99 protein-coding genes, 1 tRNA gene, 2 pseudogenes and 1 riboswitch (2 of these 103 running past the window's edge) are annotated in these 115343 nt (G+C 37.2%); of the genes and pseudogenes, 83 read left to right on the top strand and 19 right to left on the bottom strand.

The window, feature by feature from the left end; genetic code table 11:
• The 4 genes from AC4BHP_RS04740 to AC4BHP_RS04755 all read left to right on the top strand — a co-directional run.
• Nucleotides 1-242 carry the final stretch of a carbohydrate ABC transporter permease gene (locus tag AC4BHP_RS04740; RefSeq protein WP_066106949.1) on the top strand. It extends 601 nt beyond the left edge of the window, so only the last 242 of its 843 coding nucleotides appear in the window; its start codon lies beyond the left edge, outside the window; it ends in the stop codon at nt 240-242.
• Between the two features lie 89 nt (nt 243-331).
• Nucleotides 332-1336: a LacI family DNA-binding transcriptional regulator gene (locus AC4BHP_RS04745; RefSeq protein WP_139891831.1), complete on the top strand. Its 1005-nt coding sequence runs from the start codon at nt 332-334 to the stop codon at nt 1334-1336.
• A 144-nt stretch (nt 1337-1480) separates the two neighbouring features.
• Nucleotides 1481-2392: an ROK family protein gene (locus AC4BHP_RS04750; protein ID WP_490551448.1), complete on the top strand. Its 912-nt coding sequence runs from the start codon at nt 1481-1483 to the stop codon at nt 2390-2392.
• A 77-nt stretch (nt 2393-2469) separates the two neighbouring features.
• On the top strand, nt 2470-3900 hold the full coding sequence (locus tag AC4BHP_RS04755; protein WP_373925471.1) for a glycoside hydrolase family 1 protein: 1431 nt from the start codon (nt 2470-2472) through the stop codon (nt 3898-3900).
• 302 nt (nt 3901-4202) lie between these two features.
• On the opposite strand, the gene AC4BHP_RS04760 is transcribed toward AC4BHP_RS04755, so the two are convergent.
• Entirely contained in the window at nt 4203-5405 is a 1203-nt protein-coding gene (locus tag AC4BHP_RS04760) for an ROK family transcriptional regulator (RefSeq protein WP_066103355.1), read from the bottom strand.
• Between the two features lie 398 nt (nt 5406-5803).
• Between AC4BHP_RS04760 and AC4BHP_RS04765 the strand changes: the two genes are divergently transcribed.
• From AC4BHP_RS04765 to AC4BHP_RS04845, 17 genes are all read left to right on the top strand, one after another.
• Nucleotides 5804-7063, top strand: a complete 1260-nt coding sequence (locus AC4BHP_RS04765) for a PTS sugar transporter subunit IIC (protein ID WP_066104263.1) — start codon at nt 5804-5806, stop codon at nt 7061-7063.
• Between the two features lie 230 nt (nt 7064-7293).
• Nucleotides 7294-8193, top strand: a complete 900-nt coding sequence (locus AC4BHP_RS04770) for a DUF7916 family protein (RefSeq protein WP_066103358.1) — start codon at nt 7294-7296, stop codon at nt 8191-8193.
• A 163-nt stretch (nt 8194-8356) separates the two neighbouring features.
• Entirely contained in the window at nt 8357-8674 is a 318-nt protein-coding gene (locus AC4BHP_RS04775) for a PTS sugar transporter subunit IIB (RefSeq protein ID WP_302621338.1), read from the top strand.
• Nucleotides 8675-8716: 42 nt separating this feature from the next.
• The gene (locus tag AC4BHP_RS04780) at nt 8717-9037 is read left to right on the top strand and encodes a PTS sugar transporter subunit IIA (RefSeq protein WP_066103365.1); all 321 of its coding nucleotides are present in this window, start codon (nt 8717-8719) and stop codon (nt 9035-9037) included.
• Between the two features lie 465 nt (nt 9038-9502).
• On the top strand, nt 9503-10204 hold the full coding sequence (locus tag AC4BHP_RS04785) for an NAD(P)-dependent oxidoreductase (RefSeq protein ID WP_490551451.1): 702 nt from the start codon (nt 9503-9505) through the stop codon (nt 10202-10204).
• A 452-nt stretch (nt 10205-10656) separates the two neighbouring features.
• Nucleotides 10657-11829 carry an amino acid deaminase/aldolase gene (locus tag AC4BHP_RS04790; RefSeq protein ID WP_262365968.1) on the top strand — a complete coding sequence of 391 codons (1173 nt, stop codon included), beginning with the start codon at nt 10657-10659 and terminating at the stop codon, nt 11827-11829.
• Nucleotides 11829-13136, top strand: a complete 1308-nt coding sequence (locus AC4BHP_RS04795) for a D-arabinono-1,4-lactone oxidase (RefSeq protein ID WP_180349966.1) — start codon at nt 11829-11831, stop codon at nt 13134-13136. The genes AC4BHP_RS04790 and AC4BHP_RS04795 overlap by 1 nt, the downstream gene beginning before the upstream one ends.
• Before the next feature lie 770 nt (nt 13137-13906).
• On the top strand, nt 13907-15466 hold the full coding sequence (locus AC4BHP_RS04800) for a response regulator transcription factor (protein ID WP_148629788.1): 1560 nt from the start codon (nt 13907-13909) through the stop codon (nt 15464-15466).
• A 15-nt stretch (nt 15467-15481) separates the two neighbouring features.
• Nucleotides 15482-17263, top strand: a complete 1782-nt coding sequence (locus AC4BHP_RS04805; protein ID WP_490551454.1) for a sensor histidine kinase — start codon at nt 15482-15484, stop codon at nt 17261-17263.
• A 164-nt stretch (nt 17264-17427) separates the two neighbouring features.
• A complete protein-coding gene (locus AC4BHP_RS04810) occupies nt 17428-18720 on the top strand; it encodes an ABC transporter substrate-binding protein (protein WP_140461543.1) in 1293 nt (430 codons plus the stop codon).
• Between the two features lie 275 nt (nt 18721-18995).
• Nucleotides 18996-19811 carry a carbohydrate ABC transporter permease gene (locus tag AC4BHP_RS04815; RefSeq protein WP_490551662.1) on the top strand — a complete coding sequence of 272 codons (816 nt, stop codon included), beginning with the start codon at nt 18996-18998 and terminating at the stop codon, nt 19809-19811.
• The gene (locus tag AC4BHP_RS04820; RefSeq protein WP_140461542.1) at nt 19804-20628 is read left to right on the top strand and encodes a carbohydrate ABC transporter permease; all 825 of its coding nucleotides are present in this window, start codon (nt 19804-19806) and stop codon (nt 20626-20628) included. Before AC4BHP_RS04815 ends, AC4BHP_RS04820 begins: the two co-directional genes overlap by 8 nt.
• Before the next feature lie 269 nt (nt 20629-20897).
• Nucleotides 20898-24062 carry a beta-galactosidase subunit alpha gene (gene ebgA / locus AC4BHP_RS04825; protein ID WP_490551458.1) on the top strand — a complete coding sequence of 1055 codons (3165 nt, stop codon included), beginning with the start codon at nt 20898-20900 and terminating at the stop codon, nt 24060-24062.
• A gap of 76 nt (nt 24063-24138) precedes the next feature.
• Entirely contained in the window at nt 24139-24393 is a 255-nt protein-coding gene (locus AC4BHP_RS04830; RefSeq protein ID WP_066103393.1) for a hypothetical protein, read from the top strand.
• Complete coding sequence (locus AC4BHP_RS04835; RefSeq protein ID WP_490551461.1) at nt 24365-24895, top strand: family 20 glycosylhydrolase; 531 nt, start codon at nt 24365-24367, stop codon at nt 24893-24895. Before AC4BHP_RS04830 ends, AC4BHP_RS04835 begins: the two co-directional genes overlap by 29 nt.
• Complete coding sequence (locus tag AC4BHP_RS04840) at nt 24868-26049, top strand: hypothetical protein (protein WP_490551462.1); 1182 nt, start codon at nt 24868-24870, stop codon at nt 26047-26049. The genes AC4BHP_RS04835 and AC4BHP_RS04840 overlap by 28 nt, the downstream gene beginning before the upstream one ends.
• Nucleotides 26050-26347: 298 nt before the next feature.
• Nucleotides 26348-28261 (top strand): NAD(P)/FAD-dependent oxidoreductase, encoded by a 1914-nt coding sequence (locus tag AC4BHP_RS04845; protein WP_490551463.1) that lies wholly within the window; start codon nt 26348-26350, stop codon nt 28259-28261.
• A 207-nt stretch (nt 28262-28468) separates the two neighbouring features.
• Here AC4BHP_RS04845 and AC4BHP_RS04850 read toward each other — a convergent pair whose 3' ends face one another.
• Nucleotides 28469-29620, bottom strand: a complete 1152-nt coding sequence (locus AC4BHP_RS04850) for a YhgE/Pip domain-containing protein (protein WP_139891845.1) — start codon at nt 29618-29620, stop codon at nt 28469-28471.
• Between the two features lie 129 nt (nt 29621-29749).
• Here AC4BHP_RS04850 and AC4BHP_RS04855 point away from each other — a divergent pair, with 129 nt between their 5' ends.
• The 3 genes from AC4BHP_RS04855 to AC4BHP_RS04865 all read left to right on the top strand — a co-directional run bounded on the left by AC4BHP_RS04855 (nt 29750) and on the right by AC4BHP_RS04865 (nt 31709).
• Nucleotides 29750-30334: a TetR/AcrR family transcriptional regulator gene (locus AC4BHP_RS04855; protein ID WP_066103403.1), complete on the top strand. Its 585-nt coding sequence runs from the start codon at nt 29750-29752 to the stop codon at nt 30332-30334.
• A gap of 117 nt (nt 30335-30451) precedes the next feature.
• A complete protein-coding gene (locus AC4BHP_RS04860) occupies nt 30452-31030 on the top strand; it encodes a metal-binding protein (protein WP_490551470.1) in 579 nt (192 codons plus the stop codon).
• 436 nt (nt 31031-31466) lie between these two features.
• Entirely contained in the window at nt 31467-31709 is a 243-nt protein-coding gene (locus AC4BHP_RS04865; protein WP_066103409.1) for a hypothetical protein, read from the top strand.
• Between the two features lie 389 nt (nt 31710-32098).
• Here the strand turns inward: AC4BHP_RS04865 and AC4BHP_RS04870 are convergent.
• Both AC4BHP_RS04870 and AC4BHP_RS04875 read right to left on the bottom strand, forming a co-directional pair.
• A pseudogene (locus tag AC4BHP_RS04870) lies at nt 32099-32413 on the bottom strand (transposase); the annotation flags it as partial.
• 41 nt (nt 32414-32454) lie between these two features.
• Nucleotides 32455-32904, bottom strand: coding sequence for a NanQ anomerase/TabA/YiaL family protein (locus AC4BHP_RS04875; RefSeq protein ID WP_066103412.1), 450 nt, complete (start codon nt 32902-32904; stop codon nt 32455-32457).
• 354 nt (nt 32905-33258) lie between these two features.
• A riboswitch (PreQ1 riboswitch) is annotated at nt 33259-33305 on the top strand.
• Nucleotides 33306-33430: 125 nt separating this feature from the next.
• On the opposite strand from AC4BHP_RS04875, the gene queF reads away from it, so the two are divergent.
• From queF to AC4BHP_RS04895, 4 genes and pseudogenes are all read left to right on the top strand, one after another.
• A complete protein-coding gene (queF, locus tag AC4BHP_RS04880) occupies nt 33431-33931 on the top strand; it encodes a preQ(1) synthase (protein WP_490551473.1) in 501 nt (166 codons plus the stop codon).
• A gap of 55 nt (nt 33932-33986) precedes the next feature.
• On the top strand, nt 33987-34658 hold the full coding sequence (queC, locus tag AC4BHP_RS04885) for a 7-cyano-7-deazaguanine synthase QueC (protein WP_066103419.1): 672 nt from the start codon (nt 33987-33989) through the stop codon (nt 34656-34658).
• Entirely contained in the window at nt 34658-35197 is a 540-nt protein-coding gene (locus AC4BHP_RS04890) for a VUT family protein (protein ID WP_066104272.1), read from the top strand. Before queC ends, AC4BHP_RS04890 begins: the two co-directional genes overlap by 1 nt.
• A gap of 125 nt (nt 35198-35322) precedes the next feature.
• Nucleotides 35323-35408 (top strand): annotated as a pseudogene (locus AC4BHP_RS04895) (IS3 family transposase); the annotation flags it as partial.
• 64 nt (nt 35409-35472) lie between these two features.
• Here AC4BHP_RS04895 and AC4BHP_RS04900 read toward each other — a convergent pair.
• From AC4BHP_RS04900 to AC4BHP_RS04915, 4 genes are all read right to left on the bottom strand, one after another.
• Complete coding sequence (locus AC4BHP_RS04900; protein ID WP_066103422.1) at nt 35473-36183, bottom strand: hypothetical protein; 711 nt, start codon at nt 36181-36183, stop codon at nt 35473-35475.
• A 393-nt stretch (nt 36184-36576) separates the two neighbouring features.
• Nucleotides 36577-38238 (bottom strand): FAD-dependent oxidoreductase, encoded by a 1662-nt coding sequence (locus AC4BHP_RS04905; RefSeq protein WP_139891848.1) that lies wholly within the window; start codon nt 38236-38238, stop codon nt 36577-36579.
• Nucleotides 38239-38782: 544 nt separating this feature from the next.
• Nucleotides 38783-39835: an SMI1/KNR4 family protein gene (locus AC4BHP_RS04910; RefSeq protein ID WP_077248010.1), complete on the bottom strand. Its 1053-nt coding sequence runs from the start codon at nt 39833-39835 to the stop codon at nt 38783-38785.
• A gap of 341 nt (nt 39836-40176) precedes the next feature.
• On the bottom strand, nt 40177-40746 hold the full coding sequence (locus AC4BHP_RS04915) for a biotin transporter BioY (RefSeq protein ID WP_139891851.1): 570 nt from the start codon (nt 40744-40746) through the stop codon (nt 40177-40179).
• 200 nt (nt 40747-40946) lie between these two features.
• On the opposite strand from AC4BHP_RS04915, the gene AC4BHP_RS04920 reads away from it, so the two are divergent.
• A complete protein-coding gene (locus AC4BHP_RS04920) occupies nt 40947-42479 on the top strand; it encodes a hypothetical protein (protein WP_139891852.1) in 1533 nt (510 codons plus the stop codon).
• Nucleotides 42480-42582: 103 nt separating this feature from the next.
• On the opposite strand, the gene AC4BHP_RS04925 is transcribed toward AC4BHP_RS04920, so the two are convergent.
• Nucleotides 42583-42867, bottom strand: coding sequence for a hypothetical protein (locus tag AC4BHP_RS04925; RefSeq protein WP_066103440.1), 285 nt, complete (start codon nt 42865-42867; stop codon nt 42583-42585).
• 88 nt (nt 42868-42955) lie between these two features.
• Between AC4BHP_RS04925 and helD the strand changes: the two genes are divergently transcribed.
• From helD to AC4BHP_RS04965, 8 genes are all read left to right on the top strand, one after another.
• On the top strand, nt 42956-45196 hold the full coding sequence (gene helD, locus AC4BHP_RS04930; RefSeq protein ID WP_490551474.1) for an RNA polymerase recycling motor HelD: 2241 nt from the start codon (nt 42956-42958) through the stop codon (nt 45194-45196).
• 126 nt (nt 45197-45322) lie between these two features.
• On the top strand, nt 45323-46231 hold the full coding sequence (locus AC4BHP_RS04935; protein WP_066103443.1) for an ABC transporter ATP-binding protein: 909 nt from the start codon (nt 45323-45325) through the stop codon (nt 46229-46231).
• Nucleotides 46228-46983, top strand: coding sequence for an ABC transporter permease (locus AC4BHP_RS04940; protein ID WP_490551477.1), 756 nt, complete (start codon nt 46228-46230; stop codon nt 46981-46983). The genes AC4BHP_RS04935 and AC4BHP_RS04940 overlap by 4 nt, the downstream gene beginning before the upstream one ends.
• A 26-nt stretch (nt 46984-47009) precedes the next feature.
• On the top strand, nt 47010-47912 hold the full coding sequence (locus AC4BHP_RS04945; protein WP_490551478.1) for a DUF1848 domain-containing protein: 903 nt from the start codon (nt 47010-47012) through the stop codon (nt 47910-47912).
• Between the two features lie 47 nt (nt 47913-47959).
• Nucleotides 47960-48820: a CvfB family protein gene (locus tag AC4BHP_RS04950; RefSeq protein ID WP_140461526.1), complete on the top strand. Its 861-nt coding sequence runs from the start codon at nt 47960-47962 to the stop codon at nt 48818-48820.
• Between the two features lie 11 nt (nt 48821-48831).
• Nucleotides 48832-49395, top strand: coding sequence for an HAD-IA family hydrolase (locus tag AC4BHP_RS04955; protein WP_148629781.1), 564 nt, complete (start codon nt 48832-48834; stop codon nt 49393-49395).
• A gap of 524 nt (nt 49396-49919) precedes the next feature.
• On the top strand, nt 49920-50543 hold the full coding sequence (locus tag AC4BHP_RS04960) for an ECF transporter S component (protein ID WP_066103455.1): 624 nt from the start codon (nt 49920-49922) through the stop codon (nt 50541-50543).
• Nucleotides 50544-50938: 395 nt separating this feature from the next.
• A complete protein-coding gene (locus AC4BHP_RS04965) occupies nt 50939-51652 on the top strand; it encodes an AAA family ATPase (RefSeq protein WP_490551480.1) in 714 nt (237 codons plus the stop codon).
• Between the two features lie 174 nt (nt 51653-51826).
• Here the strand turns inward: AC4BHP_RS04965 and AC4BHP_RS04970 are convergent, their stop codons facing one another.
• Nucleotides 51827-53419: an ABC-F family ATP-binding cassette domain-containing protein gene (locus tag AC4BHP_RS04970; protein WP_066103460.1), complete on the bottom strand. Its 1593-nt coding sequence runs from the start codon at nt 53417-53419 to the stop codon at nt 51827-51829.
• A gap of 351 nt (nt 53420-53770) precedes the next feature.
• Between AC4BHP_RS04970 and AC4BHP_RS04975 the strand changes: the two genes are divergently transcribed.
• From AC4BHP_RS04975 to AC4BHP_RS05150, 36 genes are all read left to right on the top strand, one after another.
• The gene (locus AC4BHP_RS04975) at nt 53771-54640 is read left to right on the top strand and encodes a 3D domain-containing protein (protein WP_490551481.1); all 870 of its coding nucleotides are present in this window, start codon (nt 53771-53773) and stop codon (nt 54638-54640) included.
• A gap of 244 nt (nt 54641-54884) precedes the next feature.
• The gene (locus AC4BHP_RS04980; RefSeq protein WP_139891857.1) at nt 54885-55979 is read left to right on the top strand and encodes an SEC-C metal-binding domain-containing protein; all 1095 of its coding nucleotides are present in this window, start codon (nt 54885-54887) and stop codon (nt 55977-55979) included.
• 175 nt (nt 55980-56154) lie between these two features.
• Nucleotides 56155-56706 (top strand): mismatch-specific DNA-glycosylase, encoded by a 552-nt coding sequence (locus tag AC4BHP_RS04985; protein ID WP_066103469.1) that lies wholly within the window; start codon nt 56155-56157, stop codon nt 56704-56706.
• A gap of 220 nt (nt 56707-56926) precedes the next feature.
• The gene (locus AC4BHP_RS04990) at nt 56927-57127 is read left to right on the top strand and encodes a cold-shock protein (RefSeq protein ID WP_066103471.1); all 201 of its coding nucleotides are present in this window, start codon (nt 56927-56929) and stop codon (nt 57125-57127) included.
• 81 nt (nt 57128-57208) lie between these two features.
• A complete protein-coding gene (locus AC4BHP_RS04995; protein ID WP_066103474.1) occupies nt 57209-57406 on the top strand; it encodes a cold-shock protein in 198 nt (65 codons plus the stop codon).
• 172 nt (nt 57407-57578) lie between these two features.
• Nucleotides 57579-58235: a GTP pyrophosphokinase gene (locus tag AC4BHP_RS05000; protein ID WP_225983575.1), complete on the top strand. Its 657-nt coding sequence runs from the start codon at nt 57579-57581 to the stop codon at nt 58233-58235.
• An 83-nt stretch (nt 58236-58318) separates the two neighbouring features.
• Entirely contained in the window at nt 58319-58735 is a 417-nt protein-coding gene (locus AC4BHP_RS05005; protein WP_066103476.1) for a CBS domain-containing protein, read from the top strand.
• 265 nt (nt 58736-59000) lie between these two features.
• Nucleotides 59001-61310, top strand: a complete 2310-nt coding sequence (locus AC4BHP_RS05010; RefSeq protein WP_490551489.1) for an ATP-dependent DNA helicase — start codon at nt 59001-59003, stop codon at nt 61308-61310.
• 12 nt (nt 61311-61322) lie between these two features.
• Nucleotides 61323-61799: a dCTP deaminase/dUTPase family protein gene (locus AC4BHP_RS05015; RefSeq protein WP_066103479.1), complete on the top strand. Its 477-nt coding sequence runs from the start codon at nt 61323-61325 to the stop codon at nt 61797-61799.
• 104 nt (nt 61800-61903) lie between these two features.
• Nucleotides 61904-62053: a lmo0937 family membrane protein gene (locus tag AC4BHP_RS05020; RefSeq protein WP_139063809.1), complete on the top strand. Its 150-nt coding sequence runs from the start codon at nt 61904-61906 to the stop codon at nt 62051-62053.
• Between the two features lie 367 nt (nt 62054-62420).
• Nucleotides 62421-63566, top strand: coding sequence for a histidine kinase N-terminal domain-containing protein (locus tag AC4BHP_RS05025; RefSeq protein WP_066103480.1), 1146 nt, complete (start codon nt 62421-62423; stop codon nt 63564-63566).
• Nucleotides 63567-64208: 642 nt separating this feature from the next.
• Complete coding sequence (locus tag AC4BHP_RS05030) at nt 64209-65762, top strand: acyl-CoA synthetase (protein ID WP_066103481.1); 1554 nt, start codon at nt 64209-64211, stop codon at nt 65760-65762.
• A gap of 869 nt (nt 65763-66631) precedes the next feature.
• Nucleotides 66632-67504 carry a R2-like ligand-binding oxidase gene (locus AC4BHP_RS05035; RefSeq protein ID WP_139891860.1) on the top strand — a complete coding sequence of 291 codons (873 nt, stop codon included), beginning with the start codon at nt 66632-66634 and terminating at the stop codon, nt 67502-67504.
• 29 nt (nt 67505-67533) lie between these two features.
• On the top strand, nt 67534-69051 hold the full coding sequence (locus AC4BHP_RS05040; RefSeq protein ID WP_139891861.1) for an aldehyde dehydrogenase family protein: 1518 nt from the start codon (nt 67534-67536) through the stop codon (nt 69049-69051).
• 35 nt (nt 69052-69086) lie between these two features.
• Nucleotides 69087-70289: an iron-containing alcohol dehydrogenase gene (locus AC4BHP_RS05045; protein WP_140461524.1), complete on the top strand. Its 1203-nt coding sequence runs from the start codon at nt 69087-69089 to the stop codon at nt 70287-70289.
• Nucleotides 70290-70333: 44 nt separating this feature from the next.
• Nucleotides 70334-71851, top strand: coding sequence for a class I adenylate-forming enzyme family protein (locus AC4BHP_RS05050; protein ID WP_140461523.1), 1518 nt, complete (start codon nt 70334-70336; stop codon nt 71849-71851).
• A gap of 158 nt (nt 71852-72009) precedes the next feature.
• Entirely contained in the window at nt 72010-74091 is a 2082-nt protein-coding gene (locus AC4BHP_RS05055; protein ID WP_490551492.1) for a sigma 54-interacting transcriptional regulator, read from the top strand.
• A gap of 91 nt (nt 74092-74182) precedes the next feature.
• Complete coding sequence (locus AC4BHP_RS05060) at nt 74183-75271, top strand: CaiB/BaiF CoA transferase family protein (protein WP_066103489.1); 1089 nt, start codon at nt 74183-74185, stop codon at nt 75269-75271.
• 264 nt (nt 75272-75535) lie between these two features.
• Nucleotides 75536-76672 carry an acyl-CoA dehydrogenase family protein gene (locus AC4BHP_RS05065; protein WP_066103491.1) on the top strand — a complete coding sequence of 379 codons (1137 nt, stop codon included), beginning with the start codon at nt 75536-75538 and terminating at the stop codon, nt 76670-76672.
• Nucleotides 76673-76685: 13 nt separating this feature from the next.
• Complete coding sequence (locus AC4BHP_RS05070; protein WP_139891864.1) at nt 76686-77837, top strand: thiolase family protein; 1152 nt, start codon at nt 76686-76688, stop codon at nt 77835-77837.
• A gap of 48 nt (nt 77838-77885) precedes the next feature.
• Complete coding sequence (locus tag AC4BHP_RS05075; RefSeq protein WP_066103494.1) at nt 77886-78656, top strand: 3-hydroxyacyl-CoA dehydrogenase; 771 nt, start codon at nt 77886-77888, stop codon at nt 78654-78656.
• A gap of 22 nt (nt 78657-78678) precedes the next feature.
• Nucleotides 78679-79461 carry an enoyl-CoA hydratase/isomerase family protein gene (locus AC4BHP_RS05080; protein WP_066103496.1) on the top strand — a complete coding sequence of 261 codons (783 nt, stop codon included), beginning with the start codon at nt 78679-78681 and terminating at the stop codon, nt 79459-79461.
• A gap of 47 nt (nt 79462-79508) precedes the next feature.
• A complete protein-coding gene (locus tag AC4BHP_RS05085) occupies nt 79509-80291 on the top strand; it encodes an enoyl-CoA hydratase/isomerase family protein (protein WP_066103498.1) in 783 nt (260 codons plus the stop codon).
• A 150-nt stretch (nt 80292-80441) separates the two neighbouring features.
• Nucleotides 80442-81617: an acyl-CoA dehydrogenase family protein gene (locus AC4BHP_RS05090; protein ID WP_066103500.1), complete on the top strand. Its 1176-nt coding sequence runs from the start codon at nt 80442-80444 to the stop codon at nt 81615-81617.
• A 32-nt stretch (nt 81618-81649) separates the two neighbouring features.
• Nucleotides 81650-82843: a thiolase family protein gene (locus AC4BHP_RS05095; RefSeq protein ID WP_490551496.1), complete on the top strand. Its 1194-nt coding sequence runs from the start codon at nt 81650-81652 to the stop codon at nt 82841-82843.
• Nucleotides 82844-82846: 3 nt separating this feature from the next.
• Nucleotides 82847-84136: an acetyl-CoA hydrolase/transferase family protein gene (locus AC4BHP_RS05100; protein WP_490551499.1), complete on the top strand. Its 1290-nt coding sequence runs from the start codon at nt 82847-82849 to the stop codon at nt 84134-84136.
• Nucleotides 84137-84172: 36 nt separating this feature from the next.
• Complete coding sequence (locus AC4BHP_RS05105) at nt 84173-85351, top strand: acyl-CoA dehydrogenase family protein (RefSeq protein ID WP_490551664.1); 1179 nt, start codon at nt 84173-84175, stop codon at nt 85349-85351.
• Nucleotides 85352-85397: 46 nt separating this feature from the next.
• Entirely contained in the window at nt 85398-86570 is a 1173-nt protein-coding gene (locus AC4BHP_RS05110) for an acyl-CoA dehydrogenase family protein (RefSeq protein WP_490551501.1), read from the top strand.
• A gap of 183 nt (nt 86571-86753) precedes the next feature.
• Nucleotides 86754-87326, top strand: coding sequence for a nucleotidyltransferase family protein (locus tag AC4BHP_RS05115; RefSeq protein ID WP_490551502.1), 573 nt, complete (start codon nt 86754-86756; stop codon nt 87324-87326).
• Between the two features lie 408 nt (nt 87327-87734).
• A complete protein-coding gene (locus AC4BHP_RS05120) occupies nt 87735-88802 on the top strand; it encodes a GntR family transcriptional regulator (protein WP_373925472.1) in 1068 nt (355 codons plus the stop codon).
• A gap of 221 nt (nt 88803-89023) precedes the next feature.
• Complete coding sequence (gene chvE, locus AC4BHP_RS05125; protein ID WP_066103512.1) at nt 89024-90103, top strand: multiple monosaccharide ABC transporter substrate-binding protein; 1080 nt, start codon at nt 89024-89026, stop codon at nt 90101-90103.
• A gap of 107 nt (nt 90104-90210) precedes the next feature.
• The gene (chvE, locus tag AC4BHP_RS05130; RefSeq protein WP_066103515.1) at nt 90211-91290 is read left to right on the top strand and encodes a multiple monosaccharide ABC transporter substrate-binding protein; all 1080 of its coding nucleotides are present in this window, start codon (nt 90211-90213) and stop codon (nt 91288-91290) included.
• Between the two features lie 80 nt (nt 91291-91370).
• Nucleotides 91371-92906, top strand: coding sequence for a multiple monosaccharide ABC transporter ATP-binding protein (mmsA, locus tag AC4BHP_RS05135; RefSeq protein ID WP_066103518.1), 1536 nt, complete (start codon nt 91371-91373; stop codon nt 92904-92906).
• On the top strand, nt 92903-94066 hold the full coding sequence (gene mmsB / locus AC4BHP_RS05140) for a multiple monosaccharide ABC transporter permease (RefSeq protein ID WP_066103520.1): 1164 nt from the start codon (nt 92903-92905) through the stop codon (nt 94064-94066). Before mmsA ends, mmsB begins: the two co-directional genes overlap by 4 nt.
• Before the next feature lie 31 nt (nt 94067-94097).
• Entirely contained in the window at nt 94098-95081 is a 984-nt protein-coding gene (locus tag AC4BHP_RS05145; RefSeq protein ID WP_066103523.1) for an aldo/keto reductase, read from the top strand.
• A gap of 215 nt (nt 95082-95296) precedes the next feature.
• Nucleotides 95297-96337: an aldose epimerase family protein gene (locus AC4BHP_RS05150; protein ID WP_490551504.1), complete on the top strand. Its 1041-nt coding sequence runs from the start codon at nt 95297-95299 to the stop codon at nt 96335-96337.
• An 82-nt stretch (nt 96338-96419) separates the two neighbouring features.
• Here the strand turns inward: AC4BHP_RS05150 and AC4BHP_RS05155 are convergent, their stop codons facing one another.
• Both AC4BHP_RS05155 and AC4BHP_RS05160 read right to left on the bottom strand, forming a co-directional pair.
• Nucleotides 96420-96812: a DUF1648 domain-containing protein gene (locus AC4BHP_RS05155; protein ID WP_490551507.1), complete on the bottom strand. Its 393-nt coding sequence runs from the start codon at nt 96810-96812 to the stop codon at nt 96420-96422.
• Nucleotides 96813-96996: 184 nt separating this feature from the next.
• A complete protein-coding gene (locus AC4BHP_RS05160) occupies nt 96997-97920 on the bottom strand; it encodes an NAD(P)/FAD-dependent oxidoreductase (RefSeq protein WP_490551508.1) in 924 nt (307 codons plus the stop codon).
• 152 nt (nt 97921-98072) lie between these two features.
• Here AC4BHP_RS05160 and AC4BHP_RS05165 point away from each other — a divergent pair, with 152 nt between their 5' ends.
• Nucleotides 98073-98861 carry an SDR family oxidoreductase gene (locus tag AC4BHP_RS05165; protein WP_066103531.1) on the top strand — a complete coding sequence of 263 codons (789 nt, stop codon included), beginning with the start codon at nt 98073-98075 and terminating at the stop codon, nt 98859-98861.
• 330 nt (nt 98862-99191) lie between these two features.
• Here the strand turns inward: AC4BHP_RS05165 and AC4BHP_RS05170 are convergent, their stop codons facing one another.
• On the bottom strand, nt 99192-100067 hold the full coding sequence (locus AC4BHP_RS05170; RefSeq protein WP_066103533.1) for a phosphatase PAP2 family protein: 876 nt from the start codon (nt 100065-100067) through the stop codon (nt 99192-99194).
• Between the two features lie 250 nt (nt 100068-100317).
• Here AC4BHP_RS05170 and AC4BHP_RS05175 point away from each other — a divergent pair, with 250 nt between their 5' ends.
• The 5 genes from AC4BHP_RS05175 to AC4BHP_RS05195 all read left to right on the top strand — a co-directional run bounded on the left by AC4BHP_RS05175 (nt 100318) and on the right by AC4BHP_RS05195 (nt 104505).
• Entirely contained in the window at nt 100318-100761 is a 444-nt protein-coding gene (locus AC4BHP_RS05175) for a hypothetical protein (protein ID WP_225983572.1), read from the top strand.
• Complete coding sequence (locus tag AC4BHP_RS05180) at nt 100749-101039, top strand: YxcD family protein (protein WP_066103535.1); 291 nt, start codon at nt 100749-100751, stop codon at nt 101037-101039. The genes AC4BHP_RS05175 and AC4BHP_RS05180 overlap by 13 nt, the downstream gene beginning before the upstream one ends.
• 200 nt (nt 101040-101239) lie before the next feature.
• The gene (locus AC4BHP_RS05185) at nt 101240-102382 is read left to right on the top strand and encodes an acyl-CoA dehydrogenase family protein (protein WP_066103537.1); all 1143 of its coding nucleotides are present in this window, start codon (nt 101240-101242) and stop codon (nt 102380-102382) included.
• 84 nt (nt 102383-102466) lie between these two features.
• Nucleotides 102467-104086 (top strand): long-chain fatty acid--CoA ligase, encoded by a 1620-nt coding sequence (locus AC4BHP_RS05190; protein WP_066103538.1) that lies wholly within the window; start codon nt 102467-102469, stop codon nt 104084-104086.
• A gap of 164 nt (nt 104087-104250) precedes the next feature.
• A complete protein-coding gene (locus AC4BHP_RS05195) occupies nt 104251-104505 on the top strand; it encodes a sigma-G-dependent sporulation-specific acid-soluble spore protein CsgA (protein WP_066103540.1) in 255 nt (84 codons plus the stop codon).
• 177 nt (nt 104506-104682) lie between these two features.
• Here AC4BHP_RS05195 and AC4BHP_RS05200 read toward each other — a convergent pair whose 3' ends face one another.
• Complete coding sequence (locus AC4BHP_RS05200) at nt 104683-105420, bottom strand: cyclase family protein (RefSeq protein WP_490551513.1); 738 nt, start codon at nt 105418-105420, stop codon at nt 104683-104685.
• Nucleotides 105421-105844: 424 nt separating this feature from the next.
• On the opposite strand from AC4BHP_RS05200, the gene fbp reads away from it, so the two are divergent.
• The 3 genes from fbp to AC4BHP_RS05215 all read left to right on the top strand — a co-directional run bounded on the left by fbp (nt 105845) and on the right by AC4BHP_RS05215 (nt 110086).
• Nucleotides 105845-107773 (top strand): fructose-1,6-bisphosphatase, encoded by a 1929-nt coding sequence (fbp, locus tag AC4BHP_RS05205; RefSeq protein WP_066103543.1) that lies wholly within the window; start codon nt 105845-105847, stop codon nt 107771-107773.
• A gap of 642 nt (nt 107774-108415) precedes the next feature.
• Complete coding sequence (locus tag AC4BHP_RS05210; protein ID WP_139891877.1) at nt 108416-108994, top strand: copper resistance CopC family protein; 579 nt, start codon at nt 108416-108418, stop codon at nt 108992-108994.
• A 3-nt stretch (nt 108995-108997) separates the two neighbouring features.
• Nucleotides 108998-110086 (top strand): copper resistance D family protein, encoded by a 1089-nt coding sequence (locus AC4BHP_RS05215; RefSeq protein ID WP_139891878.1) that lies wholly within the window; start codon nt 108998-109000, stop codon nt 110084-110086.
• A 539-nt stretch (nt 110087-110625) separates the two neighbouring features.
• Here AC4BHP_RS05215 and AC4BHP_RS05220 read toward each other — a convergent pair.
• The 5 genes from AC4BHP_RS05220 to AC4BHP_RS05240 all read right to left on the bottom strand — a co-directional run bounded on the left by AC4BHP_RS05220 (nt 110626) and on the right by AC4BHP_RS05240 (nt 113445).
• A complete protein-coding gene (locus AC4BHP_RS05220; RefSeq protein WP_490551515.1) occupies nt 110626-111117 on the bottom strand; it encodes a hypothetical protein in 492 nt (163 codons plus the stop codon).
• 6 nt (nt 111118-111123) lie between these two features.
• On the bottom strand, nt 111124-111540 hold the full coding sequence (locus tag AC4BHP_RS05225) for a hypothetical protein (RefSeq protein WP_066103550.1): 417 nt from the start codon (nt 111538-111540) through the stop codon (nt 111124-111126).
• Nucleotides 111541-111762: 222 nt separating this feature from the next.
• Nucleotides 111763-112362 carry a DUF6944 family repetitive protein gene (locus AC4BHP_RS05230; protein ID WP_066103552.1) on the bottom strand — a complete coding sequence of 200 codons (600 nt, stop codon included), beginning with the start codon at nt 112360-112362 and terminating at the stop codon, nt 111763-111765.
• A 374-nt stretch (nt 112363-112736) separates the two neighbouring features.
• Nucleotides 112737-112810 (bottom strand) — tRNA-Arg (locus tag AC4BHP_RS05235).
• Nucleotides 112811-112956: 146 nt separating this feature from the next.
• Complete coding sequence (locus tag AC4BHP_RS05240) at nt 112957-113445, bottom strand: STAS domain-containing protein (RefSeq protein ID WP_066103554.1); 489 nt, start codon at nt 113443-113445, stop codon at nt 112957-112959.
• A gap of 818 nt (nt 113446-114263) precedes the next feature.
• On the opposite strand from AC4BHP_RS05240, the gene AC4BHP_RS05245 reads away from it, so the two are divergent.
• Nucleotides 114264-115343, top strand: the 5' portion of a protein-coding gene (locus AC4BHP_RS05245; RefSeq protein WP_140461512.1) for a hemolysin family protein. Its footprint extends 228 nt past the window's final position; the window shows 1080 of its 1308 coding nt (coding positions 1-1080); its start codon is at nt 114264-114266; its stop codon lies beyond the right edge, outside the window.

Here is a 115343-nt window from a genome sequence, read left to right on the forward strand (position 1 = left end):
CAACTTTGGGTATTATTGTCTTTACGGCAGTATGGGGTGAGTTCCTATGGCAGTTTACCGTATTAAGGGATCCGGAAAACTATACGATTCAGGTAGCATTGGCTCAATTAAGCAATACACATAATGTGGACTTTGGAATGATTATGTCAGGTGTATTTTGGGCAACAGTGCCGTTATTACTAGTATTCTTATTTTTCAATAGGTTGTTTATTTCGAGTATTACTGAAGGCTCAGTTAAATAAACATTCCTTCCAAATTTATGCTTAACTATTGAAACTCCTATTAACCTAAAAATGGGTAACCAAACTACTCGAATTTAGAAGGGATTAACATGAATTTAACGATTAAAGATATTGCACAAATGGCCAATGTATCTCAAGGCACAGTTTCAAAGGTAATCAATAATTATGAGGGAATAAGTGAAAAAACGAAAAAAAAAGTGATGGATATTATTAACCAAAGCGGTTATGAACCTAACTTTTCTGCCAGATCCTTGGCAACGAAGAAGTCAAATCTAATTGGGTTGATTTATGCCGGAAGAATTAATGTTGATATGACCCACCCTTATTTTAATGAGGTTATCTCTTCATTTAAAAAGAATATAGGTTTACTGGGATACGATATTTTAATGTTTTCAAACGAACATTTTCAGTCGGATAATGGAAGTTATTTAGCAAGATGCCGGCATTTTAATGTGGATGGCTGTTTAATTATTGCAGGTGAAGAGGTGGAGGAATCTACCTATGCTTTAGCTTTAGCCGGCCTGCCCTGTATCGGAATCGATATTGAATTAAAAGGGCCAAAGGCTAGCTATATTATGACTGATAATTTGGGCTTGTCGAGAAAAGTGGTGGAATATCTGTATCTTCATGCTATTAAAAAAATCGGTTTTATTGGCGGTATATTTGATTCTCCTGTTTCGATCTTTCGCAAAAAGGGTTTCCTGGAAGCACTGAATCAATTTGGACTCGAAATTTGTGAGGACTGGATTCAATACGGTGATTTTCATGAGGAAAGCGGGTATGCGGCAATGAAGAAAATCCTGCGATCTAAAACGCTGCCAGAAGCAATTTTTGCGACATCAGATATGATGGCCCTCGGAGCTTTGCAAGCTATTAAAGAAGCAGGCTTAAGCTGTCCAGATGATATCCGGTTAATTGGCTGTGATGATATTGCAGCCTGCCGTTATAGTTCTCCAAAATTAACAACGGTGAAACAGGATAAGGAAAAGTTCGGTAAATTATCCGCCTATATGCTCGACGATTTAATTAATGATAGATCCCAATTAAAACCGGTATTTATTGATTCCGAGTTAATTATCCGAGAATCCTGTTGATCAAAGTTTCATAGACTTCGAGGTTCACAGAAGCTGATAAATTCTGATGTTTTCGATGTATGAAGCTATTTTATAACCCATAAGAAACACAGATATATTGGATATGATAATTGTATGAAAAATTGGGTTGCTGGAGGTTATATAGTGAATTACTATGCGGTACTTGATGTTGGTGGTTCTGCCATTAAATATGCACTTATGGATGAAACGGGTTGTTTTATTGAAAAATCCTCACTTCCAACTCCTAAAGAGAGTCTTACTGAATTTATAAATACAATTGATATGATCGTGAAGGATTTTAAAAATAAATATGTGATAAAAGGTCTGGCGGTGAGTATGCCTGGTGCGGTAAATATTGAAACCGGGATCATAGAGGGGATCACGGCACTCCCTTATATCCATGGCCCTAATATAAAAGAACTCCTTCAGGAACGGACAAATTTACCGGTAGAATTGGAGAATGACGCTAATTGTGCTGGTTTGGCGGAGGGCTGGATTGGTGCAGCAAAGGATGTACAGGATTATCTTTGTATAGTGATTGGCACCGGTATAGGCGGTGCCGTCGTACTCGATAAAAAAGTTCGGCATGGGAGAAATGGGTTTGCTGGAGAATTCGGATATATGAAGATGGAGGGCTATTTGGGAACACAACCAGCAGAAACCTATAGCACGTTGGCAGCCGTAGGAGGCTTGATCAAGCAGGTTGCTAAACGAAAAGAGAGAGACCCTGATACTTTTACCGGTAAGATGATCTTTGAGCTTGCTGAACAGGGTGACACAGAGGTACAGGAAGAGATTGATAAGTTTATGCGTCGGCTTGCTGTTGGCATATATAATCTACAATTTATTCTGGATCCGGATAAGATTTTGATTGGCGGCGCTATCAGTAATCGCGAAGGATTTATCGACAAGATTAATGAAACATTAAACGAAATGAAATATGAAACAGATGGATTAACGGTCAAAGTAGAAAGATGTCAGTTTGGAAATGATTCGAATCTAATTGGTGCTTTGTATCATTTTTTACAGCGGCAGAAGGACTCCATTTTGGTTTAAAGCTAGATTGTGAGAAGGTCTAAGTACTATGGTATAAAAAAAGGCAACATTCAGACGGAAGGGAGACTAAAACGATTATGTATAAAACATTAAAACCGTTTCCGGCAGACTTTTTATGGGGAGCTGCTTCTGCTGCCTATCAAATTGAAGGTGCATGGGATATAGACGGAAAAGGGGTTAGTAATTGGGATCAATTTGTACGTATCCCGGGTAAGACATATAAAGGGACGACGGGAGATGTTGCAGTAGACCATTATCATCGTTATAAGGAAGATGTCCGTTTAATGGCAGAAATGGGGTTAAAGGCGTACCGTTTTTCTGTATCATGGCCGCGTATTTTTCCAAATGGAAGAGGTGAGATCAACGAGCAGGGACTCGCCTTTTATGATGATTTGATTGGTGAGCTGCGCAAATATCAAATTGAGCCTATCTTAACCTTGTACCATTGGGATTTACCACAAGCACTTCAGGACGAATATGGCGGATGGGAGTCCAGAAGAATCATAGAGGATTTTACGAATTATAGTGTGGAATGTTTTAAACGCTTTGGAGACCGTGTGAAGTACTGGGTGAGCTTAAATGAACAAAATATTTTTACTCGCCATGGATATGACCAAGGGTCCCATCCACCGGGTTTAAAGGATACGAAGTTATTTTATCAAGTGAATCATCACGCAAACCTGGCCAATGCCAGTGTCATCAAAGCATTCCGTCAATATGTCCCGGATGGACAGATTGGTCCGAGCTTTGCCTATGGTCCAGCTTACCCAGCATCTTCAAAGCCGGAAGATATTTTGGCTGCTGAGAATGCAGAGGAACTGAATAGCCATTGGTGGATGGATATATATACTTTGGGAAAATACCCGAAGGCAGCGTGGAACTACTTGGTTGAAGAAGGTCTTGCTCCTGAAGTGGAAGAGGAGGACTTTCTCTTATTAAGAGAAGGTAAGCCAGACTTTATGGGCTTAAACTATTATCAAAGCTCGACTTTTGAAGTTAATCCTTTAGAAGGCGGGGTGAGTGCCGGTGAAATGAATACAACGGGAATCAAAGGCACATCAAAGGATTCTGGAATTCCAGGACTATACAAAACTACGAAGAATCCAAACCTTGAACGGACGAATTGGGATTGGGATATTGATCCGCAAGGACTGAGAACTGCGCTGCGCCGAATCACAAACCGATATGATTTGCCGATATTGATAAGTGAAAATGGACTCGGTGCATTTGATAAGGTAGAGGAGCATGACCAAATCCATGATGATTACCGGATCGAGTACCTTCAGGCTCATGTGAAAGCAATTCAAGACGCCATTTCTGATGGTTCCGAAGTGATTGGCTATTGTGTCTGGTCTTTCACAGATTTACTAAGTTGGTTGAATGGTTTCCAAAAACGCTACGGGTTCGTCTATATTAATCAGCACGAAGAAGGCACGCATGACTTACGCCGTATCAAAAAGGATAGCTTCTATTGGTACAAGCAAGTCATTGAATCGAACGGAATTTAAGGGAGCGGAGGATTACCTTCGCTTTTTTCTTATGGTTATATTTTAAAAATTGCTGATCCGCTAGGCTAAGATTCATCTTTCATTATTTGGGATAAAGAGGGGGACTTTCCCATAAGTACCTGTTTCAATTTTAGGGACAGTATTATTTTTATACAAAACCAGAAGACTCATTTTAAGATTCATCATGGTGAACCGTACCATAAATAAGTGAGGTTTTATAAATCCGCAAGTTTTGTCCACTAAAAGAGGCAGTGTTGAACTGCCTCTTTAATTAAGTATGATCTATTTCTAAACTTTCCTTACTAGCTTTTTATTTTACCCTTTAACAAAAAGTTGGAGATAGCGAAACTGCATGCTCCAAGAGCGCCATTTATATCGGAATATTGTTTAAATGCAATGTCCCAAGTATGGCTGAGGGGAAGTAGAATGTTATTTTGATTTAAATAATGGCTAAGCAGATTGTTTAATACGGGTTCGTTAAATAGCTCTCCGTGTAAAATGATTTTATTTGTATCAATCAACATCGGTAAATTATTGATTGTAATAGACAGGTATTTAATGGCGTTATTAAGGATGTTGGTGACTCCTTCATCCCCCATTTTATAAGCACTTAAAATGGTTTCAATTGTGATGCTATGTTTATCTGGGGTTAATTGCCCCAAAAAAGTTGTATTCGAACTCTCATAAAGTATGCGGGATTTTTTTATAATCCAAGCCTCACTAGCGTATGTCTGCAAGCAGCCCCTTTTTCCACACTCACATAGTTCTCCGTCTGGGTGAACAATCGTATGACCTATTTCGCCTACCAAAAATTTGTTTTCTCCATAAGTATGTCCCTCATAAATATAAGAACAGAACATCCCTCTACTGACATGAAAGAAAATGAAATTATCATCTATATGATTCTTGCTGAATAGTCTCTCCGCGTTGGCCATACAATGAACATTATTTTTAAAGTAGATTGGTAATTCTACATTTTCCAGTAGAAGTCCTAGATTAAAGTTTTTCCAGTGTGTATTGTTGCTGTAAATGGTCTTACTTTTATCATTAAAATGTCCAGGCAATGCAATTCCGACGGCCTTTGGCTGATAGCTGTGATGACAATGAATAAAATGATTTAACTCCTCTATAAAATGAGCTTCTGTTAAAGCATCATTTTTATTTCCTGCATTAAACTTAATTACCTTCTCAGCATAGATTTTTCCGATATTATCACTTAGGCAAAACGAAAAATATTTTTCAGATAATTCACATCCAATATAAAAACTGTGATGTGCGGCAATATCTAAAAGAATCCGTTTACGTCCCGATTTATTATTTTCAGAAGAGTCTTCTCCTAATTCATAAATTAGGTTTTCTTTAAGTAAAGATCCAGTTATCTCACTAACTGTAGCAGGGGTAATACCTGTATGATTTGAAATCTCTATTCGTGAGATAGGACCATGGACATAAATTTTATCTAAAATTTTAGTACGCAGTTCTCTTTGTTTAGTTGTGAGTGTCATGATAATCTCCGTTCTTATTCTTATCTTAATTAATTATAAATTATAATTAATTTACTATTTAAAATCAATTTTCAAAAAACTTTTTCTTCCTTTATATATGGAAAGGTAAATGTGTGAAGTAAAAAAATACTAATACTATCAATAAATTGAAATTTCTTGATTGACAAAAGCGCTTTCATTAATTAGTGTTAAGATAGTTAATTATATTTTATTATTATTTAAATGATAAAAATAAGGTGTTTTTATAGTCTTTGATAATAATTTATAAATAAAGGAAGATATTTTGATTTTCAAAGGAGGCTAAGAACGATACAAGGATTACTTATAAGATTAAAAGCATTCTATAAATGTAATTCATTTGGATATGAACCTTGAGGAGGAATTAAACAGTGAGCAAAATGAATGAACTGTTGGAAAATAAAATGATGCCCATTGCTGGAAAATTAGGTAGTAATAAATTTCTGATTGCTATACGAGATGGTATTACGTTTGCAATGCCGTTAATTATTATTGGCTCACTTTTTATGATTATAGCTAGTTTCCCGGTGCCAGGTTGGGAAGCATGGTTGGGTAAGATGGGAATCGCAGACTTTTTATGGAAAGGCACTGACAGTAGTTTTGGGTTAATTGGTTTAATAGCCAGTTTTGGGATTGCTTATAGTTTAACAAGGCAGTTTAATGTAGACGGAATCGGTTCAGGCATTATCTCATTGTCTGCATTTATTATTGCAACTCCATTTATTTCTTCTGATGCTGGAGCTGGAATGCCAATTGCTTATATGGGAGCGAAAGGTTTATTTATTGCTATAATTATGGGTTTGCTTAATGGTTATATATATCAATGGTTCATTAATCGTAATATTCAGATTAAACTTCCGGAAAGCGTTCCGCCAGCTGTAGCCAGAAGCTTCAGTGCCATTATTCCGGGTGCAGTAATTATAACGATGTGGTTAATTATTTATTCTATTCTAAGTACGTTTGATTTACCAAATGTACATGACATTGCGCAAGTCATCTTAGGTAAACCATTAGGGTTATTGGGAAATAACGTTTTTGGTACAATCATCGTGGTAGGTCTCAATAGTTTATTCTGGTTTGTTGGTATCCATGGAGGTAATGTAGTTAACTCAGTTATGCAGCCTGTATGGATTGCCAACTTAGATGAAAATCGTGTGGCTTATCAAGCTGGTCAAGAATTACAAAATATTATTACACTACCCTTTATGGATAACTTCGTCTATATTGGCGGGGGCGGAGCTACGATTGGTTTAGTTTTAGTTCTCGGATATTTAGCACGTAAAAAGAAAACGAGCAAACAAACAAAAGCATTGGCACCGATTACCGTTGTACCAGGTTTATTTAATATTAATGAACCGACTATGTTTGGTATACCAGTAGTATTGAATGTAATGTTGTTCATTCCATTTATTCTTGCTCCAATGATAAATGTAGTGGTCACGTATTTAGCAATGGCCTCGGGTTTAGTACCGTTAACTAGAGCAGCAGCCTCCTGGACAATGCCTCCAATATTCAGTGGATTTTTAGTTACAGGTGATATAAGCGGGGCGATTTTGCAGATTGTTTTAATAATACTGGATATCTTACTTTACTTGCCATTCGTTTTAGCTGTTGAAAAGCGTTTCAAATCGCAAGAATAGTTTGACTATATAAAGTTACTGAACTACTAATTTATCTTTTGATTTGTTCTCAATGAAACTAAAAAATATAGGGATCAAATGATAGTTCCAATGCAAATAATGATTCTTGATTAATTAAGAATGAAAACATACTCTGGGCTACCACTATTAATGAAGAGATTGAAGTGTAAAAGTATGAATGATCAGGATTAGTGGATTAGTTCAAAAAAGCAATGAAGGGGACTTTAAAAATGAAAAAACGATTAATCAGTGCAAATGCATCAGAAATATTGGAAATGACTGCAGTAGAGTTGAAGCAAAGTATTAAAGCATGCGAAGGACGCGTTATTATGTCTGAAAATGTTGCGGTTCGTGAACCTTATATTGAAGATATTACAAATGCAGAAATTGCCCGCTCGTTTGGAGCAGACTTAATTCTCTTGAATGGTGTTGATGTGCTTTCGCCACATATTGCAGGATTAGAAAACGAAGAAGGTTCATTCGTAGAGGCACTTCACCGATTGGTCGGCCGTCCTATTGGTGTTAATCTAGAGCCAGTGGACAATTCAGCGAATATGGCAGAAGAAAGATTAATCATTTCAAAAGGTCGTCAAGCTAATCTAGAAACCATACAGGAAATTGAAAAATTAGGACTTGATTTTGTATGTTTTACAGGAAATCCTGGCACGGGTGTAACAAATGAGCAGATCCAAAAAACGATACAGCTTGCTAAAGAACATTTCTCGGGATTAATTATCGCAGGAAAAATGCATGGAGCAGGAGTGGATGAGCCAGTTGCAGATGCAGAAGTGGTGAAAGGTTATATTGATTCAGGTGCAGATATTATTTTAGTTCCTGCAGTGGGGACTGTTCCAGGCTTTGATGATGAAGAACTAAAGAAGATTGTAAAAAGTGCCCATCAACATGGTGCCCTTGTTTTATCTGCTATTGGTACAAGCCAAGAAAGTTCTGATGAAGACACGGTTAAACAAATTGCTATCCGGAATAAAATTTGTGGGGTGGATATTCAACATATCGGTGACGCGGGGTACGCCGGTCTTGCTCCTGTAGAAAATATATTTGCGATGAGTAAAGCTATTCGTGGTATTCGGCATACAGTCTCTATGGTTGCTCGTTCTATCAATAGGTAAGGCTCATATACTTAGTTTACTAGACAATAGAGGCATAAGCCCAATGCCTTGCCTGCTATAGTTCATTATTTTCATTGGAAGAAATTTGCGTGAACAGATATTTATATATCCTTATTAACTGACATCTTTAAACTAAAGAATGAAATCAAAGGAGGAACTAACAGTGAAAACTATTATGTTAGTATGTGCAGCAGGAATGAGTACAAGTTTATTGGTGACAAAAATGCAAAAGGCAGCAGAAGTGCGTGGAATCCAAGCTGATATTTTTGCCCAATCAGCACAAGAAATGGAATTTACTCTCGAACAGAAAAATGTAGATGTATTGTTATTAGGACCTCAAGTGAAATATATGCAAAATCAAATTGAATCAAAACTGGTCGGGAAAAACATTCCTGTAGCAGCAATTAATATGCAATATTACGGTATGATGAATGGTGAAAAGGTCCTTGATCAAGCACTGCAAATAATTGAAAACAAGTGATAAAAGGATAGCTGTTAATGGAAGGCGAGAAGGGGGGATACTATGTCATTAGAAGCAAATGATTACTATACTGTGGCGTTTAAGATTATTAGTAACGTAGGTGCGGCTAAAAGCTTAGTAATGGAAGCGCTTTATGCGGCGAAAGAAGGAAAATATGAATTAGCAGAAGAAAAGTTAGCTGAATCAAAACATTTCTTTGTAGAAGGTCATAAAACGCACGCCTCTTTAATTCAAAGAGAGGCAAATGGAGAAAAGCTTGAGTTCTCGCTTATATTTATGCATGCGGAAGACCAGATAATGAGTGTTGATACGATTACAATTCTAGTTACAGAAATGATTGAACTATATAAGCGTACAGCATAGAAGATGTGGACTGCTTACAAATTTGCATACATTTAAAATAGCTGAAATACACATAGCCACAAAAAGGGCTATGTGTATTTCGGCTTATATTTAGTTACGGTTTTTTTAAACCCAGTTTGTATAAAAGATTTCTTCTAAATCACATCGTTCCCAGATATGGACACTAGAGTAGTGCGGAAATAGGCTGGCACTGGATGTTCTAGTCCGATTATTATCGTAGTAGATTAAAGGAGTACTAAATATGGAAAGAATCCCCAATTGAATACCCTAGCATACGATTTTACGCTAGTCATTTTGAGCTATTCTACTATAATGAACGTCACTGATAAAGAATTGTTTTTATAAGTAGTGAAAATTGATAAAACCAACAGATAATTATATGATTATATTAAATAGTCAATCAAGTGTAAGTAGGTATGTTTAATACAGAGAACAATCCATAGTTTTCCTTAGAATGACTCAGGAATGGATAAAAGTATTGGTCCAAGAAATGTGCAGTGGGCATTCTGGGAATGTTGGGATGATAATAAGAAAGGGTGGTGGATTGTTATGAAAATTATCGTGTTTGGTGCAACAGGTGGTGTAGGTCAATCTGTTGTGCGTCAAGGAGTTGAGGCTGGTTTTGAGGTGACGGCGTTTGTACGTACTCCGGCCAAGCTAGACTTTCCCCATGAAAATTTAAAGATTATACAAGGAAATGCTTTTAATCTAGCGGAAGTAACAGAAGCGATTGCAGGTCATGATGCTGTTATATCTTGCTTAGGCTCGAATCAAGGGATGAAAAAATCAACCGAGCTTCAAGAGATGATAAAAAATATTGTTACTGGTATGAAGGAGCAACATGTAGAGCGGATTATCTACACTGCATCTGCGGGAGTCCATAAAGAATTAACAGGGCTAAGTGGTAAATTGGTCATGAGAATGCTTAAGAATCCTCTAATTGATCATCGGGCTGCAGTTGAATATATTCAATCACATGGATTGAACTACACCATTGTTCGACCGATGGGGCTAACGAATCATCCCTTTACAGGAAAGTATAGAGAATCTGCAACAAGTGTACCAGAGAAATCAAGATCAATACCGCGTGCTGACGTCGCACATTTTATCTTAAAAGCATTAAAGGATAGCCGTTATGAACATACGTCAATCGGCATCTCTACTTGAGTTCCAAAACACGTTCGTTTTAACAAACTGAGAGGGTCAGGGTGTTAATCTTAAACTACTCAGTACTGTGTATATTATTAACTATTACTTTAATGGGAGATTCAAAAATTCCCGCTAGATACATTACAGCAACTGCATTATAAGTAAGAGCGGTCTGTATAGTAGCTAGTAAATAAGGGTCTCCCCTTTGATGGGTATGTTTGTTTATTAAAACTTCCTATATTAAGTCTAAAGCCATTGATGAGTTCACTATATCAATGGCTTTTTTAACTCCATGAAAAAGTATTGGTAACACCGTTGAAAAACATCTACCGCTATAATATAAGATAAACTTTTTATGCGTTTATCTTTCCTTGAAAACGTAATTGTTATAATAAGTCTGAATATTTTGAATAAGTTCTATTTTTAATCATGCTCCTCGTTTATTATGAGAATGAGAGGTGGTGGTGTTAGTGGTGCTATATGAATTATCAAAGGAGTTATCTTATCCAGCCCTTTTGCTGGATTTAGATGCTTTAGATCAAAATTGCAGGAGAATCGCTGAAAAAGCAAATGGAAAAACGATCAGAATTGCTACTAAATCGATACGGTCTATTCCAGTTTTAAAAAGAATTCTCCAATCCAATCCTGTCTATAAAGGAGTAATGTGTTATAGCCCCTATGAAGCTATTTTTCTTGCAGAACAAGGCATTGAGGATATCCTGATAGGTTATCCATGCTGGGATTCCAAACCTCTTAGCAAAATAGCTGAACTAAATGGAAAAGGTCATCAAATTACCTGTATGGTCGATTCCTTTGAACAGATTAAACATTTAAATGCGATTGCTAAGGAAGCAAATGGATTTTTTTATTTATGCATCGATATTGATATGAGCACCACATTTGGTAATCTCCATTTTGGAGTAAGACGTTCCCCATTAAAAACAGAAGAAGGCGTGATTCAGCTAGTACGAATTATACAGGAATATCCATCGCTAAAGCTTCTGGGAATCATGGGTTATGAAGCACAAATAGCTGGGGTAGGTGATCATTTGCCATCTCAGAGGCTTAAAAATATGGCTGTTGCTTTTATGAAAAAGAAATCAATTGATAAAATCAAACGGCGAAGGGAGAGGATTGTTCAATCTCTTAAGAGTGAGGGTGTACAATTAGTATTTGTTAATGGAGGAGGAACGGGAAGTCTTGAAACTACATCAAAAGAAGAGGTTGTTACGGAACTGACAGCGGGATCAGGTTTCTATGCTCCTTTGTTGTTTGATTATTACCGAAATTTTCGCTTCACACCTGCCTTATATTTCGCATTGCCAGTCGTTAGAAAACCAACTCCAAATATTTATACTTGTCTTGGAGGTGGATATGTCTCATCTGGAGTGCATGGTCAGGATAAGGTGCCATTGCCTATTTACCCGCCGGGTGGTAAATTATTGTCATTTGAAGGAGCTGGGGAGGTGCAAACCCCTGTTTATTATGAAAAGGAAACGTTGGAAATTGGAGATGTCATTATCTTCAGGGCAGCGAAAGCTGGAGAAATTTGTGAACGGTTTAATGAAATCATTTGTCTTGCTAATCAACAAATCGTTGATCGATTTCTTACCTATCGGGGGGAAGGGAAATGCTTTCTGTAATGAAGACGATACAAGGCAAACGATGGAGAAATTGGTCTCAAACATGTGAAAGTATCCCGGAAAAAATCCTGTATCCATCCTCAATTGAGGAGGTTGCTTCAATCGTTAAAGAAGCGTCGAAACAAGAGAAAAGAATCAGAGTTGTAGGAGCTGGGCATTCATTTACGAGTTTAGTAAAAACGGATGATTGGCTCATATCTCTTGATTTACTTAGTGGAATTGAACAACTCGATGAGGCAGCCAGTACAGTTACCATCCTGGGTGGTACCCGGTTATTTCAATTAGGAGAAGTGCTTGGACAAGAAGGATATTCTCAGGAAAATTTAGGCGACATCAATGTCCAAAGTATTGCGGGTGCTATTTCAACTGGAACGCATGGAACTGGACTGAAGTTTGGTAATATTCCAACCCAAGTAGTAGAAATCGTCATTGTTACAGCATCTGGAGATGTTCTTACCGTTTCTGAGGAACAAAATCCTCAATATTTCAATGCTTGTCTCATATCGCTTGGAGTTCTTGGAATCATTGTAAAAGTAAAACTGAAGATAATTAAAACACTTATATATGAATACAGAAGTGAAAGAAAAGAATATCCACTTTTTGAGCAACAGCTTGAATGCTATATCCATGAAAACCGTCACTTTGAATTTTTTCTATTCCCATATTCAGATTGTGTACAAGTTAAAACGATGAATATTACAAATCGTAAACCAAAGGGCTTATTCTTTCATAACTTAAAAAATCTCATTTTTGAAAACTATTTATTTTTTGTACTGTCAGAGGTATGTCGTGTGTTACCAAGGAGCAGTCAAACCATAAGTAGAATATCTGCAAAGGCCGTAGGAACAACAACCATTACGGCAAAAAGCTATGAGATTTTTGCTAGTCCAAGACTTGTGAAGTTCAGGGAAATGGAATATTGTATTCCACTTCATTACTTTAAGCCGGCCATTCAAGAGATTCGGAAGTGTATTGAAGTAAAGAAGCATAAGGTTCATTTTCCGATAGAATGCAGGACGGTCAAGGCAGACGACATTTGGTTTAGTCCTTCTTATCAGAGAGATTCCGCCTATATTGCTTTCCATATGTATAAAGGCATGCCATATGAAGAATATTTTCAAGAGATGGAAGCGATTATGCGGAAGTATGAAGGAAGACCACATTGGGGTAAAATGCATAGCCTAGGTAAAAAAGAATTATATTCCTGCTACCCCAAACTGCCGGATTTTCAAGCCATAAGGTATGAACTTGACCCGCAAGGAATTTTCCTAAACGACTATATTAAAAAGATAATTATTGATGAATAAGAGAATGGCCTTACTATAATCTAATTCTTCTTTACAAGTGAAATGGCGGCCAGATGTTCAGCAAGAGGAGGGTACGGAATCAGTGGTATGCTCCCTACCGCTACTAAGTATAGTTGCCTATCAAGTGAAATCTTCAACACCTATCAAACAGAAAAAAAGCTGGAGTCCGATTCGATGTTATCGGATCGGGCTGTTTCGTTTGCTATATTGCTGCTATTCTTGTATGTTCCTCAATTACTCGGAAGTTTCCACTTTATTTGGAACAATAGAGTCCCCGTTGTAATGCAAAAAGGAGTGCCTTTCCAAAATGTCGAAATAAGTATGTTATCAGACAAACACTAAGACCCTAATAACAACCTGCTTAAATGTTTTTTTTCACGAGTGGTTTCGACTTGTTTTTCCATGAATTGACAAAAACTACATTTTAGACTGCCTGTCGAACTTTATTATGCCGCTGATATCACTCAAGGTAATTTTGAATCAATAAAAGCATTTCAGCAATAAAAAGAGACTTATCATACAGAGAACCAGAATTTATAATTTAAGGTATAATACGGAAACTTCTATTCCATCAGAGGCAGCTATTTGAAGCGTCCTAACTAGGATAAGTTACTCCTTTGTTCTTAAAAAGGTATAAAATATACAGCTTCATTAAGCTATTTCTGTAGGTATTATCATAGAAGATATGGTAGCAACAACTAATGTTACTACTTAAAAGCTTATAAATAATAAATTGAACGATTAAAGTTGTCAGCATTTGGAGGTAGATTATGGTAAAAGACGATGGAATTTGCAGAATACTGATTGTAGATGATGAAATACTAATTAGACAGGGAATTAAGCATTATTTAGATTGGGAGTCTGAAGGTTTTCAAATCGTTGGAGAAGCTTCAAATGGTCAGGAAGCATTGGAAATGATAGAAGTTTTGAGTCCGCAAATCATTATTACAGACATCGTCATGCCTATCATGAATGGAGAAGAATTAACACGAGTCGTTAAAGAAAAATATCCCCAAATAGAGGTCATTATCCTGAGCAGTTATGGCGAATTTGACTATGTACGCTCGGCCTTTCAATGTGGAGTGGTCGATTATATTTTAAAACCAAAGCTCGAGGCGCAAAGTCTATTAAAAGTTTTAAAAACCGCTGTTAAAAGAATACCAGGTTTTCAATCAAGGGAAAAGGAACTGAATGTAAGTCTATCTATCGATCAAATTATCAACAGGTTAGTTTTAGGGTATGATGTACATTTTGATTCAAAACAGATTATTAGAGCTTTTCCTTACAGTCATTACAGTTTATTGGGTGTGGACTTAAAAAAACACCCATCCAAGGGTGCTGCTGAATTTTTAATTCAAGTCAAAACTAAGGTTGAAAACGTATTCAACAAAAAGATAAGCGAGGTCTCTTACTATTCTTTTAACTATGATCCGCATATCATTGTATTTCTTTTGAATACAAATCAAGATCATATGACAAGGGTTAAGGATGTTGCTAATCAATTGGCAGCTTCACAGGTCGCATGTGGTTTTGCTTTAACGGAGGGATTCCAAAGTTTTGGTCAATTAGGAGGAATTTTAAAGAACAGCCTTCTAAAACTGTTAAACTATCGCTTTTATTTTCCTGATATCTTAGTTCTAACTGAACGATCTTTACCTAAGACTGTACATAGGAGTGAAAAATTCAATCTGGATTGGTTTACAGAAGAGTTCAGAAATAAGCACTTTGATTCGGCTTTTCACTATTTAAGGAATCATGCCCTAAAATTATCTAATTGTTTTTTTGTGGATGTTTTCGAGTATAAATCATTTATCAGTAACATCATATTTAACATTACAATCCTCCTTGGCAATATGAATTATGATATCAAAGAGCTTGAACAAAGCAGGTACTCGTTTTTCAAGCTCATTGATGAAGCACATTCTGTAAATGAGACAATTAAACTTTTGGATTGTTTTATTGAGGAAGCGAATAAATGCATATTCTTAATGGAAAATCGAGCAGAGAATATCACTATGAAGAAGTTTATGGACTACATAAAGAGTCATTATGCAGAGCCGCTTACCTTAACCGATGTGGCTACTTATTTTCATTTTAATCCTTCTTATATTTCAAGCTATTTTACAACTCATAATCATGAAGGATTTATAGATTCTTTGAATAGAATCCGGATTGAAGAGGCATGTAAGCTACTCCTTAACGAAACAGCTACTATCGCAGAAATAAGTGAAATGGTCGGTTTCTCGGAGCATAGCTATTTTTGCAAAGTATTTAAAAAAATAAAGGGGATGTCCCCTAGTCAATACAAAAGAAAACAATTTATAGGATAAGGGACGTGATTAAATATGAGACTTATACCCGAGCGATTTAAACACCACACTTTATTTATTACGATTTCCCTTATCACCTTCACCATTATCATTCTTGTTTCTGTGACGATTACATGGACAACAATTCGCATGTCGGAGGAATTCTTTTTTGAAAAATTCAGTATTACGAATGCGAAAATAATAAACGAAATAAAAGAACGCTTTGAGTCTTTTCATTATTCTATTGTCATTGCGTCAAATAATATTTTACAAAGCGGCACAATTAAGACCAACCTAACTGAGGAGCAAACGAATGCTCAAAAAATGATCTCATTTTATACGATGGGGGAATATATTAAACAAATTCAATCGAATATTGAAGCTTACGAGCTTGAAATCATCGTTAAAGGAGAAAATGGGGTTACCTTAACGACCAATCGTACCCACTGGCCGATATCTAATCAGGAGCTTAATGAAAGTATCTTAACAAGCAATACATTTAAAGAACCGAAACGGCTTCTGTATCAATATGATGAACGTAAGAGCGAAACGAGAAGTATTGAGGATAGAAGGTATGTTGTAGCTACAAAAGCGTTAATGGATCGACTTTCCGGTACTGTTTATGGCTCCATGTATTTTTCTTATAGGGAAAGTGAATTCAAAAAGGTCTATTCCAACTATACTAGCCCTGGGAATGATATTTTCATTATTGATAAATCAGGGAGGATTGTTTCCAGTAACCAGTCTCAATTTATTGGGCAAAAGGAAGTGGAACTCCTTCGGTATGCGAAAGAGAGTAAAAACAACTCAAATAATTATATGATTGGTAGTTTTAAAGGGAAGGATCAGGTCATTTTTGTAGAAGCACTTCCCTCTTTTGATATGTATTTATTTAATATTATTGATAAAGAAAAGACATTTGGAAATTTAATTGATAAGAGAAAAATTGTATTGATCTCGCTAGGGATTGTTTTGATAGGTCTGGTCAGTATATTTTTCGTATCAAAAAGATTGACTAATTCTTTATCAAGACTTGTTAGACAGATTGAAAATGCGCCAAAATCTAAATTTCGTCAAAACGTGGCTGTTTTAGGTACATATGAAACGAGGCAAATCGGAAATGCTTTTAATTCCATGCTGGATGAGCTGCATGAATATGTTGAGCAGTTAATGCTGTCGCAAAAACAGAAACGGAATGCGGAGCTGGCAGCCCTGCAGCGACAAATCAATCCACATTTCTTGTACAATACATTAGCTTCCATTAAATTTATGGTTCAGCAAGACCGCAAGGAAGATACGGAAGCTATGATTACTGCTTTGATTTCCTTACTTCAAAATACAATAGGCAATGTGAATGAAACGGTTACTGTTAAACAGGAACTGGATAATTTGAAAAACTATGTCTTCATTAATCAAAAACGTTATGGAAATAAAATACATGTAAGCTATATGGTTTCGCCAGATTGTATGGATTTTCATCTGCCCAAGCTAATTCTTCAACCTTTTATGGAAAATTCATTTTTCCATGGGTTCAATCGTAAAGCGGGGGGATCTATCCATGTCCTTATTTGGCAGGAAGAGAACAACCTGATTTGTGAAGTAGTAGATAATGGTGACGGAATAGCGGATGAGCAAGGTGAAAATCTTCCTAATCAAACGTACAAACGACAGCTTTTCTCAGGAATCGGTGTTAGGAATGTTCATGAGCGTATTCAACTTATATATGGAGAAGAATATGGAGTAACCATTTCCAGCAAACAGGGAGAAGGAACAAAGGTACGGATTATCATTCCTTCTCATATGGAACAAAAATCGTAATAAAATCTAAAGATATTCCAAATTCCCAAAAATGAATACGCTTTCAATAGGCAAAAATAATACAAGTTTACGAAAATATCTTCCTATAGAGTTGTAGCAAAGGGGTGCTAACATAATACATGTAGGATTGATAACGCTTACAATTAGAAATGGAGGGGATGTCAATGAATAAGATTTTTGCATTATTGTTAGCCAGTATTCTTTTGTTATCAGCTTGTTCTTCTGAATCAAAAACGAACGAAGAGGCTTCCGACACAGAAAAGGGTAGCAATGAATTAACGGTATGGACTTGGGATCCAAATTTCAACGTGAAAGCTATCGATATGGCAAAGGACTATTATAATAAGGAAAATTCCGAGCTTAGTTTAAAAATCATTGAAAATGCACAAGCAGACATTGTCCAAAAACTTAATACCAGCTTAAGCTCCGGTACAACTAAAGGAATGCCGAATATTGTCTTAATTGAGGATTATCGTGCGCAAAGCTTTCTTAAAGCGTATCCAGATGCATTCTTCGATTTATCAAAATATTATAAAGCGGAAGATTTTGCAGAATACAAACTTGCTCCTACCAGTTTAGAAGATAAGCATTATGGTATTCCATTTGATTCAGGAGTATCTGGATTTTATGTAAGAACAGATTATTTAGAGAAAGCAGGCTACGCTGTTGAAGATTTGCAGGGTATAGACTGGAACAAATATATAGAAATAGGCAAAAAAGTTAAAGAAGCCACTGGCAAATCTATGATTTCAATGGATCCTAAAGATCTTGGTCTTATTCGTCAAATGATTCAGACGAGCGGTTCATGGTATTTGAAGGAAGATGGCGTTACCCCGAACTTGGCAGACAATGAGTATCTTAAAGAAGCATTTCAAACTTACAAAGAGATTGTAGAAGCAGATATATCAAAACCGGTTTCCGACTGGGGTCAATATCTTGCTTCCTTTAATAGCGGTGAAACAGCATCCATTCTAACAGGTAACTGGATGACAGCTTCAGTAAAGCAGGAGGTATCTCAAAAAGGCAAGTGGGCAGTTGTTCCTTTCCCTAAACAATCTGGTAATGCAAATTCTGTTAATGCTACTAACCTTGGCGGATCCTCTTGGTATGTTCTTGATATTCCGGGCAAAGAGAAGGCGGCAGATTTGTTGGCAAAAACTTTCGGTTCGAACGTTGATTTTTATCAGGATCTAAACAAAGAAATTGGTGCAATTGGTACGTATAAGCCTGCTGCAGAAGGTGAGGCTTATAAAGCGGCAGATGAATTCTTTGACGGTCAGAAAATCACAGAAGATTTTTCCAAATGGGTGGCTGAAATACCACAAGTAAACTATGGTGCACACACGTATGTAATTGAAGATATATTAGCAGTGGGAATGCAGGATTTCTTAAAAGGAAAAGAACTTGATAAAGTCTTGAATGACGCACAAACACAAGCGGAACAGCAAATTAAATAATAGGTTGGTCTCTGCTAATCTAGCAAATAAAAATTCAAGCCTCGGGAAATTGCAAGCTTCTCCTATAAGAATAGGAGCTACTTTGATCAACAGGCGCGTTTCCCGAGTTTTTTATCAATCTAGTAAGGAGTTGATGTATAGTGTTCCCGGCTAAAACCAAACAAAGTTATCATACGAACACAACCGGCCAGAATGTAATACCCCAAAAAAACAGTCGGAAGCATCGGGTGAAAAATGCAACGATTGGATGGTCTTTTGTCGTACTGGCAGTCATCATGATTTGCACATTTACTTTCTATCCAATGATTCAGGCATTTATAATGTCTTTACAATCTGGCACGGGTACAAATCTTTCCTTTGTCGGATTGGACAATTATGCACGTTTATTTAAGGATCCTACTTTTTTGACAACAGTAAAAAATACGGTGATCTATCTCATTATTCAGGTCCCGATTATGATTATTTTTGCTTTGTTTATATCGGTTTTACTGAACAATCCGAAATTAAAGTATCGGGGATTATTTCGAACAGCCATATTCTTACCATGTGTAACGTCACTTGTTGCCTATTCTGTTATTTTTAAATATTTATTTTCTATGGATGGCATTGTAAACACCATGTTAATGAAATTAGCTCTTATCTCTGAACCAATCCAGTGGTTGACTGATCCCTTTTGGGCAAAAATAACGATTATTATTGCCATCACTTGGAGATGGACTGGTTATAATATGATCTTCTACTTATCTGCTCTGCAAAATATTGATTATTCCATTTATGAATCAGCAAAAATTGACGGCGCATCCTCATTTCAACAGTTTTTTAAAATAACCATACCATTACTAAAACCAATTATTTTGTTTACGTCCATTATCTCAACAATCGGGACACTTCAATTGTTTGATGAAGTGATGAATATTACACAAGGCGGACCAGGGAATGCAACGATGACCATTTCTCAGTATATTTACAATCTGTCATTTAAATATACCCCTGATTTTGGTTATGCGGCCACTGTCTCCTATGCAATTGTGATTATGATTGTATTCTTCTCCATCATTCAATTTAAAGTGGCAGGTGATAAAAATGAGTAAACTTAAAAGCATTTTCAACTATACTTTTTTAAGCATAGTCTCCATTATTTCCATCTTTCCTTTTATATGGATGGTCGTCAGTTCGACTAATAAGTCGGTGGATGTGACAAAGGGTCGCTTATTACCAGGGAGTCATCTAGTTGAAAATTTTCAAAGTTTGTTGAATACCACCGATCTTGTATCTGTTTTAAGTAATTCTATTAAAATAGCGGTTATTACAACACTGCTTTCCTTGTTGATTGCCTCTTTGGCTGGTTATGGATTTGAAATTTTCAGAAGCAAAATGAAGGACTATGTTTTTAACTTCTTATTACTCTCCATGATGATTCCTTTTGCTGCTTTAATGGTTCCGTTATTTCGGATGTTTGGAACTATTTCCGAAGCTACTCCAATGGTGGGTATTGATACACTTGCTGCAGTTATTTTACCAACAAGTGTAACAGCCTTTCTGATATTTTTCTTCCGCCAAAGTACAAAGATGTTCCCAAGGGAAATAATTGAGGCTGGCCGAATTGATGGATTATCGGAGCTAGGGGTTTTCCTTAGGATTTATATTCCAACAATGAAAACAACATATGCTGCAGCCGCTATTATTACTTTTATGGCAAGCTGGAACAATTACATATGGCCTCTTGTAGTGCTCCAGTCACCAGAGAACCATACCTTGCCGTTGTTAATATCAAATCTTGGATCAGGATATTCTCCAGACTTTGGAGTGATTATGACAACGATTGTTATTGCAACGCTGCCAACTGCACTGATATTCTTCCTTCTCCAAAAACATTTCGTTGCCGGCATGATGGGGTCAGTGAAGTAGTTGATTTTCGAGTATTCAAAAAGGAATTGGATAAAAGGCTGAGAAACAAGTTGTTCTTCATCATTCATGCAACTCTAAAATGGCTGACTTAATGAGATTATGCTCAGTTTCTATAAGCGATTTCACGCTTTTACTGGACGAATAAACTTTTCGTTTCCGTTTAATTTGCTAACTGCCGATGAACTTAATGGCGAATGAATGATGAGAAAATACAGAGCAATCAAAAAGTAAGTAAGTATTCGATTATGTAGAAAGAAGGGTGAAGAGTTATGAAAAAAGAGTCGTACGATTGGGAAAACTTATCTGTTCTTCATGTGAATCGTTTGCAAGAGAGGGCTTACTTCTTTCCTTATACCAGTGAGTCATCCGCATTGACTTACGACAGAGGAAAAGCTGAGGAGGTTAAGGTGTTAAATGGCGTATGGAAATTCCACTACGCTGAGAATCCGTCTTTGACACCGAAGCAATTCATTGAAGAATCATATGATACTAGTCAGTGGGATGATCTGCAAGTTCCATCAAACTGGCAGATGCATGGATATGGAAGGCCTCATTATACAAATGTACAATATCCATTTCCAGTAGACCCGCCTCATGTTCCAACTGAAAATCCAACAGGCTCTTATAGACGTGAGTTTACCGTTCCAAGTGATTGGGCAGATCAAGCAATTATCCTACGATTTGAAGGTGTGGATAGTGCCTTTCATGTTTGGGTAAACGGCAAGGAAGTTGGCTATAGCCAGGGCAGCCGTCTTCCAAGTGAATTTGATATTACCAAGTTGGTTCATGAAGGAAAAAATGTAATAGCTGTTCAGGTTTATCAATGGTCTGAGGCGAGTTATATCGAGGACCAGGATATGTGGTGGCTCAGCGGTATATATAGAGACGTTTATTTGCTTGTAAGACCAAAGGCGCATGTCAGAGATTATTTTATCAAAACAACTCTCGATGAAAACTACGAAAATGGCGAATTAGAAATTGAAACCTATATATTAAACCAAAAGAATAATCCGATAACTAATTATCAGCTTGAAATAAAATTAGTAAACCATTTATATGAAGAAGTTGAAATAAGAGATTTAAAAAATATTACGATTGATGTGATGGATGAAGCAAAAATATCTTCTGTTATCCCGATTGACAATCCGAATAAATGGTCGGCTGAGAATCCCTACCTTTATCATCTGCTTCTTACCCTGAAAGATGAGAAAGGGAATGTGATAGAAGTCATCCCAACTAAAGTCGGTTTCCGAACAGTAGAAGTAAAAGATGGAGTTTTGCTAGTAAATGGGATACCGGTCATGTTTAAGGGGGTCAATCGCCACGATCATCATCCTGATCTTGGACGAGCTGTTCCGATGGATTCGATGATTGAGGATATCCAACTGATGAAACTTCACAATATAAATGCGGTAAGGACATCCCATTATCCCAATGATCCACGTTTCTATGATTTATGTGACATTTATGGATTGTATGTCATCGATGAGGCGGATTTAGAATGCCATGGATTTGAGGAGATAAATAACTATAATCAAATCAGTGATGACTCAGCTTGGGAAGAGGCCTACGTGGATCGGATGAAACGGATGGTTGAACGGGATAAGAATCATGCTTCCATTGTTATGTGGTCGCTGGGGAATGAATCAGGATTTGGTCGAAATCACGTAGCGATGGCTGAATGGTCCAAAGCAAAAGATCCAACAAGACCTATTCACTATGAAGGTGAATGCCGTTTCATTATGGAAGAAGGCGAAAATATACCGACCAGGGATCCAATTGCTTCAGATGTCCACACAACTATGTACACACCAGTCGAGATCATGGACGAATTAGGGAAGAGAGACGACCTGAATAAGCCACATATTCTTTGTGAATATGCTCATGCGATGGGGAATGGACCTGGAGGATTTAAAGAATATTGGGAAACCTTCTATAAATATAGAAGATTGCAGGGAGGTTTCGTCTGGGAATGGATTGACCAAGGGATTAGACAGATAAATGATAATGGGGAAGAGTACTTTGCCTATGGTGGAGATTTTGGCGAAACACCGCATGATTCCAACTTTGTCATTGATGGCCTAATCAGGCCTGACCGGACACCATCACCTGCGTTAATAGAATACAAGAAGGTGATTGAGCCAGTTAAGGCAGAAGCAGTTGATTTAGAGAAAGGGATAATTGAAATTACCAACCGATATGATTTTATTCCTTTAGATCATCTGCAATTATCATGGTCTATTATATGTGATGATCAAATTCTTGATCAGGGGATGCAATCTGTTGAAGGTATTCAAGCAGGTGAATCAAAGTGCATTACTATACCGTTTACGCTACCTACTATTATAAGGGATCACACTGATTACTGGTTAAATGTAAATTTCCGGACGACTGTAGATACCTTATGGGCTAAAGCAGGTCATGAAATAGCATGGGAGCAATTTAAACTTCCAGTTTTAGCGACAGTAACTGAAAATAATACCTCGTTTTCTTATCCTATAGCGGTTAAAGAGTGTGACCGGTTGATTACGGTATCTGGAGATCATTTTGAATTTGCCTTTAGTAAAATCTTTGGCGTCATAGATTCATGGACTGTTGAGGGAATGAAGGTTTTTGGATCAGGGCCGAAATTGAATGTATGGCGGGCACCGACAGATAATGACAAGCTGGCTATTCATAAAGGTATAAGTTCAAAGGAAGTATGGCAAAAATATGGTCTGCACTGGATGCAGCATAGAATCACTGATGTAACGTATGATGTTTCATCTGATAAGAAGAGCGTGGATATTCATGTCACTGTCCGAATTGCGCCGCCAAGAATTGCTTGGGGGATCAACACCACATACACCTATACCATTTTAGGCAGCGGCGATGTTTTTCTGAAGGTAAAAGGTGAACCTTATGGAGAACTGCCGGAAACGATGCCGAGAATTGGGTTAACGATGAAACTGCCAAAAACGTTGGAGAATGTCAGCTGGTACGGCCGGGGTCCTGGAGAAGCTTATGCAGACAGCCGGATGGCCAATAAAGTAGGAGTATGGTCTAGTGATGTTGAAGGGTTATATACACCTTATGTCTGGCCGCAAGAAAATGGAAACCGTCATCAGGTTAAATGGGTATCATTAACGGATACAAACGGTTTTGGTCTTTTAGCGGTCGGTGAACCAGAAATAGATTTCAGTGCCCACTACTATACTGCTGAAAATTTTGAAAGAGCTAACCATACGTATGACTTGAAAAAACAGGATTTTATTACCTTTAATTTGGATTATAAACAACACGGTCTTGGCTCTTCCAGCTGTGGTCCAGATGTACTGGAAAAATATCGTTTAAGACCTGAAGCTTTTGAATTTAAAGTGCGTTTCAGGCCGTATAACAAATTTCAATTTTCGCCAATCGAACTGAGCAAGGTTTTGATTCAAAACAATAACTAAAAAAAGCAGCGAAATCCCGTGAGAGTACGTACGCTCATTAGGATTTCGCTGATTTTGAATAGAGGTGGAGGTAGCCATGCAAATACAATTAATTGGGTTGGATGAGCAATTGGATTCAGCTTCTCAGGAAATCTTAAATCTATTAAACATCAAGCAATCAGACAATGGGATTCCCATTTTAGTGGAATCTTCAGAATCTGGAATTCACGTTCAATATGATGGTAAAAGTGGAACGATTGCCTATCAAGAACCGTGCCAATTCTTCCGTGCACTAGGCCTATTGATAGAAGGGATGAAAAAGGATGAGCTCTTCGGAGAAACCAGTTTATAATTCCCTTTGGGTCTTAATTGACTGCTCCAGAAATGCCGTTTTAAAAGTCGAAACCTTTCAAAAGTTGATCAAACATTTGGCCTTAATGGGGTATTCTTCTGTGCAGCTATATACTGAAGACACGTATGAGATAAAAGAGTATCCGTATTTTGGCTATATGCGTGGCCGTTATTCGGGAGAACAATTAAAAAGTATGGATCTGTATGCAAGCAGCTTCGGAATCGAGCTGATTCCCTGTATTCAAACGCTGGCACATTTGGGTACAGCATTAAAATGGGAGACATTTTCCGATATCGTGGATTGTGATGATATCCTGCTTATTGATGAAGAGAAAACGTACGATTTGATTGATGCAATGTTCAGGACTATGTCCAAACATATTTCCAGCAGAAAAATCAATATTGGAATGGATGAGGCCCATATGGTCGGGCTTGGCAAGTATCTGATAAACATGGTTTTCGGGACCGGTCGACTTTGTTGCTTAAGCATTTTGGCCGCTTGATGGAAATTGCCAGAAAGTACAGCTATGAGCCGATGATGTGGAGTGATATGTTTTTCCGGTTGGCGAGTTCGGGAGAGTATTACGATACCGAAAGCCCAATTCGAGAGGATGTTATAGAAATGATCCCAGATGACATATCATTAGTTTATTGGGATTACTATTCGGTTGAGTCGGAAAAATATGATGGTATGTTGAAAAAACATAAACAACTCAGTAACAACATAATTTTTGCTGGCGGCGCTTGGAAATGGACTGGCTTTTCCTCAAATAATCATTTTAGTCATCATGCAGGTGAAATTGCTCATAAAAGCTGCCTTCGTAATGGAGTTAAAGATGTATTTATTACAGCCTGGGGTGATAACGGCGCGGAAGCATCAATTTATTCCATACTTCCGACCTTACAGCTTTGGGCAGAGCTTTGTTATACGGATAATGCTGAAACAAGCCGCCTGGAGGAGCGCTTTACCACATGTGTCGGAGGGAATTACTTTGATTTTATGAGCTTGGATATGACGATGATGGTACCTGGTAATAAATTGCCGAATAACCATTCAATTAACCCGGCTAAGTATCTATTGTATCAAGATGTATTATTCGGGTTATTTGATAGACATGTGATACCTAATGAGTATGCTTCGCACTTTCAAAACTGTGCAGATCGTTTTAAAAAGTGTATCAATAGAAATCCCGATTGGCAGGCATTGTTTCTGACACAGTATTCCTTAAGCAGTTTATTAGCAATTAAGTGTGAGGCAGGGATAAACATTCGGCAAGCCTATCATAATCAAAATCGTGAAATTATGGAGGACTATTGTAATACCTTCTTACCTGAAATGAAAAAGTTAGCAGAGGAATTCATGAAAGCTTATCAAACGCAGTGGATGGAAGAGAATAAAATATTCGGTCTTGATGTATTCGATCTTCGGATGGGCGGCCTGCTGCAGCGGATTCAATCCGCCATTAACCGGCTCAATGACTACCTTAAAGGCAGGATAAACGAGTTGGAAGAATTAGAACAAGAGATTCTCTATTTTGATGGCCGGGAAAAGGATGAAGAAACAAGCGCTATTAGTGCTAACTTATGGCATACAATTGCAACACCTTCTGTTATAGCAGGAATATGGCATATCTTTATCCGATTTAAAGTTATATAGAAATGAATAAACAATATAAGAAATCATAATATGTTCTAAAACCTGTGTAAACAGCAGTCACGCAGAGTATGACTGCTGTTTTTTTCACAAACCGTACAAATAAAGCGTTTAAATCACATTGATTAAATTTATAGAAAAATTTACAATAATTGTATGGATGGTACTTATCTTTAAAATCCAGTCATCATTCTTTATGTGAAATATATCACATAAAATTATCTAATAATATATGAAAGCAAGGGGACGCTTCTGGCATGGTTTTGATCGAATTCGTCCCTTTTAATGAGGTGGCCACAAAATGTTGGTATTAGAACCTATTAAAGTCGGAAATTTGGAACTGAAAAACAGATTTGTTATGGTTCCAATGGGAGCAGAACTCGGAAATTTTGATCCAAGAACAGTAGATTACTATGTTACCAGAGCAAAGGGCGGAGCATCGATGGTGATGACAACCGTTATTGCAACAGAAGCTATCGATGGCCATACCCCTGCATCCACATTGACAGAAGAAAGTTTTGCAGGCTTTAAAGAGCTAGTGGATAGGGCCCATGAATTTGATTGTAAAATCTGCCTTCAAGTGGTGCCCGGAATTGGATTAGGTGGTATAGGAGAGGGCAGGCTAAAGCCTGCTTCAGCATCAGCTTTACCATTGTATCCCGGTGCTAATATAACCTTTGAAGAATTGACGATTGATGAAATTAAGTTTATACAAGGTGAAATCTCGAGAACAGTAAAATTAGCGAAGAGAGCAGGAGCAGACGCCATTGAAATCCATGCTTATGGCGGGTACCTGACAGATAAATTCATGACTAAACGATGGAATATCCGCCAGGATGAATATGGCGGAAGCTTTGAAAACAGGATGAGATTTTTAACAGAAATAATCGATGTCATCAAGGAAGACCTTGGAAGTGACTTCCCTCTCCTTGTTAAATTTACCCCGGATCATTTCTTGCCAGTAGAAGAAGGGTACAGGGGAATTGAAGAAGGAATAGAGATTGCCAAACTATTAGAAAGCAAGGGTGTCCATGCATTACATGTTGACGCTGGCTGTCATGATAATTGGTACATAGCAATGCCGCCTATTTACCAGCAGGATATGGTTCCACAAATGATTTCATCTGCTAAAATTAAGGCTGTCACGTCTTTGCCAGTTCTTTCAAATGGGCGCCTGGGTGACATTGAAAAGGCTGAAGCTGCACTTCGAAATGGTTGGATTGATATCGCGGGAGTTGGAAGAGAGTTTTTGGCAGACCCAAATTTTCCAAAGAAAGTGATGGAAAATAGAACGGACGAAATCAGACATTGCATTTATTGTAATGAAGGCTGTATTGCTACCGTTGCTGCTGGTAAGAGCATAAACTGCGCCGTCAATCCTCTTACGGGCTATGAGGGATTGAAAGAATTGAAAGCAGCAGATGAATCGAAGCGGGTTCTAGTGATAGGTGCTGGTCCTGGCGGCTGTCAAGCTGCCATAACAGCTGCAGAAGCAGGTCATGATGTGGAAATATGGGAGAAAAAAGCCTATCTAGGAGGGAACTTTCATAATGCCTGTATGCCTCCGTTTAAGCGGGATGGAATGAAAATTCTCGATTATTATCGGACAAAACTTGACCGGTTAAATATCTCGATTAGGTATTGTAAAGAGGCAACGGAAGAAGCGATATTATCCTATAAAGCAGATTTGGTGGTTCATGCTACCGGTGGCAATCCTATAATGCCAAGTGCAATCAAGGGACTGAATAAGAGCCATGTTTACACAGCAACAGACGTTCTGCAAAATCAAGCTCTTCTTGGAAAAAAGATATCGGTTATTGGCGGCGGGCTAGTCGGCTGTGAAACCGCAGTTGTGCTTGCAAATAAAGGAATGCAGATCACTATTATCGAAATGGCTGAAAAAATGTTACCTGAACCTTTATTTATACAAAATGCAATGATGTTAAACCAGCTTTTGCAGCACCCAAATATCACGTTTAAAACATCTGCTAAAGTAACAGAAGTACTAGATCAAGCCGTAGAAATTGAGGTAAACGGCAATAAAGAATGGATTGATTGTGATAGCGTTGTGGTAGCAGCAGGATTTTCGTCTAACAATCATCTATATCACTCTTTAAAAAATAAAACGAATATTGTTAACGTTGGTGATAGCGTGAAGGTTAGAAAAGTACTTGATGCAGTACACGAAGCATATGATGCGGTCTTAAATTTGTAGAATTATAATAAAAAGCTGAGACAAATCTACGAATGAACAAAAAAGCCGGCAGAATTTTACGAGGAGTAAAAATCTGCCGGCTTTGATTTTGAATCTAGTGATGTCCCTGCCTCTATTCAGCTTTATTTATATAAGAGCGCAGATCCAGTTGGAATGACTGAAGTCGAATATTTATAATGTTGTCAGAGCACATCATTATAAATAAGCTTATTTAGCATTAGTTTTTTTTGCACGCACTGGTTTAAAAATAGATAGAACATACATCACTAACCCTGCAATACCAATTCCTAAAATGGTGTTGAATGATTGGCCAGTGTAGAAGCCGCTGCCGAAGTAGAAAATTTCACGTAAACCTTCAGAGGCAAAGCGGATAGGAACCCAAGGGCGAATGAAGTTTACAAAGAAATCAGGAAGCATTTCTTGTGGTGTCATTAAAACACCCATACCTAACAGCATTACAACCATGAATAAGGTAATGGCTGGTTTACCGATCCATGCAGTTACTCCGGAGACTAATAAAAAGAAACAGAAGGCTGCAAACGATACGAACGAACCAACCAAGAAGTAGCTAGGCATATTAATACCAGCGATTAAACCAAGCGTTGCAACGGTAAAACCAGAGAATAGGGCAATAATTATGCCGAATAATGCTTGACCTCCCATTAGGTGTAACGCTTGTTTCCGAGTTAATAATTCTTTTTTCAAAATGTTTGAAGAAGCTAAAAATACTATGAAACCACCGATTAACGCACCTACCCAAGCAGGAACTGCCATTAAGGTTGGAGCACTTCCGTTTGCAGTTGAGGCTGTAACGGCATTGAATACTTTTTCTTCAGAAACAATCGGATTCACAAGTACAGCTGCCTTGTTAGCCTCGATTTGTTGACCGTCCATTTGCGCAATAAAATTTGAAGAATATTGGTTGTTTAATTGGGTAATTAAAGCAGTTAAAGCAGTCTTAGCATAGTTCGCACCAGTTATGTTATAACCTTGGTTAATATATACCTGTAAAGTTGCTGGAGAGTTGTTAGTCAGCGCATTTTGCAATGTATCATTATAACCTTCAGGAATGACTAATGCAGCATAATACTGTTTATCATCAAATAAATCTTCAATATCTTCTTCTTTTTCATTTGTAAAAGCTAACATTGGTTCTTCGCCGTCAGTGCCTTTACTCATTTGTTCAACTGCCGATTTCACGGCATCTACATGTACGCCTTCATCATTTACTATAAGTGCAACTGGTAAATTTCTTACTTGTGGGTTACCTTGAGCAAATAAATTTAATGAGAATAACGCAATAATTAAAATTACTGCAATAGGAGCAGCCCAAGCTAATTTTTCTTTAAATAATCTCAATCAATTTCTTCCTTTCTTAATAAACAACATATTGTTCAGTAATATTTATTCATTTTATAATCAAGGTATAAACAGAAGCAATGAACAAAAGTGAACAGCTTGTTCATTTTTAGAAATAGAGGGATTTTTGTGAGTATTTATGAAGAAAAAAACCGTAAAACTAAACAACTAATTCAAATGTCATTTTTGCAAATTTTAGAGAATAAGCCGTTTGAACAAATTACGATCGGGGATATAACAAAAACCGCACAAATTAATCGAGGAACTTTTTATTTACACTATCAAGATAAATTCGATTTGCTTGATCAAATAGAACAACAATTGTTTAGAGATTTAGGAAATCATATTGACGAATTACAATCTCGCTACTCTTCCATACATACATTTGAAAATGGACAAGAGCAAATAGCTGCTTCTCTATTTAGTTCAATTAAAATGCATGCACCAATATTAAAAATTTTCTTAAGCAATCATGGTAGAGCAGGTTTTCATATTAGATTCAGGGATGCCTTTTCAGAAAAAGTACGTTTGAATTTAGAGAAAAATGATAGCATTAATGCAAGGTTAAAGGCCCCTATGGAATATTTTTTATCTTTTATCACATCTGCTTTTTTAGGATTAGTCGAACAATGGGTTCAAAATGGTTTAGACAAAACACCAGAAGAAATGACAGCTCTATATATTGATATTATTTCTTTTATTCAAAAGAAGTAATGCGACTTTTGAATCTGGGAAAATTCATTCTACAATTCTGAATCATGCCTAGATAAAAAACCAAAATTATTGGCTTTTTTGTTTTTTCGACGACGAACAGAAGAGCGAACACTTGTTTTGAGCGAAAATGTGTTCCCAGCTCTGATTATCCCCTATAATGGAAAACAATGGCTGGTTCAGGAGAACCGTCATAAAAGAACAAAACGGAGGATTAGGGTGGCAAACGGGAAAGCACATAAGAAAATAAACCTAGTATTTTTAACTATTGGAATTGGGGCCGTATTGATCAGTTCTCAACAATATGTGCATGGGATTTCCGTGATTATAGGATATCTCTTCGGCACTTATTGGATGAACCCTGATTTGGATATAAAAAGCAATCCGTATCGGAGGTGGGGATTCTTACGGTTCATGTGGATTCCCTACCAAAAATTTAAGCATCGCTCCATCTGGACACATGGGTATGTGATTGGAGATATCATCAGATATCTGTATGTGATGGCTTGGATCATGCTGGGAGCAGGAGCGATGAGTATCCTGACAGATGTGCCATATGGAATTTATATCAATCATTTAGAGGAATTCGTTATTCAACATAAGTTGTCTTTCTTATCCTTTATTGTCGGGAATATGCTTTCATCTACCGCACACATTTTGACCGACCATGCTTCAACCACTTTCAAAAAGGTCTTTTAGCCAAAATCCAAATCCCTTTTCTGCTAGGAGAAAAGGGATTTTTAGCATTTCAAGATGGCTTGTCGTTCGTCAAACTTCAATATGTTCTCTCAAATCGAAGCCATTTTAAATACTCTTCGTCTTAAAAATAGGCTGTTTTCGTAAAGATTGTTGCTTTATAAAAAAGGCTGATTTATATCCATTTTATGGTACGGTTAGATTATAGTAGCTTATTGAACAAACGGGGCAGGTTAGCGAAAAAAGGACTTATATTATTTTTAAAGACATATATATAATAATGGTTTTACATACCACCGGGAAAATAAACGACATATATAAAGACATCAAGCTTGACCAAGGCATTATAATTAAGTTCAAGAAAGAATGTCCTCAAAGAGAATATATTTATACAAAATGGCTTGTAAGCTATTTTGTCGAACGATTAGGGGGTAATATGGTGAGTGAAATAGATAAACGCAACAGATTAAAGGAAGAGCCATTCAATTACCAAATAACGAAAAAAGGGACAGTGATCATCTATTACGAAGGCAAGCAAATCAAAATTGTAAAGGATGGGAAGGCTGCGCAACTTATAGAAAAATTAAATGCAGCAGAAGATATAATGGAAGTACAGCTTTTATTAGCTAAAATTACAGGGAACTTTAAACACGGCAACGAAAAAAACGGTAAAAATAAATAAACAAATTCATTCCTCGGAGATTTGGCTATAAAAGACGCTGCTAGAAATTTATAAATAAGGATCTTTTATATATCAATGTTGATTATACAAAGACAGGATGGCAGTGAAAGACGGGCGATTCCTGCCCGAGCAGTGGGACAGGTTAGATCCCAAATTATTAAACAGTGGCGTTCATCCTAGAAAGATTAATGCTTTTTTGTGGTTGAATATCTTGTTGAAGTAAAGGGGCAGGTTCGTATTATATAGTTCAGCCAGAACTTTCTGGTTGAACTTTTTTCATTTGAATTTAATCTATCAGTAGCCAGGGTAGAACGTAAGGGGCAGTGGGACAAATGATCCCGTCCGCTAAACTGTTCACCCCCTACTTGTAGAAATATGTTTGAGGCTGGTTCATCTCTACCTCCACGCTTCTTAGCCTTTCTATCAATTACTTCTCGGCCTTTGAAAGACTCTTTGAAAAAGGTCTCATCGCTTTCGATAATTCCTTTTAAAGTTTGAAATCCCAATGAACGAAGGGCAAAAAGCACCTTATGTCGCCAGTAAAATGCGGTAGACAAATGGATTTTTAGTCTTTTGGCAATCTTCGGCAAGGTGTAACCCTCAACTATTAAATGAAAGAAAGTAGACCACTTTCCAAGATAACGAGTGCCAGATATAGGAGTGTTAGTTAGGTCGTTGAAAAACTTTCCGCAATCACGACAAAGATTAAGAGAGGCAAAATCATGAATTGATTTTGCCTCTTCCATTAATCACACAATACTTTTACTACTGCTTTTTTTACAGTTTGCGGTTGTTGCACACAAACACCTGGCATATGAGCATCTTGGGGCATAAACACAGCAAAACATCCTTCTTTCACGATAAGATGATTACCCTCGCCATTCAAGAACATAACATCATTTTCTTTTTGTTCCTCTACGACTTCTGTATCTTCCTTATTTGTATAAACCATTCTTTCCTCGCCTTTAATGACGTATTGGATATCCGTATATGAGTAATGAGCTTCCAGGCGACAGTCTTCAATGAGCTTTGTTTCATACTCTTGAATCATTACGAAGACCTTGTCATTTTCAATTTCATACTTTCCTACCGGCAAGGCTTGCAAATCATTTTCCATTAAAAAAGCGAAGGCTTTCTTTAATCTAGGATGCACTCCATCATATAATGGAGCATTTGATAACTGATCGATAATCATATATGTTTCCTCCGATACGTAATATAAGTATATAAAATAGTAACATAACCAGTAATAGCGATACAAGAACTTGTATACAAGTCTGGTTCGTATGATATGAAAAACCGAAGGAGAAAGAAATAATTGAGTTTGATTAATAAACCATCAAACCTTTAGATAATAGTCATCTGGCCATTTATTTGTGTAAAATTGCCAAAATACTTTTATCGTCTAACTTGTGTTTATCATTTTTAGCTCAGCTCCATATTTTATGAAACACCCGTGATTCAACTTACATCTGTTAACTTTTTTCCTTTTATAACCATTATCGGGTGTGATATGATAAGATGTAATTAAAATAATATCTGAAGATTTTCAGGAGAGGTTCATAGCGGATACCCTCTATAAAAAACTATGGATACATGTCATTCTCGCCATGTCCATATATTGGACGTGGCTTTTTTGACTTTCTAAGTAGTTATTTTTATAGAAAAAGAGTATGGCCCTCCTTGGAATGATTAGATATCTAATTCAAGGAGGGTTATTTATGTCTGGTCGACAACAAAGAGAAGGATTAGAGGATTTAACGTTATTGGGAAATCAAAATGTGAAGTATGCATTTAATTATGCACCTGAAGTATTAGAGTCTGTAGATAATTTACATTCAGACCGTGATTACTTTGTTAAGTTTAATTGCCCTGAGTTTACAAGTCTTTGCCCAATTACGCAGCAACCGGATTTTGCGACCATGTATATTTCGTATATTCCAAATAAAAAAATTGTAGAAAGTAAGTCACTAAAATTATATTTATTTAGTTTCCGCAATCATGGAGACTTCCACGAAGACTGTGTCAATATCATTATGAATGACTTAATTAAACTGCTGGATCCTCGTTATATCGAGGTATGGGGCAAATTTACTCCACGCGGGGGTATATCAATCGACCCTTGGTGTAACTATGGCCGTGCAGGTACGAAATATGAAGAAATCGCAAATCATCGCTTAATGAATCACGATTTATATCCCGAAAAAATTGATAATCGCTAACTGAGTGTTACCACAATTCGTTAAAATCCTTTTATCTTGGGAGGGGGGAAAGATCATGAAGCAAGAAAAAGCATTAGTCGTGTTTAGCGGCGGACAAGATAGTACGACATGCTTGTTCTGGGCAATGAAAAATTTTGGAGAGGTAGAGGTTGTGACATTTAATTATGGGCAACGACATGCATTAGAAATTGAATGTGCAAAACAAATCGCTAATGAATTAAACGTCCATCATCATATTTTAGATATGTCATTACTTAATCAACTTGCTCCGAATGCATTAACACGCGCTGATATTGAGGTGAAGGATGGTGCGGAAGGAGAGTTGCCATCAACGTTTGTACCGGGTCGCAATTTATTATTTTTATCTTTTGCAGGTGTATTAGCGAGACAAATTGGTGCAAAGCATATTATTACAGGTGTTTGTGAAACAGATTTTAGCGGATATCCAGATTGTCGTGATATTTTTATAAAATCATTTAATGTCACAATCAATTTATCAATGGAAGAAGCCTTTGTTATACACACACCTTTAATGTGGTTGAACAAAGCAGAAACATGGTCCTTAGCAGATGAATTAGGTGCATTTGATTTTGTGAAAGAAAAGACCTTAACGTGTTATCACGGTATTAAAGCGGACGGCTGTGGTGAATGTCCCGCTTGTAAGCTGCGTCTGCAAGGAATGCACACATATTTACATACCAAACAGCATATAGGAGGATCAATATGATACGGATTCTATTCTATTTAGTATCAATTGTAACGGCAAATGTACTGACAGCGCGCTTTGCTCCATTAGAATTTTGGATATTCATTATTCCAATGGGATCGTTCTTAATTGGTGCAACCTTTATCTTCCGTGATTTGGTTCAAAATAAACTTGGTCGTAAGAGGACCTATGGTTTTATTTTCTTAGCTTTAGTATTATCAGCAACTGCATCTTATTTATTAGGAGATACTCTAATTATCGTCGCAGCCTCTGCGCTATCATTCTTAATCGCAGAAACAACAGATACAGAAATTTATACACGTTTAAAACTTCCGATGGCTTGGCGTGTCTTTTATAGTGGAATGGTTGGTGGTTTATTAGATTCAGTTGTGTTCGTCATTGTAGGACTAAGCCCATTAGGAGCTGGATATATTCCTTGGTCAGCTGTACCAGCTGCAATTATTGGTCAGATTATCGTGAAAACGGTTATGCAAATGATTGGTGCATATCTATTAGGGCAAGGGTTGTCTTATAAAGAAAAATATCTGGCGAAAGTATAAAAAAGTACAATAAACAAAAAGAACTATCAAATGGCTTTTCTGATACGGTTAAGGGCTTATTGAAGTCCGAGCTTCTTTTTCTCCGGAAATTTAAGAGTTTGGAGTATTTTGAGAAAGAAATGGCGGACTATATCCATTATTACAATCACAAAAACAAATGAAGGCGAAATTAAAAGACCTGAGTCCAGTTGAATACAGAACTCAGGTCTTGAAGCAGCCTAATTATATATGTCTAAATTTCTTGAATCAGATCACACGGGAACTGCTTTTATTTCTTAATGTTTACAGGAAATCACTTTTACACTTTTGACTTTTCCTTTTACCGCTTCTGGCAGATATTCATACGTTTCAAATGGCTTTGGTTGGCCTTTTTTCAAGCTGTCCGCATAGCCTGACAAGACTGCGACCATTTGGTTATTTTCATCTAGTAAAACGGCAGCATAGGATGCATCAAACTCTTCATCTGTCGAATTCACAAGTTTGCCTGTTACTGTGTACATTTTGTACTCATCTTCTTTTAATACAGGGTTTTCCACATTAACACCGACATATTCCTCAGATGCCTTGTCATACTCAGGCACGCAATACACTTTGGCGATGTTCTCTTGTTTGATAGGTTCTTCAATAAAGAGGGTATTCGAAATATAGGTTTTCTCCCCTGGATTGACAATGTGCGGGTAACTGCTTCCGCCCATTTGGGCACCTAATACATTTCCGTCTTTGTCTTCTGCCGCTAAGTCAGAAGAATACAACACTGCTGGGATGTTGCTGGTATTTTCCAGTTCGGCATAGTAGTAAATGGTCGTGTCATCACCGGTTTCGATATAATATTTTTCTTGGGTGAATTCCAAGTTGACTTCCTGCTGATCGTTTTCTTGAACGTTAGTGGTGGTAGAAGTTGTTTCATTGTTTGTGTCTTTTGTTGCGTTCGAACAAGCCGTCAACAACAACGCTCCAAACATAATAATGAAAAATCGCTTCATCACTGTTGTGCACTCCTTTGGTGAAATTAGGATCTTATTATAGCATGGAAGGGAAAGGTATTTTACTGTAATTTCCATTTACAAATAATTACCAGTTAGAAGCGTTGCATTAATGAAGAACGAAGGTGGAGAACAACATGAATAATTTTTTTGAGAACTGGCATATGAATTTCCAAAGAATCTAAAAAACGTGAATGAAGCACTGAGTAAAAAAGAAAAAGTATCTGGTTGTTCTTTTTGTCTGTATTACCATGGAACGGTCTTTAGTATGGTTAATCATTTTAAAAATGGAGGTATTTTCTCCTTTTGTATAAAAGAAAAGAGATATTAATAGAAATAACAAAAGCATAAGAACTTTAGTTGTTCAAATGCTTTTGTCTGGGTTTAAAAAGTCTCTTATTTTTTATCCTTACAGTGCATGGAAGCTACATAACCAAAGGTCATACCCGGTCCCAATGTTGCTCCTGGCCCAGGATAAGAATGACCCATAATGGATGATGAACAGTTACCACAAGCGTATACATTATCAAATACTGTACCGTCTTCTTTAACAACTCTTGCTAATTCGTCCGTAACTACCCCGCCTTTAGTGCCGATATCCCCTGGGTAGACTTTCATTGCATAGTAGGGAGCCTCATTGATTTCAAGTAAATTTGGATTTGGCAAAGAAGGATCCCCGTAATATCGATCATGTGGTGTTTCTCCTCTATGGAAATCTAAATCTTTTCCGTTTCGTGCAAATTCATTGAATCTGTTCATTGTTTTAACTAAATTTCCTTGTGGAATATTTAATTTGTTTTCTAATTCTTCGACTGTATTTCCTTTCAAAACAACACCATTCTCATAGTATGCTTGAGGGAAATCTTGCCCGGGGAATAGGCCAGTAAATATATATCTTTTCTTGGCTCTTGCATCTAAAATAATCCAGGAAGTGATGGCTTTACCGTCTGTTTTTTCATTATGTTCATACATTTTATCAACGAATTCATGATATGGAGTCGGTTCATTAATATATCGATTTCCGTCTTGGTCAACGATAATCATATTCGGCAAGCCTCTATCCGCTACTAAGAAAAATGGCATACCCAAATGATTAATGACAGTAGGGGCACCCCAAACTCTGTCCATTAAACCAAACTTCGCATTCAATTTTGCGAAAGGCTCAATAATATCACCAGTTTGACCTTTTGGTGAGCTTGTCCAACTCACATCTTGTGGACTTGGAAGATATTTATCTCTCTTTTCTTGATCCCGAGAAAATCCACCTGATCCAAAAATTAAGCCTTTATTGATTTTGATTGTTACTTGTTTACCGTTTTTGTTTACGATTAGGCCTGTTACTTTATCGTTTTCGTAAATAAAATCAACAAATGGTGAATCAAGCCAAATTTCACCGTTTAAATCTTTGTAAGTTAGAGCCAATCGAGCTATTAAAGCTCTACCTAATGCGGCATAATCTTTTTTGAATAATTTATGCTTAATTAATCGCCATCCAAGTGTTAAAGAAGCTCTTTTTCCTGCCCAGGACCTGGTGATCATATTCACTTTAACGAAATCCTGTCCTGTCATAACGAAACCTTTTGTATCCATAGCAGGAGGGAGAAGCTTGCTCTTCCAATCTTCTAATTTATTTAAATCAATTACTTTGGGCTCGATCGACCGGCCGATCCCTTTTCCACCCGGATGTGTCGGGTAATAGTCAGAGTAATTATTTGCATAGGAGAATCTCATATGTGGGCTTAAATTATGCATATAATCCAGCATTTCGATCCCTTTTTTCAAATAGGTTTCTTTAATTGTATCACTTACTAAATCACCTACAGTGGAATCTAAATATAATTTAGCCTCTTCAAAACTATCGGCTACACCAGCCTCAACTAAATATCTGTTATTCGGAACCCATACACCGCCGCCTGATAAAGCAGAAGCTCCTCCAAAATGCTTTTCCTTTTCAATTAGCAGTGTACTTAATCCCTCTTTTTTTGCAGTAATGGCGGCAGAAAAACCTGTTGCTCCAGAACCGACTACTACTACATCATATTCGTAATCCCAACCCATTAAAAAATCCCCCTTTGAGTAGTATCTGCGCAAAATAACAAAACCCTTAAATAGAAACCGTTAAATATTCAGACAATTAAATTTTACAGTATTTAGAACAGATTATACAATAATATTTGGAAATATTTATTAAATATCAATCAGTAGAAGGACTGAATTGACCCATACTTAATAAATGAGATAAGCATAGAGAGTGAAACGAGAGTTTATTGTAGAAAAATATATAATGTTACACCTGGTATTTAAGAATAATTTAACGAACAATGCCATTCCAATAGGGTGGAAGGTTAGTTTACCAATGGATGCTCAAAAGAAAATAATAGTTGTTATTGAGTTGGCACTTTGAAAATTACAAAATGGTAGATAAATAAGAATTGATGAAGATTAGATAAAGGAGGATCTCTGGATATGTTTTATCGTCTAGATATGTGAAGGGAAATAATCCAAAATAATCAGATCCCGATCAACTTTAGAGGTCAGGATCTTTTTATAGGTTAGAGTGCTCTAATTAGTACACTGTAATTTTTTCTTTTCTTAAAAAAGCTTATATTATCTTAACTTCTACCCAAGCATCGGTAAGAGGGATTCCCCCCAATGTTGCCTCTTTAAAGAATTGTTCTATTGAATCGAATGACTGATCTGCACCAGTGAGACTTTCCAATATCCATTTATTATCTTTCTGTATAACATGGTAGCTATTGTCTTTATACATAAAGCTGGATACGACATTGTAACCATAATCAGTATTTTCTCTTACCATTTCCATCTTTAAATCTTCTATAGAGTAATTAATTTTTTCTGTAATCATATCAGCATAGCTTCTCACATCAGAATCTGTATCATTTTTAAATAGTTCAATGAATTTCTTTAAGGTATCTTCACTAAATTGGTAAGTATAATCATTCCAAATTTTATTAGCTATAGAGATCCTTAAATCATCATCAGGATGTTCGCTCAATTGTAATAACTTTTCGCCATACCAATCTAAATCTGCTTCCTCATCAATAGTATCAAATTGGATAATTTCAGAAAGTGTTTCAGCATCATCTTGTTCGATTAACGATTCAAAGTCTTCCTTACTATATGTCACAATAGAATAGTCTTCGTCATCTGGTAATTCTATTTCCACTACATATAAGTTTTCTAGAAAATCGTCAAAGTTTCTAGCGAGTGTTATTACTTGTGAAATCTCATCATTATTATCTACGTACACAATTGGCGGATTTGAAGAAGTATGCCGATAATCAAAGGCCAGCCAGTAATGACCATCACCATTAAACAAAACAAGGCCTTTAGGCATTTTCCATTCTTCTATTAATTCTTCACTATCTAGTATTCCTCCATTTTTGCCAATTCCATCGAGGTATTCTACTTCTATGAATAAATCGTCAAATACTTCATGCTTGGGAGCGGGATGAGCATTGTAGATGATACTCCCGCCGTTTTGATCTTTTAATAATTTTATGTAGGATTCTGGAAGTTTAACACCCAGCTTTTTTTCGGCCATTTCAATAATTGAATCAGTGACCGGTAGTGGTTTGTAACCTACATCTTTATCCCATATGCTGCTTTTCAAAATCTCTTCACCTAATTTCATATAAATTATTGCTCAATATATAATTCTACAAAGTTCCATTTAATCCTTTACATATATTGGTTGATGGATAATCTTTTGTGTGACTTTAAATAAATTTTGTTTTTAAGAAAAAATGAAAGGAGTATAGAGGAAATGTTGACTAGTGGGCACTCAAATAGGGTGCCTTTTATTTGGTTTTACAGCACGAATTATATAGTTTTGCATATTTTCTATGGAGTATCTAGTTGCTTTTATGATAACTAGTAGAAATATAATCAGTAATAGAGAAGCTGATAAAAACATACTTTATATCGGCTTACAGATAATACCTTCCCAATATAGCAAAAGATACTCCACCTAATTCAAAGGGAGGAGTATCTTTTAGCTTGAGCTGGTAATAGTTTAGCAGAGTTCAAGCGCTGCCTTATAGTGATGCCGAACCATGCGGCTAGGAATGCTTTAATGATGCCGACTGGTAAAAAAGGATAAATACCTGTTACTAAAGCTTCCTGCCAGGTAAGTGCTGCAAATAGTTTTAACCAAACGCATCCAACGGTTAAGGTGATACACATACCGATTAGGTTTGCGAAAAAAGCTTGACTGTATGTATAGGATGTTTTTTCTAACCATAGCCCAATCAGAAAGGCTGTCGGAATGAATCCGATTAAGTAACCGCCCGTTGGTCCAAATAAAATACCTAATCCGCTTGTGAATTGAGAGAATACAGGTAAGCCTATAAGACCGAGTGTTAAATAGACTAATACTGTAATCGTACTGTGTCTGGATCCCAAGATGGTTGCCACAATCCCAACGGCTAATGTTTGTCCTGTAATAGGAATGAGAGGCAAAGGAATGGTGATTTGGGCTAACAGACAGATGATGGATGCACACATTGCTGCGAGAACTAGCTTTTTCGTTTTATCATGAGCCATAGACAGTCACCTCAACTGAAAAATAAGTAAACCAATTTAAATAATAGGTTAACATATTTTATGGGAAGTTAACAAGATTTGTTTAATAAATAAATGTAAAATTTAAACTATTATAATTTATTGAAAATTCTACCAAATTAAACTAATATAGTGATATTATTTAAATGAGTATAAAGATCTAGAGATTAAGGGGGATTCATTTGAGTAAGAAGGCTATAATTATACCAATTATTACAGGTTTTATCATGTTGCTGCTTTATTATGTGTACAATGTAAGACTGGAAACAACTCTGCCTGATGATGGGTGGGGAAGATCAAGCAATTTGAAAGCATCATCAAAATATCCAATGGAATATTACAGTTATCAAATAGATGATGAGTTACACATTTTTATGCCGGATGAGACAGATGTTTCTCACAAAGTATTGGATCAAAATTTCAACATGTTAAAAGAAGAATCTATCCAAGCCGAAGTGGCGCCGGCAGAACCAATTTGGGCGTCCGAGGGTCAGCTGATTTATATGGATGATGATAAGTTAACCATCAACCAAGAGGGAACGGATCAGGTAATCGCTCAAGACATTACTTCTTTTTCACCTACCCAAGCTGGAGTTCTCTTTTGGAATCAGAATGAACTAAAAGAATATAATGCAGGTACAGGTCAAACAAAGCTTATACATACATATGATCAACCTATTTACACAGGATTGCAGGCTAAAAATGGTAAGTCCTTTTTAGTAGGACTTCAAATATCTGATTCCGAGGTTCATTTTTATTCATTGTATAATGGAAAATTAAAAGAGCTGCTCGAGCATTCAGCAACTGGCGGGGAAACAATTGAGAATATCATCTATGATGCCGGAGACAAAAAAGCTACAGCTATTATCGAAAAATATTCGATGGCACAGGGACAAAGGGCCTATCAAGCGTTGGAGTTAAGCTTTGATTTAGCTACTTCAAAAGTTGAAAAAAATGAGAAGTATACTTTTTATGATGAGAAGAATGGGAGTGAGTTAGATAATCCTCGATATTTGCAGATTTCCTACCAGGATGATAAGCCGGCAATTTTATTTGTTGCTGAGGGCAGTCGAGTTGCAAAGCGTTCTGGGTATAATGTTTACTATGCCACGCAGCAAAAAGGAGCCTGGGTAGCTGAGAGGAGAAGTAATACGGAAGACACACCTGCCAGACCTCAATGGCTTGATCAGAATTATATAACTTGGCAAACGTTTGATGGGAAGGAATATGTGTTGAACGGCACAACGGATGATGATCGATATATCGAATCTTCACAAAAAATAACCAAAGAAGATTATACCTCCGCTCTATATTATTCTATTTCTGGCATATTCAGCGGCTTTTTTATGCTAGTGCTTGGACTAGTATGGGTTGTTCCTCCATTGGTCTTTTACGGAATCCTGTCGTTTATCAAGAGTGATATTTTCGAAAGGAATGAACGCAGTTGGGTAGAGCCGGTGGGAATTCTGCTCTATATCGGTACTATGATCTATATGCTGAATGAGGTCTTATCAGAAAGGTCATTTTTTGCGGCTCCATCATATTTAAACTTCGATGGTAGCTTGATTATTTGGCCTTTAATCATCAGTATTGTTACGTATATGATCTATCGCTGGGTGATGAAGGAAGATACAGGTTTATTTGCTGGATTATTTTACTACATAGGCTATAATTTATTAGTTATGACCTGTTTATTTGGGCCATACTTATTGTGAATAACGTTAAGAAGAATACCAGGCAATCATGAAACGATTGTCTGGTTATTTTGTCGTATCGGGTGTATGAATATAACGTTACCTGCAAAATCCCAAAATCAATTTAGTAAGAGATTTCACTGCTCGGTTTATATAAATCAATATAATGGATGGGTAAATCACTAGTGAATGTAATTATTCGTTTAAATATCTTAAAATGAGTGAAAAATTCATCAAATAAGAGAGTTTCCTGTGAATTAAAGTCATACACGGACAAAAATTGTTCCATTATTTCACACGTCTCCGGGTCATTCAATATTCCATGAACTTCAAGCGGCACTTCAAATTTTAAATAAAGATGATCTAACCCAAAATCAGAAAAGACCAAAGCGATTTGATTTCTGTACATGATTCCACCTCCAATAAGCAGTATGGTGATTTGTTTAGTCTTTCAAACAGGAATTCTTGAAATATATAAAGAAAGGATAGGTGAAAGAGTGATAAGTAGTATAAATCAGGAGATTGAAGAGGAGAAACAACGGCTCGAATTTATAAAAAAATACATGCAGGTTGTCATTGATACAGCTGAAACAAACAAAGAACAATTTATGGAAAAAATGAAGGACATTTTTAAAGATGAAGACTGGGTAGAGAGTGCGGGGTATTCGCAGCTTTTAACGAGTGCAAGCTTCTATCAGCTATCAAGGTCCGAACTGGAAAGTTTAATTAAGGCGATACCTAAACCATATTTTGCGCGGGTTGATTTCACTTCTCGTGAGGCTGGCGGAATGGAGAAGCTTTATTTTGGAAAGACATCCTTATTCCAACGTGACAATCAGGAGCAATTGATCATCGATTGGCGTTCACCTATTGCTAATTTATACTATGAAGGCCGGTTGGGAGAAGTGAGTTACACATCAGAAGGTGAAACTTATGACGGTACCATTAGTCTAAAAAGGCAATTCATCATTGAGGATGGAGAGTTGCTTGACATACGGGATATCGATGTTACGACGGTGGATGAATTATTGCAGGAGTCTCTTGCCGGCAGTTCTGCCAATCGATTAACAGAGATTGTTGCAACGATTCAGGAGGAGCAGAATCAAATCATACGAGCGGATTTAAATAAACCTATTATTGTGCAGGGAGCTGCAGGAAGTGGGAAGACAACTATTGCTTTGCACCGTATTTCATATTTTTTGTATCACTATAAAGATGTATTCCAGCCTGAGCAATTATTAATTTTAGCACCAAGCTTTTTATTCCTTGATTATATTTCAGAGGCACTCCCGGAACTCGGTGTTGAGAAAGTAAGGCAAATGACCTTTCAGGGATATGTGGAAGAGGTGCTGGGGAAGAAAATTAAATTGACAGAGGATACTAAGCTTCGTGACATCCTCAAGGATCAACAATTCGTTCACATCTCAAGCATCAAAGGTTCCTCTCTATTTCAAGGGGTGCTTGACCATTATGTTGAAGAAATAAAAACCAGTTTAATGGTGCATGAAGACTTTCGGGTTGATAAGTTTAAATTGTATACAGCAAAACAGTTTAATCATCTTTTATACAATGAGTATACATATTTGCCGCTTTATAAACGAATCGAGAAACTAAAAAAAGTCCTTCAAAATCAAGTACGTTTGAATAAAGATAAAATGCTGAAAAAAGTAGTTCAGCATTATGAGGTCAGAATTGACAGGGCCTTAAACTGGAAGGGTGATGAGAAAAAGCGGAAGCAATACATTTCGCTGGCTTTGGATAAAAAAGAGGCGAGGATCAATGATCTGAAAATGGAAATCAAAAAAGCCGTCCAGGATTATATGAGCTATTTTGATAAGAGAGATATATGGACACTTTATAAAGAATTATACAGCGACCCGGACAGGCTGGTTCAATACTCAGATCATAAACTCAGTAAAAAAGAGGCGTTAGAGCTTTGCGAAAGCAGTCAGAATATCTTTTCTAAGAAAAAATATGAGCTTGAGGACTTGGGCCCTATTCTGTATTTATATGCAAAAATTTATGGAGTTAAGCCGGAGAAAAAGGCAAAGAATGTAGTGATTGATGAGGCGCAGGATTATAGCTTTTTGCAGCTTCAAGGGCTTAAAACAGCTTTGGAAACAGATATGTTTACCCTTGTCGGTGATTTGGCGCAGGGCATCCATTCTTACCGGGGAATAACCGACTGGCAGGAAGTAAGAAAATCCATTTTTCCAAGAGCCATTTATCGAGAGCTGAAAAAGAGTTACCGAACAACCGTCGAGATTATGAATGAAGCCAATCAATTATTAAAACGGCTATCCACTTCATTTCCGGAGGTTGAACCAATCATTCGACATGGCAAACCACCTGTATTTTTAGAGATCACATCTGATGAGGAATGGGCTGAACAGATGTCTAATCAAGTAAGGAAGTTAAAGGAAGAAAAATTCAATACTTTCGCGATTATTACAAAGACTGAGGAAGATGCAGCGATTGTAAATTCCATTCTTAAACAGCATACTGAGCTAGACCTCTATTTACTTGAAGAAACGACATCTATTCCAAAGGATAAAATAGTAATTGTACCGTCGTACTTAGCGAAGGGATTGGAGTTTGATGCTGTATTTGCTGTCACATATAATGAAGTATACTCGGATAACCATGAGATCGATATTAAACTATTGTATGTTGTAATGACCAGAGCTCTTCACCGACTGATACTAATGGGGAAACAGAAGAGGGCATTTATTCTCTAACATTTGTTGGAGAAAATGTCCCTTTTTCTATTTGTTTTGGAAAACACGTTTACCGTATATAGGTAAGCGGTTGTAAGTAGTGTAAAATAGATAAGTAGATTGGATTAGGGAGGTAAGGCAGGGAGAATGAGAAATACAGTTTTAGAAGTCAAATCAATCAGCAAACAAATAGCTGGTTCTGATATCCTTAAAAATATCAGCTTTGAAATAGAAGAAGGCGAAATTTTCGGCTTAATTGGACCCAATGGTGCTGGAAAAACGACCTTAATTCGAGTGATTTGCGGACTTATGAAGAAAAATGCCGGCCAGATTAGAATCATGAATCACGAGGTAGGAACGTCTTTTGTTGACGCCATCAAACATGTAGGAGCTATTATTGAAAATCCAGCCTTTTACGATTATTTAACTGGGTGGCAAAATTTAGAATTATACGCTAATTTATATTCGAATATATCATCTGATAGAATAGAAGAAGTTGTTGAATTAGTCAACCTGACAGAAAGAATCGATGACAAGGTACATACATATTCGTTAGGAATGAAACAGAGATTAGGAGTCGCCCAGGCCATTTTGCACAAACCGAAGATTTTGATTTTGGACGAGCCAACAAACGGGTTGGATCCAGAAGGAATGCGTGACTTACGCAATCATCTTCTCTATTTGGCCAAAGAAGAGAATATATCGATTCTCATTTCCACTCATCTATTATCTGAGGTTGAAATGCTTTGTGATCGAATTGGCATCATAAAAGCGGGTGAATTATTGGAGATCACAAATGTAAAAATGGATCATCATGTGCTTATTATTGAGGTGGATGATATCCAACATGCTCTGGCTGTATTAGATGCAAATTATGAGGTTATTTCATATAAGGGAAATCTTATTCGCTTATCAGTTGAGAAAAAGGATATCCCGATGCTTAATGAAATGCTGGTTCTGAATAAAGTGAGCGTGTATCAGCTTGCTTATGACCAAAATCAGTTGGAAGACACCTTTTTACAGACGATTTCAGCGAGGGAGGTTGGAATTTCGTGAGGTCATTACTTTATAACGAACACTATAAAATGACAAATAACAAAATGGTCAGATACTCCTTTCTGGTGATGCCTTTGTTGATTTGTTTATTACCATTCTTTTTTACAAAACTGATTAAAGGAACAGACGGAAATGTGATTGACTTTATGTCTGTGCTATCCAACTTCCTAATCATCACGATATTTCTAGCGATTGGTTTGGCGGGGAGTATACTGGCTAATGAATTTCAAAGAGGAACAATTAAACTGTTATTGATCCGTCCGAGAACAAGGTCAATGGTCTTATTTGCCAAATGGCTTACGATTCAATTGTATGGTATATATTTATTAACCACTACATTTATCTTTTCCTGGCTTATTGGAGGAATAATTTACGGCTTTGGAGCGGGCTATGGGCTTATGTTTCAAAAGTTATTGTTAACGTATGGAATTACGTTTTTGGAATTGATGCTGATTTCAACCTTTACATATGCAGTATCTGTCGTATTTAAAAATAGTGCCTTTGCAATTGGGTTTGGAATAGCTGCGTTACTTGGCGGGAAGTTTGTAACGGAAATTGCAGAGTTGCTGGAGCTGTCCCTTGGCAAGATTTTGCTCTTTGCCAATACACAGTGGGACCAATACTTATTCGGTAATACACCTATCCTGTCTGGAATGTCACCAGGCTTTTCGATCATCATCCTTATCATGCATTTCATTTTCTTTTATGGTGTTGCTTGGTTTTTCTTTGCAAAAAGGGATATAACAGTATAAAGTAAAGGCCTGAAAGGGTGAGAATGATGATTATTAGTGCCAGCAGGAGAACAGATATACCTGCGTTTTACTCTGAGTGGTTTATGAATCGAATCAGAGAAGGCTATTATATGAAGGTGAATCCTTTTAATCGTCATCAAACAAAGAAGGTTTCACTTTTGCCGGTAGATGTGGATGCAATTTGTTTTTGGACAAAGAATCCAAAACCGATGAATCCCTATATTCCTGAATTGGTGGAGATGGGCTACCGTTTAATGTTTCAATATACTCTAAATGACTATCCAAAAGAGATTGAGCCAGGGATGCCAAGTTTATCTAACAGAATGAAAGAGTTCCAGTATATATCTGATTTAATCGGGCAGGAGAAAGTAATCTGGCGATACGATCCCATTGTGTTAAGCAATAAAACGAATGTGGAGTATCATATCGAGCGATTTACTCATATAGCAAAACAATTATCCGGGTTTACTACGCGTGTAGTGATTAGTTTTCAAGATTTTTATACGAAGACAAAAGGTAGACTTGCTAATCTGGAAAAGGTGGAGGGCTATCAATTCGATGACTGGCTTGACCCTAACAATCGGTCAGCTTTAAATGCATTGACCCGTACCATTGGTTCAGTTTGCAAGCAATATGGAATGGTACCAGAGACTTGTTCGGAGATTATTGACTTGGATACACACGGAATCAAACATGGCGCGTGTATTGATAAAAACTTTATTGAAGAAGTATTTAACCTGCAATTATCCGGTAAAAAGGATAAATACCAACGGGCTGAATGTGGGTGCATGGAGGCAGATGAGATGGGTTCATATGATACATGCCCATTTGGCTGCGTATATTGCTATGCGGTAAGAAGTCCGAAGCTGGTGCAGACAAATAGACAAAAACATGATCCAACTAGTCCTTATTTACTGATAAACGGGTAAAATAATGATATACTTAAGGATCGTATAAAGGAAGCGGTGAAGAGTTAATGAGTTATTTACAACCAGGTATTAAAGCAACATTAACAGTGGAAAGAGAGGTTTCATTCGGATACTTTCTTTCTAATGGTGAAGAAGATGTTTTGCTTCACACACATGAAATCGTTGGTGATCTTGAAATAGGGCAAGAAATAGAGGTTTTCTTATTTAACGATAAAGAAGGCCGATTGACAGCCTCCATGAAATTGCCAACCATTACTGAAGGTGATTATGATTGGGTTCCGGTCGTGGATGTTCATCCAAGCCACGGGGTTTTCCTTGATATCGGACTTCAAAAGGATTTATTGATCTCCAGTGACGATTTACCAAAATTAAAAAGCCTATGGCCAGAAGTAGGAGACCAGCTTTATGTTACATTAAAAGTCGACAATAGAGGCAGAATGTTTGGTCGTCTTGCTACTGAAACCGTTGTACAGGAATTAAGCGAGCATGCTCCTGAATCAATAAAAAATAAAGATTTTGAGGGAAGAGCTTACCGTTTATTAAAAGTAGGCACCTTTATTTTAACAACAGAAGGGTACCGCTGTTTCATTCATGAGAGTGAACGTGCGAATGAACCAAGGCTGGGTGAATTGGTCAAGGGCAGAATTATTGAAGTTAAGCCTGATGGCAGTACAAACGGCTCGTTGCTGCCACGTACGCATGAACGCCTTGATGAAGATGCGGAAGCAATCTTTACTTATCTTGAAAGCCGCGGGGGCAGCATGCCTTATTGGGATAAATCGGATCCGGAGTCTATCCAAAAACGTTTTGGTATGAGTAAAGCAGCTTTTAAACGTGCACTCGGCCGACTAATGAAGGATCGCAGAATTACACAAGAGGATGGCTGGACGAAGATAACGAAACAATAAGGGGAATGGATATGAATATACTTTGGGACTTTGACGGCACTTTATTTGATACCTATCCCGGTTATGCGAGAATGGTCAAAAGTGCAGTGGAGACACCTCTTTCGGAGGAAGAAATCTTTTCCTTGCTAAAGGTGTCGTTTGGCCATGCGTTCAACGAACTTAAGCTAACCGAAGAACAAATTAAACATATTCATATACTTGAAAGGCAGTTAAAGCCCTTGGATTTCAAACCGTTTCCGGGAGTGAAGAATGTGCTGGAGGCAGCGGATTTAAATGTAATCATGACGCATAAATACCGTGAAGGTGCCGAGAGTATTTTAAAAGCAAACGGAATGGATCAATATTTCACAGAAATAGTAGCCATTGATGACGGATATCCAAAAAAACCTCATCCAGCAAGCTATCAGTACCTGCACGATAAGTACCGTATTGATCTCGCGGTTGGGGATAGGGAGTTAGATATTTTACCTGCCAAAAGTATTGGAATCAAAACCTGCTTATTTCAGAATGATACGCCAGGTGCGGATTATTATGTTAATAGCTATGATACGTTTTTTGAGATTGTTAAAAGATAAGTTAAGTTCAACAGGTGGAGAGAGAACAAATTGTTCTTTCCCACCTGTTTTGCTTTTTATGGATAGATTATAACGAATCCCTTGCTGGAAATAGATTTTTAACATATATACTTTACTAATAAGATTGCTGGATTAGGAGAAAAGAATAGATATGAGGTTAAATAGCCATTAATAGAGCCGTTATTCAGAATAATAGAGCCAATTTTAGTGATAATAGAGCCGATTCTGACCAGAATTCAGCCGAATTCAGCAATAATTGAGCGAATCAGTAAGGAAATAGAGCGGATTAGTTTTCCATTGGATATTTTCTCAATCTTTAGGATGTATAGCGATAAATGAACATCCCATGAGTACAATTATGTAATTCAGTATCTGTAAGGGTTATTCCACATATTTAAGATTTACATTAAATTTTGAATCCTCAAAGCGAAATATCTTTACATACCAAATAATTTATCCTTATAATTTAATTTACTAATCAAAAGATAATTTAAAGAAATTTGATTACTGAAGGAGTTAGAAAGTTGAAAATAAAAGACTTTACTTTAACAGCCATTTTTTTATCTATTATTCTATTATTTGCGTTTACACCATTTGGTTTTATTCATTTAGGTGTAATTAAAGCAACCTTAATTCATATTCCAATTATTATTGCCTCTATTATTTTAGGCCCAAAGATAGGTGCGTTATTGGGATTAGTATTTGGATTTACTAGTATTGCTGTAAATACGATTACTCCGACATTATTATCATTTGCTTTTTCACCAGCAATTCCCGTATTAGGAACAGATCAAGGAAGTTTTTGGGCGTTATTTATTGCCATTGTTCCAAGAGTAATGATTGGATTTATACCTTACTATATTTTTAAAGCATTTCGTAATGCTATAACAAAGAAAAATTCGCTTCAAAAACCTGCTTTATTTATTACAGCTTTAGTGTCCACTTTTATGCATACATTCTTGGTTATGGGTTCTATTACCTTTCTATTTCAGGATGCCTATGCAGAGGCTATTAACGCTGGCAGTACAAGTGCCATTTATAAAGCTGTTTTAACTGTGTTTTTTACAAATGGACTTGCCGAAGCACTCCTTGCCGGGATGGTAACGATGGCGGTAGTTCCGCCTTTATTAAAGATTTCGAGAAGATAAACTCATGTCACTATTTCTGAATATCAATTAAGAAATGTCAAACTCACATATTAATTTGAACGCCATTTTGAATATCAATATTCAAAATGGCGTTTTTTATAGTTGCTGTTTGGATTGAACTTATTATCAAGTGTTATAGAAGTTACTAAGTATAGAGTAATTTCAAGGAAAATAAGCAGTACGTGTCGTCTATAATCAATTTTTCCAACTACGCGGCTTTATACTATTTTCGTGGGATTAAATTGTGAAAAGTAATGATATTTTGTATATAATTGTTAAATAAAGCGATCCGATTTGATTGTCGAATGCTATGCATGGTTTATTGTCTTTTTCATTCAGTTAAAGGGACGTTTTATTCGAAAAAAAAGTAAAAAAGGAAATCGTAGGTGATAGTGTTGTTCTTAAAGAGAATTCAACTTGAGCATGAAAACATACCTTCTTATAATGAGTATCCTTTCTCTATTCCTTCAATAAAGAATCTTCACCAATTGAATTTGAAAACCAATGTTACATTTTTTGTTGGGGAAAACGGTTCAGGAAAATCTACACTTCTAGAAGCAATTGCTGATAAATGTCAGTTTAATACAGCAGGTGGAGGGCGGAATAATACTTATAATGTTCATGCTTCAGAATCCGCACTTGGCGAATATATAAGGCTTTCGTGGCTTCCTAAAGTCACAGACGGTTTTTTTCTTAGAGCAGAGTCATTTTATAATTTTGCTTCTCATATTGATGAAGTAAAAGCTTATAATGCCTATGGCGGACGTTCTTTGCATCAACAATCTCATGGCGAGTCTTTTTTGTCCCTCTTTTTAAACCGATTTAAAGGGAGAGCCATCTATTTATTAGATGAACCAGAAGCTGCCTTATCACCCCAGCGACAACTTTCATTTTTGAAAATCTTACATGATTTAGTCACTGCAGGGGACAGTCAATTTATAATCGCTACACATTCTCCAATTCTTTTAGGATATCCCAACGCCACAATTCTAAGTTTTGATAACGATACAATTAAAGAGATAGATTATGAAATGACAGATCACTATCAAATAACGAATTACTTTTTACAAAATAGACACAAGTTTTTGCGAGAGATATTAGAAGATTAATCATCCAGAAGACACCGTATGTAGTCGTTTGATTAAGATTAAGGCTTTAATTATGGAGTATGAAATACAGAAGGATTTAAGCTGTTTTGTAATTTTTTATATTTAACAAGGCACTAATCCAAATTATAAGAAAAAGACTATCAGTTAAAATTCACTGATAGTCTTTTGCATTCATTACTTTTTAACTGTCTCTAAATACTCATCATACGTCATTTGTTTGTCGATGATGCCATCTGGAGTAATTTCGATAATACGGTTTGCAATCGTTTGGATAAACTGGTGGTCATGAGATGTGAAGATCATGGCACCTTTGAAATTAATCATACCGTTATTGACTGCTGTGATGGATTCCAAGTCTAGATGGTTCGTCGGTTCATCCAAAAGAAGAACATTTGCTCCGCTGAGCATCATTTTGGATAGCATACAACGAACTTTTTCGCCACCGGAAAGAACAGACGGTTTCTTCATTACTTCTTCACCAGAGAAGAGCATTCTTCCGAGGAAACCACGAAGGAATGATTCGCTTTCATCCTGTGGAGAGAATTGACGAAGCCAATCCACTAGAGTTTGCTCGTTTCCTTCAAAGAACTCAGAGTTGTCTTTAGGGAAGTAGGATTGTGAAGTTGTAACTCCCCATTTGAATGTTCCTTCATCAGCTTCCATTTCACCCATTAGGATTTTAAATAGAGCTGTTTTGGCATTATCATTTTGACCAACTAAAGCGATTTTGTCGTCTTTATTCATAATAAAGCTAACATTGTTCAGTACCTTTTCTCCATCAATCGTTTTGGATAGACCTTCTACACGCAGAAGATCATTACCAATTTCGCGCTCTGGAGTGAAGTGTACATATGGATAACGGCGGGATGAAGGTCTAATATCATCGAGCGTAATCTTTTCCAATAATTTTTTACGGGAAGTGGCCTGTTTAGATTTAGAAGCATTAGCACTGAAACGGGCAACGAATGCTTGTAATTCCTTAATCTTTTCTTCCTTTTTCTTATTGGACTCAGCTGTTAATTTTTGTGCCAATTGGCTGGACTCATACCAGAAATCATAGTTTCCGACATACAATTGGATTTTTCCGAAATCAAGGTCTGCAATATGTGTACATACTTTATTCAAGAAATGACGGTCATGGGATACAACAATTACCGTATTCTCAAAGTTGATTAAAAATTCTTCAAGCCATTGAATAGCTTTGATATCAAGGTGGTTGGTAGGCTCATCGAGTAATAATACGTCCGGTTTGCCAAATAAAGCTTGTGCAAGCAATACTTTTACTTTTTCTCCACCATCTAGCTCAGCCATCTTTTTGTTGTGTAATTCTTCTGGTATCCCTAACCCTTTAAGTAGGATTGCTGCATCAGGTTCTGCTTCCCAACCATTCAGTTCAGCAAATTCACCTTCAAGTTCTGCTGCTCTCATACCATCTTCGTCGGAGAAGTTTTCCTTCATATAAATAGCATCTTTTTCTTTCATAACTTCATAAAGTCGGGCATGTCCCATAATAACTACTTGAATCACTTCAATATCTTCATATTCGAAGTGATTTTGCTTTAAGACTGTAAGGCGCTCTCCAGGGCCAAGGCTGACAGTTCCAGATTGAGGCTCTAGCTCACCTGATAAGATTTTAAGAAAAGTAGATTTTCCGGCACCGTTGGCGCCAATTAATCCATAGCAGTTTCCAGGTGTAAATTTAATATTTACATCTTCGAACAATTTTCGGTCTCCAAAGCGAAGACCTACGTTATTTACAGTAATCATGTATTTCATTTCCTCCGTTTGCTGGTATCTAGCAAATTATATCACCACATGTACACATTTTGAAAGAGAAGTGCTAACATTCTCGTGTTTTAGTCAGAAAACAGCACTTTGACGATGGTAATTTGTGTAAAACAGCTTCTTCGATAGCTATAAAGACAAAAAATCCAGTACTAACAGAATCAATAGATAAAGCGCTTACTGATATACTTTTCTGTAAATTTGTTACATTAACGTAATATTAGTGACATATATGTAATAGGTTTAACATCTATTTGTTCTTAACAACTATTTTAGTTAGCTGGTAGGATAATGTCTGAAATTCATTCGGTCAAAATAAAGGAGGTTAGCCCGATGAATCAATTGATTATTGCAGTATTAATCTCAACATCACTTGCGGGAGTCATACAAGGTGGCTTCGTTTCCTCATCAAATAATAATAAAACTCAACATATAGATCAGCAGCCAACAGTTGAAGTAAGTCAAGTAGTGAAAGATGATTTGACTGATTTTATGTTTATAGATATGCCTGAAAAAAAGACAAGCTCTACAATCATTCAGAATGATAAAGAGTTTGAGCATACTTCATATGAATCTATTAATTCAAGCATTAAAGATACAGAAATGAACATACAATCATCTGCTAACGTTGCTGCCGATGCAACAGATCGAGTCGAAACGAAAGACGTGCAATCGACTGAACGTAGAACAGACTTATCTAAGATAGAAAAGGCTGTAAAGACGGAAAAGACTCAGGAAAATAAGGTTATTAAAACACCTGCAGTTGAAGATAAAGATGAGGTAAAAGAAACATCTGTAAAATCACCAATTGAAGAAGAGGTAAATAAAAATACAGAAACTGCCGTAACTTCTGAAGTTGAAGAAGTAGATGAAGAAATAAATACATCTGCTGAAAACTCTGAGCAGGATGAGAAAATCATTACTGTTAAGGCAACAGCTTATACCGCGGATTGTGAAGGTGGAACTGGTGTCACATACACTGGTATAGATCTTAAAGCTAATCCTAATCAAAAAGTAATTGCTGTTGACCCATCTGTAATTCCACTGGGCACAAAAGTTTATGTGGAAGGGTACGGACATGCAATTGCCGGAGATATTGGAGGAGCAATTAAAGGTAATAAAATTGATGTTTTTATTCCATCACAAAGTGAAGCGGAAGACTGGGGTATTAAAACAGTTGATGTGAAAATTTTGGAAGACTGATAGGTTTTTTGATTGGTCATGAAAAGCAATCCAAGCACGCTGGATTGCTTTTTCCTTTCTATTCTAGTAAAAGAGGGGTAGTATCAATACCATATGTTTTAGTCAATTACATAAGTGTATAGAAGGAATTTAAAATTTAGGAATAGAGCGACAGTTTATTTTTTTCGTGATTTGTAGTAAAATTTAATTCTTTGACGGGGAATTATTATATTTTTAGTTTTTGAATCAATATGGAGGAATTCTGATGACAACTGCAACTGTAGATGAATATAATTTAGAGAGTTTGCTGGATTCATTAAAGATGGATGCTTTAAAGAATATCCGCAGAAATCTAAATTTAAAAAACATGAGTTCATTAAGAAAAAAAGAATTGGTAGCAGCACTGGCTGAGAAAATACCAGCTTCTGTCCCTGAGAAGGTTCAAATGATGGATCTTCATCAATACACAGCTATTGTAGCGATGATGACAAAAAGCGGGATTATGCCAATCGAACAAATTGGACTTGAAAATGTATTTTACTTATCAAGTATCGGATATATCCACCCTTCCAAAGTGGAAGATCAACCAGTGGTTGTAATGCCGACTGAAGTAATGAAACAATTTTACAATTTAAATCCAAAAGAAATCATGACTGTCATTAACCGTAATCAAAAAGTGACAAACATTCTTTTTGGGTTAATTCGTTATTATGGATTTATAGAGGTTGAAAAAGCTCATAAATTGATTGAAGGATATATCCAGGAAGAAGTGGATATTGAATGGCTGCACAATTACATTCGATATTTGGAAGATTTCTATGGAGATTTCCGTCTAGATGATGAATATATTATTCATGATACTATCAAGGAATTAGATGGATTTAAACAGGCTCAGGCAAGCAGAGTAGGCTTGAAATACTACCATATTCCTGCTGAAACTATGGTAAACGTGAACCGGTACGAGCCATTTGAAAGAACAGAGCAAATGGTTGAATTCATTCACTATTTATCAGATACGTATTCTTTGAAACAAGAAGAAGCAGCAGAATTGGCAGACCGTTTTATCTTTAAAGTTCAATTCGGAGAATCCTTGCCTGATGTGGTGAAATGGTTTGGAGAACAAATTGAATTTGAGTCAGAAAAAGATATTAATGCACTGGTTGAAAAAATGGTTACTGTCGTAAACAATACAAGACTATGGATTTTAAAAGGTCACACACCTTCTGAATTATCCTCTCCATCTGCTAGTAAACCTGCAGCTTCTGCTCCAGTTCTAAAAACTCAACCAAAAGTAGGCAGAAATGAACCTTGCCCATGCGGCAGCGGCAAAAAATATAAAAAATGCTGCGGTAAAGCTTAATCTCATACAGGTAACTTGTGAACATGGTGTGTACCTCGTGGCGTTTGCTACGGGGGATATGCCGTGTTTTTTATTTTTAACAAAGAAGTAGATGTAAGAACAGTCATAAGTTGATTACTTTATCATCATTCTTAAATGCGTTATAATCATCCAAAATAGAGCGAGGAGGGTATGAATGGAGGATTTTGAATCTTTAACATTGCCAACCTATATCAAGCCTGGATTGGATATTGTATTTTGTGGGATTAATCCTGGCAGAATTTCTGCTCTAAAAGGGTATCATTTTGCGAATCCAGCGAATTTGTTTTGGAAGGGTTTGTATTTGGGTGGCATTACGCCGTATCAGTTTAAACCTGAGGAGACGGCAAAGCTCTTGGACTATGGTTACGGAATAACTGATATTGTCGGCAGGGCAACAAGATCTTCTTCTGATTTGAAAAAAGATGAATTTATAGAGGGTGCGGCTGACCTAAGGAATTTAATCACTCAATACAAGCCTAAATGTTTATGCTTCATTGGGATTACTGCCTTCCGCTATGCAACAAACCGTCTTAAAGGCAAAGTAGAACCAGGTCTTCAGGACGGCTTGTTTTTTGCTACACCTGATTGGGAAGGCTGCTATATCTTTGTTGTTCCATCTACAAGCGGGGTAAATGCCCATTATACGAGAGAAGAACGAATAGACTATTTCCGGCAATTATATGAGTGGAATAAATCTCAAAAATAAATAGGTATAATATCTGCTGACAGAGGCATGATATGGTTAGAAAGTTCAGCAGATTATTGACATTTCTGAAAATGTGCCGTATTATAAGGTATAATGTTTATCTTTATAAAATTGACCGTAAATAGACATTCACTTATTATAAAGTGTTCTCTTTTTTACAGAGCGGTACTTTTTATAATAGGTGAATCTTTATTTATCACACATTTTTGGAGGTAACAAAATGAAAAACGGTAAAGTAAAATGGTTTAATGCAGAAAAAGGTTTCGGATTCATTGAAGTTGAAGGCGAAAATGATGTATTCGTACATTTCTCCGCTATTCAAGGCGAAGGTTTCAAATCTCTAGAAGAAGGCCAAAGCGTACAGTTCGACGTAACAGAAGGCGCTCGCGGACCTCAAGCTGAAAACGTAATTAAGCTTTAAGAAGTATGCGAATAAAGGCTATCCCAGGTATGGATAGTCTTTTACTACATAATTAACTTCTAAAAGAAAGGTGTGCCGGTTATGTATAATCGAAAAAATGTTGAGGAAATAATCCCTGAAGAAACGAAGGTGTGGGAATGTACTTCTGATGATTGTAACGGTTGGGTACGTGACAATTTCAAAGCTACAGCAACACCTAAGTGTCCATTATGTGGTAGTGAGATGACAGAAGGAATTAAAATGCTTCAAGCGATTAATAATCCTAGACGGAACGATTAAGCCGTCCAGCTTTCTCACAGAAACAGACCATTGAATATGTGGTCTGTTTTTTTTGTCTTGTTTTTTATTTTGTGAATTTAACAGTATTTTCAATAGATCAAAATGAAACCATTTATTCGTCTTAATCGTATGTAGGGGTATGTAAACACTACAGAAAAGAGGTATCCCAACTGTGAATTTGCCTTATGAACAAGAATTAAATGAATGGAAAGAATTTTTAATTGGCTATAAGTTTGCATTAAGTGAAATGAATACAAAACTGGAAATATTAAATCAGGAGTTTGAATTGATTCACAATTACAATCCAATCGAACATATTAAATCGAGAATGAAAAGTCCACAGAGTATTATGAAAAAATTAAAACGAAAAAACCTAGATATTACGGTTGAAAATGCACAGCAGAATGTCCGTGATATAGCCGGGATTCGTATTTCCTGTTCGTTTACGACGGATATTTATGCGATTGTAGATGCCCTTGGAAAACAGGATGATATACATATTATTGAGATTAAAGATTATATTAAAAACCCTAAGTCAAACGGGTATAGGAGCCTTCATTTGATTACGGAAATACCAGTGTTTTTTTCGAACTGTAAAAAATGGATGCCGGTGGAAATACAAATTAGAACCATTGCCATGGACTTTTGGGCGAGCCTGGAACATAAAATTTATTATAAATTCTCTAAGGATGTACCTGAGCATCTACTCCAAGAATTAAAAGGGTCTGCCGATATGATTGCAGAATTGGACGATAAAATGCTCAGAATTAATGAAGAAGTTCAGATATATAAAGATATTGATAAATTAATGAGTGAAACCAAACTTTAATTAACCTCCTTCTTCCATTAAAAAAATGTGTCAAAAAGGTAAAAAAGGGGAAGATAGAGGTAAAAGGAAGTGAGGTATAGCTCATGACGATGTTAAGAGAAATTATGACCACAAATGTAGACTATGTTACACCGCTTGATAATGTATATGAGGTTGCTTTGAAAATGAAAGAAGATAATGTAGGAATCATTCCTGTCTGTGAGGATAATACATTGATTGGCATCATTACGGACCGCGATCTGGTTGTGGACGGAATTGCTGAAAAACGGCCAGGTTCAACTAGGGTAACAGATGTGATGCATCAAAATGTTGTGACTGCAAACCCTGATACAACAGAGGAGGAAGCAGCTGCACTAATGGCTCAACATCAAATTAGGCGTCTGCCTGTCCTGGAAAACGGTAAACTTGTTGGAATTGTATCCTTAGGTGATTTGGCCGTAAGCTATACCGGTAATGACGAAGCCGGTGAAGCTTTGCAGGATATTTCAGAAGAAAATTAAGAAAAAGCCGAGTATATATATTCTTCATAAAAGCGGAAATTAGAAATATTCATATTAAGTGATTATGTGACAAGGCAATCAAACAAAACAGGGTATTCTCAAAATCTGAGAATACCCTGTTTTAGTTACTATTAAGGGTGAAGCAAAGAGATTTCAATAGTCCCTACTTTATATGAATGATGTTCTTTCAATTTCATTTAAGTAAGAACATCTGTACCCTATATGGTATGATAATGGTACTATGACGCAGGTTGGGTGAGTGTACATGTTAGGTGAGTATCATATATCCATTAGACAGTTAGTTGAATATGTTTATCGGGGCGGCGATTTGGACGGACGTTTTCGCACGGCCAGTTCTATGATTGAGGGGACAAGAATTCATCAAAGAAGACAAGCAGAATATGAGGAGAACGATGAAAAAGAGGTACCTCTTAATCTGATAATGGAATACGGGGATATTCTTTATGAGATTGAAGGAAGATGTGATGGTATTTTACATAGGCGAGAAGGAACAGTCATTGAGGAAATTAAATCAACCTCTGGAGCTCTTGATGGGATTGATGAAAATACATACCCTGTACACTGGGCTCAGGCAATGTGTTATGGCTATATATACTGTTTGAATGAAGGTCTGAAACATATTGATATACAATTGACTTACGTACAAATATTGACTAATCAAACAGCCTCGTTTCGCAAAACCCTAACATTTAAAGAATTAGAACAATTTCTAACTCAAGTACTCGAAAACTTTACACCATTTGCAATCCTGCAATTAAAGATACGGAGAGAAAAGCTCAATTCAGCAGCAAAAATTGAATTTCCGTTCGGAAATTTTAGAAAGGGACAGCGAAAGCTCATAGGAGCAGCCTGGAAAACCATTTCTGAACGAAAAAAATTATTCGCATTGGCGCCAACTGGCATTGGAAAGACCATTTCTTTTATATTTCCATCCATAAAAATGATGGGAGAAATAGACCATAAGATTGAACGATTTTTCTATTTAACAGCCAAAACAATTACGAGGCAAGTGGCTGAGGATACACTAAACATCTTAATTGGCAAAGGTTTAAAAGTGAAAACTGTTACCCTTACAGCTAAGGATAAAATGTGTCCTGATTGCACCTCTGGCCAATGTATATATGGGGAGGGGCATTATGACCGAATTAATGCTGCTGTTTTGGATATTTTAGAAAATGAATGGTTAATGGATAGAGAAACAATTCTGGAATACGCTCAGCGCCACCGAGTATGTCCTTTTGAATATTCGATTGAATTAGCATACCTGGCAGACATTGTGATTTGCGATTATAATTATATTTTTGATCCACGAGTATTCTTGAAACGACTATCTGATGAGCAAAAGAAACGAACTGTAATTCTGGTTGATGAAGCGCATAATCTGGTGGAACGCGGCCGGGAAATGTTTTCTGCAGAGTTGGAAAAGAAAGCATTTCTAGATATAAAAAGGGCGTACGGCCAATTGAATCCAGAGCTATCAAATGCAGCTAAAGTAATTAATGCATTATTGATTCAGCAAAGGAAGAAATTGGGCGAAAGGAAATCAGCTGCTTATTCGGAAAAGCCGGACGAGTTGCTGGATGCACTGGAAGATTTCGTACTTCATGCCGGTGCTCAATTAACCAGGTATGGAGAAAATCATACGTCAAATGAAATTGATTTATTAGAAACCTTTTTTCAATCACAGAATTTCCTACGGATAGCTAAGTATTATAATGAGCATTATACGACGCATGTAATAAAGGGAAGCAATAATGTATACTTAAAGCTGTTTTGTTTGGATCCTGCTTTAAATTTGCAAAAGATGACGAAGGGATTTGCTTCCACTCTATTCTTCTCGGCTACATTGACGCCAATTGGCTATTACATGGATGCATTAGGAAGTGGTGATGGGGATTATCGGATTCAAATCGGTTCACCATTTTCCCCAGATCAGTTGGATATAGCAATACAGCCGCTTTCTACAAGATTCCATGATCGCTCGGTATCTAGTGTTCAAATTGCCAGAACCATTCATGCAATTACAAAAAACAGAGGTAATTTTTTAGTGTTTTTCCCGTCCTACCAATTTTTAAGAATGGTTATGGACGAACTGGAGGAATTTGAGGAACCTTCTAAAATTCTGATACAAAATCAAGGAATGAGTGAGCAGGAAAGAGAAGATTTTCTGTCAGCCTTTGAAGAGAACCTAGATATTCCTGTAATTGGCTTTACAGTATTAGGCGGAATCTTTTCTGAAGGAATCCACCTGGTTGGCAATAGATTGAGTGGGGTTATCATAATTGGAGTTGGATTGCCTCAATTAAATGAAGAAAGAAACTTAATTCGCGACTATTATCACTCAAAAAGTAAAAATGGATTTGATTACGCGTATGTTTATCCGGGGATGAACAAAGTATTGCAGGCTGCAGGTCGATTAATTCGCAGTGAACAGGATACAGGTACGCTTACTTTAATAGATGATCGATTTTTAACCGATAAATATCAATCTTTGTTTCCTGAAATGTGGAGTCAGTTTAAAATTATTAATAGTTACAAGGATATTGTTACATAAAAGGAGATTTATATGAAAGAGCAAAAAGTAAGAGGATTCGAAGTTGTTAATTCTGCGTATATCAAGGTTCAAATGACGGAGGATGAAGTCAAGCTCCCAATGCGCGGAGATGCCGGATCAGCAGGATATGATTTTTTTTCAAACGAAACCATTACATTGAATGTTGGAGGAAAGCATCTGTTTTGGACTAACGTCAAAGCCTATATGCAGCAAAATGAATTATTGGAGATACATATCAGAAGTAGTTTGGGAGTGAAATATGGGCTAGTTCTATCAAATGGGACAGGCATTATTGATTCTTCCTACTATGGAAACCCTGAAAATGATGGGAATATTGGTATTTCCATTACTAATCGCGGAGAAGCTCCGGTTCTTGTAAAAAAAGGGGACAGGATTGCACAGGGTATTTTTAAACAGTATCTATTAGCAGATGAGGATCAAGTACTACATGCAAGCAGAACCGGTGGATTTGGTTCAACCAAACGCTGATTGGTACGGTAATAAATTGTTATTAATAATCGCTTTTGTTTTAAATCTTTTCAAATGGGTAAAAATAGGTAAATGAAACCCTTATTGGAAGAGAGATGATTCAAATGCTTTGGACATTAGTTGGAATCTTATTGGCTATATGGTTATTAGGTCTTATATTTAAAATTGGCGGAGCAATTATCCATGTTTTCTTAATAGTGGCTGCGTTAGTACTTGTTTATAATATTATTAAAAACAGAATTTCGCAAAGGTGAATAGGCAGATCTAAAACTAAAGAAATCACATTAACTATATCAGCCAATTAATTGAGGACTATATAAGGACATTGCTTCCTATATATAGTCCTTTTTAGATGGACAGAATTGAGTATGTTTCGTTACTCGAGTTGTTTTTTGATTATCATTAAACATCTGACCTTATTTTTTACCTCTTTACATAGACGATAAAGCAAAGAAAAGTATATTTTAAGCGAAAAAATGGAATTACACGAAAGTAATCATTTTACATGAATATTACAATATTCTCAATCTGGAGATGTTTTAAAGTTAGTAAAGGATATCAGGTGTATTTGTCGAATATAGAACATACATGTAAAGCTAAGTGAAATGGTGGTCTAATGGAATGGAGCCAATTTTATTAAAGCAAAGTGAATATCAACAGCTGATTGAGGATTTATTGATTAAAGAAGAGGCGAGTTTATTTCAGGAGTATTTAGATTCGATTAAGGCGCCGAATAAAGAGGATTATCTAGAATCTTTGAAACAACCGCGTAAGATTATGTTTATGCAATTGATTGACACGATAAACGGGAAAATATCTGAAAGCCAAATTAAGGAAATGGCGGCAAGCACAGCCGTTGAGCGAATGGATGATATTAATATAGGAGATGTCTTATATAATATCAATCAGGGGCGCAGAATATTTGTGAATTTTGTGCTGAAGATGGATATACCGTCTTATGTACTACAAAGTACAGTTAATAATATCAATAGACAATTTGACACATTCAGCTATGAAATGGTTTCGACCTGTATACACTTAAAAAATCAAGTCATTGATCAGAAGACTACGTTCATCAATGAAAACCATAAGGATAAATTAGCACTGCTCGGCCAAATATCATCAAGCTTTGTGCATGAATTCCGTAATCCGCTTACTGCTGTAATGGGCTTTAATAAGATTTTGAGAAAAGAATTTCCGGATATGAAATACTTGGATATCATGGAATATGAGCTTAATCAATTAAATTTTCGCATTAGCCAATTTTTGCACACATCAAAGGCTGAATTCAATGAAGAGATTATCATGGATATATCAATCAGAGATCTGATTGAAGAGATTAAACAATTAAGCTATGCGAACATTATCGACACCAATGTTAAGGTTGAAATCGATGTTCCGGAAGATTTAATTATAAAGGCAAGCAGAAATGGATTGAAGCAGGTTGCCCTTAATCTGTTTGTTAACTCAATTGATGCCTTGAAAAATCAGCCGCCTCAGCGTGTGATTAAAGTAAAATCCACAATTAAGAACAATCAATTAGTGATAAGTTTGTCCAATAATGGGCCAATGATTGCAAATGATATTATTGAGTCGATCTTTGAGCCATTTTTCACTACGAAGGAATTAGGTACGGGTATTGGCCTGTATGTATGCAAAAAAATTATTGATAGTTATAATGGAGACTTATTATGCACATCCAATCCAGAATGGACGGAATTCAGTATTTATCTGCCCGATTCTATCATTATCAATCCTCCGCAGTGAGTTCTATTTAAGAGCTCTTTATTGTTCGGATTCGTTTTTCAAATTTGATATGGGTCATTTACATTTATTCGGTTAGTAATTAAAAATACCTCTAAAAGCAGTCCGGAGAGGCTGACAGGGCTGTATGAATGACTCAGGATCAATACGCTGTTTATTTGTATATGTAATAGAAATTAAGCAGCACTTACCCAATATGGGCAGGTGCTGTTTTTTATGGGTAATTATGTTTTAAAAGAAAAAGAGCAAGAGCAAGCATTCTCACAGGAACAGTAATAAAAGCTTATTATGGCGCTCGGATTTAGATTCTATTAATCCACGTCGTTTTACACAATGGACAAGAAAGAAGAAGAGAAATTTGTATATTTCCATCAGATTCCATTTTCATGGATATCAAAATCGACGGGGATAAATGTGTTAGACTATCAAACACCTGTAATCATTGATGTGTGTGATTTGAAGACATGAATAATTGAACATTAGCGTGTGATTGCCAAAATACAGGTTGGCATCATAATTGCATTATTGTAAGTGATGGCAAAATACAATGGATGCTTGCCAATTCCCCATAGAGGATGATTTCATATTGAACCATTTAAGTGATTTTGTTCAAATAAATTAAAGTTTAAATATGGAGGGATTTATGTGACGACATCTAATTTGGATTTATCCAGATCATTGTTGATCGGAGAGTATCTACGCAGGTCAGCACACACAGCTCATGAGAGAGAGGCATACATATTTGGCAGTGAGAGACGGACCTATCGTGAGGCAGAGAAAAGAGCAACCCACTTAGCGGGTTGGTTGCAGGAAAATGGAATAGGATATCAGGATAAGGTTGGATTTATGCTCTTGAATGGACTTCCTTTTATTGATGTTTTCTTTGCCACCTCATTGGTGGGAGCATTGGGAGTTCCAATAAATTTTCGCCTCACAAAAGATGAGCTAGCATATATCATAGGGCAATCTGAGTGTAAAATATTATTTGTTGATCACGTTTTTTTACCTGTGATTGAGTCGATACGATCACAAATTCAGCTTGTAGACAGTATAGTTATCGTGAATGGAGATTCTTCCTCTTCCCATATACCATATGAGACAATATATGACCGCTCCTCAACGTATCGCCCATGCAATTCATTATCGGGTGATGATGGTGCGCTTATTATTTATACTTCAGGTACAACTGGGCGTCCAAAAGGAGCAGTTTTAACTCATCAAAATATGTGCATGAATGGGATGAACCAAGTCGTCACAGCAGGACTTAGCTCGAATTTTAAGCAATTATTAGTTGCTCCCTTATTTCACATTGCTGCTCTATCAACTCTTTTATACCCCATTAATGGAACTACCGTGATTCATTCACAATTCAACCCCGAAGCAGTACTTCAAACCATCGAGAAAGAGCGAATTAATTTTATCTTTTTAGCACCGACCATGTGGCATATGCTTGTAGAATTCCCTTCGATTGAAGACTATGATCTAACATCATTAGAAAGGTGTGCCGCTGGGAGTGCACCCTGTTCTCTATTATTGAAAGAGAAGATAACAAAATATTTTCCAAATGGGAAACTGCGCGATCCTTTTGGACAAACAGAAATGAGCCCAGTTACCACCTGTCTTCAGCCAGAGGACTCTATTAGGAAAAATTCATCCGTTGGTAAGCCGGTGGTCAACGTAGAAGTCCGGGTTGTTGATGACCATATGAATGATGTTCCGCTCGGGGATGTAGGTGAAATTGTCTACCGTGGACCAACCGTTATGAAAGAATATTATAAAAACCCAGAGGCAACAAGAGAGGCATTCCATGGAGGATGGTTTCATAGCGGGGATTTAGTTCGGATGGATGATGAAGGGTTTATTTATGTCGTTGACCGTAAAAAAGATATGATTATTAGTGGAGGAGAGAATATCTATCCAGCCGAAATCGAACAAGTCTTAAATAGGCATGCCAAAGTGGTTGAAAGTGCTGTGGTCGGTGCAGTTGATGAAAAATGGGGAGAAGTGGTTCAAGCATATATCGTTCTGAAGTCTGGTGAAACAATGACAGAGGAAGAAGTCATTCTCTTTTGCCAGAATCATTTGGCATCCTATAAAAAGCCTAAGCTGGTACATTTCGTAGATTCATTGCCAAGAAACGCAGCTGGGAAAATTGTTAAGACAGTCCTTAGAAAGGGATATTTAGAGACAGAAAAGTAGATAAGGTCAGTCATTTGAGCATGAGGCAGTGAGAGGCATATTTAGTGGCTAATCACTGCCTTTATTTATGCGACTTTGCTAGTTAAATTTTAATTTATAAGGGAGAAAAAAGGATCAACTATATGTGTCTATCGGGTAATTATCTATACTAATAGGCACGGTAGAATAATAATCGTTATAGTGGCTTAAATATAGAAGTATCTCAAAAATGAAAATCTGCGCTTATTTGGCTTCTTTTCACACATACTCTCACTAATTTGATCATTACAAAGTGGTTTGGCTCAATTATGTTGAAGTTCGGCTCAATAATTAATTAAATCCGCTCTATTACTATTAATCCACGCTTTATTATTTACTTAAAGTACCTTTTAAGCTATGTATATGGATTGATTTTAAATGGGAAATCGTTTTTTCTAAATTAACAAGTCTTAATAAAAGAAGTAATGTATCACTGTTTCCAAAGAATAATAGTTTCAAAATTAAATCCTATGAATAGAAGTGTGGAAATTGATGATAGATTTATTCTATCTTTTTTTAGTTAGCTTACAAATTACAACATATTATGTATAGGTTTTAAGTTACAGTTTAAGTAAAGAAGTTCCGTCTGCAGGTCAAAAAGCCTATGATTGATATTCAAACAGCAAGGAAAAAAGGTTGTTTGGAAATCAATCATTTCTACATAAAAGCCATACTATTTTTCTGATTCTCACATGGATGGTGTGTTGGCACGGAACTTGCAATTAGTTAAGTGAAGGCTGTTCCAAGTGGATGCAACATAATGTAAGCGCTTTATTATTGGTGGGAGGAGGGAATACATACGAAAAGTATCCATGAAAATAAAACTAATTATTCTTAAAGGAGGGATACGAATGCGTGAATATGTAACTACCAAACAAATGATTAAAAAGGATTCACTCCCATATAGGCTATACCAAAAGGCAAAAAGACATGGGATATGGAATCCGGTTGATATTGACTTTAGCCAGGATAAAGAGGATTGGAAAAAGCTAAGTCCTGACCAACAGCAGGAAGTTCTGATTCAATTTGCACAGTTTATTGGCGGGGAGGAAGCTGTCTCGGAGGATATCCTGCCGATGATTATGGCTGTATCCAAAAAAGGATGGTTTGAAGAGGAATCTTACCTATCTACATTCTTATTTGAAGAAGCTAAGCATGCGGAGTTCTTTAGTTTATTTTTAGAAGAAATAGGCGTGACTGAGGATCTCAGCCATCTCCTGACATCCGGGCACAGGAAATTATTTGACGATGTCCTCCCTAAGACAATGAATAGATTACTCGTAGATCAGTCACCTGAAGCAATGCTGGATGCTGCGGTCACATACAATATCTTTGCTGAAGGTGTATTGGCGGAAACGGGATATTGGTTCTTCTATGAAGCTTTATCAAAAGCGAATTTGTTCCCTGGATTTATTGAAGGAATCCGGAATGTAAAGAGGGACGAAGGACGCCATATTGGATTTGGCACATTCCTTATTCAGCGCTTGATTCATGAAAAGCCCGAGTTATTTGATCGTGTCCAAGTAAGACTCCAGGAGTTGCTTCCAATTGCCTATGAGCTGACAACCAGGGAAGATGGGGAAAAAGTGACAAGTCTCGGTATCGAGGAAGGAAAAGCAATGGAATATGCGCTAAAACAATTGAGTGCTCGGATTGAGGTACTATCACGTGCCCAGGAGAAAACGCTGGAAGAAATTCATGAAACTGAAGTTATTTTTGAGTAAGAAAATAGGTAGAAAAGGGAGGATATAGGATGAGTACAGACGTGAAGGTTCAGGAATTTGCACAATTTATTGGTGGAGAATGGACACCAGGCTCTACGGGAGAAATGTTCGATGTCATAAATCCAGCTACATCCGAAGTAATTGCTAAAGTCCCTAAAGGTACAAAAGATGACGTGAATAAAGCTGTCCTAAATGCAAAAGAAGTTTTTGAATCAGGTATATGGTCAAGGAAAACACAAGCAGAGAGAGCGCAAATTATGATGCGTTTTGCCGGTAAAATCAAGGATTATGCACAGGAGTTAATCTATTTGGAGGGAATCAGTACGGGAGCCACCCTGCGTAAAATTGGCGGGGCAGATATTATGCAGCTTATCCTCTCTCTCCAGCAAACAGCCAGCATGTCTCTTGAATATGAGTTTGTGGAGGCATTGCCTGTAAAGCAAATGTTCGGAGCAAACAGAGCCCAGTTAGTTCGGGAACCATTAGGGGTCGTAGCAGCTATTACACCGTTTAATTTTCCTCTTGTATTGGCAATGTGGAAGGTTGCACCTGCAATTGCCATGGGGAATTCCATTATCGTTAAGCCAGCATCAGATACTCCGCTTGGCACATTGAAATTAGCAGAGATTGCTGTCGAAGCAGGTCTTCCTAAAGGAGTTTTCAATGTCATTACCGGATCAGGTTCAGAGGTAGGAGAGGCGCTTGTGACACATCTGGATGTGGAGAAGATTGCGTTCACAGGTTCAACTGAAACAGGAAAGAAAATCATGGAGTTAGCCTCTTCAGGTGTGAAAAAAGTTACGCTCGAGCTTGGCGGGAAGGCACCTGCAATTGTACTTCCAGATGCTGATTTAGAAGTGGCCATACCAGGTATTTTGCTTGGCGTATTTTTCCACGCTGGTCAAGTTTGTGAAGCAAGTACGCGTGTCCTTGTTCATGAATCCATGTATGATACTGTCGTTGAACAGTTAGTTGCAATGAGTGCAAAAATTAAACTGGGTCATCCGCTTGATCCAAATACAGGTATGGGTCCGGTTATTTCAGAAATACAAATGAATAAAATTTTGGGCTATATAGACTCCGGTTTAGAAGAAGGAGCACGTCTTGTTTGTGGTGGTAAAAAAGCAGAAGGACCGGGACTTGATCAAGGATATTTTATTGAGCCTACTATTTTTGCAGATGTCACAAATGATATGAAAATAGCCCGGGAAGAAATCTTTGGACCAGTTCTGTGTGTGATGAAGTATTCAACAGTGGAAGAAGCTATTGAAATCGCAAATGATACGATTTATGGATTAACAGCAGGAGTATGGTCACGTGATGTCGTAAAAGCAAACGAAATTGCCACGCAGCTTAGGGCAGGGACAATTTGGATTAATGAATGGCACGCATTCAGAAATGATGCCCCATTCGGCGGTTATAAACAAAGCGGGCTTGGACGTGAATTGGGAAGTCAGGTTTTCAATGAGTATACAGAGCTGAAAAGTATCATAACCGCACTTACAAATGAAAATGAACAACGGGCAGCTTTAGGGCTGATATTCTAGCATTCTTTTAAAACTAATAGGAATGGGGAGATAAGATGAAGGTTACTTCGTATTATGAATTTATCCATCGATCAATCATTAAGAATGGAGCAGGGTCGCATATACTTATTCCAGACTTAATTCAGTCATTGGGTGGTAAACGTCCGGTTTTATTTTCCGATAAAGGGTTAACCCAGGCTGGACTGACGAAAAAAATACAGCGTTTATTTGAAATGGTGCCTGGCATACAGCTGGCGGGAGTATTTGACGATGTTACTCAGGATGCTAAATCTTCCAATATTAATAATGGTCTGCACTATTTTAAACAATGTAATGGAGACTCTATTATTGCCATCGGTGGTGGTTCGGTCATGGACACGGCGAAAACAATCAAATGGTGTCTTCATAAAAAAGTGGACAAAATTGAACATGCCTTGAATGGAAATGTCATAGAAGTTTGGCCAGAGGCTCAGCATATGGGCATACCTCATATTTCGATTGCGACAACAGCTGGAACAGGCGCCGAAATATCGGGTATTTCGGTTGTTTATAATGAACAATTAGGAGTGAAGTGTAATTTGCTCCATCCATTTATCAATTCAGATATCGCGATTCTTGATCCTGAGTTAACCGTCGGCTTACCGGCTAAAGTTACTGCTTTTACTGGATTGGATGCCTTGACTCATGCTGTGGAAGGGTATTTTTCCAATAACTCAAATACTATGGGAGATGCATTTGCACTCCATTCTGCTAAACTAATTCGAGCCAATTTGGAAACAGCTGTACATGAAGGGAACAATATTGCAGCGCGCGCCAATATGCTCCAGGCGAGCGCTATGGCTATAACAAGTTTTGTCTTAGCTTTTGCCGAAATGCCTATCCATAATATGGCCCATGCCCTGGGTGCAAAGTATGGAATTCCACATGGTCTGGCTAATGCAGTTTTAATGCCGAGTGTTATGAAAAACCTAGCTCCACTTTATATACCTAAGATTAAAGAATTTGCTCAGGCACTTGGTATTAAGGATATTGCTAATACTGAGGAAGAGTGTTTGCAGCAATGTATTGATGAAATTGTCGCTCTTCGTAGAGCTGTAAACTTACCGGATGATTTTTCGGAATTTAACATAAACTCTGCAGAGATACCGGAGCTTATATCAGCTATTCAAAATGATCCATCCGGTCAGACATATCGTATACCGAATGAAGTCATTGAGCAGGTTTGCCGAGAGGTTTTATGGGCTAAGGTGATTGTTTAATAGGTTGATATATAGATTCCAGTTTTTAAGGAGGTAGTTATTTTTTGAATATTGTTGAACTGCTTACGTCCACTGTGTCGCGTTTGCCCAATCAGTCCGCTATTCATTACCGGGAACAAGTGATGACTTATCTAGAGCTGAGAGATCAAATTTTCAGTGTTGCAGCCGGGTTAAAAAATAAAGGCATTACTCAGGAGACAAAAGTAGCGTTGATGATGACCAATCGACCGGAATATATCATTACGTATTTTGCTATATTAGCAACTGGTGCAACAGTCGTACCCATTAACCCTACCTTTAAAGAAAAAGAAACAACCTATATTATTAATGATTCGGAATCGGAATATTTAATTACGGAAGTTGCTGCATCCGCTGTCATTCAAAACTCTATGAATGACTTTAAACAGATGAAAGAAATCTATTATTTTGGAGAAGAGGAAAATCATCCATTTACTGACTGGCAGGAATTGCAGTCTCTATCTCCTATCAGCAAGGTGGCCCCTGTTCATGCGGAGGATGTCGCGCAAATCATTTATACATCCGGGACAACCGGTAATCCAAAGGGAGCCATGATTACACATGCCAACTTGAATTGGATGACAATTACGGCAGCCGTCATTAATCAATTAACGCCAAAAGACAGGGTCCTTTGTGTATTGCCTCTTTTTCATGCTTATGCCAAATTACAAGGATTCCTAGCGCCGATTGCCCACGGAAGTACGATTTATTTAGAGGAACGTTTTCATCCTGTTGATACACTTGAAAAGATATCAAACTATCAAATCTCGATATTCTTGGGCGTCCCAACTATGTATGCTTTCTTTCTTCAAAATCCAGCCATTTCAGATTTAGACTTTTCTCATCTTCGGACAGCTGGTTGTGGTGGTGCGAGTTTGCCTGCTGAGATCCTCCATAAGACCAATCAATCACTTGGTGTAGAAATATCAGAAGGATATGGTCTGACAGAAAGTACAGTTATGCTAATGACCACACCTCGAGATATGGCTAAAAAATTGAATTCTGTTGGAGTGCCTATTCCTGGCGTCGATTTGAAAATTGTTGACCCGGAAGGTGAGGAAGTAGAGTCTCACGCGGTAGGGGAGATTATTTTCAGAGGACCGAACATGATGAAGGGCTACTATAAGAAGGAAGATGATACGATTAACACGATTAAAGATGGATGGTTATATACTGGTGATTTGGCCTATTATGATGAAGATGGATACCATTTTATTGTGGACCGGAAGAAGGACATGATCATCAGAGGTGGCTTTAATATTTACCCGCGTGAGTTAGAGGAAGTATTGTACACGCACCCTGATATTTTGGAGTGTTCCGTTATTGGCAGGCCTGATCCGGTCTTTGGCGAAAAAACGGTGGCCTATGTAGCAAAGAAAAAACCAGAGTTACAGGAAGAAGAGGTAGTTTCCTATTGTAAAGAGAGACTGGCAGAGTATAAGGTTCCTGATTATATTTGTTTTATTGACCAACTACCGAAATCAGGAACAGGAAAAATGCTAAAAACTGTTTTAAAAGATTACGATAAAAATACTATTAAATAATAAATGATTTCAGTGGGGCAAAATCCTGATTCTTTATGGAGAAGGATTTTGCCGATTTTTATTCCCTTCCTATATTTAGAGGAGTTTTACACGTATTTGTGGAAAACGTATATAGAATCTAAAAGGGGGAGAAAACTATAAAGCCCGTTAAAGAAATTATGAGTCCGCTCGAACATTGTTTATCACCAACGAACACATTGATGGAAGCGCTATCTATCATGTACAAGCAAAAGTGGAATACAATCCCGGTGACAAACAGTTCAGGTAAACTGATTGGCGTATTTACAAGAAGTTCATTGTACCAAATGATTCTGACTGATGTTTCAAAAGATACGACAATCAGTGAGTATATCAAAAAAGATGTAGGAACGGTTTTGGAGGATGTGAATGCTGAACTATTGGAAAAGTTAATATCAAAAAGCAGGGTTGGCACGGGGATTGTTGTGAACAAACAGGGTGCACCTGTAGGTATTTTTACAAAAACAAATGCGGTTATGAATTACGTGAGAGAAACGAAATTATTAAAAGAACAGCTTGAAAAAGTTTTACAAACATCCAATTTGGGAGCCATTATGACAGATGGAAAAAATCAAATTATCTTTGTGAATGAAAAAATCACTGAGATGATTGGAATCCCTTATTCATCACTCATCAATGAGAACCTCGAGATTTATATCCCTCAATTAGATCACTTTTCCGAGAAAATGGAAGCTCATTTTCCAATGGTTTTTCAATCCGAACATTATATGGTACGTCTGTCGAAGTATGATTTAGAAAATGGTAAACAGGGGTATATCACACTTTTTCAAAATGTATCTGAATTAGAGAATTTAACAAGAGAATTAAAATTTCAAAAGAAATGGAAAACACTTTTGCAATCAGTTATCCATAATGCTTATGATGGCCTCGTCATGATTAATGAAAACGAAGAAGTTACTTTTATCAGCCCCTCGTTAATTGAGCTGTTTGATCTTTATGATCAGCAATTGGATATGAGGGAAATCGAATCGGTTTTACCACATCTTCATTTGCCGCATGTGATGAAAACGGGTGTAGCGGAAGTAAGTGAGTTTATGCAGGTTAAAGGAATAGACTACATTGTTCACCGTATACCCGTTTATCAGGATGAGCAAATTATCGGTGCCATTGGTAAAATCGTTTATCGCCAACTGCACGAAGTCCGTGAGTTATTCAAAAGTGCAGAGATAAATGATAGGAAGAATCTGAATCCTACCAAGCTTGAGAAATCAAGATTTACTTTTGATCAAATCCTGTCACACGATAAGCAAATGGATAAGCTTATGAGGAGTGGGATGAAAGCAGCCAAGGTAAAGACCACGGTATTAATTTTTGGGGAAAGCGGAACAGGTAAAGAGTTGTTTGCCCATGCCATCCATAGTGCCAGTCCATTTGGAAAGGGTCCGTTTATTACGGTGAACTGCGCAGCTATACCAGAGCATTTATTGGAGTCAGAGTTTTTTGGATATGAAGAAGGCGCTTTTACAGGCGCTAAACATAAAGGGAAGATCGGCAAATTTGATATGGCTAATGGTGGCACACTTTTTCTCGATGAGATTGGGGATATGTCCTTACCCATTCAGGCCAAGCTGCTTCGTGTCCTGCAAGAAAGAGAGTTTTACAGAGTAGGCGGAACAGAACGGATCAGTGTAAATGTCCGAATCATTGCCGCTACCAATCGTCCCTTGGAAAAAATGGTTGCTGAAGGGGAATTTAGGGAGGATTTATTTTACCGCTTGAATGTCATATCCTTCGAGATTCCTCCGTTAAGGCGGAGAAAAAAGGATATTCTCCTCCTAAGCGAAGCTTTTATTAAAGAATTTAATAAACAAAACGGGACAAGTATTACAGGGTGGAACCCATTGTTCGAGAAAGCAATATTGGAGTATGACTGGCCCGGAAATATCCGGGAATTGCGGAATGTTTGGGAGAGAGCCATGATTTTTGCAGAGGATGGCAAAGTCGGCCTAGAGGACATTCCAGAATATATTCTGCAGAAAGTTGGCTATGATTTTTTCTTGAATGAAGAGGAGGAAGATGAAACACAGCCTTTATTAGAGAAAGCGGAGCAGATGGCCATACAAAAAGCATTGGAAATGTCAGGAGGGAATAAAAGTAAGGCCTGTCTTCTGCTTGGAATCAGCCGATCTGTATTGTATGACAAGCTAAAGAAGTATGATTGGTTACTGCCTGAATCTTCCCACTTAAAACAGCAGAAATGAAGGTGTTTGAAAATCAGACATTCTTTATGGATGGGATAAATTCTATATTTTAACAGGATATGAATTAGGTGAATTTAAGGAGGAAGCGTACATGCTTAAGGGAATTAAAGTAGTTGATTTCACCCAAAACTTGCCCGGACCCTATGCAACCCTGCGGCTGGCAGATTTAGGAGCAGAAGTCATTAAAATAGAGCCTCCAACTGGAGATCATGCGCGTATGCCATTGGAGGATGATCAAAAAGAAAATTATCTTTTCCGGTGTATGAACCGAAATAAAAATAGCTTGGCCCTAGATTTGAAAAACGAAGCGGACAAAGAATTGGCGATTGAGTTGATCCGTAATTCAGACATTTTAATTGAAAGCTACCGTCCTGGTGTAATGGCTCGCTTAGGGCTTGGATACGAAGATATAAAAGTCCTGCATCCATCGCTTATTTATTGCTCCTTATCCGGCTATGGTCAAAAAGGAACCATGCACCAACTAGGCAGCCATGATTTGAATTACATGGCTCTTAGCGGTGTATTAGCTCAGTTAAAGGATGGGAATGGCAGACCCATTCAACCGTCACTTACATTTGCTGATTTGATCGGTGGAACTTCAGCAACCGAAGCTATACTAGGTGCCCTCTTTCAAAGAGAACGATCAGGCAGTGGAAGCTATTTAGATATTGCTTTATTGGACACGACTGCTGCATTAATGAATTACCATGTGTTTATTGAATCAGCAACAGGCAGAAAAAACGGAATCCCTACTTTAAATGGTAATGTGATTTGTTATGGGATTTATGAAACCAAAGATCACAGGTATATGACGTTATGTGCGTTGGAGACAAAGTTTTGGAGAAATTTTTGCGCGGCAACAAGACAGGATGTATGGATAAATGCTCAATTTTCTAAGCCGACTAAGCAAAATGAAGTTTATCAGGAAATAGTTCAATTGTTTGCAAGTAAAACATTCGAGGAATGGATTCATTTCTCTATGGAAGTGGATTGCTGCATGGCGCCTGTCCTTGAAGCCGATGAGCTAAGCGAACATATCTATATGAAGGACAGAAATCTAATTCACGAGAAAGATTCATATCGATATATGGTGACTGGATTTCAATCAGGAGCATTTTCAAATGAAATAATCGGTACCTATCCAAAGCTTGGCCAGCATAATCGAACCTATCAAAAATAAACGCTAGTAAACTGCTGTGTATGAATACCGGCAGTTTTTTCTTTATAGATTGATAATTAGCGTATTTTGCTAGGCGCCGTTTAAACCAACCTGCTACAGCAAGCGACAATGGACGAAACGAGACACTAATGAATGGGAAGGTGTACAGATTTCATACAACCAATCTCACAATCTGGCGGAATACCCATTTAACAAGTTGGCATGATAATTGCATGTATATAGGGTGTACAGATATAAGACTATGAATAGAAAGGGAGTACAAATATGACCGGTTATTTAAAGGAAGAGCATCGTATTTTTCGTGAATCAGTTCGGAAATTTCTAGATAAGGAAGTGATTCCTTACTATCTTGATTGGGAGAAGGAGAAAAGCACACCTGGAGATTTGTGGAAAAAGTTGGGAGACCAAGGGTTTCTTGTACCGTGGGCAGATGAAAAATATGGTGGGTTTAATGCAGATTTTGCCTATTCAGTCATTCTTGCTGAGGAGTTTGAAAGAGTCGGAAGCGGAATTGGAGGATGTGTTTTACATAATGATATTGTTGTTCCATATTTATATGAATTCGGTACAGAAGAACAAAAACAAAAATGGATTCCAAAGTGCATTACGGGTGAATATTCAACGGCTATTGCAATGACTGAGCCGGGAACGGGATCAGATTTAGGGAATTTGCAGACAAGAGCTGTTAGAGATGGGGATCACTATATTATTAATGGGCAAAAAACGTTTATATCAAATGGGCTCAGGTCCGACTTAACCATCGTAGCCTGTAAAACAAATCCAGAAGCGGGACATAAAGGAATCAGTCTCATTGTAGTCGAAAAAGAAACACCTGGATTTATACGTGGTAAAAAGCTGAATAAAATCGGTCAGCTTGCGGGTGAAACGACTGAGTTAATTTTCGAGGATGCAAGAGTACCGGTTAGTAATTTATTAGGACAAGAAAATAAAGGCTTCTATTATTTGATGGCCAAACTTCAGCAGGAGCGGTTAATGTGTGCGATTCAGGCCTTAGCAGCAGCCGAGGAATCGTTAAAAATCACGATTGATTATGTCAAACAGCGGACTGCCTTTGGTAAATCAATCAGTGAATTTCAAAATACACAATTTAAGATTGCTGAAATGGCGACTGAGGTGGAGATAGGCCGTACATTTATCGACGGTTTAATCGTGAGGCATATGGAGGGTCAGGATATTGTCACCGAGGTGAGCATGGCTAAATGGTGGATAACCGATATGGCAAAGAGATTGGTCAGCCAATGTATGCAATTGCACGGTGGTTACGGTTTTATGGAAGAATATGCGATTGCGAGAAGATATCGGGATATAGCGGTCACCTCGATATATGCAGGTACAAATGAAATTATGAAGCAAATAATCGCTAAAAAAATTGGATTATAAGGGGGAGAGTTATATGAGGGAGGCCGTAATTGTTGAAGCAGTCAGAACACCGGTAGGAAAGCGTAATGGAGTATTGAGCTCCATCCGCCCGGATGATTTGCTCGCAAACGTTTTAAAAGAAGTAGTAAACAGGGCAGGTGTTTCTTCTGATTTGATTGAGGATGTCATTATTGGGTGTGTATCCCAAGTGGAAGAACAAGGGTTAAATATTGCACGTTCAGCTGCCTTGATGGCTGATTTCCCCATTAAAGTACCTGGCACGACGATTGATCGACAATGCGGTTCCAGTCAACAAGCGGTTCATTTTGCCGCACAAGCTATTTTGAGTGGAGATATGGATATCGTTATAGCGGGTGGAGTGGAGAGTATGTCACGAGTGCCGATGGGTTCAACAAGAAAGCATTCACAGCCTAGTGAACAGCTGTCTTCCCGTTATGAATTAATCAATCAAGGACTATCAGCAGAAAGAATTGCTGAGAAATGGGGCTTTAGCCGCAATCAACTTGATGAATTTTCTCTATTGAGTCATCAGAGAGCTATTCAAGCCCAAAATGAGGGGCGCTTTGATCGTGAAATCGTGCCAGTGGAAGTATTGGATGATTTGGGAGCAAAGACTTTAGTTACACAGGATGAAGGCCCACGTCGGGGAACGTCTCTTGAAAAGCTGGCCACTTTGCCTACAGTTTTTAGAGAAAATGGTGTGATACACGCTGGGAATGCCAGTCAAATGAGTGACGGAGCTGCAGCCCTGTTAATCATGTCTAAGGAGAAGGCGTTGGAATTAGGCTTAAAACCAAGATTTTCGATAATTGCCCGAACGATTGTAGGATCCGATCCAACCCTGATGTTAACTGGACCGATAGAGGCGACGAGAATGGCACTTGATAGAGCAGGACTGACGATACAGGATATGGATTTATATGAAGTCAATGAAGCCTTTGCACCAGTTCCGCTCTGTTGGAAGGAAGAACTTGAAGCAAGCATGAATAAGTTAAATGTAAACGGAGGAGCGATTGCACTCGGTCATCCTCTTGGTGCAAGTGGGGCAAGGGTCATGGTTACTTTAATGCATGAACTTGAAAGAACGGGTGGACGATATGGATTACAGGCTATTTGCGAGGGTGCCGGTATGGCCAATGCAACGATTATCAAACGAATTGAATAGAACAATCAAACAGGTATGATTGAAAACTAAAAAATGGAGGTTGGTTGTATGAAGATGCAAAATATAATTGCTGTTGTAACAGGTGGAGCTTCGGGTCTGGGAGAGGCTACAGTCAAGAATATTGTGGAAAATGGCGGGAAAGTAACGATTATCGATCGCTCGGAAGATAAAGGGTTGGCATTAGCCGAATCACTCGGTCATGAAAATGTGATCTTTGTAAAAGCGGATGTAACCAGTGAGGATGAGATTCGGACTGCCATTGAGAAAAGTGTTGAAACGTTTGGGAAAATCAATACGGTCGTCAATTGTGCAGGAATTGGAGTAGGTGAAAAAGTCGTCTCTAAGGATAAAGTTCATGATCTTGGCAGATTTAAAAAAGTGATTGAGGTCAATTTGGTTGGGACATTTAATGTAATTCGTCTGGCTGCAGAACAAATGATTAAGAATGAACCTAATGAAGAAGGGGAAAGAGGTGTTGTCATTAATACAGCTTCAGTAGCAGCTTTTGATGGACAAATTGGCCAAGCAGCCTATAGTGCTTCAAAGGGTGGAATTGTTGGCATGACCTTGCCGTTGGCAAGAGATTTAGCGAGAAGCGGAGTTCGTGTTATGACGATTGCTCCGGGTTTGATTGACACACCTTTGTTTGGGGGATTACCAGAGCAGGCCAGGATGGCTCTCGGTGCGATGGTACCATTCCCGCCAAGGCTCGGATATCCCTCAGAATATGCCATGCTCGTCAAAAGTATTATTGAAAATCCAATGCTGAATGGAGAAACAATTCGCCTGGATGGGGCAATTCGTATGCAGCCAAAATAATAGATTAAGAGGAGGTAGTGCTATGTATTCATTGCTGCGTGTTGAAAAAGAGAATAATGTCGCAACGGTCGTTATTAATAATCCACCGATGAATGTTCTGAGTGAACTACTGGCAAGTGAGCTTTGTGATGCCTTTACTGAACTGAGAGATGACAATTCAGTGGTCACGGTTATTTTAACAGGGGAAGGAGACCGGGCATTTATGGCGGGAGCAGATATTAAGGAGTTCCCCAACATGATTAACCAAAGCACCGAAGCCAAAGTACAGCCCAGTAAGAAAAATGAGGTTTTTCAATTGATATCCGATTTTCCGAAGCCTACTATTGCCTATTTAAATGGAATAACACTGGGCGGTGGGTTTGAACTTGCACTTGTATGTGATCTGCGTATTGCCAAGGAGACGGCCCAACTTGGCTTGCCTGAAGTGAAGCTCGGCCTATTTCCAGGTGGAGGGGGAACGCAAAGGCTGCCCCGTTTAATTGGTTCAGCTAAAGCAAAAGAGCTGATGTTTACCGGTGATTCGATAACGGCTGAAGAAGCGCTGAAGCTCGGGATCATTAATCAAATTGCTACAGAAGAAGAAGAGATTGAAGCTGCCCGAAAACTGGCCCGAAAAATAAGCAGGCATTCTCTTCAGGCTTTAAGAAGAATCAAGCAGGCAGTCAATGAGGGAACAGACGGCCATTTACAGGATGGGCTCGAATTGGAATCAAACCTGTTCCAGGAAATCTTTACAACGGAGGATATGAAAGAGGGAGTCACTGCATTCCTTGAAAAACGCCGTCCGGTATTTACTCATCAATAAGCATTTACGTGTTTGCTATTGGGAAGAAGTCTGGGGGAATCATCTGTATGAACTATGTTGAATGGAAACGGGTCGGTGTGGAGGGGCAAATAGCCGAAATACGATTAAATAGACCCAAAGCGCTTAATGCCTTTGATACAGAGATGGCTAAAGAAATTCTTGCTGTGACTCAAATCATTTCTGAAAGTGAAGCAAGAGCGGTTTTAATCACATCGTCCAATAAGAAAGCTTTTTGTACGGGAGCAGATTTGAAGGAGCGCAATGAGCTGAATGAGGAAGAGTGGAAAAATCAGCACCAGCTATTTCGGGAAATGTTCACTGCTATAGCATCTCTTAAGCAACCGGTTATCGCGGTAGTGGATGGGTATGCATTGGCTGGAGGTTTTGAACTCGTTTTGAATTGTGATTTTTTATTTGCAGCAGATACAGCGCAGTTTGGATTGCCAGAAGTGACACGTGGAATTATGCCTGGTTGTGGCGGGACGAGATTGCTGTCAAAGCGAATACCGGTTCACCGTGCAAAGGAATGGATATGTACAGGACGGATTATGTCGGCATTGGAAGCGGACATGGATGGATTATTGAACAGGATGACCAGTTCCGCTGAATTATATGAATCAGCACTCGAATTTGCTGGGGGTATTGCCCGAAATGCCCCTATAGCTGTCCAGCAAGCAAAAGCAGCAACAGATTCCTTGGTTGTATTAAAGAATAATGAAGCAAAAATTGTAGAACAAGAGTACTATAACCGATGTTTATCAACCTCGGATCGACTTGAGGGAGTGAGAGCATTCGTCGAGAAACGATCCCCTAAGTTTATCGGTAAGTAAAATCAGGAGAGCCGGCCATTATTCAAATATGCTTCCGGGAGGCTCTCTTTAACCAAAGATTAATAAATTATATAAATAGGAGCACTTATTCTAAATTTTTATCTTGGTTAGAGGTGTTAAGTAAACAATAGATGATTGGAGGTGAGGTTAGTGAAATCTGTTCCCCTGGAAGAAACAGTCCAATTTAATAAAGAGTTACGTCACAGTGTGCGTAAAGTATGTCAACGATTCTCCGGCTCTTATTGGAGAGAGTTAGACATGAGAAATGCATACCCTGAAGAGTTTGTAACTGAAATAACAAGAAATGGTTTTCTTTCAGCTTTGATTCCAGAGGAGTTTGGTGGATCTGGATTAGGGATTGCGGAGGCTTCTATTATTCTTGAAGAAATTAATCGAAGTGGAGGCAATGCTGGTGCTTGTCACGCTCAAATGTACATAATGGGGACGTTAGCCCGGCATGGAAACCAGCGACAAAAGTCAAACTATTTACCTCGTATTGCTGACGGTTCATTACGATTGCAGGCTTTTGGAGTGACAGAACCAACGACAGGTACCGATACTACTAAATTACAGACTTTTGCAGAAAGAAGAGGAAATCATTATATCGTGAATGGCCAGAAAGTATTTATTTCAAGAACAGAGCATTCTGATTTAATGATGCTGCTTGTGAGGACTACACCGGTCAGTCAAATTAAGAAAAAAACGGAAGGTTTATCTGTCCTGCTTGTTGATTTGAAGGAAGCAATAAACAATGGTATTACCATCCGTCCCATTCAGACGATGATGAACCATTCTACCACTGAATTATTTATCGAAAATTTAAAGGTACCAGCCGAAAATTTGATTGGTGAAGAAGGAAAAGGTTTTTCCTATATTTTAGATGGTATGAATGCAGAACGAATATTAATTGCGGCCGAATGTATAGGGGATGGACGATGGTTTATAGAGAAAGCAACTCAATATGCAAACGAAAGAGTCGTTTTTGATCGGCAAATTGGGGAAAATCAAGGAATTCAATTCCCGTTGGCGAAGGCACATATCCAAATAGAGGCAGCGGACTTAATGCGTAAGGAGGCATCAAGGCTATTTGATCTAGGTATAAAATGTGGGGCTGAGGCGAATATGTCAAAATTGCTTGCCGCTGATGCGTCTTGGGATGCTGCTAACACAGCACTGCAAACGTTTGGAGGATTTGGTTTTGCGGCTGAATATGATGTAGAAAGGAAATTCAGAGAAACACGCCTTTATCAAGTGGCACCAATTTCAACCAACATGATTCTTTCTTATGTAGCGGAGCATGTCTTAGGTTTGCCTAAGTCTTACTAGTATGATACTCAAGGTTGATGGGAGGATGTAGTATGAGAAATGCGGTGATTGTTGAGGCTGTTCGGACGGCGGTTGGCAAGATAGGCGGATCGTTAAAAAATGAGGAAGTGGATTATCTTGCTTCTGCCACCATAAACGGATTGATTGAACGCACAGGAGTACAGAAAGATGAGATTGATGAAGTCATTATCGGTCAGGCGAAACAAAGCACAGATCAGCCAAACCTGGCAAGATTAGCTTTATTGCGTGCCGGACTTGCAATAGAAACACCGGGTTATACGGTCCATCGCCAATGCGGATCAGGAGTGCAGGCTATTCATAATGGTGTCCAGCAAATCATGTGCGGTTTATCGGACATAGTAATTGCCGGTGGTGCTGAAAGTATGAGTCAGGCACCATTCTATTTACGTAATGCTCGTTATGGGTTTGGCACAGGTAATACGGAAATCCTTGATTCCAATACGGAAAGTCAGCCGCGTGCACAACCAATCGAGACATACGGTCATTTAACCATGGGGATGACAGCAGAAAACCTTGCCGAAAAATATTCAATCACCAGAGAAGAGCAGGATGAATATGCGCTTTTAAGTCAAGAAAAGGCTGAACGTGCTATTTCTTCTGGCCTGTTTAATGATCAGATCATTCCATATCAGATAAAGACGAAGAAAGGGACAGAAATATTTAAAGTGGATGAACATCCAAGAAAAACGAGTATGGAGCAATTGGCGCGGCTTAAACCTGTTTTTAAGAAAAATGGGACTGTAACGGCAGGGAATTCAAGCGGACGGAATGATGGCGCGGGGTTGGTTATGCTAATGGCAGAAGAAACAGCTATTCAAAAGGGCTATAAATGTAAAGCAAAAATCATTGCTCAGGCAGTTGCCGGTGTTTCTCCAGATATTATGGGAATCGGTCCTGCACCAGCTACGAGAAAAGCACTGAAGCTAGCCGGATTGAAGTTAGAGGATATAGGGCTGATAGAATTAAACGAAGCATTCGCTGCTCAAACCTTAGCTGTGATTAAAGAAATGGATTTGGATACGAAACGATTGAATGTAAATGGCGGAGCGATTGCGCTTGGCCATCCAATCGGAGGTACTGGAGGTATTTTAATGACCAAGCTTATTCATGAAATGGAGCGCAGGGGAGAAAAATATGGATTGGTCACCTTTTGCATCGGCGGAGGTTTGGGAATATCCTCCATTATTGAGAATCTCCAGGTTTAGGCCATGCAAGAGAAGAAAGAGTTGGATTTGGATCTTTACCGTTCACGTATCGTCACTGCAGAAAAAGCAATCTCTCTTATAGACTCCTCTCACAATGTCTTTTTGCCACCTTTTTGTAATGAACCGCAACAGCTGGTAAAGGAACTTATTCGGCAAAAGGAACGGTTTCATTTATTAAATTTATACACTTGTATTGTTGGAAGTCCCTGCTTGTATGCTGAATCGGAGGGGAATCCTCATTTTTTTATCAGGACATTCCTTGGATCTTCATTATTAAAGGGAGTTTTTCATGCAGGAAATGGTGATTATATACCTTTGAATTTATCCGAGTTACCGGTATGGGTGGAAACAAATAAAATTGATTTTGCCATGATTCAGGTTACTCCTCCCAATCAAAATGGTTATTGTAATATGGGAATCTCAGTCGATATTATCCATTCACTTAGTAAACATGCTGGTAAAGTCATTGCTCAGGTCAATAGCAATCTTCCCAGGACATTTGGGGATTCAGAAATTCATGTATCAGAGATTGATTATTTTGTTGAATCAAATGATAGTTTATTGACGATTTCATCTGGATTTCCAAACAAAATAGAAGAGGCAATCGGTAAAAATGTTGCACAATTAATCCCTGATTATGCAACGATTCAAGTTGGGATAGGTAGAATTGCAGATGCCGTTCTTTTGGCCCTTAAGGAAAAGAAGGGATTGGGTGTTCATTCCGGTACTATAACAGACGGTGTCATGGAAATGATGAAGCGAGGAGTTATTACTAATGAAAGAAAAGAAGTGATGACTGGTAAAACGGTTTGTACCACTTTAACTGGAAGTCAGCAGTTATATAGCTTCGCCAACCTCAATAAGGATATTTGCTTATACCCAGCAGATTTTACACATAATAGCTTACAAATTTCAAAGATTACGGATTTCTATTCAATTAACTCAGCTTTGGAAGTCGATTTGACAGGACAAATAAATGCTGAGCAAATTGGCAATTATCCATTAGCTGGAGTTGGCGGCCAAATGGATTTTATTCGTGGGGCCAGACTTTCAAAAGGTGGAAAAGCTATTATTGCCCTTCCAGCGACTGCAATGGGAGGTACTAGGTCGAGAATAAAAAATACTGTATCTTCTGTTACATCCTTAAAATCAGAGATTGATTATATTGTGACAGAGTACGGAATTGCTTCCTTGTTTGGCAAATCACTTAAAGAACGAAGACAGCAAATGCTGAACATCGTACACCCGAATTTCAGAGAAAGTTTAAGTGCTAATCTTACATCACAGTTGTAGCAATAATCTTTTTTACATGGAGGGGTTTAGGTGTCAATCAAGGTGAAACAGGATCAGATAAAAAGGGCAAGACGGCCATTTTTTACTGATGAACATGAAATGTTCAGGAAATCACTCGTGAGTTTTTTACAAAAAGAAGCTGTTCCCTATTTTGAAACATGGGAAGAGGAGAGATTGATCCCTCGATCCCTTTGGGAGAAGATGGGTGAACAAGGTTTTATTTGCCCGTGGGTCAGTGTGGAGTATGGCGGAATGGGTACTGATTTTGGCTTTGCTATTATTTTAAGTGAAGAATTAGCAAAAATAGGAGCTGGTTTGACGGGCATAGGAACTCACAGCAATATCATTGTTCCTTATTTACATACATTTGGCAATGAGGAACAAAAGCATAGATTTTTGAAAAAATGCGTTAAAGGGGAACTGATTACTTCGATTGCAATGACAGAACCAGGGGCTGGATCAGATTTGGCAAGCATCCAAACGACGGCTATCCGTAAAGGTAATCAGTATATATTAAATGGTCAGAAAACATTTATTACAAATGGAATCCATTCTGATTTGATAATTGTTGCCTGTAAAACGGATCCAAAAGCTGAACCAAGACATAAAGGAATCAGTCTTATATTAGTTGAACGAGATACCCCAGGGTTTACGCGTGGGAGGAAGTTAAATAAGGTGGGAATGCACAGCCAGGATACGAGTGGGCTAATATTTGAAGATTGTATAGTGCCAGTCTCAAATCGATTAGGAGAAGAAGGAAAAGGCTTCCGCTATATGATGATGAATCTTCAGGAGGAACGGCTCTTATGCGCAACAAATGCGGTCGTAGTTGCTGAAGATATGCTTCAATTAACCATACAATATGTAAAAGAGAGAGATGCCTTTGGAAAGCCAATCAGCCAATTTCAGAACACTCAATTTACGCTGGCCGAAATTGCTACAGAAATAAAGTTTGGTCGGACTTTTGTCGATGATTTAATCAAAAAACATATTGATGGAAAAGAAATTGTGAAGGAAGTAAGTATGGCTAAACGGTGGACGACAGAGATGGCAAAACGTGTCTCCACCCAATGTATGCAGCTTCATGGCGGTTATGGCTATATGGAGGAATACAAAATTGCCAGACGGTATAGAGATATACCAGTCACATCCATTTTTGCAGGCTCGAATGAAATTATGAAGGTCATTATCTCTAAACAATTGGGACTCACTTGAAAGCTGGATAGATCAAATTAAAAAGAAGAGAAGGGAGAGAACGAGTTTGGACTTTACCTTATCAGATGAAACGATAAAAATGAAAAAGATGATCAAACATTTCATTGATGAAAGGGTCGATCCGAAAGCAGACTTAATCGAGAAAAATGATCATATACCTGAGGACATCATGCAGCTAAGCAGGGACATGGGTCTATTTGGTTTGAGTATTCCGGAAGGCTATGGCGGACTTGGCCTCGATATGGTTGGAAAATGTGCCATATATGAGGAGCTTGGCCGTACGCATAATGGCTATACGACCATCATTGGAGCACATACCGGTATTGGCTCTGTTGGGGTTGTTGAGATGGGAAATGATAGACAGAAGCAAAAATATTTACCCAAAATGGCAACTGGAGAATTAATTGGTGCATTTGCTTTAACAGAGCCTGAAGCTGGCTCAAATGCTGCTGCGATTAGAACGAGAGCCGTTCGAAAAGGAGACAGCTATCTTCTAAATGGGTCCAAGCACTATATAACAAATGCATCAATTGCCGGTTTATTTACCGTGATGGCTGTGACCAATCCGGCTGCAGGTCCTAAAGGAATTACTTCCTTTTTGATTGAAAAGGGTACAAAAGGAATGATTATTGGGAAAAAGGAAGAAAAAATGGGCTTGAGAGGCTCTCATTCTTTCGAAATCTTTTTTGAAGACTGCGAGGTTCCGGCAGATCATATTCTGGGGCAAGAAGGAATGGGATATGTGAATGCTCTAAAGATTCTAGCTAATGGCCGCGTAGGTCTGGCCGCTAGGAATCTTGGATCCTGTCAAAAATTATTGGAATTATCGGTCCAATATGCATTTGAACGGCACCAATTCGGAAAGCCGATTTTTGAACAGCAAATCATCCAGCACTATTTGGCTGATATGGCCTTGGACATTGAATCGCTCCGTGCATTAACCTATAAGGTTGCCTGGATGGTAGACCAAGGAAAGAATGTTGTTAAAGAAGCGGCTATGTCTAAATTGCTAGGTTCAGAAATATTTAATCGAGTAGCTGATAAAGCCGTTCAGATTCATGGAGGCCTAGGATATATGAAAGGATATCCAATCGAGCGATTTTATCGTGATGCAAGAATCACCAAAATTTATGAAGGTACTTCAGAAATCCAGAAAAATATCATTGCTGCTCAAATAAAGAAAGATTTCTATAATCATTCACAAATGATGTATACATAATTCTTATTAAGACAGACAGGCATTGATATCAAAATAAAAATGGGCAGGATTCCAACGGATGAGTGGAATCTATTTTTTTGCTTTGAGGTGTTTTTTTAAAAGCATAAAATATTACGGCATACTGATTATATTTTTGTTAAAATTGGAATATATGTTCGATTGTGGAAGGTGGGTGGTTTTAAGATGTTAAAGAATGAAGCAGATGTTATTAGGTTAATTCAAAACGATGAAAAAATGATGGAGATTATAAAGGCTGTAAGCACATTAAATTTACCTGACTGGTGGATATGTGCAGGATTTATACGTTCAAAGATTTGGGATGCTTTGCACGGATTTAAAGATCGTACTGAAACACCGGATGTTGATGTTATCTATTTTGATAAATCAATAATTAATGAGGATATCGAAAAAGAATTTGAGAATAAATTGATTAGTATTATGCCAGATATACCTTGGTCTGTGAAAAATGAAGCTAGAATGCATACGATTAACAATATTTCTCCATATACTTCTTCGCAAGATGCCATTTCAAAATTCCCTGAAACGGCGACAGCTTTAGGGATAAAGGTAGACGATGAGAATAAATTAATCCTTATTGCTCCATATGGATTAGATGATGTCATAAATTTAGAGGTTAAGCCAACTCCCCATTTTCGTGAGTCAAAAGAACTGGCTGTTATTTATAAGGACCGAATTTCAAAAAAGAATTGGAAGTCTATTTGGCATAAAATTGAAGTTCGCGATATATCTGATTAAGAATGATAGACTCTCATTTACGTTCCCTCTTTTTAATAGTATCTCTATAAAATCTATCATTTTGATATTTTACCGTTTATTAATCTCCTCTTTTTTTTGAAATGTAAAATTCGCAAACCATCCTGATCATTTTACATCGACTTTCCACTGTCCTATCAGCCGACCGAATTATTTTTATGGAAAATGGAAAAGTAATTGAGACAGGTACACATAGGGAACTGTTTGAGAATAAACATGGGGTATATTCAAGGTTATTTAGCAGGGAAGCTGAAATGGGCAATCAAACTGTAACTATAAAACTCTACAGAATCGTAAGAATTGGATGACTCACGCCTCTAACATGTACTTACAAGTTATGGTAAACTATTCATGATTCGCGTTTGTTCATAGTGAGGGGTGATTCATATAATGAAAAAATACGAACAAGTAAAGATGGAGATTAAGAAGCTCATCGAAGAAGGCGATTATATACCCGATCAGCGTATAAGTTCTGAATATAGTTTAACTCAGCAATTTGGAGTTAGCAGACATACAGTGCGTAAAGCAATTAATGATCTTGTAAATGAAGGCTGGTTGTATACAGAGCAAGGTTCAGGCACCTTTTGTGCTGACCGGAACACAAATCAACCATCTGAAAAAACAATTGCTCTTTTGACTACATATATATCCAATTACATCTTCCCCTCCATCATTAATGGAGTTGAGTCCTATCTAAGCAGTAAAGGATATACTCTGCTCCTTTATAGTACAAATAATGATTTAAATAAAGAAAAGTTGTGTTTGGAGAATATTTCAAACAGGGGGATTGCCGGTTTAATTGTAGAACCGACTAAAAGTAATTATTATAATCCGAACCTGAAATATTATTTAAATTTAGAGAGGAAAAAAATACCATATTTAATGATTAATGCTTATTATCCAGAGCTACACCCTTATAGATTAACGGTAGATGATGAATTAGGCGCTTATATGGCAACAGAACATTTGATTAAATTGGGGCATGGACGCATTGCTGGTATTTTTAAAACGGATGACCAGCAAGGTGTTAAGAGGATGCAGGGATTTATCAAAGCGCATAGGGAGTATAGCATCCCCATCTTACCCAATATGATCCTACCTTGTACAACAATAGAAAAAGATAAAGTACTGAATGAAGAATTTATGGGTCTTCTAAATTCTGAACAAAGACCTACAGGGCTTTTCTGTTATAACGATGAAATAGCTTTGTCTGCTCTTGATGTTATTAGGGAATATGGAATTAGTGTACCTGATGATCTATCCATTGTAGGGTTCGATGACTCAAATTTAGCGACTGCATCTGAAGTGAAATTAACGACCATCAGACATCCACAATTTGAAATGGGTAGACAAGCTGCAGAAACAATTATCCAGCTGATTGAAAATAAAGTAGATGGAGATCCTTCAATCCGTTATAAACCAGAGTTAATATTACGAAATTCAACGAGAAAATTATAGGAATTTCTTTTTAAAAACCCACCAAAATGGGTTTTTTATTTTGTTCACAAATGGTTGTAAAAAATATGCAAAGGAGAATAATTTATGTAGCGTACTTGTACTAACAAGTAGTATGATATTAATGTAAGCGCATGCATTATTTTGAAAGGTTTCTATATTCATAATGTTTTGGGAATAAATTGAATGAGAGCCTTATTTTACAAAAGGGAGTGGTTAATAACATGAGGAAGTTTGTTACTGCAATGATGATGTTTGTACTGGTATTTACCTTAGCGGCATGTGGCAGCGATGAAAAATCCAGTGGGGAAGAAAAAGGGTTTGTTGGAATTGCCATGCCAACAAAGTCATCGGAGCGCTGGGTATTTGATGGAGAAAATATGGTCAAGGAATTTGAAAAGTTAGGCTACAAGACAGATCTGCAATATGGCGAAGACGTTATTGAAAATCAAATTGCCCAAATTGAAAACATGATTACTAAAGAAGTAGACATTTTAGTAGTTGCCTCTATTGATGGGGAATCTTTAACAGAAGTCCTTCAAAAAGCGGCTGATCAAGATATTAAAGTTATTTCCTATGACCGATTAATCAAAGGGACAGATAATGTGAGTTATTATGCCACATTTGATAACTTCAAGGTTGGTGTTCTACAAGCCTCCTACATTGAAGACAAGCTAGGACTTAAAGACGGCAAAGGACCTTTTAATATTGAGTTGTTTGGCGGGTCTCCAGATGATAACAATGCATACTTTTTCTATGATGGTGCAATGTCTGTCTTAAAGCCATACATAGACTCAGGGAAATTGGTTGTTAAAAGCAAACAAACAGATATGAAGCAAATTGCTACTTTGCGTTGGGATGGCGCAACTGCACAATCTCGTATGGACAACCTGCTAAGTTCACAATATTCAACTGATCGTGTAGATGCCGTTTTATCTCCATTTGATGGAATCAGTATCGGTATTATTTCTTCTCTTAAAGGGGTTGGTTATGGAACTGGAAGTAAACCATTACCAATAATTACTGGACAGGATGCTGAGTTGGCATCAGTAAAATCTATTATTGCCGGTGAGCAAACCTCAACCATCTTTAAAGATACGAGAGCATTAGCTAAAAAAGCAGTGGAGATGGCTGATGCAGTTCTAAAAGGTAAGGAAGCGGAAGTAAATGATACTGAAACATATGACAATGGAAATAAGGTTGTACCTTCTTATCTATTGGAACCGGTTTCAGTTGATAAAGAGAATTACAAAGAAATTTTAGTAGATAGCGGATATTACACAGAAGAAGAATTAAGCAAATAAAAGAAATAGTGGGTCTCGTTTTTTTCAAAGGTTTCTATATTCCAAGCTTTATGGGGCTAGCATAAATTAGAAACCTTTATTTTTATCAAAAGGGAGAGGTTCAAAACATGAGAAAATTTGTTACTGCAATGATGATGTTTGCACTGGTACTTACCTTAGCAGCATGTGGCAGCGATGAAAAATCCAGCGGTGATGAAAAAGGGTTTGTTGGAATCGCTATGCCGACAAAGTCATCAGAGCGTTGGGTATTTGATGGAGAAAATATGGTCGAAGAGTTTGAAAAGCTAGGCTACAAAACAGATCTTCAATATGGCGAAGATGTCATTGAAAATCAAATTGCCCAAATTGAAAATATGATTACTAAAGGAGTAGATATTTTAGTAGTCGCCTCTATTGATGGGGAATCATTGACAGAAGTTCTTCAAAAAGCAGCTGACCAGGATATTAAGGTTATATCCTATGACCGCTTAATTAAAGGGACAGATAATGTGAGTTATTATGCCACATTTGATAACTACAAAGTTGGTGTTTTACAAGGCTCTTATATTGAAGAAAAACTTGGTCTTAAGGACGGCAAAGGACCATTTAATATTGAATTGTTTGGCGGATCTCCAGACGATAACAACGCATACTTTTTCTATGATGGTGCAATGTCTGTTCTAAAACCATACATAGATTCTGGGAAATTGGTTGTTAAAAGTAAACAAACAGATATGAAGCAAATTGCTACTTTACGCTGGGATGGCGCAACAGCGCAAACTCGTATGGACAACTTACTAAGTTCACAATATTCATCTGATCGTGTAGATGCAGTCTTATCGCCAAATGATGCATTAGCTATTGGTATTATTTCTTCTTTAAAAGGGGTTGGTTATGGATCGGATAGCAAACCATTACCGATTATTACCGGACAAGATGCTGATTTGGCATCAGTAAAATCAATCATTGCCGGTGAACAAACCTCTTCCATCTTTAAAGATACGAGAGCATTGGCTAAAAAAGCAGTTGAAATGACAGATGCAGTTCTAAAAGGCAAGGAAGCAGAAGTAAATGACACTGAAACATATGACAATGGAAACAAGGTTGTACCATCTTATCTTTTAGAACCAGTAATAGTAGATAAAGAAAATTATAAAGAAATTTTAGTCGATAGCGGATATTACACAGAAGAAGAGCTAAGCAATTAACAGAATGGATGGCGGATGCTGTTTGATTGTAATGTAAACGGTTAAACAGCATCTAAATTTATACAGTTGAGGTGAATGGCGTGTCATCAATTTTATTAGAAATGAAAAATATCACGAAGACATTCCCTGGGGTAAAAGCTCTTGACCATGTGAATTTAAAAATTAAAGAAGGCGAAATCCACGCCCTTTGCGGAGAAAATGGAGCTGGTAAATCTACTTTAATGAAAGTATTGAGTGGAGTGTACCCACATGGCACTTATTCAGGAGATATCTTATTTAATGGAGAAGTGTGTGAATTTAAAAATATTAAGCAAAGTGAAAATCTAGGCATTGTAATTATCCATCAAGAATTGGCTTTAATCCCTTATCTATCTATCTCTGAAAATATATTTATAGGCAATGAACAAACAAAACATGGAATCATAAATTTTAATGAAACAATTGTAAAAACATTAGACTTACTGAAAATTGTTGGGTTAAATGAATCACCGAATACACCGGTTAATCAACTGGGTGTAGGAAAGCAACAATTAGTTGAAATAGCAAAGGCATTATCCAAGAAAGTGAAATTACTTATATTAGATGAACCAACTGCAGCTTTAAATGAGAATGATAGTGAAAATCTCTTAAATTTAATGCTTGAATTTAAGAAACAAGGAATGACCTCCATAATAATCTCTCATAAATTAAATGAGATTGCAAAGGTGGCCGATTCGATAACCATCCTTCGTGATGGTAAAACTATCGAAACTCTTGATATGAAAAAAGGTGTTACGGAGGACCGAATCATTAAGGGGATGGTAGGACGTGACTTAACGAATCGGTATCCTGAACACACACCAAATATTGGAGAAACCATATTAGAAGTGAAAAACTGGACGGTTCAGGATGAAAACAATTCCGATCGTAACGTGGTTGATGATGTAAGTTTCCAAATAAAAAGCGGTGAAATTATTGGCATAGCCGGATTAATGGGAGCTGGGAGAACCGAGCTGGCGATGAGTTTGTTTGGAAAGGCTTATGGTAAAAAAATCTCAGGCCAAATAATTAAAAAGGGAAAAGAACTGAAGCTGAAAAATATTACACAAGCAATCGATAATGGCATTGCTTACGTAACTGAAGACCGTAAATCATATGGACTTGTATTGGAAGAAGATATTAAAACGAATATCACATTGGCAAATCTGGGTAAAATATCTCAAAAACTAGTTGTAAATGATAATCAGGAAATTATTGAAGCAGAGCAATATCGCAAAAAAATGAATATAAAGAGCCCAAGTATCTTACAAAAAGCAATGAATCTAAGTGGAGGAAATCAACAAAAAGTCGTGTTAAGCAAGTGGATTTTTGCTGAACCGGAAATCTTGATTTTGGATGAACCAACACGTGGGATTGACGTTGGGGCAAAGTATGAAATTTATTCTATTATTAATGAATTGGCCGACAAAGGAATGGGAGTATTGGTCATTTCATCAGAACTGCCTGAGATATTAGGAATATGCGACAGAATTTATGTCATGCGTGAGGGCACATTTACCGCAGAATTTGATCGGAATGAAGCTTCACAAGAAAAAATTATGAAATACATGACCAGAACAGGGGTGGAACAGCTGTGAAAACACTGACTAGTTTATTGAAAAATAATATAAGACAGTATGGAATGGTATTGGCTCTGATCTTTATCATGGTGCTATTTCAAGTATTAACGGATGGCATATTACTAAAACCTCTTAATATTACAAATCTTATTCTGCAAAATAGTTATATTCTTGTTTTAGCAATCGGGATGTTGTTGGTCATTATATTGGGGCATATCGATCTTTCCGTTGGTTCGATTGTAGCCTTTGTTGGAGCTATGTCAGCGATATTTATGATTGAAATGAACATGCCGGTTTGGTTATCTGTCATTCTTTGTCTTATTATAGGAGCTTTAATAGGAGCTTGGCATGGATTTTGGGTTGCATTCCTTAAAATCCCAGCATTTATCGTTACACTCGCAGGGATGCTGATTTTCCGCGGACTTACTATGCTTGTTCTCAATGGGCAATCCATTGCTCCGTTTCCTGAGTCCTTCCGCCAAATGAGTACAGGGTTTATACCGGGGCTGAATAAAACAGGAGAATTAGATTTACTGACTATGATTGTCGGAGTTTTAATCTCTCTCGTACTATTATGGAGTGAATTTAGAAAGCGTAAAAAACAACAGTCTTACAATTTTGAAGTACTTCCAATGTGGTTATTTGCTTTAAAACTGGTATTTATAGTAGCAGTAATGAATATATTTGCTTATTTCCTAGCTTCATATGAAGGTATTCCTAATATTTTGGTGATTTTAGTTGTATTAATTGTTGCTTACTCATTCTTTACAAATAAAACAGTCCCTGGTCGACATTTATATGCGCTTGGCGGTAATGAAAAAGCAGCAAAATTATCAGGTATTAAAACAAAATGGCTTACCTTCTGGGTATTTGTAAACATGGGTGTATTATCTGCCTTATCAGGATTATTATTTGCAGCTCGGTTGAATGCAGCAACTCCTAAAGCGGGTAATTCTTTTGAATTGGATGCGATCGCTGCGGTCTTTATTGGCGGGGCATCCGCATATGGCGGTATAGGGACTGTTATAGGCGCTGTCGTTGGTGGTTTGGTAATGGGTGTATTAAACAATGGTATGTCGTTAATTGGTTTAGGCGTGGATTATCAACAGACAATTAAAGGACTGGTATTGTTGCTAGCTGTAGGGTTTGACGTGTATAATAAAAATAAATCATCGTAAGTTTATTTTAACAAAAAGAGGTGTTTGGAAAGTGAATTATCGCAGACTTGGCAATACCGATTTATCTGTAAGTGAGATTAGTTTTGGGACATGGGGAATTGGCGGTGATTGGGGAAAGGCTGATACCCAGGATGCTCTTCTTGGTTTAAATCGCGCTATGGAGAATGGAGTTAACTTCTTTGATACGGCGGATGTATACGGAAGTGGTAGAAGTGAAGAACTGTTAAGGGAAGCGACGAAAGGCAAAGAGGATACGATCCATATTGCTACGAAATTTTGTCGAGCCGGTGATATTCATGATCCAGATACATATTCGGAAGAGGCAATTCGGGCATATTGTGAGGGCAGTCTCAAAAGGCTTGGCCGCGAACGGATTGACCTATATCAAATTCATTGTCCGCCCTTACATATTTTAAAGAATACGGATGTATTTACTGTGCTGGATAAGCTTCAGCAGGAAGGGAAAATTCGCCATTATGGCGTGAGCGTAGAGACTGTTGAAGAAGGTTTATTCTGTCTTACCATTCCAGGTGTCAGAGCATTACAGGTCATTTTCAATATATTCCGGCAAAAACCGCTTGAAGAACTCTTCCCGACAGCTAAAAAACAGGGGGTTGGTATATTAGCCCGCGTACCACTGGCCAGTGGTTTGCTAACAGGAAAATTCAGCACCCAAACAAAATTTGAAGAAAATGATCACCGTAGCTTTAATGCAAATGGAGAAAAATTTAATGTTGGTGAAACATTTGCAGGACTTGAGTTTTCAAAAGGAGTTGAGCTTAGCAATCAGCTTTCCTGGATTGCGGATGGAAGAGGTACCATGGCTAATTCAGCTTTACGATGGATTCTGGACCATGAAGAAATTACATGTGCAATACCTGGTTTTAAAAATGCGCAACAAGTTGACCAAAATTTAAAGGCGATTCAAACTAAATCCTTTTCAAAAGAAGAGTTAGATAGGCTGCAAACGTTTTATATGAATGAAGTACATGATTATATTCGCGGACCTTATTAATGCCAGTTAAACGGGAGATTGAAACGATTAATAGATAATCAATAAAAAAGGAGCAGGTATTAGAGATTTATATATTTTCTAATGCCTGTTTATTTGCACAATTTATATCTTCTTAAATAGACTAATAATAGCGTTTTCAATCACGTTTGTTGTGAAGGAATACATACAAAATATAAAATTAGGTTACACCTCTATATGATAAGGAGAGAAAGTACATGCAAATTGAACAGAAGGTATTTGGTGAAATTGAGAATCAGGAAGTTGTGCAATTTTCAATTACTAATAAATCAGGATTTACCGTTCGTTTTATAAATTATGGTTGTGTGATTACAGATATTATTGCTCCTGACCGTGAGGGAAATATGGAGAATGTCGTATTGGGGTTTGATTGTATGGAAGATTACGAGAATCATTCACCTTATTTTGGAGCGGTTGTCGGCAGAATTGCAGGACGAATCGCAAATAGTCAGTTCACTCTTAACGGGAAGTCCTACCAGATCACTAAAAACGAGGGGGATAACCACCTGCATGGAGGGGTTAAGGGGTTTAGCCATGTTCTTTGGGATTATAAAGTAGTAGAAGAAAAGGATGCTGTTGGGGTTGAATTCAGCTATACAAGTAAAGCAGGAGAAGAAGGATTCCCTGGCAAGGTAGAGGTTACAACGACTTATTTAGTAAATGAAAACAATCAGCTTGATATTCGCTATAAAGCTACCACCGATGAAGATACGATCATCAATTTAACGAATCATACATATTTTAATTTAAGTGGTGACTTGAGCAAAACAATCAAAAATCACGAATTACAGCTCGAAAGCAGTCGATATATTGAGCTTAAGGAAGATTCTATTCCGACTGGTCAATTAATTCCTGTCGAGGGAACACCGTTTGATTTTACGAATAGCAAGCCGATTTCTCAAGGTGTCGATAGTGGCTACAAACAAAATGAGTTAGCAGGCAATGGCTTTGACCATCCGTTCGTTTTGGATTCCAATTTTAATAGAGAAATAGAATTATACGATCCTGAGAGTGGACGTAAATTATTAGTGGAAACGGACCAACCAGCCGTTGTTATTTATACTTGCAATCAATCGGAAGGGGATTATAAAATCAGGGGTGTCCGTCCGCATCATCATATGGCTATATGTTTGGAAACACAGGGATTCCCAGATGCTATTAACCAACCTGATTTCCCTCCGGTCACACTTAAAAAAGATGATGTATATCAAGCGCATACGAGATATATTTTTAAATAAGGCTATGTTTAAAGAGAGTGATGCTTTTAATGGATTAGACGAGGACCTTTAAGATTGGGTCCTCTTTTTGTGTCTCTGCTTATTACAAAACCGATAGGATAATTCTCCAGTTAGCTATGACAAAACAAATTACAATGCCATTTTTAATTGCATTTACGAGAATTCTATTGTATTTTAACTCTTTCGATTTATCGTCATTTCGATACAAAGGTAGGTTAATATTATGCGGATCCTTTTCAATGAAATTGAATATAAACCAAATTAATAATCCGAAGAACGGAAGAGCTAAAATGCTTTTTTTCTCCCCCCAATGTGAAACATGACCGTTCGAATCGAATGTCATAGGAATACTATTGGGTATATCTGACCATCTAATCATTATGTATACAAAAATGATTATAAGTAGGATTAAAGATACTATATTAAAACTAAATTCAAATAATGTTTTTTTGTTTTCGATGGGATGCTTGACCATTTACGCCCTCCTTTTAAAATGGATAACCTAATTTTACCATATAACCAAATAAACGTAATGCAACTATACGAGAATCCTACAAAGTACTGAAAACTTTGGCAACCATTATCTTTAAATAAACAAAACAAAGAGAGAGCGGGGTTTAATATCCGCTCTCTCTTTCTAAAATAACCAATATACTGGTCTACAACAATGCTTTTCGTTTGTATTCCATTAATCGCTTATTGATCCAAATGGCCGCCTGTGTCGCATCCCCCATGGCAATCGTGGCCTGTTCGGAGTGCGATACAATATCTCCCGCTGCCCATACATTTTTAACATTGGTTTCTTTTGTTCGTGCATCCACTTTAATATGTCTGTTATTCTCTATATGAACACCAATTTGACTGGCCAATTCTGTATGAACTTTATTGCCGCCAAAGCCGATAAAAGCTCGATCAGCTTGCAGGGATTCACCATTTTTTAAATGGACGCCTGTAAAAAAGTCCTCTGATTCTTTTGACACAGATTCTATTTCCTCTTCTAAGTACGTAATATGATGTTGGTTAAGTTTAGATAGAATGTCCGCTGAGACAGGTGTTTTCTCATGATTGATATAGGTTATAACATCCGTCCAATTTAATAAAGATACTGCAAGATTGGCACCTGGATCACCAGCACCCATCACAATAATTTTTTTATCCATCGCTTCGTAGCCATCACAATCTGTGCATATATAAATGGTGCTGCCCAAGCACTCTCTTATATTGGGGATATCAGGTATCCGATCGGTAACGCCTGTAGCCAGTAAAATAGTCTTGGTTTGATACGTTTCGTTATCAGTCGTTACCAAAAATTCATCATCTCTTTTAGATATTTGCTTCACATCAGATTTGATGAATGTAACTCCTGTTTCAGATGCTTGCTGCTGTCCTTTTTTTCGTAATTCTTCACCACTGACGCCTTCAGGCCATCCGATGATATTTCGATAATCCTTACATAAATTAGACCGTCCTGCTTCCTTAGAATCAATAACTAAACAATTAATTTGGCTTCTGCCCATTTGTATTGCCGCCTGAGTGCCGGCAATACCTCCACCTATAACAATACATTCCCAAGAATTTCTCATAGTAGTACCATTGCCTCCTGCTTAACGTCATCCCTTAGTATCAGGATGAAATAAGATATTATACCCTTCTATACCCATTCATACTGTATTTTGACAAACAATTGGTCGAAATGTAAAAATTAGATATCCGAATAAGAATGGAGGTTGAACGATTGGATCTTAAATTAGCAGGAAAAAACGCGTTAGTGGTTGCATCTAGTCAAGGTTTAGGAAAAGCTATTGCGCAAAAGTTAGTGGAAGAGGGCGCAAATGTGATGATAACTGGCAGACATGCAAACAAGTTAGAAAAAGTGGCAAATGAACTAATCCCTTTAAACAAAAAAAGCAGGGTTGTCTATTGTGAAGTTGACATTACAAGGCCTGAACAAATTAAGGACTTGGTAAGGAAAACGGTGCAAGAGTTTGGAACAATTGATATTCTACTCAATAATGCAGGAGGACCGCCGGCAGGGACATTTATGGAATTATCTGATGAGGACTGGCAAAACTCGTTTGAATTGAATTTATTAAGCTATGTTCGAATGATTCGAGAAGTGTATCCTTATATGAAAGATCAGGGTGGAAGGATTCTTAATATGGCTTCTATTTCTGTTAAGGAACCAATTCAGGGATTGCTGTTATCCAATACATTCCGCCTTGGTATTACCGGTTTAACGAAAACATTAGCATCTGAATTTGCTCAGGACCATATCTTAATAAATACGATTGCACCTGGTGTTATATCCACAGGTAGGATAACCTATTTGGATGAAAAAACAGCCGAGCGTCAAGGGTTATCCATAGATGAAGTAAAAGAAAATGCACAAAAGCAAATTCCGCTTGGCCGATACGGAGAACCAGAGGAATTTGCTAACTATGCAGTATTTCTGTTATCAATGCTCAATACGTATGTAACCGGACAAGTATTATTAGTCGATGGTGGAAAAGTGAAGGGAATTTAATTTCTATTAGAGTTTGAAAGAATACCCGTCCATTTGTAAAAGATAGAGATTGAATGAGGAGATTTATTGAAATAAATAATTGTGTATTCGCTTTATATTTTTTTTGAATTTATTCAGCATAGCAAGTGGTTATTCTAATGAATCTCTTTGGAACTTTATATGAAAACCATTAATAATTTTGAACGGCATCGTCAACAACGATGCCGCTTTTATATGGTTCCTTTTTAATAAGATTTAATCTATGATTTTTCTTTTCCTGATAAAGAAGCGGAAATTTTAGGTGTCTCTTCGAATAAGTCTTTAAAGTCCTATTAGGTTGATAATTCAACATTAGTTCGCTTGCTTTTCGGATTTAATCTTTGAAGATACGGTTTTATTTTTGATGAAAAGCAGGTTGGGTGTCATTTTCCCTTCCATTCGCGCAGACTTACTTACCAATATAGAGATCAAATTGGCCATCGTAAAGGCTGTAATAGCAAGAAGTACTCCTGCAGCCATATCTGTCAGCCAGTGTATGCCAAGATAAATAGTGGAGAACATGATTATTCCCACACTGCCAGTCATAAACCATTTAAAAGGCTTATTGTTCGACTTATAGCTTAAGAATAATAAAGTCAGTGAAATCGAGTTATGCAGGCTTGGGAAACAGTTATTCAATCCTGATACATTCCGATATTGAGTCTCAAAGTCCGGATAAACTTCCGGGATTAAAAAGTGTACCTGAGAATGGACATACCATACCTCATTAACAGGTAAAAAAAGATAAAAGGGTATGGCAATAAGATAATTCAGCCCAACGGCATAAATAAATGTATAGAATAATTGCTTGTTTTGTTGGATGAAATAGAGGACAAATGATGTTGAAATCAAAGTGACAAATATAATGATGTAGAAAAAAGTTGTGATTTCTGTTAACCAAATATTATACAATAGGTTTTGGAAATTAGCCAGTAATTGCCCTTCATACTGCTGAATAATATGAGAATAGTCCCCGATATGAATAAAATTGCTCTCTATTTGCAATTCCAGTTTATTGATTAAAAGTATAGTCCCAAGTAATGCAAAATGAATCCATGATTTTTTGTTCTTTCGGCTATCCCATAAAATCTTAAATACGATGAAAGGGTTACGCTTTGATAGGATAATAACTAAAAAAACCGTCATAATCGTGATGGTGATAGCAATCGTAAACATAGATTGATACATATACAGACGTTCCCTTCCTGATTCAATATATTCATAGTGTATATATTATAACGTTTTGAATTGTAGGAATAGTAAAAAGGGTCCAATTTTTACATATTTTATTTGAATTGAATGATAAGCTTACAAATTTTATAAAAATCTATATAAATTTTGAAGAAAAATGAAAAACAATGAAACTTCTTAAAACTTGATTCGTAAATACAAATATGGGAAACTAAGCCTGACTACTAGAATTACAGGAGGAATTACTTTGTTAAAGAAAATGTTAACTGCTTTTATGTTGGTTACCTTTGTATTTGCACCGGTGGCTGAACATGCGTTTGTAGGAACTTCACACGAGGTTAGTGCAAAATCATACCGTTCAGGTAAAAAATCGTTCAATTCAAATAATAACCAATCTAATTTCAACCAAAACAATTCAACAGTTAATAAGCAAAAATCAACAACAAACAGCAATGCCAAAGCAACTAAAACAAATTCATTTAATAAAGGTGGATTCATGAAAAGTATGATGCTTGGCGGTATTGCCGGTTTATTATTCGGCGGTTTGCTAGCTAATATGGGTGCCATGGGATCCGTACTTGGTTTATTATTGAATGTACTTGCAATTTTGCTGATTGTTGCTTTAATCAAAAAAATCTTTACACGTAGTAACCGTCCACGAAAAGAGGTTGACGGAACGTGGAGACAATAAAAATTTCAGAGAATGAGATTATTAATTCACTTTGTGTTTATATCGCAGCTAAAAAGCAAGTCAATCCTGAACAAGTTGAAATTGAATTATTGTATGACGATAAATATGGGTTCTCCGCAGAAGCACATGTTAATGGAAGATCCCAAATTCTAATCACCGCAAACATGATTGAAGCACTGCGTTTTTATATTGAGCATGAGCTGAATATGGATCCATTTGCTGCAGCTATTGAACTTGAATTAGATGACGAGGAAGGCATTATTGCCTACGTTCAATAAAAGTATGAAAAGAGGCTTAGGCCTCTTTTTTATTATTTAAAATGATTAGCTTATAATCAGTCTATTCATCAATTGACTGGGACTGTTACGTATTTTTAGAAAATTATAAAAATGTTCGTGACTTTATACATATTGGTCGCTAATATAAAAAGCATAAGAAATTATTTAAGCGCTTACATACATATAGGAGGAAATAAAAGATGCATCCTTATTTAAATGAAGAGCATGACATATTTAGAAAATCCTTTAGAAAGTTTCTAAAAAAAGAGGCGTATCCATACTATGACCAGTGGGAGAAAGAGAAACTGATTCCAAGAGAATTTTGGTCCAAGCTTGGTCAAGAGGGATATTTATGCCCGGATTTACCAGAGCAATATGGCGGCTTGGAAACGGATTGGGGTATATCAGTTGTCATTAATGAAGAACTCGAGCGCCTTGGTTCCGGTACAATCGGGATTGGTCTCCATAATGATATTGTTGTGCCGTATATTAACGCCTATGGTACGAAAGAACAAAAGGAGAAATGGCTTCCCAAATGTGTCAGCGGGGAAATCATCACAGCTATTGCCATGACAGAACCAGGTGCAGGCTCTGATCTTGCTTCCTTATCTACATACGCAGAATTAAAAGAGGACCATTATATTTTAAATGGACAGAAGACCTTCATTACGAACGGAATCCACGCAGACCTCATCATTGTAGCTTGTAAAACGGATTTACATGCTATACCCAAGCATAAAGGAATAAGCCTGCTTGTTGTCGAAAGAGATATGGAAGGCTTCTCAAGAGGACGTAAACTAGAAAAAGTGGGTATGCATTGCCAGGATACAGCGGAGCTCCTATTTGAGGATTGTATCGTACCAAAGGGAAATTTGTTGGGAGAAGCAGGGAAAGGCTTTATGTATATGATGGATAAGCTCCAGCAGGAACGGTTAATCGTAGCTATTTCAGCTCAGGTTGCTGCTGAGGATATGCTTCAGATGACGCTCGATTATGTTAAGTCAAGGAAAGCATTCGGAAAATCAATCAGTGATTTTCAAAATACGAAGTTTAAGCTGGCTGAAATCGCATCCGACATAAAAATGGGAAGAGTATTTCTTGATCAATTAATTGCAGATCATATAGCCGGGAAGAATATAGTAGCAGAAGTCTCAATGGCCAAGTGGAAATTAACAGATATGTCTAAACGCATCTCGGTTGAATGCATGCAGCTACACGGTGGATATGGCTACATGGAAGAATACAAGATTGCCAGACGATTCAGGGATACCCCGGTTGCCAGTATTTATGCCGGTACAAATGAAATTATGAAGACGATCATTGCTAAGAACCTTGGACTTTAATGGGGGAAAGTGAATTAGCATTGGACTCAAGGTCAGGTGAGATTTAAGAGTACTATATTCAATTAATAGGAGGAAGGGGTAATAATGATGATGCACGTGCCATTAACTGTACATTCTTTGCTGGAAAGAGCTGAAAAAGTATTTCCGAAGAAAGAAGTGGTATCAAGGACTCATGATAAGGTGCAGCGATTAACGTACAAAGAGATCGGTGAAAGGACAAGAAGGCTGGCGGATGTACTCCAGAAAATGAATGTATCAAGAGGTGATAAAGTCGGTACGCTGGCGTGGAATCACCATCGCCATCTCGAAGCATATTTTGCAGTACCTGGCATTGGAGCTGTTGTCCATACCATTAATATTCGTTTATCCGCAGAACATATTACCTATATTATTAATCATGCAGAAGACAAGGTACTATTGATTGATGAAGATATTGTACCCCTAATAGAAAAAATCGCCCCAGCGCTGACAACCGTCAAGGCCTATATCATTATGACGGATCAGACAGAAATACCCTCAACAAGTCTTAAACCCGCATATTCATATGAAGAACTTCTAGCAGTCGGCAACCCGAAAACTCCATTTATAAATGATTTAGATGAAAATGAAATAGCAGGAATGTGCTATACATCAGCAACAACTGGGAATCCAAAAGGTGTATTGTATTCGCACCGGGGGATTGTGCTGCATAGCTTCGCACTCGGCCTAGCAGATACAACAGCTGTTTCTGAACGTGATGTGGTCATGCCTGTTGTGCCAATGTTTCATGTGAATGCCTGGGGATTGCCATTTGCGGCCACCTGGTTTGGAGCAACTCAGGTTCTGCCTGGACCTCAATTTAATCCTAAATTATTAGCCGAATTTATCCAATCAGAAGGTGTGACAAAAACAGCTGGTGTGCCGACAATTTGGTTAGGTCTCCTGCAGGAGCTTGAAAAAGGTACATATGATACCAGCACATTGGAATTTATTTTATGCGGTGGCTCGGCTGCACCAAAAGGATTGATTAAGCAATTTGAAATTAAATATAAAATACCATTCCTACATGCTTATGGAATGACAGAAACGGCACCATTGGCAACTGTATCACGTCTGAAAAGCTATCAGTTAGACTTACCGGAAGAAGAGCTGCTCGATATTAGAGCTAAGCAAGGCTTGCTTGTACCAGGCCTGGAAATGAAAGTGGTCGGCTCTGAAGGAGAAGTGAACTGGAACGGATTGGATATGGGTGAGCTGATGTTACGGGGCAACTGGATTGCAGATGAATATTATCGTGATGAACGGACTGCTGAGGCATTTAAAGACGGATGGCTGTTGACTGGAGATATAGCAACTGTAGATGAAGAGGGCACAATCAAGCTGGTCGATCGAACAAAGGATTTAATTAAGAGCGGAGGTGAATGGATTTCATCTGTTGATCTGGAAAACGCCTTAATGGCTCATGAGGCGATATTTGAAGCAAGTGTCGTAGCCATACCGCATCCCGAATGGCAGGAAAGACCGGTCGGGTGTGTAGTTCTTAAGCCTGAATTTCATGGAAAGGTTACCGAAGAAGAGATTCAAAGCTTCCTTAAGCCGCAATTTGCAAAATGGTGGATTCCAGATGAAATCATCTTTATGGATGAAATCCCGAAAACCTCCGTTGGTAAATTTCTAAAGGCTAAATTGAGAGAAATGATTCAAGAGAGAGTATCTAATAACTAATAGTGGATAGGTAGGGGAGAAGTCTAAACCATCAAGGATATGGTTTAGGCTTTTTTATTGCGGTTGCTTTATAAATCTAAGGATGAATCGGTAAATGCTGGTATGATTTGTTCTCTCCTGTAAAGAATAAAGGAATAACTACTATTCATTAAGGAGTGTACTTTATGAACCAGTCATTAGGATATGTGAAGGAAATTTTATCAGCACATACGGAGGACAGCAAAGTTGGCAAGCATATTTATAATATGATTTCTGACGGAAATTACGACAGCGGAGAACAGTTTGTCAGAGATTTATCAGTGGGTGAAAGTCACTACCTAAATAGGGTTTTACAAAATGCCATTGCTTATTCAAACCAAGAGCAGGACGAAGAACGATCCAAGCATTTAAATGAGATTTATGAGTTGTTGTTTGTTTGAAGAATTTTTATTTCGCACGACTTCAAGATTACAAAATCAAGCTTTGCTGACATCATACGTTTCAGGGAGAAGGCAGAACGATTCAATTATTCCAGAGACACTATATAAGATTTATTTACTAAAAATTGCTCAAGAAGAAAGGAGGTGCATAGCAACTCCTTTTTTATATTTGTCCTATCAAGGCAAAATAGAGAACGAACGTACTGGGAAGCCTGACGCTTTTTCAGGTTTCGGTACGATATTAAAGATGATAGCTCCTTTAGGAGGCAACTTGTCCAGGTTTTTCATGAGTTCAATTTGATACGTATCCTGAGAAAGTACATAATATTCGCCTCTAAGTTCCCCATTTTTACGGAAGTCAATAGCTGAATCGGTGTCAAAGGTTTCATGGCCAATAGCTTTGATTCTTCGTTCTTCAAACAAAAATTTCAACGCTTCATAGCCCCAGCCAGGGATATGATTATGGCCTTCCTCATCTTTGTTGGAGAAGGTCTCTTTGTCTGGCCAGCGCTTGCTCCAGTCGGTGCGCAAAGCCACAAATGTATTTGCCTCAATTGTTCCGTGTTCTGTTTCAAAATCTAAAATATCATGGATGGTGAGTGTGAAATCAGGATTCTTCGCCGCCTCTTTTGATTTGTCAATCACAATCAAGGGCAACACAAGCTCCTTTAGTTCCAATTCGTCCAAATACCGGGTGTCTGGCACGAAATGAATGGGAGGATCAATATGGGTTCCATATTGACCAGCGAACGAATAACGCTGTGCCATGAATCCGTCTTCATAAGTAAATAAAGTATCAATCTGTGCGTCATCAAACATAAAGAAATGAGGGGAATCTGGTCCAAATGTATGAGTGAGGTCCACCCACTCCTTAGATTTCAAGATATTAAGTACCTGCAACAGATTGTTTACCATCTACTCAGCCTCCATAATTTTCAATTTTCAAATAATTATTATATACTTTATCATAGAGGTGTAACGGCAACAAGCTCTCCCTTTAAAAAGAATATCAGGTATGATATTTTTTATTACTTTTGCAATAGTTAATATCATTACAGATAAGAGAATGGTTAATGAATTGAGCATGATTTTTACCAATAGTGAAATAGAATTATTCATTCTTAAAAAACTTATCCCGGTCAAAGTTATTATTGCAAACCAGTGACGGTTTTACTATTAGAAATTTAAAAAATCTGTATTCAACTATTGGTTAAATAAATTATAATTAAATTACTATATTCGCTAATTCGGGGAATTTACAAATGCATTCGCTTTCCCCTTTTATTAATTAGATCCAATCGATTAGATTGATAGAAATATCGAAAGGGGATACTTATATTTGAATTCAAAATACCTGGACTTACTCGTCCAAAAATATGATTGTGAAGAAAAAGTAGTAACAGAAATTATTAATTTGGAAGCCATCCTTAACCTACCGAAGGGGACAGAACATTTTGTCAGTGATTTACATGGGGAGTATCAAGCTTTTCAACATGTACTGAGAAACGGTTCCGGGAATGTAAAACAAAAAATCAAAGACTTGTTTCAAGATGTTTTATTAGAAAAAGAAATTAATGAATTTGCGACGTTAGTTTATTATCCTGAAGAGAAATTAAAGTTAATTAAAAATCAATTTGATAATAAAGAAGAATTGAATCAATGGTATATCGTTATTATTGAGCGGATGATGAGACTTATTTCTCATGCTTCATCCAAATATACCCGTTCGAAATTAAGAAAAGCATTGCCAAAGCAGTTTGAATTTATTATCGAAGAACTGCTGTACAAAACGAATCAAGCAAATAAGGAAAAATATTATAATGAAATTGTTGAGCAAATCATCTCCTTAGGCCAAGCTGATAAACTCATAACAGGTCTTGCCTATACAACTCAGAGATTGGTTGTCGATCATCTTCATGTTGTTGGCGATATATATGACCGTGGACCTGAACCTGATAAAATCATGGAAACTCTAATCAATTATCATTCGGTTGATATTCAGTGGGGTAACCACGATGTACTTTGGCTAGGTGCTTATTCTGGTTCATTGGTTTGTCTTGCTAATATTATTCGTATTTGTGCAAGGTATGACAATCTCGATATTATTGAAGATGTGTATGGAATCAATTTGAGGCCTTTGTTAACTCTGGCTGAGAAATACTATGATGACAATCCGGCTTTCAGACCAAAGGTACATTCAGATCAGAAACTATCTAGTCATGAAAAATTACAAATAACGAAAATTCATCAAGCAATTGCGATGATTCAATTCAAACTCGAAATGCCTATAATAAAGAGACGTCCGTGCTTTAATATGTCAGATAGGCTTTTATTAGAGAAAATTGATTATGATAAAAATGAAATAACGATTTATGGGGAGACTTACCCTCTTGAAAACACTTGCTTTGCCACGGTTAATCCCGAACAGCCTGAACAGTTATTAGAGGAAGAACAGCAGGTTATGGAAAAGTTATTATTCTCAGTTCAGAATTCAGAAAAGCTCGCGAGACATATGAATTTCCTTATGAAGAAAGGAAGCCTTTATTTAAAATATAACGGGAACCTATTAATACATGGGTGTATTCCTTTAGATGAAGAAGGAAATATGGAGAAGATGACCGTCGATAATAACACCTATTCAGGTCGTGAGTTACTTGATGTTTTTGAGCAATATTTACGTTATTCTTTTGCACATCCTGAAGAGTCGGGTGATCTTGCGACGGATATGGTCTGGTATTTATGGACGGGAGAATATTCGTCACTCTTTGGAAAAAGAGAAATGACAACTTTTGAGAGGTACTTTATTAAGGACAAGTCAACCCATAAAGAAAGAAAGAATCCATACTATCATTTACGCGAGAATGAAGAAATTTGTCGCAAAATACTAGCTGATTTTGATCTGGATCCTGACACAGGTCATATCATAAATGGCCATACACCAGTTAAAGAAATAGAGGGAGAAAATCCAGTTAAGGCAAATGGAAAAATGATCGTAATTGATGGAGGTTTCTCCAAAGCATACCAATCAACTACAGGCATAGCAGGATATACATTGCTATATAATTCTTACGGTATGCAATTGGTCGCCCATAAGCATTTTAATTCAAAGGAAGATGTCTTACTTAACGGGACAGATGTTTTATCAATAAAAAGATTGGTAGATAAAGAATTAAAACGGAAAAAGGTTAGAGAAACCAATATTGGAGAGAAAATAATTCAGGAAATTTCAATATTAAATAGTTTAAGGGAATATCGCTATATGGATTGATAGCAGCTTGTACTTAAAAAACAGGAACAGTGTTCCTGTTTTTTTTTGTTTCAGCAAAATCAATATGGTTAACTTTATACTTCATGTATCGGTCTTCCAAATGTGTTTATACCTATATTCTTTAATTGCTTTTCTAAATGTTCTGGCTTCACTTTCCCGTTCTCTTGGCAGTAAGTTGGATAGTAATAAGGTGAGGCGACATGTGCGTCTAAATTCAGCTACACTGTACGATAGATATTGTGTACATCTCTTACGGGTAAAAATTCTCCGCTTTCCAATTCCACATCATCATCTACACCATATTCGAACCGGCAACAAGAACATATTTCAAAAGAACCCACTTGTAACTGTTTGGAATCATAATAAGCGGGTTCATCAAGCCCTTTATGACCGCATACGGGGCAAATATATTTCATAGTTTATAATCTCCTTGTTAATTGTGTGACTTCTAAATAAAGGTAAATGACTTCTTTGTTTTCTTTATTTCCTATATTATAGTGAGGGGTTCCTTAAATTATCAAACCTATTGTAATCTATAATTTACAAATAAGTCTGAATACGCTTATCTTATTATTTGGGATACATGTAAACTTTGCAATAATTAGAATTGATTTCAAGAAATTACGAACAGGGGGAAATGTTTTGAAGAAAATTATACTAATCATCGCAGTACTGTTAATGGTTTCTTTTGTACCTGATGCTTTTGCGCATTCTCATTTAGAGAGTTCTACACCTAGTGACGGAGAAGTTATTTCAGAAGAGTTACGTGAAATAACATTAATATTTAGTGGGAAAATTGAACAAGGCAGTACTTTTAAACTATTGGATTCCAAGGAACAAGCTGTTTCAGTTGAAAATATTACGATCACGGACACTGAAATTACAGGAACAATTCCTGTTAGTTTGATAAATGGAAATTATGTTGTTGATTGGAATATTATTAGTGCAGATGGCCATCAAATGGAAGGGGAGTTTTCATTCGAGGTGAAAATTGCTGAGACTGAATCTCCACTAGCTAATAACGATGAGGAAGAACAAGTGAGTAAAAATGTAGAAAATCATGAAGGAAATCAAGATGGTTTAAATGAACAGGATTCGAATGAAAATGTTGCTAATGATCAAACAGAAAATGATATATCATCCAATCTCGTTCCTATTATTATCGGTGTTTTAATAGTCACTATTATAATCACCTTTATTGCATTAAGGAGAAAAAAATAAACAATGTCCTCTGTAATTTTTAGCGAAGTTGCCCTATATCTTTGTCTTTCCATATTAATGGGCAGTTTTATTCTATCCATTGTTCCAAACCATCATCGGCCTAGCATATCTGTAGGAAAGAAATATATGATCTTAGCTGCCATTGGTGTTGGATTATTTTCTTTTTCACCCGTACTCATTCGAATCTTGAACTTACAGCAAAGAGTAGACTGGCAGGGGAGAATACAAACGGTATTATTAACGTTCGAAATTGGCAAGGCATGGATTTTTACAACTATTGTGATGTTAATTTTACTCCTGTTTATTGCTAAATTTCACCAAAGAGAAGATTCTAAATACTCTTGGATTGGATGTATTTTAACCATTCTTTTGATTATGGGCCTTGCTTGGTCCAGTCATGCAAGTACATCGGAACAGATCATCGGTTTTTTAACTCATTTTGTGCATGTTACTGCTGTAACGGTCTGGGTTGGTATTCTATTTGTTATAAGTTGGTTCTCAAAAAATCAAGAGAATTGGCTGCAGTTTTTGCGATGGTTTACCCCAATCGCAATTAGTTGTGTCCTAGTGACAGCTGCTTCAGGAATAGTCCTTATGACATTTGTTATAGATCTATCGCAATATCCAAATTCTTGGATGGTTGATTATGGACAATTTTTATTGATAAAACATATTCTTATTATGGTGCTGCTTGCCTACGCTTTCGTTAATGGCATACTCATTCGACGGAGGTTAAGGGAGGACGAAACCTTTAATCCAGTTCCCTGGGTGAAAGCCGAAAGTATAGTAGCACTACTGATTTTTTCGGCAACTGCTGCAATGAGCCAGCAATCACCGCCAAGTGCAGGTACATTGGAACATGAAGGATTATCTTTTCTATTCGAACTCTTTTATCAAGGTCAGTATTATTCAGGAATGGATGTTCAGATGAGTGTAAATTCAATCAGTATCTTACTTATTACTATTGCTTTTCTATTTTTAGCCTTGCTATTTTATGCGTTTATTAAAAAAGCTTCATCAATGATCACATTAGTGCTTAGTATCTTCTTTGTCCTTTCAAGCTATTTGGCTTTGATCATGAGTGTTAGTTAAAAGGGAATTATTATAAATTTTTCCGTAGGTTTTAAGTTAGCGATTATAAAATGAGTTTATTTTTAACAAAATGGGTGCCATTCATGAATGGATTGGCCTTTTTCTATATAAGGAATATATGTCGATGTACGGGCTACGCTGAAATTGAAAAAGCGATTAAATCGGTGATTAAACGTGAAGCAATAGAGTAACGAATAACTACAAAGTATTCATAGGGTGTGGTCATCAAGCAAAAAAGATTTAATCGCTTTGCCAACTATATTTTATATTCGTTCTTACGAAACGAAAGTCAGCAGAAGCATAATGAATAGGAACGTCCTAGGCATTTATAGGACGTTTTTATTAATGAGAAATAAAAAAATTATTTATGGATATATGCATACAGACTATTAATTGCAATTTACTCACAACTATGCTCAAAAACATGTGGAGCTTATTGTATGGTACTATCTGAAATTATAAAGATAAGTATATAGCTGATTCGATTGTGAGGATATAGGATATATCCCATTGAGATAAAGAAACGTGTGGAAATACATTTAATTATATCTAGCATATAAAAAATTTTGTATATGACTAACTTCATTTTTTAATGAATTAACTAACGAAAATAAAGCATTCACATCATTTTGCAATAGGGTAATCTGGTTCTCGATTTTTTTAAATTGTTTGTTTTGTTCTTCCCTATATGTTTGCTCATTCTTTTCATTTAATTCTGATTGTTTTATATCCAGAAAAGTACCGCCAATAGATACTAAATCACCAATTGTTATAGTACTTGCTCCAATTAATGCAAGGATAAAACCTAAGTTGGATTCATTGGCCTGGTCAGGGGGGGGAGAAGAATCTGCCGTATTTTCTAATTGCTCTTCTTCTTCAATTTCCTCAACTTCGCTTGCCTCAAAGCTGATGCCGAGAACTGTAAGAAGGTTACCTATTGTGACAATCATTTGGCCAAATAAATCAACCTTATCTCCAAATTCAACAGGCAAAGATTCGATAAATTGATTTTCTAAGTCCTTTTTAATCAACTCTAATCACCTACTTGATTGTAGCCTGATTTTCTCCATAACTTTTAATGTAGTTTGATTTAAATCCTCTTGAATTCTTTTTAATGATGAAAAATCTTTCTCAAGTTCTATTTCATTTAATTCAAATAAATGATCCATACTATCAGTGTTAAATACGTTGTTTAGGCAATTTAGAATCCCTTGGAAGGATGATACTAGTTGAGTATGTTCAATGACTAAAAATGAGGGAGGAATTGTATTTTCTAAACAAAGAACGCTAGTCTGTGCAACATTTACTGCATTTTTTAAATCTATATAGTATTGTTCTGGGTTTATGATTAAACCATTATCAGCAAACTGTGGATAGATTTTATTTGATATATAGACTAAGTTACCGCCGGCTAATTGAAGAGCATGCCCATATTGTTTTATAGTGTTTGCCATATCTTTTCCCCTTTGATCTATAAAGTAAGTTAAAACAATATATGCCCAAAGATTAAAGAAGTTCCAAGAGTATATAATCTGGATGCCATTGTGATTACAGATGTCTTTTTTCAAATGATTAATATATGAATTGTAATATTCCACCAAATAAAAAAGGAGTTCCAATAAATCGTCAACATGACTTTTTGGAACGCCTCTATTTATAAAGAAATGCAATTTTATCTATTTATAGTATACAACTGAATTAACGGTTTGAAATTTGGAAAGATCCGACTCACTTATTGTTTGAGCGATTGCTTGGATGATAGCACCAATAGCTTGTATCCAGCTGCCTATGGAATTGAATTGCTGTCTCTTAAGACTGGTTGATGGTAAAAATCCCGCTATTACTAACATATTAATCCCAATGGTTTGTAACAAACCTCCGAATGCATTATATAGATTAGCAAGTTTGGTGATTCTTTCCAATGAATACATAAAAGACAAAACCGTGCCCAATGCTTGTCCTTCATTTCCTATATTGAATACGGTTTGTTGTGCATTTGAATCACTAAATGGAAGGATATAACCGGCCACTTCCGCAGACAAGCCGCCCGCCTGAATTATATTACCAACTTTATTTAGTGTCAGGACGCTCTCAGTGTCAACCAGGACTGTCGTAGCCGCAAGCTGAAGATTGTAACCAATTAAATTGATATCAGATGAGGCCTTATTATCGAGTGATATAGGTGGTGTATTCCCAATAGCAGTTACAATTCTGCCAAACGCGCCTACCCACATTGCACCTGTTGTAATCTGTGTTTTGGTTTCTATTTGAATCACCAACTTAATTTGTGGTTTTAGTCATACACCATCGTATTCAAATATGTAAATTTATGTTCTGCTAAATTAAATAACGAAAAATTCATGCAGCATGGTCCTATTTCCAGAATTTCTTCAAGAAGGATGTAAATAAAAGTGATGAATATGAACTTTGTTTTTTATAATAGCGAGAAATTTGAAGGAAATGTACCTACTTATATATGTAAGCATAAAAGTAATAAGTTGGGGGGCTGCCCGACCAACCGACATTGGGACACCACTAGAAATATTTCAAAATGTATAATCTCATCTATTGTTTTCGGCAGATTATCGGCAAACGTTAGACAGCTACTTTACACACAAAAAAAAGCCTTGATAAATCAAGGCTTTTCGTACGTCCCAGAGAGGATTCGAACCTCCGACCTACAGTTTAGGAAACTGTTGCTCTATCCTGCTGAGCTACTGGGACTTATGTAAGATACTTTATAATTATAATAATTTTATTACTAAAGGTCAACTTTATTAACCAATTAATATTCTAAATTAATAAATATGATTTTGTTTATTACGGAAAATGTTATAGGGTGTTAAATTCCATATCACTGAAATCTCGATCTATTTCAGTGATTCCTTTACCATAATAAGACCCTTTTCTTTCATTAAACATTCCAGTGCTGTTTTAAAGGTTGAGAATGCATGTAGTGAATTGGTAAAAGGTAATTGGGAAGAGACTAAGTCTTTTACAAATTCTGGTGATAATCCTACAACAAGGACTTGTATTCCCATCACTTTTAAGGAGGATATTAAGTTTCCTATATTCTCACCCATCAGTTCTAAATTATCACAATCTTTTAGAACGAAACCGGAAAAATCAAGTACAATGGAATCGATTTCTGAGTTGTTTACATAATTTAATATGATTTGAATAACCTGATCAAAGTAGGCTACTGAAACATCAAAAGTTAAAGGAACAAGTAAGGTGTCGGGTATGATGGAAGCGATCATCGGGACTGAAACTTTACGGTCCTTAGCTTCCAACTCCCTGACTTTCTCGGTTAAATCATTTATTTGCTTAAGAAGTAATTCTTTTTCGTTAGTCTCCATCTTCAACCTCGCTTATATAAAATATATACATTGACTTCAGGTATATTATTGTTTAATTCGGTAGTAACACAAGTAAATCCTTTATTTTTAAAAAAACTTCGAAATTAAACCGACTGATAAGAATACTATATATAAGGGTGGATTGTTTAGACCTAGAGTTTACATCTACACAGTATAAAAATATTTTTAGAGTGCTGCTAAAGATTCTGTAGAGTTATATATTTGCATTTACGTATACAAAAAACTATAAACCCAATAATAATTTTGAAATGGATATTTTTATAGGATTATCTAAATTATAAACAAATAAAGGTTTATTGCCTTTTTATTAGGATTGTTTAGTACTCAAAGGATGTTATTTTAATAAAATATGTGAAAGTTTTTTGAAATTTTAGATGAGGTTTATTATATTCATAAGTGGTTTCATTTTATATTATCATTAGTTTTATGTTATAGTTTTTCCTAACTATATTATTCAAGGAGGCTTACTTGATAGAAGGTGAAAGGCTTAGAATGATAATCCAATGCAACAGACTCCTTTTAAAGATGTTTTTCAATAGAGAAGGATCTTCCGCTTAACTCTTCTTGAATCGTGTCCTACCATGGTAAGGAAGGATAACGATTAATTTCTACTTTTAATTATATTTTCACCCAATTTGAGAGCATATAACATTCTCGGTTTGGTCTTTTGCATGCAGAAGAGTATTTAGAGATTATAAGGATGTAACCAAAACTAATAACAAAACGTAAAAAACTATGAAACTAGTAAAAATTTTTAAAAATAATTTGGAGGTGAATCCCTCTTAAGAGGGAAATAATTGGACATAACCACGATAATCAATCTTGTTTTACTTGTAGTACTAATAGGAGCCTCAGGGTTCTTTGTAGCATCTGAGTTTGCGGTAGTAAAAATTCGGATGTCCCGTATTGATCAATTAATTTCAGAAGGAAACAAAAAAGCAGTGCTTGCGAAAAAAGTAGCAAGTGACCTCGATTACTATCTTTCTGCCTGTCAGCTTGGTATTACCGTAACCACTTTAGGACTTGGTGCACTGGGTAAACCAGCGGTGGAAGGTCTATTGTATCCTTTGTTTAATCTTTTTAATGTGTCTGATGCTGTTGCATCAGCATTGTCCTATGCGATTGCATTTATACTGGTTACTTTCTTGCATGTTGTAGTGGGGGAAATGGCACCAAAAACGCTTGCGATCCAATTTGCCGAAAAACTCACACTAATGCTTGCGCCGCCTTTATATTGGTTTGGCAGAGTGCTGTCACCATTCATTAAAGCTTTAAATGGGACATCGAGGGTCATTCTTCGTGCATTTGGAGTCAAACCTGCTGGACATGAAGAGGCATATTCTGAGGAAGAACTAAAGATTATTATGACCCAAAGCTACCAGGGCGGGGAAATTGATCAAACGGAATTGGAATACATGGAAAACGTGTTTTCGTTTGATGAACGTGTAGCCAAGGATATAATGGTTCCAAGAACTGAATTGGTTACACTTGATTTGAATATGAATTATGATGAAATCGTGAGTATTATTGATGAACATAACTACACACGTTATCCGGTTGTTGAAGATGGGGATAAAGACAAGATTGTCGGTGTAGTGAATGTGAAAAAAATGCTGACCCATATTGCTGCCAAAAGAGAACGTAAACTTGAAGAATTTGTTAGAGACTTGCCTTATGTTCTTGAAGCCACCCATATACAGGATGCACTGTTGAAAATGCAACAGGAACGGGTACACATGGCTTTAGTCATTGATGAATACGGAGGCACTTCAGGTATTCTTACGATGGAAGATGTTCTGGAAGAAATTGTAGGAGAGATCCGCGATGAGTTTGACGCTGATGAAGTGGCCGATATCCGTAAAGTCGGAGAAAACCAA

It is taken from the genome of Pradoshia sp. Z4_20, from assembly GCF_058216035.1.

What these genes read in the sequence shown, in the direction of transcription:
- AC4BHP_RS04745 (WP_139891831.1), top strand. Translation starts at nt 332, where the DNA reads ATGAATTTAACGATTAAAGATATTGCACAAATGGCCAATGTATCTCAA.
- AC4BHP_RS04755 (WP_373925471.1), top strand. Translation starts at nt 2,470, where the DNA reads ATGTATAAAACATTAAAACCGTTTCCGGCAGACTTTTTATGGGGAGCT.
- AC4BHP_RS04760 (WP_066103355.1), bottom strand. Translation starts at nt 5,405, where the DNA reads ATGACACTCACAACTAAACAAAGAGAACTGCGTACTAAAATTTTAGAT.
- AC4BHP_RS04765 (WP_066104263.1), top strand. Translation starts at nt 5,804, where the DNA reads ATGAATGAACTGTTGGAAAATAAAATGATGCCCATTGCTGGAAAATTA.
- AC4BHP_RS04770 (WP_066103358.1), top strand. Translation starts at nt 7,294, where the DNA reads ATGAAAAAACGATTAATCAGTGCAAATGCATCAGAAATATTGGAAATG.
- AC4BHP_RS04780 (WP_066103365.1), top strand. Translation starts at nt 8,717, where the DNA reads ATGTCATTAGAAGCAAATGATTACTATACTGTGGCGTTTAAGATTATT.
- AC4BHP_RS04785 (WP_490551451.1), top strand. Translation starts at nt 9,503, where the DNA reads ATGGATAAAAGTATTGGTCCAAGAAATGTGCAGTGGGCATTCTGGGAA.
- AC4BHP_RS04795 (WP_180349966.1), top strand. Translation starts at nt 11,829, where the DNA reads ATGAAGACGATACAAGGCAAACGATGGAGAAATTGGTCTCAAACATGT.
- AC4BHP_RS04800 (WP_148629788.1), top strand. Translation starts at nt 13,907, where the DNA reads ATGGTAAAAGACGATGGAATTTGCAGAATACTGATTGTAGATGATGAA.
- AC4BHP_RS04805 (WP_490551454.1), top strand. Translation starts at nt 15,482, where the DNA reads ATGAGACTTATACCCGAGCGATTTAAACACCACACTTTATTTATTACG.
- AC4BHP_RS04810 (WP_140461543.1), top strand. Translation starts at nt 17,428, where the DNA reads ATGAATAAGATTTTTGCATTATTGTTAGCCAGTATTCTTTTGTTATCA.
- AC4BHP_RS04815 (WP_490551662.1), top strand. Translation starts at nt 18,996, where the DNA reads ATGATTTGCACATTTACTTTCTATCCAATGATTCAGGCATTTATAATG.
- AC4BHP_RS04820 (WP_140461542.1), top strand. Translation starts at nt 19,804, where the DNA reads ATGAGTAAACTTAAAAGCATTTTCAACTATACTTTTTTAAGCATAGTC.
- ebgA (WP_490551458.1), top strand. Translation starts at nt 20,898, where the DNA reads ATGAAAAAAGAGTCGTACGATTGGGAAAACTTATCTGTTCTTCATGTG.
- AC4BHP_RS04830 (WP_066103393.1), top strand. Translation starts at nt 24,139, where the DNA reads ATGCAAATACAATTAATTGGGTTGGATGAGCAATTGGATTCAGCTTCT.
- AC4BHP_RS04835 (WP_490551461.1), top strand. Translation starts at nt 24,365, where the DNA reads ATGAGCTCTTCGGAGAAACCAGTTTATAATTCCCTTTGGGTCTTAATT.
- AC4BHP_RS04845 (WP_490551463.1), top strand. Translation starts at nt 26,348, where the DNA reads ATGTTGGTATTAGAACCTATTAAAGTCGGAAATTTGGAACTGAAAAAC.
- AC4BHP_RS04875 (WP_066103412.1), bottom strand. Translation starts at nt 32,904, where the DNA reads ATGATTATCGATCAGTTATCAAATGCTCCATTATATGATGGAGTGCAT.
- queF (WP_490551473.1), top strand. Translation starts at nt 33,431, where the DNA reads ATGTCTGGTCGACAACAAAGAGAAGGATTAGAGGATTTAACGTTATTG.
- queC (WP_066103419.1), top strand. Translation starts at nt 33,987, where the DNA reads ATGAAGCAAGAAAAAGCATTAGTCGTGTTTAGCGGCGGACAAGATAGT.
- AC4BHP_RS04905 (WP_139891848.1), bottom strand. Translation starts at nt 38,238, where the DNA reads ATGGGTTGGGATTACGAATATGATGTAGTAGTAGTCGGTTCTGGAGCA.
- AC4BHP_RS04910 (WP_077248010.1), bottom strand. Translation starts at nt 39,835, where the DNA reads ATGAAATTAGGTGAAGAGATTTTGAAAAGCAGCATATGGGATAAAGAT.
- AC4BHP_RS04915 (WP_139891851.1), bottom strand. Translation starts at nt 40,746, where the DNA reads ATGGCTCATGATAAAACGAAAAAGCTAGTTCTCGCAGCAATGTGTGCA.
- AC4BHP_RS04925 (WP_066103440.1), bottom strand. Translation starts at nt 42,867, where the DNA reads ATGTACAGAAATCAAATCGCTTTGGTCTTTTCTGATTTTGGGTTAGAT.
- AC4BHP_RS04935 (WP_066103443.1), top strand. Translation starts at nt 45,323, where the DNA reads ATGAGAAATACAGTTTTAGAAGTCAAATCAATCAGCAAACAAATAGCT.
- AC4BHP_RS04945 (WP_490551478.1), top strand. Translation starts at nt 47,010, where the DNA reads ATGATTATTAGTGCCAGCAGGAGAACAGATATACCTGCGTTTTACTCT.
- AC4BHP_RS04950 (WP_140461526.1), top strand. Translation starts at nt 47,960, where the DNA reads ATGAGTTATTTACAACCAGGTATTAAAGCAACATTAACAGTGGAAAGA.
- AC4BHP_RS04955 (WP_148629781.1), top strand. Translation starts at nt 48,832, where the DNA reads ATGAATATACTTTGGGACTTTGACGGCACTTTATTTGATACCTATCCC.
- AC4BHP_RS04970 (WP_066103460.1), bottom strand. Translation starts at nt 53,419, where the DNA reads ATGATTACTGTAAATAACGTAGGTCTTCGCTTTGGAGACCGAAAATTG.
- AC4BHP_RS04975 (WP_490551481.1), top strand. Translation starts at nt 53,771, where the DNA reads ATGAATCAATTGATTATTGCAGTATTAATCTCAACATCACTTGCGGGA.
- AC4BHP_RS04980 (WP_139891857.1), top strand. Translation starts at nt 54,885, where the DNA reads ATGACAACTGCAACTGTAGATGAATATAATTTAGAGAGTTTGCTGGAT.
- AC4BHP_RS04985 (WP_066103469.1), top strand. Translation starts at nt 56,155, where the DNA reads ATGGAGGATTTTGAATCTTTAACATTGCCAACCTATATCAAGCCTGGA.
- AC4BHP_RS04990 (WP_066103471.1), top strand. Translation starts at nt 56,927, where the DNA reads ATGAAAAACGGTAAAGTAAAATGGTTTAATGCAGAAAAAGGTTTCGGA.
- AC4BHP_RS04995 (WP_066103474.1), top strand. Translation starts at nt 57,209, where the DNA reads ATGTATAATCGAAAAAATGTTGAGGAAATAATCCCTGAAGAAACGAAG.
- AC4BHP_RS05005 (WP_066103476.1), top strand. Translation starts at nt 58,319, where the DNA reads ATGACGATGTTAAGAGAAATTATGACCACAAATGTAGACTATGTTACA.
- AC4BHP_RS05010 (WP_490551489.1), top strand. Translation starts at nt 59,001, where the DNA reads ATGTTAGGTGAGTATCATATATCCATTAGACAGTTAGTTGAATATGTT.
- AC4BHP_RS05015 (WP_066103479.1), top strand. Translation starts at nt 61,323, where the DNA reads ATGAAAGAGCAAAAAGTAAGAGGATTCGAAGTTGTTAATTCTGCGTAT.
- AC4BHP_RS05020 (WP_139063809.1), top strand. Translation starts at nt 61,904, where the DNA reads ATGCTTTGGACATTAGTTGGAATCTTATTGGCTATATGGTTATTAGGT.
- AC4BHP_RS05025 (WP_066103480.1), top strand. Translation starts at nt 62,421, where the DNA reads ATGGAGCCAATTTTATTAAAGCAAAGTGAATATCAACAGCTGATTGAG.
- AC4BHP_RS05035 (WP_139891860.1), top strand. Translation starts at nt 66,632, where the DNA reads ATGCGTGAATATGTAACTACCAAACAAATGATTAAAAAGGATTCACTC.
- AC4BHP_RS05040 (WP_139891861.1), top strand. Translation starts at nt 67,534, where the DNA reads ATGAGTACAGACGTGAAGGTTCAGGAATTTGCACAATTTATTGGTGGA.
- AC4BHP_RS05045 (WP_140461524.1), top strand. Translation starts at nt 69,087, where the DNA reads ATGAAGGTTACTTCGTATTATGAATTTATCCATCGATCAATCATTAAG.
- AC4BHP_RS05055 (WP_490551492.1), top strand. Translation starts at nt 72,010, where the DNA reads ATGAGTCCGCTCGAACATTGTTTATCACCAACGAACACATTGATGGAA.
- AC4BHP_RS05060 (WP_066103489.1), top strand. Translation starts at nt 74,183, where the DNA reads ATGCTTAAGGGAATTAAAGTAGTTGATTTCACCCAAAACTTGCCCGGA.
- AC4BHP_RS05065 (WP_066103491.1), top strand. Translation starts at nt 75,536, where the DNA reads ATGACCGGTTATTTAAAGGAAGAGCATCGTATTTTTCGTGAATCAGTT.
- AC4BHP_RS05070 (WP_139891864.1), top strand. Translation starts at nt 76,686, where the DNA reads ATGAGGGAGGCCGTAATTGTTGAAGCAGTCAGAACACCGGTAGGAAAG.
- AC4BHP_RS05075 (WP_066103494.1), top strand. Translation starts at nt 77,886, where the DNA reads ATGAAGATGCAAAATATAATTGCTGTTGTAACAGGTGGAGCTTCGGGT.
- AC4BHP_RS05080 (WP_066103496.1), top strand. Translation starts at nt 78,679, where the DNA reads ATGTATTCATTGCTGCGTGTTGAAAAAGAGAATAATGTCGCAACGGTC.
- AC4BHP_RS05085 (WP_066103498.1), top strand. Translation starts at nt 79,509, where the DNA reads ATGAACTATGTTGAATGGAAACGGGTCGGTGTGGAGGGGCAAATAGCC.
- AC4BHP_RS05095 (WP_490551496.1), top strand. Translation starts at nt 81,650, where the DNA reads ATGAGAAATGCGGTGATTGTTGAGGCTGTTCGGACGGCGGTTGGCAAG.
- AC4BHP_RS05100 (WP_490551499.1), top strand. Translation starts at nt 82,847, where the DNA reads ATGCAAGAGAAGAAAGAGTTGGATTTGGATCTTTACCGTTCACGTATC.
- AC4BHP_RS05115 (WP_490551502.1), top strand. Translation starts at nt 86,754, where the DNA reads ATGTTAAAGAATGAAGCAGATGTTATTAGGTTAATTCAAAACGATGAA.
- AC4BHP_RS05120 (WP_373925472.1), top strand. Translation starts at nt 87,735, where the DNA reads ATGAAAAAATACGAACAAGTAAAGATGGAGATTAAGAAGCTCATCGAA.
- chvE (WP_066103512.1), top strand. Translation starts at nt 89,024, where the DNA reads ATGAGGAAGTTTGTTACTGCAATGATGATGTTTGTACTGGTATTTACC.
- chvE (WP_066103515.1), top strand. Translation starts at nt 90,211, where the DNA reads ATGAGAAAATTTGTTACTGCAATGATGATGTTTGCACTGGTACTTACC.
- AC4BHP_RS05150 (WP_490551504.1), top strand. Translation starts at nt 95,297, where the DNA reads ATGCAAATTGAACAGAAGGTATTTGGTGAAATTGAGAATCAGGAAGTT.
- AC4BHP_RS05155 (WP_490551507.1), bottom strand. Translation starts at nt 96,812, where the DNA reads ATGGTCAAGCATCCCATCGAAAACAAAAAAACATTATTTGAATTTAGT.
- AC4BHP_RS05160 (WP_490551508.1), bottom strand. Translation starts at nt 97,920, where the DNA reads ATGAGAAATTCTTGGGAATGTATTGTTATAGGTGGAGGTATTGCCGGC.
- AC4BHP_RS05170 (WP_066103533.1), bottom strand. Translation starts at nt 100,067, where the DNA reads ATGTATCAATCTATGTTTACGATTGCTATCACCATCACGATTATGACG.
- AC4BHP_RS05185 (WP_066103537.1), top strand. Translation starts at nt 101,240, where the DNA reads ATGCATCCTTATTTAAATGAAGAGCATGACATATTTAGAAAATCCTTT.
- AC4BHP_RS05190 (WP_066103538.1), top strand. Translation starts at nt 102,467, where the DNA reads ATGATGATGCACGTGCCATTAACTGTACATTCTTTGCTGGAAAGAGCT.
- AC4BHP_RS05195 (WP_066103540.1), top strand. Translation starts at nt 104,251, where the DNA reads ATGAACCAGTCATTAGGATATGTGAAGGAAATTTTATCAGCACATACG.
- AC4BHP_RS05200 (WP_490551513.1), bottom strand. Translation starts at nt 105,420, where the DNA reads ATGGTAAACAATCTGTTGCAGGTACTTAATATCTTGAAATCTAAGGAG.
- AC4BHP_RS05215 (WP_139891878.1), top strand. Translation starts at nt 108,998, where the DNA reads ATGTCCTCTGTAATTTTTAGCGAAGTTGCCCTATATCTTTGTCTTTCC.
- AC4BHP_RS05225 (WP_066103550.1), bottom strand. Translation starts at nt 111,540, where the DNA reads ATGGCAAACACTATAAAACAATATGGGCATGCTCTTCAATTAGCCGGC.
- AC4BHP_RS05240 (WP_066103554.1), bottom strand. Translation starts at nt 113,445, where the DNA reads ATGGAGACTAACGAAAAAGAATTACTTCTTAAGCAAATAAATGATTTA.